Annotated in this window: 83 protein-coding genes and 2 pseudogenes (1 of these 85 cut by a window edge); 39 read left to right on the top strand and 46 right to left on the bottom strand. The window is 69.8% G+C overall.

Features of this window, described 5'->3' with window-relative positions:
• Positions 1–37: 37 nt before the first annotated feature.
• From iolG to ABT004_RS04530, 4 genes are all read right to left on the bottom strand, one after another.
• Entirely contained in the window at positions 38–1,039 is a 1,002-nt protein-coding gene (iolG, locus tag ABT004_RS04545) for an inositol 2-dehydrogenase (RefSeq protein WP_351331345.1), read from the bottom strand.
• A gap of 63 nt (positions 1,040–1,102) precedes the next feature.
• Complete coding sequence (locus ABT004_RS04540) at positions 1,103–1,996, bottom strand: sugar phosphate isomerase/epimerase family protein (protein ID WP_351331344.1); 894 nt, start codon at positions 1,994–1,996, stop codon at positions 1,103–1,105.
• Entirely contained in the window at positions 1,993–3,078 is a 1,086-nt protein-coding gene (locus ABT004_RS04535; protein ID WP_351331343.1) for a Gfo/Idh/MocA family protein, read from the bottom strand. Before ABT004_RS04535 ends, ABT004_RS04540 begins: the two co-directional genes overlap by 4 nt.
• A gap of 145 nt (positions 3,079–3,223) precedes the next feature.
• The gene (locus ABT004_RS04530; protein ID WP_351331342.1) at positions 3,224–4,834 is read right to left on the bottom strand and encodes an IclR family transcriptional regulator; all 1,611 of its coding nucleotides are present in this window, start codon (positions 4,832–4,834) and stop codon (positions 3,224–3,226) included.
• Between the two features lie 215 nt (positions 4,835–5,049).
• Between ABT004_RS04530 and ABT004_RS04525 the strand changes: the two genes are divergently transcribed.
• The 3 genes from ABT004_RS04525 to ABT004_RS04515 are packed head-to-tail and all read left to right on the top strand — an operon-like array spanning position 5,050 to position 8,591.
• Entirely contained in the window at positions 5,050–6,132 is a 1,083-nt protein-coding gene (locus tag ABT004_RS04525) for a maleylacetate reductase (protein WP_351331359.1), read from the top strand.
• Between the two features lie 52 nt (positions 6,133–6,184).
• Positions 6,185–7,111, top strand: a complete 927-nt coding sequence (locus ABT004_RS04520) for a hydroxyquinol 1,2-dioxygenase (RefSeq protein ID WP_351331341.1) — start codon at positions 6,185–6,187, stop codon at positions 7,109–7,111.
• Entirely contained in the window at positions 7,050–8,591 is a 1,542-nt protein-coding gene (locus ABT004_RS04515) for a sugar porter family MFS transporter (protein WP_351331340.1), read from the top strand. Before ABT004_RS04520 ends, ABT004_RS04515 begins: the two co-directional genes overlap by 62 nt.
• 76 nt (positions 8,592–8,667) lie before the next feature.
• Here ABT004_RS04515 and ABT004_RS04510 read toward each other — a convergent pair whose 3' ends face one another.
• Genes ABT004_RS04510 through ABT004_RS04500 form a run of 3 tightly spaced genes read right to left on the bottom strand, consistent with a single transcriptional unit; the run spans position 8,668 to position 11,215 of the window.
• Positions 8,668–9,345 (bottom strand): 3-oxoacid CoA-transferase subunit B, encoded by a 678-nt coding sequence (locus ABT004_RS04510; RefSeq protein WP_351331339.1) that lies wholly within the window; start codon positions 9,343–9,345, stop codon positions 8,668–8,670.
• A complete protein-coding gene (locus ABT004_RS04505) occupies positions 9,342–10,013 on the bottom strand; it encodes a 3-oxoacid CoA-transferase subunit A (protein WP_351331338.1) in 672 nt (223 codons plus the stop codon). The genes ABT004_RS04510 and ABT004_RS04505 overlap by 4 nt, the downstream gene beginning before the upstream one ends.
• A complete protein-coding gene (locus ABT004_RS04500; protein WP_351331337.1) occupies positions 10,010–11,215 on the bottom strand; it encodes a thiolase family protein in 1,206 nt (401 codons plus the stop codon). The genes ABT004_RS04505 and ABT004_RS04500 overlap by 4 nt, the downstream gene beginning before the upstream one ends.
• Positions 11,216–11,308: 93 nt before the next feature.
• On the opposite strand from ABT004_RS04500, the gene ABT004_RS04495 reads away from it, so the two are divergent.
• On the top strand, positions 11,309–12,196 hold the full coding sequence (locus ABT004_RS04495; RefSeq protein ID WP_351331336.1) for a LysR family transcriptional regulator: 888 nt from the start codon (positions 11,309–11,311) through the stop codon (positions 12,194–12,196).
• Between the two features lie 19 nt (positions 12,197–12,215).
• Here ABT004_RS04495 and ABT004_RS04490 read toward each other — a convergent pair whose 3' ends face one another.
• The 4 genes from ABT004_RS04490 to ABT004_RS04475 form a co-directional block, all read right to left on the bottom strand.
• On the bottom strand, positions 12,216–13,409 hold the full coding sequence (locus ABT004_RS04490; RefSeq protein WP_351331335.1) for an FAD-dependent oxidoreductase: 1,194 nt from the start codon (positions 13,407–13,409) through the stop codon (positions 12,216–12,218).
• A 164-nt stretch (positions 13,410–13,573) separates the two neighbouring features.
• Complete coding sequence (locus ABT004_RS04485; protein ID WP_351331334.1) at positions 13,574–14,554, bottom strand: TAXI family TRAP transporter solute-binding subunit; 981 nt, start codon at positions 14,552–14,554, stop codon at positions 13,574–13,576.
• 180 nt (positions 14,555–14,734) lie between these two features.
• A complete protein-coding gene (locus tag ABT004_RS04480) occupies positions 14,735–16,141 on the bottom strand; it encodes a sensor histidine kinase (RefSeq protein WP_351331333.1) in 1,407 nt (468 codons plus the stop codon).
• Between the two features lie 10 nt (positions 16,142–16,151).
• Positions 16,152–16,820 carry a winged helix-turn-helix domain-containing protein gene (locus ABT004_RS04475; RefSeq protein WP_351331332.1) on the bottom strand — a complete coding sequence of 223 codons (669 nt, stop codon included), beginning with the start codon at positions 16,818–16,820 and terminating at the stop codon, positions 16,152–16,154.
• Positions 16,821–17,042: 222 nt separating this feature from the next.
• Between ABT004_RS04475 and ABT004_RS04470 the strand changes: the two genes are divergently transcribed.
• From ABT004_RS04470 to ABT004_RS04450, 5 genes are all read left to right on the top strand, one after another.
• A complete protein-coding gene (locus ABT004_RS04470) occupies positions 17,043–18,068 on the top strand; it encodes an amidohydrolase family protein (RefSeq protein ID WP_351331358.1) in 1,026 nt (341 codons plus the stop codon).
• Between the two features lie 53 nt (positions 18,069–18,121).
• Positions 18,122–19,042 carry an amidohydrolase family protein gene (locus ABT004_RS04465; protein ID WP_351331331.1) on the top strand — a complete coding sequence of 307 codons (921 nt, stop codon included), beginning with the start codon at positions 18,122–18,124 and terminating at the stop codon, positions 19,040–19,042.
• 44 nt (positions 19,043–19,086) lie between these two features.
• Positions 19,087–20,484 carry an MFS transporter gene (locus ABT004_RS04460; RefSeq protein WP_351331330.1) on the top strand — a complete coding sequence of 466 codons (1,398 nt, stop codon included), beginning with the start codon at positions 19,087–19,089 and terminating at the stop codon, positions 20,482–20,484.
• Positions 20,485–20,587: 103 nt separating this feature from the next.
• Complete coding sequence (locus ABT004_RS04455; protein ID WP_351331329.1) at positions 20,588–21,286, top strand: alpha/beta fold hydrolase; 699 nt, start codon at positions 20,588–20,590, stop codon at positions 21,284–21,286.
• A 250-nt stretch (positions 21,287–21,536) separates the two neighbouring features.
• On the top strand, positions 21,537–22,235 hold the full coding sequence (locus ABT004_RS04450) for a GntR family transcriptional regulator (RefSeq protein ID WP_351331328.1): 699 nt from the start codon (positions 21,537–21,539) through the stop codon (positions 22,233–22,235).
• A 64-nt stretch (positions 22,236–22,299) separates the two neighbouring features.
• Here the strand turns inward: ABT004_RS04450 and ABT004_RS04445 are convergent, their stop codons facing one another.
• The 3 genes from ABT004_RS04445 to ABT004_RS04435 are packed head-to-tail and all read right to left on the bottom strand — an operon-like array spanning position 22,300 to position 26,342.
• Positions 22,300–23,463: an ABC transporter ATP-binding protein gene (locus tag ABT004_RS04445; protein ID WP_351331327.1), complete on the bottom strand. Its 1,164-nt coding sequence runs from the start codon at positions 23,461–23,463 to the stop codon at positions 22,300–22,302.
• Complete coding sequence (locus ABT004_RS04440; protein WP_351331326.1) at positions 23,460–25,238, bottom strand: ABC transporter permease; 1,779 nt, start codon at positions 25,236–25,238, stop codon at positions 23,460–23,462. Before ABT004_RS04440 ends, ABT004_RS04445 begins: the two co-directional genes overlap by 4 nt.
• 33 nt (positions 25,239–25,271) lie before the next feature.
• A complete protein-coding gene (locus tag ABT004_RS04435; protein WP_351331325.1) occupies positions 25,272–26,342 on the bottom strand; it encodes an ABC transporter substrate-binding protein in 1,071 nt (356 codons plus the stop codon).
• A gap of 602 nt (positions 26,343–26,944) precedes the next feature.
• On the opposite strand from ABT004_RS04435, the gene ABT004_RS04430 reads away from it, so the two are divergent.
• From ABT004_RS04430 to ABT004_RS04340, 19 genes are all read left to right on the top strand, one after another.
• Entirely contained in the window at positions 26,945–27,841 is an 897-nt protein-coding gene (locus tag ABT004_RS04430; protein ID WP_351331324.1) for a substrate-binding domain-containing protein, read from the top strand.
• Between the two features lie 64 nt (positions 27,842–27,905).
• Positions 27,906–28,772: an amidohydrolase family protein gene (locus ABT004_RS04425; RefSeq protein WP_351331323.1), complete on the top strand. Its 867-nt coding sequence runs from the start codon at positions 27,906–27,908 to the stop codon at positions 28,770–28,772.
• A gap of 48 nt (positions 28,773–28,820) precedes the next feature.
• A complete protein-coding gene (locus tag ABT004_RS04420; protein WP_351331322.1) occupies positions 28,821–29,906 on the top strand; it encodes an ABC transporter substrate-binding protein in 1,086 nt (361 codons plus the stop codon).
• Between the two features lie 5 nt (positions 29,907–29,911).
• Complete coding sequence (locus tag ABT004_RS04415; protein ID WP_351331357.1) at positions 29,912–31,138, top strand: MFS transporter; 1,227 nt, start codon at positions 29,912–29,914, stop codon at positions 31,136–31,138.
• A 279-nt stretch (positions 31,139–31,417) separates the two neighbouring features.
• Positions 31,418–32,212, top strand: a complete 795-nt coding sequence (locus tag ABT004_RS04410; RefSeq protein ID WP_351331321.1) for an ABC transporter ATP-binding protein — start codon at positions 31,418–31,420, stop codon at positions 32,210–32,212.
• Between the two features lie 122 nt (positions 32,213–32,334).
• Entirely contained in the window at positions 32,335–32,973 is a 639-nt protein-coding gene (locus ABT004_RS04405; RefSeq protein ID WP_351331320.1) for an SRPBCC domain-containing protein, read from the top strand.
• Positions 32,970–33,830, top strand: a complete 861-nt coding sequence (locus tag ABT004_RS04400; RefSeq protein WP_351331319.1) for an HpcH/HpaI aldolase family protein — start codon at positions 32,970–32,972, stop codon at positions 33,828–33,830. The genes ABT004_RS04405 and ABT004_RS04400 overlap by 4 nt, the downstream gene beginning before the upstream one ends.
• A 51-nt stretch (positions 33,831–33,881) precedes the next feature.
• A complete protein-coding gene (locus ABT004_RS04395; protein ID WP_351331318.1) occupies positions 33,882–34,949 on the top strand; it encodes an amidohydrolase family protein in 1,068 nt (355 codons plus the stop codon).
• Entirely contained in the window at positions 34,946–36,598 is a 1,653-nt protein-coding gene (locus ABT004_RS04390) for a thiamine pyrophosphate-binding protein (RefSeq protein ID WP_351331317.1), read from the top strand. Before ABT004_RS04395 ends, ABT004_RS04390 begins: the two co-directional genes overlap by 4 nt.
• 5 nt (positions 36,599–36,603) lie before the next feature.
• Entirely contained in the window at positions 36,604–37,518 is a 915-nt protein-coding gene (locus ABT004_RS04385) for a substrate-binding domain-containing protein (protein ID WP_351331316.1), read from the top strand.
• 69 nt (positions 37,519–37,587) lie between these two features.
• Positions 37,588–38,757, top strand: a complete 1,170-nt coding sequence (locus ABT004_RS04380) for a DUF3500 domain-containing protein (protein WP_351331315.1) — start codon at positions 37,588–37,590, stop codon at positions 38,755–38,757.
• A gap of 35 nt (positions 38,758–38,792) precedes the next feature.
• The gene (locus ABT004_RS04375) at positions 38,793–39,671 is read left to right on the top strand and encodes a hypothetical protein (RefSeq protein WP_351331314.1); all 879 of its coding nucleotides are present in this window, start codon (positions 38,793–38,795) and stop codon (positions 39,669–39,671) included.
• Between the two features lie 49 nt (positions 39,672–39,720).
• Positions 39,721–40,704: an ABC transporter substrate-binding protein gene (locus ABT004_RS04370; protein ID WP_351331313.1), complete on the top strand. Its 984-nt coding sequence runs from the start codon at positions 39,721–39,723 to the stop codon at positions 40,702–40,704.
• A 48-nt stretch (positions 40,705–40,752) separates the two neighbouring features.
• On the top strand, positions 40,753–41,613 hold the full coding sequence (locus ABT004_RS04365) for an amidohydrolase family protein (protein ID WP_351331312.1): 861 nt from the start codon (positions 40,753–40,755) through the stop codon (positions 41,611–41,613).
• A 6-nt stretch (positions 41,614–41,619) separates the two neighbouring features.
• Positions 41,620–42,288 (top strand): GntR family transcriptional regulator, encoded by a 669-nt coding sequence (locus ABT004_RS04360; protein WP_351331311.1) that lies wholly within the window; start codon positions 41,620–41,622, stop codon positions 42,286–42,288.
• A 26-nt stretch (positions 42,289–42,314) separates the two neighbouring features.
• The gene (locus tag ABT004_RS04355; RefSeq protein ID WP_351331310.1) at positions 42,315–43,907 is read left to right on the top strand and encodes a carboxylesterase/lipase family protein; all 1,593 of its coding nucleotides are present in this window, start codon (positions 42,315–42,317) and stop codon (positions 43,905–43,907) included.
• A 14-nt stretch (positions 43,908–43,921) separates the two neighbouring features.
• Entirely contained in the window at positions 43,922–44,959 is a 1,038-nt protein-coding gene (locus ABT004_RS04350; protein WP_351331309.1) for an ABC transporter substrate-binding protein, read from the top strand.
• A 32-nt stretch (positions 44,960–44,991) separates the two neighbouring features.
• A complete protein-coding gene (locus ABT004_RS04345) occupies positions 44,992–45,855 on the top strand; it encodes an ABC transporter permease (protein WP_351331308.1) in 864 nt (287 codons plus the stop codon).
• Between the two features lie 34 nt (positions 45,856–45,889).
• On the top strand, positions 45,890–47,083 hold the full coding sequence (locus ABT004_RS04340) for a lactonase family protein (protein ID WP_351331307.1): 1,194 nt from the start codon (positions 45,890–45,892) through the stop codon (positions 47,081–47,083).
• Between the two features lie 54 nt (positions 47,084–47,137).
• On the opposite strand, the gene ABT004_RS04335 is transcribed toward ABT004_RS04340, so the two are convergent.
• Positions 47,138–47,491, bottom strand: a complete 354-nt coding sequence (locus ABT004_RS04335) for an MmcQ/YjbR family DNA-binding protein (RefSeq protein ID WP_351331306.1) — start codon at positions 47,489–47,491, stop codon at positions 47,138–47,140.
• Positions 47,488–47,882: pseudogene (locus tag ABT004_RS04330) on the bottom strand (MmcQ/YjbR family DNA-binding protein). Before ABT004_RS04330 ends, ABT004_RS04335 begins: the two are co-directional and overlap by 4 nt.
• 88 nt (positions 47,883–47,970) lie before the next feature.
• Between ABT004_RS04330 and ABT004_RS04325 the strand changes: the two are divergent.
• Positions 47,971–48,909 (top strand): helix-turn-helix domain-containing protein, encoded by a 939-nt coding sequence (locus ABT004_RS04325; RefSeq protein ID WP_351331305.1) that lies wholly within the window; start codon positions 47,971–47,973, stop codon positions 48,907–48,909.
• Here ABT004_RS04325 and ABT004_RS04320 read toward each other — a convergent pair.
• Complete coding sequence (locus ABT004_RS04320) at positions 48,899–49,534, bottom strand: DUF1345 domain-containing protein (RefSeq protein WP_351331304.1); 636 nt, start codon at positions 49,532–49,534, stop codon at positions 48,899–48,901. The genes ABT004_RS04325 and ABT004_RS04320 overlap by 11 nt on opposite strands.
• Before the next feature lie 127 nt (positions 49,535–49,661).
• Here ABT004_RS04320 and ABT004_RS04315 point away from each other — a divergent pair, with 127 nt between their 5' ends.
• A complete protein-coding gene (locus tag ABT004_RS04315; RefSeq protein ID WP_351331303.1) occupies positions 49,662–52,166 on the top strand; it encodes an ATP-dependent Clp protease ATP-binding subunit in 2,505 nt (834 codons plus the stop codon).
• Positions 52,167–52,218: 52 nt separating this feature from the next.
• Here ABT004_RS04315 and ABT004_RS04310 read toward each other — a convergent pair whose 3' ends face one another.
• The 13 genes from ABT004_RS04310 to ABT004_RS04250 all read right to left on the bottom strand — a co-directional run bounded on the left by ABT004_RS04310 (position 52,219) and on the right by ABT004_RS04250 (position 63,931).
• A complete protein-coding gene (locus tag ABT004_RS04310; protein ID WP_351331302.1) occupies positions 52,219–53,088 on the bottom strand; it encodes an urease accessory protein UreD in 870 nt (289 codons plus the stop codon).
• Positions 53,088–53,792 carry an urease accessory protein UreG gene (gene ureG / locus ABT004_RS04305; protein ID WP_451187720.1) on the bottom strand — a complete coding sequence of 235 codons (705 nt, stop codon included), beginning with the start codon at positions 53,790–53,792 and terminating at the stop codon, positions 53,088–53,090. The genes ABT004_RS04310 and ureG overlap by 1 nt, the downstream gene beginning before the upstream one ends.
• A gap of 34 nt (positions 53,793–53,826) precedes the next feature.
• Positions 53,827–54,561 (bottom strand): urease accessory protein UreF, encoded by a 735-nt coding sequence (locus ABT004_RS04300; RefSeq protein WP_351331301.1) that lies wholly within the window; start codon positions 54,559–54,561, stop codon positions 53,827–53,829.
• A gap of 17 nt (positions 54,562–54,578) precedes the next feature.
• Positions 54,579–56,291, bottom strand: a complete 1,713-nt coding sequence (locus ABT004_RS04295; RefSeq protein ID WP_351331300.1) for an urease subunit alpha — start codon at positions 56,289–56,291, stop codon at positions 54,579–54,581.
• Positions 56,284–56,613 (bottom strand): urease subunit beta, encoded by a 330-nt coding sequence (locus ABT004_RS04290; protein WP_351331355.1) that lies wholly within the window; start codon positions 56,611–56,613, stop codon positions 56,284–56,286. The genes ABT004_RS04295 and ABT004_RS04290 overlap by 8 nt, the downstream gene beginning before the upstream one ends.
• A 173-nt stretch (positions 56,614–56,786) precedes the next feature.
• Complete coding sequence (locus tag ABT004_RS04285; protein WP_351331299.1) at positions 56,787–57,089, bottom strand: urease subunit gamma; 303 nt, start codon at positions 57,087–57,089, stop codon at positions 56,787–56,789.
• A gap of 174 nt (positions 57,090–57,263) precedes the next feature.
• Positions 57,264–57,776, bottom strand: a complete 513-nt coding sequence (locus tag ABT004_RS04280; RefSeq protein WP_351331298.1) for a nuclear transport factor 2 family protein — start codon at positions 57,774–57,776, stop codon at positions 57,264–57,266.
• Entirely contained in the window at positions 57,773–59,239 is a 1,467-nt protein-coding gene (locus ABT004_RS04275) for an FAD-dependent oxidoreductase (RefSeq protein WP_351331297.1), read from the bottom strand. Before ABT004_RS04275 ends, ABT004_RS04280 begins: the two co-directional genes overlap by 4 nt.
• Positions 59,232–60,065, bottom strand: a complete 834-nt coding sequence (locus ABT004_RS04270) for an SDR family NAD(P)-dependent oxidoreductase (RefSeq protein ID WP_351331296.1) — start codon at positions 60,063–60,065, stop codon at positions 59,232–59,234. Before ABT004_RS04270 ends, ABT004_RS04275 begins: the two co-directional genes overlap by 8 nt.
• Positions 60,062–60,523, bottom strand: coding sequence for a nuclear transport factor 2 family protein (locus ABT004_RS04265; RefSeq protein WP_351331295.1), 462 nt, complete (start codon positions 60,521–60,523; stop codon positions 60,062–60,064). The genes ABT004_RS04270 and ABT004_RS04265 overlap by 4 nt, the downstream gene beginning before the upstream one ends.
• Positions 60,520–61,335, bottom strand: a complete 816-nt coding sequence (locus ABT004_RS04260) for an SDR family NAD(P)-dependent oxidoreductase (RefSeq protein ID WP_351331294.1) — start codon at positions 61,333–61,335, stop codon at positions 60,520–60,522. Before ABT004_RS04260 ends, ABT004_RS04265 begins: the two co-directional genes overlap by 4 nt.
• Complete coding sequence (locus ABT004_RS04255) at positions 61,332–62,678, bottom strand: MFS transporter (protein ID WP_351331293.1); 1,347 nt, start codon at positions 62,676–62,678, stop codon at positions 61,332–61,334. Before ABT004_RS04255 ends, ABT004_RS04260 begins: the two co-directional genes overlap by 4 nt.
• Positions 62,679–62,731: 53 nt before the next feature.
• Positions 62,732–63,931, bottom strand: coding sequence for a homogentisate 1,2-dioxygenase (locus tag ABT004_RS04250; protein WP_351331292.1), 1,200 nt, complete (start codon positions 63,929–63,931; stop codon positions 62,732–62,734).
• Positions 63,932–64,003: 72 nt separating this feature from the next.
• Here ABT004_RS04250 and ABT004_RS04245 point away from each other — a divergent pair, with 72 nt between their 5' ends.
• The 3 genes from ABT004_RS04245 (at position 64,004) to ABT004_RS04235 (ending at position 66,852) form a co-directional block, all read left to right on the top strand.
• Positions 64,004–64,861: a hypothetical protein gene (locus tag ABT004_RS04245; protein WP_351331291.1), complete on the top strand. Its 858-nt coding sequence runs from the start codon at positions 64,004–64,006 to the stop codon at positions 64,859–64,861.
• A gap of 70 nt (positions 64,862–64,931) precedes the next feature.
• Positions 64,932–66,140 (top strand): fumarylacetoacetase, encoded by a 1,209-nt coding sequence (gene fahA, locus ABT004_RS04240; RefSeq protein ID WP_351331290.1) that lies wholly within the window; start codon positions 64,932–64,934, stop codon positions 66,138–66,140.
• Positions 66,141–66,162: 22 nt separating this feature from the next.
• Complete coding sequence (locus tag ABT004_RS04235; protein WP_351331289.1) at positions 66,163–66,852, top strand: IclR family transcriptional regulator; 690 nt, start codon at positions 66,163–66,165, stop codon at positions 66,850–66,852.
• 68 nt (positions 66,853–66,920) lie between these two features.
• Here the strand turns inward: ABT004_RS04235 and ABT004_RS04230 are convergent, their stop codons facing one another.
• The 7 genes from ABT004_RS04230 to ABT004_RS04200 all read right to left on the bottom strand — a co-directional run bounded on the left by ABT004_RS04230 (position 66,921) and on the right by ABT004_RS04200 (position 73,819).
• Positions 66,921–67,583, bottom strand: coding sequence for a GntR family transcriptional regulator (locus tag ABT004_RS04230; protein ID WP_351331288.1), 663 nt, complete (start codon positions 67,581–67,583; stop codon positions 66,921–66,923).
• An 80-nt stretch (positions 67,584–67,663) separates the two neighbouring features.
• Positions 67,664–68,389, bottom strand: a complete 726-nt coding sequence (locus ABT004_RS04225) for a maleate cis-trans isomerase family protein (RefSeq protein WP_351331287.1) — start codon at positions 68,387–68,389, stop codon at positions 67,664–67,666.
• 20 nt (positions 68,390–68,409) lie between these two features.
• Positions 68,410–69,456 (bottom strand): 2,5-dihydroxypyridine 5,6-dioxygenase NicX family protein, encoded by a 1,047-nt coding sequence (locus ABT004_RS04220; protein WP_351331286.1) that lies wholly within the window; start codon positions 69,454–69,456, stop codon positions 68,410–68,412.
• 4 nt (positions 69,457–69,460) lie between these two features.
• Positions 69,461–70,294 (bottom strand): alpha/beta fold hydrolase, encoded by an 834-nt coding sequence (locus ABT004_RS04215; protein ID WP_351331285.1) that lies wholly within the window; start codon positions 70,292–70,294, stop codon positions 69,461–69,463.
• Positions 70,291–71,004, bottom strand: coding sequence for an isochorismatase family protein (locus ABT004_RS04210; protein ID WP_351331284.1), 714 nt, complete (start codon positions 71,002–71,004; stop codon positions 70,291–70,293). The genes ABT004_RS04215 and ABT004_RS04210 overlap by 4 nt, the downstream gene beginning before the upstream one ends.
• A complete protein-coding gene (locus ABT004_RS04205; protein ID WP_351331283.1) occupies positions 71,004–72,473 on the bottom strand; it encodes an MFS transporter in 1,470 nt (489 codons plus the stop codon). Before ABT004_RS04205 ends, ABT004_RS04210 begins: the two co-directional genes overlap by 1 nt.
• A 110-nt stretch (positions 72,474–72,583) precedes the next feature.
• The gene (locus tag ABT004_RS04200; protein WP_351331282.1) at positions 72,584–73,819 is read right to left on the bottom strand and encodes an FAD-dependent monooxygenase; all 1,236 of its coding nucleotides are present in this window, start codon (positions 73,817–73,819) and stop codon (positions 72,584–72,586) included.
• 341 nt (positions 73,820–74,160) lie between these two features.
• On the opposite strand from ABT004_RS04200, the gene ABT004_RS04195 reads away from it, so the two are divergent.
• Positions 74,161–75,090: a GNAT family N-acetyltransferase gene (locus ABT004_RS04195; RefSeq protein WP_351331281.1), complete on the top strand. Its 930-nt coding sequence runs from the start codon at positions 74,161–74,163 to the stop codon at positions 75,088–75,090.
• An 84-nt stretch (positions 75,091–75,174) separates the two neighbouring features.
• Here the strand turns inward: ABT004_RS04195 and ABT004_RS04190 are convergent, their stop codons facing one another.
• The 3 genes from ABT004_RS04190 to ABT004_RS04180 all read right to left on the bottom strand — a co-directional run bounded on the left by ABT004_RS04190 (position 75,175) and on the right by ABT004_RS04180 (position 78,497).
• Positions 75,175–76,305, bottom strand: coding sequence for an FAD-dependent oxidoreductase (locus ABT004_RS04190; RefSeq protein ID WP_351331280.1), 1,131 nt, complete (start codon positions 76,303–76,305; stop codon positions 75,175–75,177).
• Positions 76,306–76,310: 5 nt separating this feature from the next.
• A complete protein-coding gene (locus tag ABT004_RS04185; protein ID WP_351331279.1) occupies positions 76,311–77,777 on the bottom strand; it encodes a peptide MFS transporter in 1,467 nt (488 codons plus the stop codon).
• Positions 77,778–77,927: 150 nt separating this feature from the next.
• Positions 77,928–78,497: a helix-turn-helix domain-containing protein gene (locus ABT004_RS04180; protein ID WP_351331278.1), complete on the bottom strand. Its 570-nt coding sequence runs from the start codon at positions 78,495–78,497 to the stop codon at positions 77,928–77,930.
• 160 nt (positions 78,498–78,657) lie between these two features.
• Between ABT004_RS04180 and ABT004_RS04175 the strand changes: the two genes are divergently transcribed.
• Positions 78,658–79,242: a LysR family transcriptional regulator gene (locus tag ABT004_RS04175; protein ID WP_351331277.1), complete on the top strand. Its 585-nt coding sequence runs from the start codon at positions 78,658–78,660 to the stop codon at positions 79,240–79,242.
• Between the two features lie 44 nt (positions 79,243–79,286).
• On the opposite strand, the pseudogene ABT004_RS04170 reads toward ABT004_RS04175, so the two are convergent.
• Positions 79,287–79,934: pseudogene (locus tag ABT004_RS04170) on the bottom strand (DUF3500 domain-containing protein); the annotation flags it as partial.
• A gap of 145 nt (positions 79,935–80,079) precedes the next feature.
• Between ABT004_RS04170 and ABT004_RS04165 the strand changes: the two are divergent.
• Positions 80,080–80,445: a CocE/NonD family hydrolase C-terminal non-catalytic domain-containing protein gene (locus tag ABT004_RS04165; RefSeq protein ID WP_351331354.1), complete on the top strand. Its 366-nt coding sequence runs from the start codon at positions 80,080–80,082 to the stop codon at positions 80,443–80,445.
• A gap of 111 nt (positions 80,446–80,556) precedes the next feature.
• On the opposite strand, the gene ABT004_RS04160 is transcribed toward ABT004_RS04165, so the two are convergent.
• The 3 genes from ABT004_RS04160 to ABT004_RS04150 all read right to left on the bottom strand — a co-directional run bounded on the left by ABT004_RS04160 (position 80,557) and on the right by ABT004_RS04150 (position 83,700).
• Positions 80,557–81,120 carry a peptidase inhibitor family I36 protein gene (locus ABT004_RS04160; RefSeq protein WP_351331276.1) on the bottom strand — a complete coding sequence of 188 codons (564 nt, stop codon included), beginning with the start codon at positions 81,118–81,120 and terminating at the stop codon, positions 80,557–80,559.
• 258 nt (positions 81,121–81,378) lie between these two features.
• Entirely contained in the window at positions 81,379–82,698 is a 1,320-nt protein-coding gene (locus tag ABT004_RS04155) for an amidohydrolase family protein (protein ID WP_351331275.1), read from the bottom strand.
• A gap of 9 nt (positions 82,699–82,707) precedes the next feature.
• Positions 82,708–83,700, bottom strand: coding sequence for a CoA transferase (locus tag ABT004_RS04150; protein WP_351331274.1), 993 nt, complete (start codon positions 83,698–83,700; stop codon positions 82,708–82,710).
• A gap of 321 nt (positions 83,701–84,021) precedes the next feature.
• Here ABT004_RS04150 and ABT004_RS04145 point away from each other — a divergent pair, with 321 nt between their 5' ends.
• From ABT004_RS04145 to ABT004_RS04135, 3 genes are all read left to right on the top strand, one after another.
• Positions 84,022–84,306 (top strand): acyl-CoA-like ligand-binding transcription factor, encoded by a 285-nt coding sequence (locus tag ABT004_RS04145; protein ID WP_351331353.1) that lies wholly within the window; start codon positions 84,022–84,024, stop codon positions 84,304–84,306.
• Positions 84,307–84,471: 165 nt separating this feature from the next.
• On the top strand, positions 84,472–85,266 hold the full coding sequence (locus ABT004_RS04140; RefSeq protein ID WP_351331273.1) for an SDR family NAD(P)-dependent oxidoreductase: 795 nt from the start codon (positions 84,472–84,474) through the stop codon (positions 85,264–85,266).
• 207 nt (positions 85,267–85,473) lie between these two features.
• A complete protein-coding gene (locus ABT004_RS04135; RefSeq protein WP_351331272.1) occupies positions 85,474–86,082 on the top strand; it encodes a helix-turn-helix domain-containing protein in 609 nt (202 codons plus the stop codon).
• Between the two features lie 60 nt (positions 86,083–86,142).
• Here the strand turns inward: ABT004_RS04135 and ABT004_RS04130 are convergent, their stop codons facing one another.
• Together ABT004_RS04130 and ABT004_RS04125 are read right to left on the bottom strand one after the other, a co-directional pair.
• The gene (locus ABT004_RS04130) at positions 86,143–87,357 is read right to left on the bottom strand and encodes an SGNH/GDSL hydrolase family protein (protein WP_351331271.1); all 1,215 of its coding nucleotides are present in this window, start codon (positions 87,355–87,357) and stop codon (positions 86,143–86,145) included.
• Between the two features lie 182 nt (positions 87,358–87,539).
• Positions 87,540–89,667 carry the 3' portion of a glycosyl hydrolase family 95 catalytic domain-containing protein gene (locus ABT004_RS04125; RefSeq protein WP_351331270.1) on the bottom strand. The gene runs 263 nt beyond the window's last position, so only the last 2,128 of its 2,391 coding nucleotides appear in the window; its start codon lies beyond the right edge, outside the window; it ends in the stop codon at positions 87,540–87,542.

Genomic DNA, 89,667 nt, shown 5'->3' with positions numbered 1-89,667 from the left:
CGGGGCTGAGGGACCGCGGTCCCTCAGCCCCGCCGGATCACACGGTGACCGTCCGGCCGGTGCGGGCGGACTCCTCCGCCGCGTTCGCGAGGACGAGCGCGGTGACGCCGTCGTCGAAACCCGGGGAGCAGGGCGCTCCAGTGCGGATGGCACGCGCGAACGCGTCGAGTTCGGCGCGGTAGGCCTCGGCGTAGCGCTCGAGGAAGAAGGGGAGGCAGGGACCTGCCCCTTCGGTCCCCTCGCTGCCGAACTTGCGCACCGTGGTCTTGGTGACGTTGCCGGCCGAGAGCATGCCGGTGGAGCCGAAGGCCTCGAGCCGCTGGTCGTAACCGTAGGCGCAGTGCCGGGAGTTGGTGATGGTGATGAGTTCGCCGCCGCGGCCGCGCAGGGTGACGACGACGGAGTCGTAGTCGTCGTACTTCTTGATGTCTTCGCTGAAGACGTTGCTGCCGACGGCGGTGACCTCGATGATGTCGGGCACGAAGAACCGCGCCATGTCCAGGTCGTGGATCGTCATGTCGCGGAAGATGCCGCCGGATCCGGCGATGTAGTCCACCGGGGCCGGAGCCGGGTCGCGGCTGATGATGGTCAGCTGCTCGAGCGTGCCGATCTCTCCCGTGGCGACGCGATCGCGTACCGCGGCGAAGTTCGGGTCGAAGCGCCGGTTGAAGCCGAGCATGATGGGCGCGGTGGTGTCACCGAGCTTGTCGCGGCACTCCAGGACGGTCCCGATGTCGAGGTCGATGGGCTTCTCGCAGAGGACCGCGAGACCGTGCGCCCTCGACCGGGCCATCAGGTCGACGTGGGTGCTGGTGGGCGAGGCGATGACGACCCCGTCGAGGTCGGCCTCGGCGAACACCTCCTCGGGGTCCGCGACGGCCTTGGTGCCGGTCTCGGCGGCCAGGCGGCGGGCACCCTCGATGAAGGGGTCCGCGATCACGGCGAGGTCGATGTCCGGGTGGGCGGCCACGCTGCGGGCGTGCACCTGGCCGATGCGACCGGAACCGAACAGCGCCAGGCGCAGGCGGCGTTCAGACATGGTGGTTCCTTTCAGAACATGACGGTGCGGGTGTCATGGCGGTGTGGGTTCGACCGGGAGTGCTCAGCCGGCCCGGTGGCTGCTCGGGAAGCAGCTCACCGCGGTGTCGTAGGCGCGCTTCAGGCCCTCGGCCATCGGCAGGCCCCGGTGCTCGGCCGAGATGATCTCGACGCCCCAGGCGCCGCGGTATCCGGCGTCGATGGTCCGCTGGACGAACGTGGGGGTGTCGAAGGCGCCTTCGCCGCAGTACTTGCGGTGGTTGCTGCTGTCGTCGACCATGCCGGCGACGGTGTCCCGGATCCCGGCGACTCCGTCGTTGATCTCGACCGCGGTGACCCGCTCCATGGGCACGACGTTCCACACATCGTCGTTGGCGAGGCGGCCCTTGTAGGTGTGCCACACGTCGATCAGCAGACCCGCCGATGGGCTGTCGGACTTGGTGACCACCTCGACCGCTTCCCGGGTGGTCCTCAGGTGCGAGAAGGGTGTCGCTTCCAGCGCTAGGTGGATGCCCGATGCGGCGGCCTCGTCCGCCAAGTCGGCGAAGGCGTCGGCCAGATGGGCGAGAGGCAGCGGGTTCTCCGCCAGTCCCGCTCCGGCCTTGATGTGGTGGGCGCCGAGTGCGGTGGCGGCTTCGAAGAGGTCGGCGCGGACGACGTCCGCGGCGGCGCGCTCGGCTCCGGTGGTCCACCAGTTGTCGAGGAACTCGACCTCTACGATGCCGATGCCGGCCTCGCGGATCCTCCGGGACAGTTCGGCGTAGCCGATGGTGTCCCGCGCCTCGACCAGGTCGGCGTGGACCAGGCCGATGCCTGCCCAGCCGGTGCGCGCGACGGCGGCGATGCGCTCGTCCAGCGGGACCGGGCTGCGCTCGTCGTCCAGCATCGGCGCGACGTCGCCCGCGCTGGTCCAACAGGTGGCGATCAGACCGGGTATCACCCGGGCGGGCCCGCTCATGCGCCGGCCTCCACGTCGACCGAGGCGCCGCGTTCCTTCTCGGAGCGGTAGCAGGCGTCGACGATGCGGGCCACGGTCAGGGCGTCCGACACGGGGGCGACGACGGGGGCACCGGTGCGGATGCTGTCGACCCAACCGCGCATCTCGGGGTGGAAGTTGCTGATGTTCTCGAGCTCGGGGAGCTCGGAGAACTTGTTCGCCTCGGTGCGGGCGAAGGGCGGGGTGAAGTGGCTCTGGGTCCACTCGGTCCAGCCGGCCGGGTATCCGCCGCGGTCCTCGTCGACGTAGACGCGCAACTTCTGCGGGAGGATGCCGAGTTCGATCATGCCGCGGGTGCCGTAGACGCTGATGCGGGAGCTCTCGAACCACTCGAGGTGGTCGTGGCCGTCGAAGTTGAACGTCATGGACTTGTCGGGGTAGTTGAGGAGCACCGCGGCGGAGTCCTCGCGGCTCGACCCGCCGGAGAGCTTGGGCGACTTGCGCACGCGGGCGTTGATCGACTCGGGGGCGCCGAACATGCGCACCAGGGAGTCGAGCATGTGGCAGCCGAGGATCCACAGGACGCCGCCCATGTCGGCCGGCTGGTTGAGGTGCTGCGTCTCGTGCTCGCCGACCAGGGCGGCGCCCCGGGCGGAGACGGTGACGACCTCACCGATCAGGCCCTGCTCGATCAACTCCTTCGCGCGGCTCACGGATTGGGCCAGACGCACGTTGTAGCCGACCTGCACGACCTGGCCGGGCTTGGCCTCCGCCTCGGCCCGGCGCAGGCGCAGCAGGTCTTCTGCCGTGCCGCCGCCGGGCTTCTCGACGACCACGGACTTGCCCGCGTCCAGCGCCTTCAGGGCGTGCGGAACCATGTCGCGGCTCTTGGAGTGGACCATGACGGCGTTGATGCGCTCGTCCTGAAGCACACCGTCGATGGTGCGCGCTTCGAGTCCGTACTTTTCGGCGAAGTACGTGAGTCGGGGGTCGTCGTCGGCGGCCGCGACGACCTCCACGCCCTCGATCGCGCGCAGGGCGCGGACCCGCGCCGACGCGTGCGGGTGGGTGATGCCCAGGAGCCCCACAATGATCGGTTCCAAGGTTGCTCTCCTGTCGTTCCAAGTCGCCGGCCCGCTCGGGGCGAGAGCGCGAACTGGTGTGAGATCCGAGGTTGTTGCCTCCGGGAGCCGCCACTGTCACACACTGGACAGGGCGTCCACAAGACAGAGTTTGCTGTGGGTTCCATCACCTCGGACGGGCGCCGCTTGACGCGTCGTCACCGTCGGCGGGCGACGGGGCGCCGAGGTACCGGGAGAGCTCCTGCGCCCCACCGCGGACCAGGTCCACGACGGACGGCTCCCCTGCCGGGGCGGCCAGGATGCCTTCGCGCAGCCCACTGACCGACAACGAGGCCGCGACCTCGCCGCGATGATTGAAGATGGGTGCGCCGATCGCGGCGATCCCAGGGGTCACGTTGTTGTCGCTGACGACATGACCCTTCTCGCGGATCCGCTCCAGGTCCGCGTAGAGCTCGGGACGGGACCGGAGGTCGCGCCACGGGTCTCCGGAGTTAGTGGCGATCGCGGCGTACTCGTCCCACGCGGCGCGTTCCTCGAAGGCGAGCAACGCGCGGGGGGCCGCCCCCACATGGAGCGGCAGCGACTGCCCCAGTTGCAGCACCCGGCTGTTGACGCGTACGCCGTCGACCCGCTCGATGCACACGGCCCGCGTGCCACGGCGGATGGTCAGGAAGGTCGTCTCACCGGTTGCGCGGTGGATGGCGTCCAGGACCGGCATCGCCGCCCTGCGGATGTCCAGGCGGCGGGTGAGTTCACCGGACAGGCGCAGCATCTTGCTGCCCACGCGATAGGCGCCGCGCGGCCCGATCTGCTCCACCCAGCCGGCCTCGGCCAGGGTGCCGAGCATGCGGTAGACCGAGCTGACCGGCTCTTCGAGCCGCTCGGTGAGACGGGCCGAGGTGGCGACACCTTCGTCGGCCAACACCTCCATGAGCGCGCCGGCCTTGGCGATCACGGCCGGGGAGCGCGTCCCCGCCTGATCGTCCGGCACGACGGGCGAACGTGCCGCCGGCCCACCGGGGCCGCCGGAGCGGGGCTGGTCCAGGGACGCCTCGATCGCCCGCGCCGCCGCCAGGACGGTCTCGCCCGCGGCGGTCTCCTGCGCGAGGACGCGCTCCCTGAGGCCCGCTACGCAGATGACCCCCACGACGGCCCCGTCCCGGTCCCGTACGGGGGCGCCGACGGAGGCGACGCCCTCGATCGCCTCACCGTCCTCGACGCTCCACCCACGGTCGGCGGTCTCTTCGAGTCTGCGCCGGAGATCGGCTGCCGTCACCGGCGTCGCCGGGGTGAGGGGCTCGTACGGCGCGCGTGCGAGCACCCGGCTGCGGAACTCGGGCGGCGAGAAGGCAAGAAGGGCCTGGGAGGCCGCTCCCGCATGGAGGGGAAGCGTTCTGCCCGGTGCGAGCACCAGCATGTCCACGTCGGATCCGTCCACCTGATCCAGGCACAGCGCCCCGTCTTCTTGGAGGACACGGAAGGACACATTCATGCCGAGTTGCCCCTGCGCCCAGCGCAACTGCTTGCGCAGCTCGACGCGATCGACGTAGGCGTCGACGACCGCATCACCCAGGCGCAGCACTCCGGTTCCCAGCTCGAGGCGTCCCTCACCCGCCGGGCGCACCAACTGCGTGCGTTCGAGGGCGGCGGCCACCCGGTAGACGGTCGGGCGGGGTTCGGCGACCGCCTTGGCCAGCTCCGACGGAGTCGAGGGGCCGAGTCGAGCCAGTTCGTCGACGATCTGGGCCGCCTTCTTCAACAACTGAATGGCACTCAATCCCTGCCTCATCCCTGCGTTCTCACGGAGTGGTCACGCTGTCCGAATATTGCGAGCGTAACCTCTGGCGCGACATCACATCACTGTGCGAACATCGCGTCCACTGTATGGCACCGGATCGCGCCGCGGGCCGCTCCGTCGCACATCACACGGACCCGTCGCACAGCCGCATCATCACGCCCGAGGAGGAAGTCTCCATCGAGGAGACGACGCCGATGATCCAATCTTTCGTCCACGAAGCCCTGCCCATGCGCGTCCGATTCGGGGCGAAGTCGCTGTCGGCCCTGCCCGACGAGCTGGACCAGATCGGGCTCGGACGCGTCCTGGTCCTGTGCTCGCCAGGGCAGGAGGAGACAGCGGAGTTGGTGGCGGGCGCCCTGGGGAAGCGCTGCGTAGGCGTACTGGCGGATGCCGTGATGCACGTACCGGCCGAGGTGGCCGAGCGTGCCAGTGCGCGGGCCGCCGATGTCGGCGCCGACGGGTGCGTGACGGTGGGCGGCGGCTCGGCGATCGGCCTCGGCAAGGCGATCGCGCTCAAGCACGGCCTGCCGGTGGTGGCCGTACCCACCACGTACTCCGGTTCCGAGATGACACCGGTCTGGGGCCTCACCACCGACGGCCGCAAGGAGACCGGGCGGGATGCGCGCGTGCTGCCCCGCAGCGTCGTCTACGATCCCGAACTCACCGTGTCGCTGCCGGTTTCGATGTCGGTGACCAGCGGATTCAATGCGATCGCGCATGCGGTCGAGGCACTGTACGCGCCCGACGCGACACCCATCATCTCCCTGATGGCTCAGGAAGGCGTCCGCGCCCTGAGCTCGGCGCTGCCCGGCATCGTCGCCGACGCGGCGGACGCCGCCGCGCGCTCCGAGGCGCTGTACGGCTCGTGGCTGTGCGGTGCCTGTCTGGGCGCGACGACGATGTCCCTGCACCACAAGCTGTGCCACGCCCTGGGCGGCACCCTGAACCTGCCGCACGCGCAGACCCACACGGTGGTGCTCCCGCACGCCCTCGCCTTCAACGAACCGGCCACGCCCGACGCGGTGGCGGCACTGACCCGGGTGTTGCCCGGCGAAGGCGGCCCCGCGCAGCGCCTCTGGCACCTCGCCGGAGAGCTGAACGCGCCGCGCTCCCTCGCCGAACTCGGCATGCGGGAGTCCGACATCGGCCGCATCGCCGACGAGGTCACCAGCCGCTCGTACGGAAACCCCCGCACCATCACCCACGAAGCCGTGAGCGGCCTGCTCCGCGCGGCCTGGGCGGGAGAGCAGCCGAGCACGGAACCCGGCTCGGCCTGACGGCACCACCGTCCCGTATCCAAGACACCGGCACACGTAACCGAGGAGACCCATGCCTGATCGCAGCCTCAACGCCGACACCGTCCCGGCCACTGGACCGCACGACGTCTCCAAGGCCCAACAGGCCGTGGAGGAACGCCTCGTCGAGACCGTCCTCCAGTCGTTCGACGACTGCCAGGACCCTCGTCTCGGGCAGGTCATGCAGGCACTCGTCCGTCACCTCCACGCGTTCGTCCGCGAGGTGCGCCTGACGGAGGAGGAGTGGAACAAGGCGATCGAGTTCCTCACCGAGGTCGGTCACATCACCGACGACCGCCGACAGGAGTTCATCCTGCTCTCCGACGTTCTCGGCGCGTCGATGCAGACCGTCAACGTCAACAACGAAGCGCGCGGGGACACCACCGAGGCCACCGTCTTCGGCCCGTTCTTCGTCGACGACGCGCCCCGCATCGAGCAGGGCGGCGACCTCTCCGGCAGCGCCGTCGGGCAGCCCTGCTGGGTCGAGGGCACGGTGCGGGACACCGAGGGCAACCCCGTCCCGAACGCGCGCATCGAGGTGTGGGAAGCCGACGAGGACGGCTTCTACGACGTCCAGTACACCGACGACCGTGTCAGCGGCAGGGCGCACCTGTTCAGCGACGAGGAGGGCGGCTTCCGGTTCTGGGGCCTCACCCCGACGCCGTACCCGATCCCCCATGACGGACCTGTGGGCAGGATGCTCGCGGCCACCGGGCGCTCCCCCATGCGCGCCTCGCACCTGCACTTCATGGTGACCGCCCCGCAACTGCGGACCCTGGTGACACACATCTTCGTCCGGGGCGACGAACTCCTCGCGTCCGACACCGTCTTCGGTGTCAAGGACTCCCTGATCAAGGACTTCGTCCAGCAGCCCGCCGACGCCCCGACGCCCGACGGACGTGAACTCGGCCACCGCACCTGGGCGCGCGCCCGCTTCGACATCGTGCTCGCGTCCGCGTAACCGCCGACGCCACACCGAGAGGACATCACCCATGAGCCGCGGTGCACCGTCCGCAACTACCGAGGTGACAACGGCGACAACCCGGCCGGCCCTTCCTCCGGACACGCCGGGGCCGCACTCCAAGCGTCTCGGCCTGATAGCCGTCGTGGCGACGTTCGGTGGCCTGCTCTTCGGATACGACACCGGCGTGGTCAACGGCGCCCTCAAACCGATGGAACACGACCTGGGACTCACCGCGTTCAGCGAGGGCCTCGTGGTCAGCGCCCTCGTCTTCGGCGCGGCATTCGGGGCGGTCGTCGGAGGCCGCCTCTGCGACCGGTTCGGGCGCCGGCGCACGATCCTGATCCTGTCCACGGTGTTCGCCTGCGGGACGCTCGGCTGCTTCCTGTCCCCCGACTGGCAGGTGCTCACGCTCTTCCGCTTCGTCCTCGGTCTCGCCGTCGGGGGCTGCTCGGTCGCCGTCCCGGTCTACCTCGCCGAGATCTCGCCGTACGAGAAGCGTGGCTCGCTGGTCACCCGCAACGAAGTCATGATCGTCTCCGGTCAGTTCGCGGCGTTCGTCATCAACGCGTTCATCTTCAGCATCTGGGGCGAGCACGACGGCATCTGGCGGTTCATGCTCATCGTCTCCGTCCTGCCGGCCTTCGCGCTCTTCTTCGGCATGCTGCGCGTGCCGGAGAGTCCGCGCTGGCTCAGCGCCCAGGGCCAGGACGAGGCCGCCCTGAACGTGCTGAAGCAGGTCCGCGGCCCTGAGCGGGCCGAGGCGGAGATGGCCGAGGTCCATCAACTCTCCGACGAGGACAACGCGTCGAGAACCGGCGGCTGGGCCGACCTCGCCGTGCCGTGGATCCGCCGCCTCGTCCTCGTCGGCATCGGCGTGGGGATCTGCCAGCAGATCACCGGCATCAACGCGATCATGTACTACGGCACGCAACTCCTCGAGGACTCCGGGTTCTCCGCGAACGGCGCGATCCTCGCGAACACCTTCAACGGCCTGGCCAGCGTCCTGGGGATCGCCGTCGGGATCATGCTGATCAACCGGGTCGACCGGCGCACCATGCTGCTCGGCGGCTACACCTTGATCGTGACCTTCCACGTGCTCATCGGAGCCTCGGCGCTGCTCATCCCGGACAGTGCCGCCTTCAAGCCGTACCTGATCATGGCGTTCGTGGTCTGTTTCGTGTTCTCCATGCAGGCCACCCTCGGGCCGCTGGGCTGGCTCATCCTCGCCGAGATCTTCCCCCTCAAGATCCGCAGCTTCGCGATGGGTGTCTGCGTCTTCGTCCTGTGGCTCACCAATGCCTCAGTCGCCTTCGGCTTCCCGCCGTTGGTCTCCTCGCTCGGGATCGCGCCGACCTTCTTCGTCTTCGCCGCGCTCGGCGTCCTCGCGTGCATCTTCATCGTCACCTCGGTCCCGGAGACCCGGGGCAAGACGCTGGAGCAGTTCGAGGAGGAGTTCAGGCGGGACAATGCGGGGTGACACCCACCGGACATGACGGGACCGTCTCACCACTTGGTGGTGAGACGGTCCCGTCATCCGTGCTGCTGAATGCCCGTCACTGCCCGGATGCGATCAGCGGCACGTCCATGCGCGCTGCCAACTCATCGAGCGTGATGCCGAAGGTCTGCGTGACCCGCACGCCCTCCGCGGTGATGTCGAAGACCGCCAGGTCGGTGTAGACACGGTCGACGCAGCCGAGGCCGGTGAGCGGGTAGGTGCAGTCGGGGACCAGCTTGGGTGTGCCGTCCTTGGTGAAGAGGGTCATCATCACGAAGACCTGCTTGGCCCCGATCGCCAGGTCCATCGCGCCGCCGACGGCGGGGATGGCATCCGGGGCGCCCGTGTGCCAGTTGGCCAGGTCGCCGCGGGCCGAGACCTGGAACGCGCCGAGCACACATGTGTCCAGGTGCCCGCCGCGCATCATGGCGAAGGAGTCGGCGTGGTGGAAGTACGCGGTTCCGGGCAGCTCGGTGACCGGGATCTTGCCCGCGTTCGTCAAGTCGGCGTCGATCTCGTCGCCCTGGGCGGCGGGACCCATGTTGAGCATGCCGTTCTCGGTGTGGAGCACCACGCCCGAGTCGGCCGGCAGGTGGTCTGCGACGAGGGTCGGCTGGCCGATGCCCAGGTTGACGAAGGCGCCTTGCGGGATGTCGCGTGCGATGAGGGCGGCGATCTCGTGCTTGCTCAGTGGGCCCTGTCCGGTCACGGACGGGGCTGTGTTCGTGAATGTCATGCGCGGGCCGCCTCCTGCACCACTCGGTCGACATAGATGCTCGGGGTCACGACGGTCTCCGGATCGAGCGTGCCGGTCTCGACGATCTCGCGGACCTGCGCGATCACGGTGGTCGCCGCCGTCGCCATGACCGGGCCGAAGTTGCGCGCGGTCTTGCGGTAGACGAGGTTGCCCATGCGGTCGGCGCGGTGGGCGCCGATCAACGCGACGTCGCCCTTGATGGGGTACTCGAGAACGTAGGTACGGCCGTCGATCTCGCGGGTCTCCTTGCCCTCGGCGAGCAGCGTGCCCACGCCGGTCGGGCAGTAGAACGCGCCGATGCCCGCGCCGGCGGCCCGCATGCGTTCGGCGAGGTTGCCCTGCGGCACGACCTCAAGCTCGATGCGGCCCGCGCGGTAGAGGTCGTCGAAGACCCACGAGTCCTTCTGCCGCGGGAACGAGCAGATCACCTTGCGGACCCGCCCCTTGGCCAGGAGCGCGGCGAGTCCCGTGTCACCGTTGCCGGCGTTGTTGGACACCACCGTGAGGTCGGTGCCGCCCTGGCGGATGAGCGCGTCGATCAGGTCGACCGGCATGCCGGCCATGCCGAATCCGCCGACGAGCACGGTGGCGCCGTCCTCGATCCCGGCCACCGCCTCGTCGACGTCGGCGCAGATACGTGTCGTCATGACTGGTCTCCCGTCACGTTCTCCAGGACCACGGCGAGCGCCTGGCCCACTCCGATGCAGATGGCCGCGACACCCCAGCGTTCGCCGGACTCGCGCAGCCGGTGGGCGAGGGTGCCGAGCAGCCGGCCGCCGGACGCACCGAGCGGATGGCCGAGGGCGATCGCCCCGCCCTTGGCGTTGACGATGTCCGGGTCCACCTCCCAGGCATCCACGCAGGCCAACGACTGCACGGCGAACGCCTCGTTGAGCTCGACGGCGGCGACGTCGGACCAGGTGATGCCTGCCGCCTTCAGCGCCCGGTTCGCCGCCTCCACGGGGGCGTAGCCGAACATCTGCGGGTCGAGCGCGGACACACCACGTCCGGCGATACGGGCCACGGGGTCGACGCCGATACGTGCGGCGGCGGCACCCGAGCCGAGCAGGACGGCGGAGGCGCCGTCGCTCAACGGGGAGGCGTTGCCCGCCGTGATGACACCGTCGGGCCGGAAGACGGGCTTGAGCCCGGCCAGCTTCTCCGGCGTGGACCCGGGGCGGATGCCCTCGTCCCGCGCCAACGTGGCGCCCTTGGCATCGACGGTGACCGGCACGACCAGGTCGTCGTAGAAGCCCGCGTTCCAGGCGTCGTCGGCGAGATTGTGGGAGCGGGCGGCGAAGGCGTCCTGGCGCTCGCGCGGGACGTCGAAGCGGTCGGCGAGCTGCTCGTTGGCCTCGCCGAGCGAGACGGTCCACTCCTTGGGCATGCGCTCGTTGACCAGGCGCCAGCCGAGCGTCGTGGACACGGCGGTGGCGTCCCCGGCGGGGAAGGCGCGCGTCGGCTTGGGCAGCACCCAGGGCGCGCGGGTCATGGACTCGACGCCGCCGGTGAGCACGATGTCCGCGTCGCCGGTCTCGATGGCGCGGGAGGCGATGATCGCGGCGTCCAGGGAGGAGCCGCACAGCCGGTTGACCGTCGTGGCGGGCACCGACGTCGGCAGCCCGGCCAGAAGGACCGCCATCCTGCCGACGTTGCGATTGTCCTCACCGGCGCCGTTGGCGTTGCCCCAGACGACGTCGCCGATCTCGGCCGGGTCGAGGTCGGGGGTCTTGGCGAGTGTCCCGGTGACGGCGCGGGCGGCGAGGTCGTCCGGGCGGACGTCCGCGAGGCCTCCCGAGAACCGTCCGAAGGGCGTGCGTGTCGCTGCGTACAGATAACTGTCAGTCACGCTCCTCACCGTAGAACCACCAGGTTCATCACGTCCAAGACCTAATCGACATGGATTAATAAGATGGCTTTATGAGTCGGATAGGCTGGGGCCATGGAACTCCGTCAGCTCCGGTCCTTCCTCGCCCTCACCGAGGAATGCCACTTCGGCCGCGCGGCGGCCCGTCTGCACGTGGCACAGCCCGCACTCTCGCAGCAGATCAAACAGCTGGAACGGGAGCTGGGAGTCACCCTGTTCCACCGCTCCACGCGCCGCGTCGAACCCACCGAAGCGGGCCGCCAACTCACCCACTACGCCCGCGCCTTGCTGACGGAGGAGGAGCGGGCCCGCGTCCACATGCGGGAGCTGGCAACCGGTCACGCGGGCCGGGTGTCGGTGGGCTTCATCGGCACAGCCACGTACGACGTGCTCCCCCGGGTCGCACGGACCGTGCGGGCCCGGCTGCCCGACATCACCCTTGACCTGCGCGGCGAACTCCTCACCCCAGAACTGGTCGAGGGCGTGCGCTCCGGCACCTACGATCTCGCGGTCGTCCGCGGCGCCGCCGCGGACACGGACCTGCTCGTCACACCGCTGCGGTCCGAGCCGCTGGTGGCGGTGCTGCCCTCGCACCACCCGCTGGCGGGCAGCGCGAGCGTCGAGCTGGCGGCACTGGCCGACGAGCCGTTCGTCGTCCATCCCTCGCGGTCCCGGTCCTCGATGTACGACCGGGTGCTGTCCGCGTGCGAGGGGGCGGGATTCCGGCCCCACTCACTCACCGAGGTCGGCGAGACGGCGACGCTGGTCGTCTTCGTGGCGGCCGGGCACGGCGTGGCTCTCGTTCCGCAGTCGGTGCGCAGCCTCAACCTCGACGGGGTCACGTATGTGCCGCTCGCGGAACCGGAGTTGGTCGATCTGCTCCTCGCCCGCCGTACACAGCGGACTTCGCCCGCGACGGATCAGGTCGTGTCGGTGATCGAGGAGTGTGTCAGCGGCCGGTGAGTGCCGCTGACACACTGGGTCACCGCTGCCCGACGCGCTGCTGGCCCGTCTGCCGGGAGTTGGCCACGATCGAGAAGGCGTAGTCCGTCATGCGGTTCTCGTACGCGCGGACCGCTTCCGTCGGCGGCTCGCCCGTGCCGGCCGCTTCGGACAGAGCACGAGTGAGTTCACTGGCGTCACGGATGGCGGTGTTGGCACCCATCGCCAGGACGGGGCTCATCGCGTGGATCGCGTCCCCGATCAGCGTGACCGGGCCTGACTCCCAGACGGGCTCGGTGGCGGCGGTGGAGATCCGCAGCGGGAACAGGGAGTCGGCGTCCCACAGTTCCAGCAGCCGGTGGACGTCCTCGTGCCAGTCGCTGCCCAGCACTTCAAGGGCGACGGCGCGCAGGCTCGCCGGGGCGAGTTCGCGCAGTTCCGCGAAGGACGGCATCGCCGAGTGATCGACGGGGCCGCCGACCATGCAGGCGACGTAGTCGCCGACCGGGGAGAGTGCCGCAGGCGGGACATGGGCCAGTCCGGCCTGTTCGGGCCGGCTGCCGAGCTCCACCGGGCCCAGGCCAAGGTGCGGGTGGCCCGGGCCGCCGGTGACCACGGTGAAAATGCTGTCGAAGACCCAGCTCGGGACGCCCGCGCGGCCTCTTCCTTCGAGCGGGATCTTGCCGTAGATCAGCCGCAGGCCGGCATCCTCGACCCCGGCGTCGGGCAACAGCGTTCGGCGCACTGCCGAGTTGACACCGTCCGCTCCGACCAGAAGGTCGGCGCCCACCGTACGGCCGTCGGCGAAGCGTGCCGTGACCGTTCCTGATGTCTCGTGCCGGTAACCGGTCAAACGCGCCCCGTAGTGCACGTGGTCACGCAGACCGGAGAGCATGATCTGGCGCAGGGTCGGGCGGTTGAACGCACGCGGGCCCTGCGCGGGCCGCGCGCCGGAAGCGTCGTGTGCCGCCTTGTCCGCGAGGACGTCCAAGCGACGGGTGCGGACCGACACCCGCGCCGGCGGTGCGGCCGCGGTTGCCAGGCAGAGCTGGAACAGCGGTGCGGGCAGGCAGCGTTGCAGCCCGGTCAGGCCGGGCTCGTCGAGTTGGATGCGGTATCCCTGCGGGCGGGCGCCCGGGTGGTCATCGCGTTCGTAGACGGCGACATCCATGCCTTGCGAGCGCAGGCCGTGGGCGAGCGCGAGGCCGCCAAGGCCGGCGCCAATAATGATCACACGATACGGGTCTGGCACAGTTCTCTGCCTTCGTTCAAGAGGACGAAGGAAGCACTGGCGTTCCTCGAATAGGAACCAACACCGCACGGGGCGCCGCTCAGAAACACCATTCATGAGCGAGTTTTTTGCGCATCCATCTAGCGTTTTTCACCTTAACACTCCGCTCAGCCGTGCAGTGCCCGGTAGGCCTCCGCGGCCCCTGGGTGCAGTGGGATGCTGCCCGTTCCGATCAGTGAGCGGACGTCGAGGAACTGCGTGCCCACCGCGTTGTCGGGGGCGAGGGATGTGGCGCGGCGGACGAGGAGGCGGGTGAGGGTGGCCGCCGTCTCGTCGTCGAGGTCCGGGCGGCACACCAGGAGGTTGGAGACGCCGATGGTGGCCACGCCGGCCGCGTTGCGGTAGGCGCCCTGGGGCAGTGTCACCTGCTCCAGGCCCGCGCCGGCCCGTTGGTCCCGGTTGCCGAGCCGGGGCAGGAGTTCGGCCAGCGGGAGGAAGCGCAGGCCGGTGCGTTCGTCGAGGTTCTGGAGGGTGGGCAGGGGGACGCCGCCCGCGACGAGCAGGCCCTCGACGGCGCCGGTGCGTGTCGCCTCCGCCGCGTCGTTTAGCGGCAGATGACGCACCGGCACATCCGCGCCGGCCGCGAGCCCTGCGGCGTGCAGGAGGCGTGCGCCGAACACCGCCGCTCCCGAGCCCTCCGCGCCGAGGGAAACGGTATGACCGGCCAGATCGGCGACCGTGCGCACGGTCGAGTCCGCGCGTACGGCGAACTGGAGGTACGTCTCGTAGACCCGGCCGATGGCGCGCAGCGGCACGGGGCGCGGAAAGAGGCCGGTGCCCGCGGCGTCCCGTGCGGTGGCGGTGAGGACGAGGGCGAGGTCGGCCTTGCGGTCGCGCAGCAGCTCGATGTTGTCGATGCTGCCCGCGGTCGTCCTGACCTGGCCGCGCAACCCGGGGTGCACCGCGGTGAGTTCGGCGGCAAGCAGGCGCCCGAAGGCCTCGTAGAACGCGGTGGGTTCGCCGGTTGCCAGCCGCAGCACGCCGCTGGGCTCGCCGCGCGGGCGTGTGGCATCGCTCGCGACGGCGCCGCCGAGGGCCACGGCGGCCGCGGCACCCAGAGCGGAGCGCAGCGCGGTGCGGCGGTTCACGAGACGCCTCCGCGACGCGGCCGGACGGAGCCCACGAAGGCCACCATGGCCACAGCGCCAAGGGCGGAGCGCGACGCGTTGCGGCTGTTCACGAGACACCTCCGCGACCGGGTCGAGCGGCGCCGACGAAGGTCGCCATGGCCACAGCGGCGAAGGCGAAGTGCAGCGCGGTGCGGCGGTTCACGAGACGCCTCCGTCCTCGGTGTCGGCGCGTGGGAGCACGGCGCGGGTTCGGAGTCCGTGCGGGGTCGCTGCATCCAGTTCCAGGTGGCCGCCGCGTCCGGTGAGGATCTGCTGGGCGATGGCGAGGCCGAGGCCGGTTCCTGTCGTCCCGCTCTGCCGACCCGCGCGCCAGAACCGTTCCGTGGCGCGGGTGATCTCGTCCGTGGCCAGGCCGGGGCCGTCGTCCGTGACCGTGAGGACCGCCCAGGGGCCCTCGGCCGCGCACTCCAGCGTGATCCGCGCGTTCGCGCCCGCGTATTTGATGGCGTTGTCGAGGAGGATGTCGCTGATCTGGACGAGTTCGTGTTCGGTGCAGGCCGCCGCGACGGGGGCGGCGGGCCGTGTGGTCAGGTGCACGCCCGCGCGGCGGGCGACCGGCTCCCAGCGGCGGTACTGCTCGGCCGTGACGGTGGCCGCGTCGCAGTGGGCGTGCGGGTCGTCGGTCATGGCCAGTTCACCGGCCCGGTGTTCGGCGGTGGCGAGGGCCAGCATGTCGTCGAGCAGGGTTTCCAGGCGGTCCAGTTCGGTCGTGACGCCCGTGTACGTGCGCTCCGCCCTGTCGGGGAGGTGGGTGTGCAGGGCGTCGACGCGCAGGCGGAGCGCCGCCATGGGGTTGCGCATCTGGTGGGAGGTGTCGGCGACGAGTTGGCGCTGTTGTTCCAGGGCGACGGTGACCGTCGCGGCCATGCGGTTGAACCCGGTGGCGAGTTGCCGCAGTTCGGGCGGGCCGGTGGCGCGGGTGTGTTCCGGGGGCAGCCCCGCGGCGAGCTGGCCGACGGCCCGGTCGAGGCGGCGCAGCGGGCGCACCACCCAGCCGGTGACCGCGCGGGCGAGCATCGCGCACGCCACGGCGACGAGACCCGCCGCGGCGAGGACGGCGGTCCAGCGCCACATGATGTCCCGGGCCGCGGTGTCCACGGAGGCCCGCAGGACGACGGCGCCGGAGACCTGGGTCCCGGTGCCCGCCGGTTCGGCGAACATCCGGTGTCCGCCCGACCAGGGCAGGAGCGAGGCCGTGGGGTGGGTGGTCTGGTTGCGCAGGGCCGCGTCGATCAGGCCGTCGACCGTGTCGTCGGCGGCGTGCATGCCGCCGGTCTCCACCACGGGTTCGCGGCGGGCGTCGGTGACCACGATGGCCTCCCCGTACAGAGCGGTGTAGCGCCGGGCCTCGGCGATGACCGCGGAGGTGTCTCCGCTGGTCGCGGCCCGGTCCATCAGTGAGGCGAACCGGTCGAGGTCGGAGCTGCGGGCGAGGACGAGTTCCTGGGTGCGGTCGGAGGCGGTGTACGCCAGGAGCGGGATCGCGAACGCGGCCACCGTGAGGACGACGAAGGCGAGCAACGCCGCCTGGACCCGGTTGCGCACGTGTGTCCCCTCAGCTCCGCGTGTCGCCGAGGCGGTAGCCGAAGCCCCGGATCGTCGTGAGCAGCTCGGGACGGTCGAGCTTGGCACGGAGCTGGGTGACGTGGACGTCGAGGGAGCGCGAGGTGCCGTGGCTCGCGTTGCCCCACACCTCGTCCATGATCTGCTCGCGGCCGACGGCTCGGCCTGCTCGCGCGGCGAGCACGGCGAGGATGTCGAACTCCTTGGCGGTCAGCTCGATCGCGGTGCCGTCGGCCATGACATGCCGGGCATCGAGGTCGATCTCGACATCCGCGACGCGCACGATAGGTGCGGCCGGGTCGCGCTTGGCCGCGGTCCGCCGGGTGACGGCCTCGATGCGGGCGAGCAGCTCTGCCAGGCGTACCGGCTTGACCAGGTAGTCGTCGGCGCCGAGCCGCAGCCCCCGGACCACCGAGCGCTCATCGCCCCGGGCGGTGAGCACCACCACCGACATGTCACTCACGGCCCGCAGGGAGCGCAGCACGTCGAGGCCGTCGATGTCGGGCAGGCCCAGGTCGAGCAGGAGCAGATCGGCGCTGCGGTGGTAGGTGAGCACATCACGACCGTGGGTGACCCTGCGGGTGACGTGCTCGTGGTCGTACAGCACCTCCATCAGCGCCGCGGCTACGCCGTCGTCGTCCTCGGCGAGCAGAATCTGCACGTCGTCCGCCTCCTGTCAGCGGTGTCCGTGTGCCGACCGCCGCTGCCGAATGTAGTCCACGTGCCTTGGTGTTCTTCAAGCACAGGCTGGTCACGCGGGCGGTCGGGGGCCGGAATGTTAAGGGACGGTTAGGTCCGTGTGCGGGTCTCTCGTGGTGTCTCGCGCCGTGGATGAGGGTGCCCGGGTTGAGGACGACACATGTCCGACCCCGAAAGGCACCACATGATCATCGATTGCCACGGTCACTACACGACGGCGCCCGCGGCGCTCCAGGACTGGCGCACACGGCAGATCGCCGCGCTCGACGCGGGCACCGCCGCACCCGCCCGCGCCGACCTGCGGATCAGCGACGACGAGCTGCGCGAGAGCATCGAGCCGAACCAGCTGCGGCTGATGGACGAGCGCGGCATCGACCTGACGGTCTTCTCGCCGCGCGCCTCGTTCATGGCCCATCACGTCGGTGACTTCGAGACGTCGTCGGCCTGGGCGTCGATCTGCAACGAACTCTGCTACCGGGTCAGCCAGTTGTACCCGGAGCGCTTCGCCCCCGCCGCCATGCTCCCCCAGTCCCCCGGAGTCGACCCGGCCACCTGCGTCCCCGAACTCACCCGCTGCGTCGAGGAGTTCGGCGCGGTCGCCCTGAACCTCAACCCCGATCCGTCCGGCGGCCACTGGACCGCACCGCCGCTCACCGACCGCTCCTGGTACCCCGTGTACGAGAAGATGGTCGAGTACGACATCCCGGCGATGGTCCACGTCAGTACGAGTGTCAACCCGGCCTTCCACACCACCGGCGCGCACTACCTCAACGCCGACACCACGGCGTTCATGCAGCTGGTGCAGGGTGACCTGTTCGCCGACTTCCCCGCCCTGCGCCTGATCATCCCGCACGGTGGCGGGGCGGTGCCGTACCACTGGGGCCGCTTCCGCGGTCTGGCGATGGCGCTCGGCAAGCCGCCGCTGGAGGAGCACGTCCTCGGCAATGTCTTCTTCGACACCTGCGTGTACCACCAGCCGGGCTCCGACCTGCTCTTCGATGTCATGCCGGCCAAGAACATCCTGTTCGCCTCGGAGATGATCGGCGCCGTCCGCGACATCGATCCGTGCACGGGACACCACTTCGACGACACACGTCGCTACGCCGAGGCGGCCACGCTGCCCGCCGACGACCTCGCGGCGATCCAGGAGCACAACGCCCGCAGCGTGTACCCCCGCCTGGACGCGCTCCTCAAGCGCCAGGGCCGCTGAGTCACCGCCACCCCGGACACACCACGTAACACCCTCGTACGGAGAGCAGAGCTGTGCACACCCTTTCCCCCAAGACCCCCGGATGGCTCGACTGGTACCAGGGCCCGTCCCGGCCGACGCTCCGGCTGCCCGCCGGGACCGTCGACACCCACTGCCATGTCTTCGGCCCGCAGGCCGAGTTCCCCTTCGCGCCCGAGCGCAAGTACACGCCCTGCGACGGCGGCAAGGACGAACTCTTCGCGCTGCGGGACCACTTGGGCGTCTCCCGCAATGTGATCGTGCAGGCCACCTGCCACGGCGCCGACAACTCCGCCATGGTCGACGCCGTCCGCGCCTCCGACGGCCGGGCGCGCGGCATCGCCACCGTGCGGCCCGACATCACCGAGTCCGAGCTGCGCGAGCTCGACGCGGCGGGCGTGCGCGGTGTGCGCTTCAACTTCGTGCGCCGCCTGGTCGACACCTCGCCCAAGGACGCCCTGCGCGCGATCGCGGACAAGATCGCCCCGCTCGGCTGGCACATCGTCCTGTACTTCGAGAGTGCGGATCTTCCCGAACTGGAGGAGTTCTTCGGCTCGTTGCCCACGCCGCTGGTCATCGACCACATGGGCCGGCCGGATGTCACCAAGCCCGTGGACGGCCCCGAGTTCACGCGATTCCTGCGCTTCGTCGACACCCACGACGTGTGGGTGAAGGTGTCCTGCCCCGAGCGCCTCACCGTCACCGGCCCGCCCGCCCTCGACGGCGAGCGGCACGCGTACGACGACGTCGTCCCCTTCGGCCGCCGTGTCGTCGAGGAGTTCCCCGACCGCGTGCTGTGGGGCACCGACTGGCCGCACCCCAACCTCACCGACCACATGCCCGACGACGGACTCCTGGTCGACTACGTGTCTCGGGTGGCGGTCACCGACGCGCGGCGGCACCAGCTCCTCGTAGCCAATCCGATGCGGCTGTACTGGCCCGGCGAGGACGTCTGAGCACCGCCCACCCTCCATCCCCCTCACCTGACAAAGGCGTCACCATGCAACCCTCCAACGCTCTGAACAGGCTGGACAGGCTCCCGGTCGCCCGGTTCCACAAACTCACCCTGCTGGCCGTCTCGTTCGCGTACTTCTTCGAGTTCGCGGACATCAACAGCTTCGCCACCACCGCCCCGAAACTGATCGACGTGTGGGGTGTCAGCGTCAATCAGGTCGCGTACGTGACCTCACTGTCGTTCGTCGGCATGTTCATCGGCTCGATCGTCGCCGGGGCCGTCGCCGACCGCTGGGGGCGCAAGCGGACACTGTTGTGGACGACGTTCTTCTTCGCCTTCTTCTCCTTCGCCTCGGTGTTCGCCTGGGACCTGCTGTCGCTCGGTGTGTTCCGTGTGCTCACCTCGGCCGGTCTGTCGGCGATGACCGTGGTGGCCGTCGTCTACGTCAACGAGATGTATCCGGCGGCCGTGCGCGGCAAGTACCAGGCGTACGCCATCGTCATCGGCATCTGCGGCACCCCGGTCACCAACCTCATCGCCAGCGCCGTCGTCCCGCTCAGCGACTGGTCGTGGCGTCTCGTGTACCTGTGGGGTTCGCTGGGCATCCTGCTCGTCCTGTTCACCCGGCACCTCAAGGAGTCGCCGCGCTGGCTGGAGAGCCGGGGCGACCATGCCGCCGCCGACCAGGTGCTGCGCGAGATCGAGTCACATGTCGCCGCGGAGAAGGGCCCGCTGCCCGAGCCGGCGCCGCCGGTCGCCGAAGTCCCCACGACCAGGGCCCCGTTGAAGCTGCTCCTGCAGAAGAAGTACCTGTACCCGACGCTGCTGCTCACGGTCCTGTGGGTGACCCAGACCATCGGCTTCTTCGGCTACTCGAGCTGGGCCCCGACCCTGCTGGCCAAGGAGGGCTTCAGCATCGAGAGCTCCGTCTTCTACGTGGCTCTCACCACGGTGGGCGCCCCGCTCGGCTCGTATCTGGCGTCCATGGTCACCGACCGGTTCGAGCGCAAGTGGTCGCTGACGGTGTTCGGCGCCGTCATCGCGGTGTGCGGCCTGCTCTACGGGCTCACGTTCAGCCCCGTGTTCATCGTGGTGTTCGGCTTCCTGGTGAACTTCTTCGAGCGCGGCTACACGGCCCTGGCCTACGCCTACTCCCCCGAACTCTTCGACACCCGCGGCCGCTCCCTCGGCACCAGCGTCTCCTACGGCCTCGGCCGCCTGTCGAACGCGGCGGGCCCGCTGATCGTGGCGGCGCTCTACACCAGCCACGGCTACCAGAGCGTCTTCTACTTCATCGCCGGTACGTGGATGGTCGGCGCCGTCGTCCTGGCGATCTTCGGCCCGCGTACGCGCCGGGCCCGCCTGCTCGAGGCCGAGCGGCAGCCGAGTGCCGTCGAGTCCGACGGGCCGCCGGGTGGACACGTCTCGGGTAGTCGTGCGTAGCGCTTCTGCGCACTTTTGACCCTGGCCCGCCCGATGTCCTACGGCTTCACTGGAGGGCATCGGGCAGGCGAGGGGCCTGCCCCTCGCCCGCAGGGGGTAATCCGTGGCAAACATCAGGAACGTCGTGCTGGTGCACGGTGGGTTTGTGGACGGATCGGGCTGGCAGGGTGTCCATCAGCAACTCACCGGCGACGGCTACCGGGTGGCCGTCGTGCAGAATCCGACCCTGTCGCTGGCCGGCGACGTGGCCGCCACCCACCGGGTCCTCGATTCCCTCGACGGACCGGCCGTCCTGGTCGGCCACTCCTACGGTGGCGCCGTCATCACCGAGGCCGGGAACCATCCGAACGTCGCCGCGCTCGTCTACGTCACCGCGTTCGCCCCGGACAAGGGCGAGTCGGTCAACACCCTGATCGACGACCCTCCGCCCGGCGCTCCGGTGCCACCGATCCTGCCGCCCAGGGACGGGTTCCTGTTCCTGGACCGGGACAAGTTCGCCGCGTCGTTCGCCGCCGACCTGCCCGAGGCGCAGGCCGCGTTCCTGGCCGACTCCCAGGTGCCGTGGGGCCTCGACGCACTCGGTGGCGCGGTCTCCGAACCGGCCTGGCGCAGCAAGCCCTCCTGGTACCTGGTCGCCACCGACGATCGCATGATCCCGCCGCCCGCTCAGCGCGCCATGGCGGAACGCACCGGTGCCACGGTCTCGGAAACTCCGGGCAGCCACGCGGTCTACGTCTCGCGTCCCACCATTGTGTCCGCCGTCATCACCCAGGCCGCCGAAGGCCGCGACGGCGACGGGTAGCGCACCCAGGAGGCGAGGGCGAGGGGCGCGGCCTGATTGTGCAACAATAATCCGGACTTGAGCTTGGAGGGCGTGGCCTGCGGGGAGGGGAACGGGGAAGGCTTGTGGCTCGTATCCAGTCGAGCGTTCGACCGACCACTCAGTGCTGTAGTACAACTTCCGTTGGGGCGCGCAGCCGGCCACAAAACCGAAGCGTTCCGTCGGAGACAACGCGTACGCCTGGGAGCAGGCCACACTGGAGGACAACACCATGGCACCAGCTGCGGGTACGGACCCGAGCAACGAAGGCGGTCCGGATTCGGGTGCCAGCAGGACGCTGCAGGCGTACAACGACCTGCGTGCGCTGCTCCTGTCCGGCCACTACGCGCCGGACTCCAGGCTCACCGAGTCGGACCTCACCACGCGTCTCGGCGTCTCACGCGGAACGCTGCGTTCGGTGCTCGCGCGGCTCGCGCAGGAGGGGTACGTCACCGCCGAGGCGCACCGCAGCGCGCGCACCCGCTCGTTCTCCGTGGAGGAGGCGCTCGAGATCCTGGAGACCCGTGAGGTGCTGGAGTCCGCGTTGGCGGCGAGTGCCGCCGAGCGTGCCACCGACGCCGACATCGCCGCCATGACCGAGACCTGCAAGCAGATGTGGGAGCACCAGGTGCCGGGCGGGCGCGAGGAGTACTGGAAGCTCAACCGCCAGTTCCACGAGCAGATCCGGCAGGCGGCGCGGCAGGCCACGCTCGCCCGGTTCGTCGACAGTCTGCTCTACCCGCTCGTCATGCAGCAGTACCGCGACGCGGATCGCAAGCACCCGCGCACCGACTCGGTGAGGGAGCACGAGGCGATTCTCGCCACCGTCGTCACCCGCAATCCGGAGGGTGCCGCGGCGGCCATGCGGCACCACCTCTCGGCCGCTCGGCATGCCCTGCAGCTGCAGATCGCGACGTCGACCGCCCGCTGACCGCACCGGCCGGGCAGCGGGCGGAGGATCGATGCCCGGTGCCCTGGTGCCCCGGCACTCGGCCTCAACTGGCCAGATAGCTCGTCGTAGCCGGATCGAACCGCACCACCACGTCGTCGCCGGGCCGGCAGCCGAGACCGGCCCTGGCGGAGACCCTGAGCGATACGTCGTCCGTACGGATGACGAGTTCGAGCCGGTCCCCGAGGAACTCCGAGGACTCCACGGCGGCGAGGAACTCGTCGTCCGCGAGTGTCTGCGGCTCTCCCCGAGTGGTGGTGCGTACCTGGATGTCCTCAGGGCGCACACACACGAAGCCGCCGCTGCCGGTGCGACGGTCGCCTTCGCCGGACTGGCGGAGGCACAGCACCGGGCCGACCTCGGTCTTGGCGATCACACCGCCGTCGGCACGCGACGAGACGTCCTGCACGGGCAGCAGGTTCGCGCTGCCGATGAAGTCGGCGACGAAGGACGAACGGGGATGGTCGTAGAGCCGTTCCGGCCGGTCGATCTGCTCGACGTGCCCGCCGTTCATCACGACGACGGTGTCGGAGAGCGCCAGGGCCTCGCCCTGGTCATGGGTGACGTACAACGCGGTGACCCCGAACTGCTCCTGGAAGGAGCGGAGTTCCTGGCGGAGCTTGGAGCGCAGCTTCGCGTCGAGGTTCGACAGCGGCTCGTCGAGGAGGAGTACCTCGGGGTCACAGAGCAGGGCGCGGGCGAAGGCGAGACGCTGCTGCTGGCCACCGCTCAGCTGGGTCGCCCACCGGTCCGCCATGGGGGCGAGGCCCACCTGTTCGAGCATGTCCATGGCCCGCTGGCGGATGTCCTGGCCCCGGCGGCGGTTGCGTCCGTGTCGCATCGGGAAGGCCGCGTTGTCGAGGACGGTCATGTGCGGCCAGATGCCGTAGGACTGGGGCACCATCGCGATCGGCCGGTCCTCGGGGCGGACGTTGCGCTTCTGCGACTCGTCGAAGACGACCTGCCCGCCCATCTCGATGCGGCCGCCGGTGGCCTGCTCGAGTCCCGCGACGCACCGGAGTGTCGTGGTCTTTCCGCAGCCACTCGGCCCGAGCAGGGTGACGAACTTGCCCTTCGGCACGTCGAAGGAGACACCGTCAACCGCATAGGTGGTCTCGCCGCCGGACGCCCGGTCGTAGGACTTGCGCAGTTCCGTGATGATGATCGAGTTCACGGGGTCGTTGTTCATCTTTTCCACCATCTCTGTCATGCCTCCTTCGCGGTGCTGTGCCTGTTGACCAGCCACACCGCAGCGGTCGAGATCACCACGAGCACCACGGCCAGGGCGCTCGCCGTCGGGTTGTCGACGCTGGAGGTGAAGGTGTCCCACAGGACGATCACCAGGGTGCGGTTGCCCGAACTGGTCAACAGCAGGGCGATCGGCAGCTCTCCCAGCGCGTGGGCGAAGACCCACAGCCAGCACTTCCACAGAGTGGGTCGCAGGAGAGGGAGCAGCACCGTCCGCGTCACGGTGAAGGGGCTCGCGCCGGTGACGCGGGCGGCTTCGATGAGCCCGTCGTCCAACTGCACCAGTGCCGTTTGCACCATGCGCGATCCCCGCGGAAGGAATCGTGTCACCAGCGCCACGACAATGATCCATACGGTGCCGTAGATCGGTATGGGAACGAACAGATAGAGGAACAGGACGGCGGCGCCGAGGACGACGCTGGGAATCCCGAATACCGCGAACTGCGTTTCGAACAGGAGCGTACTGCCCGGGAATTGGCGTCGCGATGCCGCGACGGCGATCCATACCGACATCGCCGTGGTCACCGTCGCGGTGACCAGCACCACCTCTGCCGTATTCAGCAGAATGTGTCCGATATCAGGAATGTCGAGCAGGCTGCTGTAGTTCGCGAACGTCATCGACTCGAACCCGGACCAGCTCATGGGGCGGGTGTACGGCGAGAAACTCGTCCACAGCAGGGCCAGAATGGGCAGCACGATGCCGATGAACATGTAGACGCAGACGACGATGAACATCGGAATCCGCCAGCGGCCGAGGCTGGTTCGGGTCTGCCGGTATCCCTTGCCGACCACGACCCGGAAGCGGTTCGTGTCGCGAACGCGCCGCCGGTACACGAAGAGCAGCACGAGGGACACGGCGAGGATGAGAACGCCGTACGTACAGGCCTGACCATAGTTGGGAATTCCACCCGGCGGTTGCAGCGAGTACTGGATGAGGCTGCTGAAAACGAAGATTTTGTCCGGCAGTCCGAGGAGCGCGGGAATGGCGAAGCCCTCCAGGGCCACCACGATGAGCAGGATCCCGGATGCCGACACGGCGGGCGTGACGAGCGGCAGCACGATGAGGCGCAGCCGGCGCCACAGCGGCGCTCCCACCGCGGCCGCTGCCTCCTCCAGTTCGGGGTTGAGGCGCGCGAGGGCGGGGGCGATCATCAGATACATACTGGGCACGCCGAAGATGCCCATCACCAGAATCATTCCCGGTATGGAATAGATGTCGATCTGTACGCCGATGAGCTTGTGGATGATGATGGCCAGCGGGCCATTGGCCGGGTTGGCCACCAATGCCCACGCGATCGCCATCACCGTGACCGGAACCGCCATCGGCGCCAGCGCCAGCGGGCTCAGGAAGCGGCGCCCCGGTATGTCGGTCCGCTCGAAGAGATAGGCGAGCGCGATGCTGATCACCATGGCGATGATGAGCGAACCGACGACGTAGATGACGGTGTTGAGCGTCACCGACCCCAGCCGGCTGGACTCGAAGACGTCTGCGAAATTCTCGAACGAGAAGCCGGGAACCTGGAAGGGGAGATCGGTGGTGGACGGCTTCAGGCTGCTGTAGATCAGGATCGCGAGGGGGAAGAGGACGAGATATCCCACCAGGACGACCATGGCCAGGTTCAGCACCATCCCCGCCGCCGACGACACCTTCGAAGCTCGTGATTCGGGACGGACCTCGTGGCCCGTCGGAGCTTCCGCAAGCGGTGTATCGGGTACTTCTTCGGTTTTCAGGGCCATCGCGGACCTCCGATTCTGGACGTGAACATGCACCTAGCCGACATCTGTCCCGAATTCCTTCTCGACCTTCGGATAGAACTCGGAGAGCGTGTTGTACTTCTGGAGGGTCGTGGTGCCGTACCACTTCAAGCCCGCCTTGCACATCGCTTGAAGAACGGCGGTGTCGCGCGAATTCGAGCAGTCGGTGTTCACCGGGATCCGGGAGTTGTAGCTCTTCGCGAGCAGTTTCTGGGCCGCGTCCGACGACAGGAACGTGGTGAGGAGCGCTCCGGCGGCCGGGTGCGGGGCGCCCTTCGGGACGTAGAGGTACGACTCGCTGGCGCTGGTCGGCGAGACGGGTGCGACGGCGACCGGCGCGCCCTTGTCCTGCGCGGCCAGCACCAGGCTGGCCAGGCTGGTCCCGATGCTCACCTCACCGGTCTCGATCGGCGCCTCGGCCTGGGTGACATTCGGTGAGTAGTGCGGTTTCAGGGCACCGAACTTCTTGGCCCAGGCCAGTGCCCTCTTCTCCCCCATCGAATCGTCGAGGTCCCAGACGGACATGAACGACGCCCGGGACTCCGCGGAGATCTCGCCTCCCGACCACCGGGAGTCGAGCAGGTCGTCCCAACTCCGCGGTACGTCGGCGGGTTTCACCTTGTCGGTGTTGTACGCCCAGACCTTGGGTGTGGCCCAGACGTAGACGAAGTTCTTGGCGAAGACGTTCTCCTGGGCGATGCCGTACTTCGTCCAGTCGACGTCACCGGCCAGATCGACCGCGGGGCTCATGGTGAGTCCGCCGGCATTGCCCACGTCGATCGACACCTTCTTGGCGGCCTGTTCCAGTCTGATCCGGCTCACCTGGTCCGGTGCCTTGACGTTGGTGTACTTGACCTTGATGCCGGGGTACTTCTCCTCGAACAGCTCGATGGCGGGCTGCATCTGCGCTTCCGGGTTCCAGGAGGCCCACTCGACCTCGCCCTCCTGTGTGGCCTGCTTCACCAAGGCGGCCCTCGACGAGGGGAGTTCGGCGCTCTTCGCCGTCGTCCCGCAGCCGCCCGCGGCGGCCGTCATCAGCAGCGCGAGCGCCACAGCCGCCACCCGGCCCTTCACGTCGTGACTCATCGGTCGTCCCCTCCTCGGGGTTGGCACCCAACGTCCCGTTGGACAGCCGGTGTTCGCGCACACGGGGTGGGTTCGTTGACGGCCGGACATGTCGGTGACGCGTCCGCCCCGTCGACCTGTTGGTGTGACGACATGGTGTGCCCATACCACCTGAAGGCGATGCTCGGGGCGATGTGGGCAGACGGCGCTGGGGCGACCGGTCGGGACAGTCATGTGCGGCTCAAGCTTCTTGTTAAACAATGTGGACCGTAGCACCGACCCTGCCCACCGTGAACCCCGTCACAGCAAAATCCCGCACGCTCGGTGTTTACCCCCGCCGTCGGCCTGGGTCCACGCCACCCCAAGCTGCCCCGACCACCTTCCATTGTTAGACAATGCCTGATCAGGCGGATGGGCACCTCCATCCCGCGCCCCAGCCTCAGCGACACCCCCGGATTGTTTGACGATTCTCATCCATCAGCCTTGTGTGAGGGGTGAAACCGCTGTTAACTTCCCAGCATTGTGCAACAAACAAGCTCGACAAGAGGAACTGATATGAGGGCCCAACTCCCCCGTGCCCCACATGACTTCGGACCTCGACGCGGCCGCTGCCGGGGCACACGATGACCCGGCTCACGGTGGCGCTGCGCCGCTACCCGCACACCGAGCCACTCCTCGACGGCACCGTGAAGACCCCCGGCTGCGATCTCGACTTCCCCGCGATCGAGCCGATCCATCGGGCCTTCGCACCGATGGTGCGTGAGCAGCGGTACGACGTCTCCGAAATGGCCATCGCCACCCTTCTCCAGGCGGTCGAGGCCGGTGTGCCGATCGCCGCGATCCCCGTGGTGCTGCACGGCAATTTCCACCACCGGTCGATCTCCGGTTGGGGAGGCGAGGGGCAGCTCCGGCCGGAGGACCTGCGTGGACAGCGGGTCGGTGTGCGCGCCTACAGCCAGACGACGGCCCTGTGGGTGCGGGGCGTCCTCAGTGACACCTACGGTGTGCGGGCCGAGGACATGACATGGGTGACCAGAGAGGGCCCACACGTCGACGGCGCACACGAGCCACCCAACGTGGAGCGCACCTCACTCGGACTGGTGGACGCGCTGCGCCAGGGAGACGTCGCCGCGGTGGTCATGGGAGCACGCTCCGCCGACCACGTGGACGGCCTCGTGCCTCTCCTCACCGACTGGAAGGAACAGCAGGCGGGGTTCCTCGACCACCACGGCTGGGTGCCGATCAACCATCTCGCCGTCGTGCGCAAGGATCTCCTGGAGTCCGAGCCCCGCGTCGTCCGCGCGCTCTACCAGGGGCTCTGCGCGAGTATCGACGCCGCGCGCCCTGTCGAGCCCACCGGCTCCACCCGCGAGCTCGTGGTGCAGCACGGCATGAGCGACACCCTCCTGGCCACCCTCCAGACGGCCATCCGCTTCGCCCGCGAGCAGGGGCTCATCAAGTCCGACCTGGACGCGGCGGACCTCTTCGCCGACTTCCACCGTCACGTGGGCCCGGCCTGACCCGCCCGCACGTTCGGCCGGTCCGGGACACATCTCCGTACCCGCAAGACTCCGAGGAGCATCGATGCACTATTTCGACACCCACACCCATGCCATGTCGGCCGACACGGACACCTACCCGACGGCGCCGCTCGGCGGAACGCGATCGGAGTGGTCGCAGGCCCGCCCCGTTGATGTGTCCGGCCTGATCCGACACCTCGACGACGCCGGGGTGGAGCGGGCGGCGCTCGTCCACGCGTCGACGGTCTACGGATTCGACAACCGTTACGCGGCCGACGCCCTGGACAGGCATCCGGACCGGCTGGTGGGCGTGTGCGCGGTCGACTTCCTGTCCGACTCGGCGGTGCCCGACCTCCACCACTGGATCGAGGAGCGCGGGTTCAGCGGTGTCCGCATCCGTGTCTCCGACGGCACCACGAAGGTACCCACGCCGGGCTCCGGGATCTCGGACGAGCGGATGACCGCGGTGTGGGACTACGTGGAGAGCCGCGGGGTGCCCGTGTGCGTCCAGATGCACTCGAAGGACGCCGACAAGCTCGCCCACGTACTCGACGCGCACCCGACGCTGACCATCCTGCTCGACCACGCGGGCCGCCCCAACGCCAGTGGCGGCCCCTCCTACCCGAAGCTCGACGAACTCGGCCGGCTGGCCCGATTCCCTGGCGTCCACCTGAAGATCACGCCCCCGGCGCTGAACCGCCTCGCCGGCGAACCGGACGTCGACGTCCCCGAAGTCCTGCGCCGTCTCGCCGGCATCTTCGGCGCCGACCGTCTGATGTGGGGGTCGAACTTCCCGGCGTCCGACGGCACCTTGCGTGACCTGCGTGACCGGATCGAGAGCCACCTGTCATGGATGGCACCGGACGACCTCGCGAACGTCCTCGGCGGCAATGCCTCCCGTGTCTACAACGCATCCGCAGTCACCCGATAACCCCTGCCCGCCGCGCGACGGCCGGCATGTCTTGAGGACGAAATGGCGATGAAACAGGCAAGGAAGGGCGGGCCCCCACGGCGTTGCGCCTTCGCCGCGGTCACCGTTCTGGTCACCGCGGCGGGCATGACCGGCTGCGGGACGTCGGCCAAGAGCGCGGATCTCCCGAAGTCGATGAACGCGCTGGTGAAACAGGCCGGGCAGGAGGGCGAGGTCGAGTGGTCGGCCCCCAAGCCGCAGGCCCAGATGCAGCCCGCGATCGACCTGTTCGAGAAGAAGTACCCCGGCATCGAGGTCAAGTACACCAACACCAAGGCCCCCGACCAGGTCAGCCAGCTCAGGATGGAGCAGGCCGCCGGGAAGGTCTCCGTCGACGTGGGCAACGCCGGTGGACTCACCGTGGGCCCGTCCGCCGACATGGCGGACAACATCGACTGGACCCGGTACGGCATCGACAAGAAGAACCTCCTGCACAAGGGACTCGTCTACATCTGGGCGGTTCCGAAGGTGTGGTCCTACAACACGGACAAGGTCAAGCCGGCCGATGTGCCGAGGACGTGGAACGACCTGCTCGACCCCCGCTGGTCCGGCGGCAAGATCTCGGCCGAGTCCCGCGCGTCGTTCCTGACCGCCTGGGACCTGGACCCGGGCCTGGGGCAGAAGATGGCGCTGGCGTGGGCCAAGAAGTTCGCCGCGCAGAAGCCCCACTACGCGCCGAACACCACCCAGACCGAGGCACCGGTCGAGTCGGGTGAGGTGAGCATCGGCACCAGCCTCATCAACCTCGTGCTGGAGGCGAAGAAGAAGGGCGCGCCCGTCGAGGTGGCCCCCCTCTCCCCCACCAACGCGAACGAGTCGTACCTCTACGTCCCCAAGGGTGCCCAACACCCCGCCGCCGCAGCCCTGTTGACCTCGTTCCTGTCCTCCGCCCCGGCCCAGCAGGCCCTCGCCAAGACGTACAACTCCCGTATCCCCGCGAAGACCGACTGCTCGCACCCGGACGACACCCCGGTCCTCGCGGCGATCTGCCAGGCGAACCTGAAGTGGTACCCGACGTCGACGCTCGACGACTACAACCGCCTGACCGCCTTCTTCCCCAAGGGAGAGAAGGCACTGGGCACGGACATCGGTTGACCGAGGTGGCCCCGGCGGGCGGACGACCGGGCACCTTCGCCTCGCTGCGGATCAGGAACTACCGCCTGTTCTCGATGGGGCAGTTCACGTCGGTGGTCGGCAACTGGATGCAGAACATCGCCATCGGCTGGCTGACCCTCGACCTCACCCACAGTGGCACCATGCTCGGCCTGGTGACCGGGGCCCGGTATCTGCCGGTCCTGTTGCTCGGTGTCTGGGGCGGGCTCGTGGCCGACCGGCACGACACCCGGCGGCTCCTTCTGCTCACCCAGATCTGCTTCGGTGTCCTGGCCGCGCTGCTGACCGTGCTGTCGTGGACCCACCTCGTCACACTGCCGCTGCTCATCCTGGTCATGCTCGCGCTCGGCCTGACGAACGTCTTCGACAACCCCGCACGCCAGAAGCTGCTCGGCGAACTCGTCGACGCGGACCATCTGGCCAATGCCATCGCGATCAACTCCACCTTCATCAACACGGCCAAGCTCGCCGGCCCCGGCATCGCCGGATCGGTGATCGCGACACTGGGGGCGACCCCGTGTTTCGCCCTGGACACCCTGTCGTTCCTGGCCGTCATCCTCAGCCTGCTCGGACTGCGCTCGGCCGAGATGTTCCCGGCCGAACCCGAGGACCGTGCGACGGGGCAGATCCGCGAGGGCCTCGCCCACATCCGCCACACGCCCGAGCTGCTGTACCCGATGGTCATGGTGTACGTGACGGGCATCCTCACCTGGGAGTTCCCGGTGAGCCTGCCGCTGCTGACGACATCGGTGTTCCGGGCGGGACCTGCGGGGTACGGCACGGCGATGGCCGTCATGAGCCTGGGCGGAGTGGCCGGCGGGCTGTTGGCGATGCGCAGGCGCCGGTTCGACACCCGGTCGCTCGCGGTGTCGGCGGTGCTCTGGGGTGTCGTGATCTGCGCCGCGGCGCTGGCACCGACACTGCCCGTGACACTGGTCCTGCTCGTGTTCGTCGGCTCCGCCTCGATCACCTTCAACTCCTCCGCCAAGACACTGATGCAGCTGACGGCCGCCCCGCAGATGCGCGGCCGTGTGCTGTCGGTCTGGTCGATCGGCTGGCTGGGCGGCACGGTCATCGGCGGTCCCGCCGTCGGTGCCATTGGTGCCTCGTGGGGCGCCCGGGGCGCCCTGCTCGTCGGCGGTCTCGCCGCGGCGGCGGTCGGCCTGGCCGTACTGCCGCTCTCGTCGGCCGGCCGCGCACGCTCCCACCCCTGACCCGGCCGTAGGCCTCCCTGCGAGACACCATCACGCGCGATCCACTTTGTCTAACAGTCCGCCATCGAGCCAGCTGGAGATTCCTGTGAATCACCCTTATTTACTGCGAACTTCTTGTGCCGCCATGACGACGGTGTTACGTTCCCGTTGAAAGTTGTTGGACAATCGAAGTGAAGCAGACCGCCACTGCCGATTGGATCCACCCACGACCGCCGCCCCAGCCGCGAGCGCACGGCCCCCGATCCAGCCCTTCGCGGGAAGGAGGCCGAGGAGACTGACATGTCGACCACCCAGCGCAACCTCCACACAGAGGCACTCCGTCTCGAGAACGTCACCCTGCAGTTCCCCGGCACTCACCGGCCGGCGATCGAGGATGTGTCGTTCAAGGTCGATCGCGGCAAGGTCGTCGCCGTGATCGGTCCCAGCGGATGCGGGAAGAGCACCATCCTCAACCTGGCCGCCGGGCTGCTCTCCCCCACGCAGGGGGAGGTGCACTACGCAGGCGAGCCGGTCACCACCGTCAACTCCGATGCCGCGTACGTGACACAGGCGTCCCACCTGCTGCCCTGGCTGAGCGTCAAGGCGAACATCGGCCTGGCCCTCAAGTTCCGCAAGGTCCCCAAGGAGGAGCGCGAGGCGCGCATCGCCAACTGGATCGAACTCGTCGGCCTGACCGGCTTCGAGGACCACTTCCCGCGGGAACTGTCCGGCGGCATGCAGAAACGCTGCGCGATCGCGCGGGCCCTGATCTACGACCCGTCCATCGTGCTGATGGACGAGCCGTTCGGGCCGCTCGACGCGATCACCCGGCTCAGGCTCCAGCAGGAACTGCTCAACATCTGGCAGGAGCAGAACGGGACCCTGATCTTCGTCACGCACGACCTCAACGAGGCTCTCTACCTGGCCGACGAGGTCGTCGTGATGTCACAGGGCCCCGGCACGATCCGGCGTGTCATCCAGGTCCCCTTCGAACGGCCGCGCCAGATCGGCTCGCTCGTCGAGTCACCCGAGTTCTCGGAGCTCTACAACCACCTCTGGGGCCTGTTCGCCGCCGAGCAGGAGGCCGCCGCGTAGCACCGCCACGCGACCCGTACACGCCCCACATCGCCCAACCATCACGGCAGTTGTGCCGTCATGCCGTCCTGCCCCGGCTCCCCCATGACCGCAACGCCTGCCGCCGAGTGAGGTTCACTGCTTTGATATCGATCACGGAAGAGATCGCCGTACCGAGTCCGCCCGAACGTGTCTGGGAGGTCATCTCCGACCCCTCGGCCGTCGTGTCCTGCATCGGTGGCGCGGAGCTCGGAGCGTCGCACGACGACGGGTCCTTCGACGGAACCCTGGCCATCAGATTCGGTGGCATCCGGGTCAAGTTCGCCGCCCGCATCTCCCTGGACCTCGACGAGTCCACACATGAGGGCCGCCTCACGGCCCGTGGCGCGGACGGCCAGGGCGCCACCCGCTTCAGCGCCGAGGCCACCTTCCGCGTCGTCGAGGCGGACACCCCCGACAGCGCCAAGGTGTTCTGCGACGGCCAGATCAAACTCAACGGCAAGCTCGCCAAGTTGATCGAGTCGGGCGCCGGGGCCGTGGTCTCCCGGATGACGAAGGAGTTCACCGAGCGGTTCGTCCAGGTGTGTGCCGCGCCCGTCGAGACACCCACATTGGTGTCCGCCGACGCACCGGCCCCCGCGCCGAGGCCGACCGGCCTCTTCGCCCGCCTGCGGGCCTGGTGGGCCGGTCGACGCGCCAGGCGCCAAGGGCAGCCGCCGCAGACGGCGCCGCGCGCCGAGAACACATCCGAGGAAGCACTCCGCCAGGGAGGTCGGCGATGACAACGTCCAGGCTCAACAAGGTGATCGGCGCGCTGGACGCCGGGCAGCATGTCTTCGCGACCTTCTCCGCGGCCGATCCGACATCCGCGATCGAGCTGAGCAACTCGGACTACGACGCCGTGGTGTTCGAGATGGAGCACAAGCCCTGGGACATCAACGCCCTCAAGGACAGCTTCCAGTACCTGCTGAGCAGGCGCCGGGTATTCGAGGCGGACAGCCTCGCACCGGATGTCACCCCGATCGTGCGCATCCCCGCCAACGGCGCGGAGAAGGCGCAGTGGCACGCCAAACAGGCCCTGGACCTGGGGGCGTTCGGCATCATCTGGCCGCACATCTCCACGGTGGAGGAGGCCCGGAACGCCGTCGCCGCCTGCCGCTACCCGCGGCTGCCCGACGCCCCGCTGTACGAGCCGGCCGGCCTGCGCGGTGACGGCCCGCACGCGGCGACCCGCTACTGGGGCATCCCGAACACCGAGTACTACGCGCGGGCCGATGTGTGGCCGCTCGCCCCGGACGGCGAGATCCTCGTCGGCCTCATGATCGAGGACCAGCAGGGCATCAAGAACCTGCCGGGCATCCTCGACCAGGTGCCGGGGATCGGCCTGATCCTCATCGGCGAGGGCGACATGAGCCAGGAGCTGGGCTTCCCCCGCCAGTACGAGCACCCCCGCGTTCTGGAGTGCAAGCAGCGGATCCTCGACATCTGCGCCGAGCGCGGAGTCGCCGTGGGTCATCCGCATGTCACCGCCGACAACGTCAAGCAGGTCCTCGACGACGGCTACCGCTTCCTGATGTCTTCACCGGTGCGCACCTACCCCGGCCTGCACAAGGCCCGGGAGCTGACCGGCCGGGAGTGAGGTGTCCTCACACCCTCTGCCGACCACCGCACGCGAGTTTCGGAGCAACACATGATCATCGACAGCCATGGCCACTTCACCACGGCGCCACCCGCGCTCGGCAAGTGGCGCGAGAAGCAGATCAAGGCGTTCGAGGAGTCCGGCGCCCGGGTCTCGCCCGAGGCGCTGCACATCACCGACGGCGAGATACGCGAAGCCATCGAGAACGGGCAGCTGAAGCTCCAGATGGAGCGCGGCACCGACGTGACGATCTTCTCGCCGGGCGCGGGCAAGATGGCCCACCACTACGGCGACGAGCGGACCAGCCTCGACTGGGCGCACGTCAGCAACGACCTGATCGCCCGGGTGTGCGGTCTCTTCCCCGAGCGGTTCGTCGGGGTGTGCCAGCTCCCGCAGTCCCCGGGCGACGCACTGGCCGCCTCCGTACGCAACTCCGCGGCCGAACTGGAGCGCTGCGTCGAGACGTTGGGCTTCGTCGGCTGCCTGCTCAACCCGGACCCGTCGGACGGCTACTACCAGGCGCCGCCGCTGACGGACCGCGTCTACTACCCGCTCTACGAGAAGATGGTCGAGCTCGACGTGCCCGCGATGGTGCACGTCGCGATGTCCAGGAACCCCGCGATGCAAGGCACATGTGCCCACTATCTCGCCGGTGACACCGCGGCGTTCATGCAGCTGTGCGAGTCGGACCTGTTCAAGGACTTCCCGAAGCTGAAGCTGATCCTGCCGCACGGCGGCGGCGCCGTCCCGTACCACTGGGGCCGCTACCGGGGCATGATGCAGGACCGCGGCCGGCCGCCGCTTGAGGAGTCGATCCTCGGCAATGTCTCCTTCGACACCTGCGTGTACCACAAGCGCGGCATGGAGCTGCTGCTCGACATCATCCCCGCTCAGAACGTCCTGTTCGCCTCGGAGATGATCGGCGCCGTCCGCAGCGTGGACCCGGAGACGGGGCGGCGGTTCGACGACACGAAGTACACCCTCGACTCCATCGACATGAGCGATGCCGACCGGCGGGCGGTCTACGGGGGGAACGCGCTGCACGTCTTCTCCCGGCTCGAAGGCGTCCTGAAGTCGCGGGCGACCGCTGCGGCGAACGTGAAGGAGTTCCAGAAGTGAAGGTCTACGAAGCTCTCGCCGAGGCGTTCGTCCGGGAGGGCACCAGCGATGTCTTCGGCATGATGGGTGACGCCAACATGCACTGGATGGCCGCGCTCGCCGACCGCGGTGTCAAGCTCTACGAGGTACGGCACGAGGGATCCGGCCTCGGCATGGCCGACGGCTGGGCCCGCGGCGCGGGCCGGCCGGGCGTGGTCACCACGACCAGCGGCCCCGGTGTCTCGCAGCTGGCCACCTCGATGCTCTGCGCGAGCCGGGCGGGCACCCCCCTGGTGGCCTTCTGCGGTGAGACCCCGCTGGGCGACGAGGGCGCCACCCAGTACCTCGACCAGCGGCGCTTCGCCGCCGCCATCGAGTGCGAGTTCATCCACATCGCCCGCCCGGAGAACGCCCAGGAGGCGGTGCGGCAGGCCTTCTACCTGGCCAGGACCGAGTCCAAGCCGGTCATGATCAGCGCCCCGTTCGACGTCCAGGTGGCCGAACTCGACGACTACGACGAGGACTACGTCCCGTCGACCGCCCTGATCGAGAAGTCCAGGCTGCTGCCCGAGCCGAGCCGTCTTGAGGCCGCCTGTGACCTGATCCAGGACTCCAAGCGCGTCGTGATCATCGCCGGGCGGGGTGCGCGGGGTGCGGACTCCGGCGAGGAGGTGCTCGCCCTCCAGGAGCAGACCGGCGCCCTGCTGGCCACCACCTTGCAGGCGAAGAACTGGCTGTGCGACCGCACCGACTTCCACGTCGGCCTGTCGGGCCTGTTCGGCGACAAGGTGTCGATGGAGCTGCTCCAGGACGCCGACTGCGTGATCGCGGTGGGCGCCAGCCTGAACCACTACACGATCGAGAGCGGCTACCTCTACCCCGAGGCCAAGTACATCCAGATCGACACCGCTCCCCACCTGGTCATGGGCAACGGCAAGAGGGCGGACTGCTATCTGCAGGCCGACGCGGTCACCGCACTCAGCGACCTGACCCGGGTGCTCCAGGAGCGTTCCGTCCGGCACGAGGGCTACCACACCGACCAGGTGCGCGAGCACCTGACCGCCCGTGTCCAGCAGCCGGAGTACGTGAACGAGCCCGGCCGGCTCGACCCGCGCGAGGCGATCTGGATCCTGGACCACGATCTGCCGGGCGAGATGGGCCTGGTGCTCGGCAGCGGGCACCAGACCGACTTCGGCACCATGCTCTTCCAGCGCTCCCGTGATGTGCTCTCCAACTACGGCATGTTCGGAGCCATCGGCCAGGCCCCGCTGATCGCCCTCGGGCAGATGGTCGCCAAGGGCAACAAGCCGGGGTTCGTGGTCGAGGGCGACGCCAGCTTCATCATGCACCTGTCCGAGTTCGAGACGGCGTGCCGCTACGACATCCCGCTGCTCGTCGTCGTGATGAACGACCAGGGCCTCGGCGCCGAGTACCACAAGGCGAAGGCCAAGGGGCTCGACCCGGACCTCGCGACCATCTCCACGCCCGAACTCGGCTCGGTCGCCGCGTCGTTGGGCGGCGGCGGGGCCACGGTCCGCACGGCGCAGGAGCTGCGCGACGCGCTGGCCGAGTACGTGCGTGAACCCCGGCCCACCGTGATCGACGTCCGGATCACCCGCGAGGTGCTGAGCACCCCGTACCGCCGCATCCAGTACGGAGAGGACGTGTGAGCGGCATGCGCGAGACACCTTCCCCCGAGACACCTCTGAGCGTGGTGCTCGGCAATCACTCCCACACCCGTCCACTGAAGGACGGCACCGTCCCCGTCGACGGAGTGGAGTGCCACTACCCCGAGTTCAGCCCACTGCCGCCGGCCTTCGCCCGGATGGTCCGTGAACTGGCCTACGACATCTGCGAGATGCCGATGGCCACCTACCTCCAGGCCCGCGACGCGGGTGTCCCGGTGACCCTGCTGCCCGTGGTGCTGGTGGGCAGCACCCACCACCGCTCCCTCACCCGGCTGCCCGACGGCGCCGACCTCGGCCCGCGCGACCTCGTGGGCCGGCGGGTGGGCGTGCGCTCGTACGGCCAGACCACCGGGCTGTGGGTGCGCGGCTGGCTGCAGGAGGAGTACGGCGTCAAGTCCTCCGACGTCACGTGGGTGACCACCGAGGACGTCCATGTCTCCCAGTACACCAATCCGTCGTACGTAGAACGCTCCGACCAGAAGCGGGTCGCGGACCTGCTGCACGCCGGAGACGTATCGGCGGCAGTGCTCGGCCCGAAGGCAATCGGCGGGCAGGGCAAGGGACTTGTCACCTTGGTCAAGGACGCGGAGGCCGCAGGACAGGCCTGGATCGAACGTCACGGGACGATCCCGGCCAACCACCTCCTGGTGGTGCGCGACGACGTCCTGCGCGCCCGGCAGGAGGACGTACGGGCCGTGTACCGGGCACTGGAGGAGGCGATCACGTCTACCGCGGGAGAACGAGACGACTCACCCGCCGGGCGCGCGGTGCGGGCCGGCTGGAGCGATTCGCTCGCCGCCTGCCTGGAGATCGCCGGCCAGTACGCCCTGGAGCAGGGCCTCATCGGCGAGCCGGTGGACGTGGCGGCCATCGAGGAGAAGGCGGCCTTCCTCAGCCAGTGAGGAGGCGATCGACACGGGTGTGCCGCCGGGCGGCGCACCCGTCGACAAGCATCGAAAGGAGGAGCGGCGATGGTGGCACTGCGCAAGCGGGGCAACGCGCCCACCCGCGAGCCCGACGTCTGGACACCTGATCTGCTCGAAAAGGTCGCCTGGCGGGTGAAGGCCGCGAACGAGCCGTTCCGCGGCGTGGGTACGTCGGCCGGCATCCGGCCGGGACTCTTCCCGCTGCGGAGCACGGGCGCCGACGTCCGCAAGGTGTACCGGGCCGCCGAGGACTACCTGGCGGGTCTGACCCAGAAGCAGCGCGCCGAGGGCCGCTTCCCCATGGACGACGTGAGCTGGCGGCACTGGAACAACGGCGCACGCTACTTCCTGCGCCACGGCGTCTGCCTGGAGGAACTCGACGACGCCCGGCGCCAGTCGGCCATGTCCGTCATCCGGGAGAGCCTCAGCGCGGACGGCTACGGGCAGATGGTCGACCTGATGCGTCTCAATCTGACCATCGGCGAGATGAGCGACAACACGCACGGGCTCAACGAGTGGCTGTACTGGTTCTCCGTCTACGGGGAGCCCGAGAACGGCGGCCCGTGGGGCTGGCAGCTCGACGGTCACCACGTCAACGTCAACTGCGTCTTCGTCGGCGACCAGATGGTCCTCACCCCTTCCTTCCTCGGCGCCGAACCCGTGGCCGCCGGTTCCGGGAAGTACGCCGGAACGGTCGCCTTCCGTGGCGAGGAGGCCCTCGGCCAGGAGCTGTTCACCGACCTCGACCCCCGGCAGCGCGAGCACGCCGTCATCGCGGACACCCTGCCGGCAGAGCTGTTCGTCGGGGCCTTCCGCGACAACTTCGAGCTCAACTACGCCGGGCTGCCGCTGAGTCGGATGTCCACCGGCCAGCGGGACACCGCGCTGCGCCTCCTCGGCCTGTACGTGAACCGGGCCGGCGACCACCACGCGCGGGTGCGCATGGAGGAGGTCCTGGCGCACGAGGGCGACACCCACTTCGCGTGGGCCGGGAACCCCGACGGCACCTTCTACTACCGCCTGCACAGCCCCGTGATCCTCGTCGAGTTCGAGCACATGCCGGGCGTGCTCTTCGGCAACGACTATCCGTCGCGCCGACACATCCACACCATCGTCCGCACCCCCAACGCAGGTGACTACGGCGCCGATCTGCTGCGCCGCCACCACGAACGTCACCACACACCGCGGACCGCGAACCCGGATCAGGCGGCCTGAACCGCCGCTCTGATCCTGCCCAGAAGGAGTAAGACATGAAGTTGGTGCTCGGCCGTGACGACCTCGCGGCGGCCGCGATCTCGGCGGTCCGTGAATCAGGCACGGAGCCGGAGCGGCTCGACATCAGTCCCGTGCACAAGGCCTCCCGTGGCTTCGTGAACGAGTCGGCCGCCGACCTGTGCGAGATCGCGATCGCGACGGTGCTGCAGGCCGTCGCCCACGGGAAGCCGGTGCTGCTGCTGCCGGTCACCACTCTGGGGCGCCACCAGCACCAGACGCTTGTGACCCTCGGCAAGCTGTCCGCCGCCGACGTGGAGGGGCACAGCGTGGGCGTCCGCTCCTGGAGCCAGACCACCGGTGTGTGGATGCGCGGTTTCCTCAGCGAGCAGTACGGCGTCGACCTGGGCAAGGCGCACTGGACGACGTACGAGGGCAGCCATGTCGACGGCGCCGACGACCCGTCCTGGGTGCGGCAGGCGCCGGAGGGGGCCAAGCTGCAGGCGGACTTCCTGGAGGGCCGCCTCGACTTCGGGATCATGGGCAACGGCCTCCCCGCCGACGACCGCATCCGCACCGCGATCGACGGCGCGCACGAGGTCGCCGAACAGTGGTCGCGGGACCGGGGGTTCATCCCGGTCAACCACGTCGTCGGTGTGTCCGCGTCGGCCGCGGCGGAGCACTCCGCCGCGATCCTCGCCGCGTACGACGCGATGCGCTCGGTCCTCACCGACGCGGAGAAGCCGGGCCCCGTGCCCCTGCACCCCGTGGGCTTCGAGGCGCTGCGCGGCGCGTTCACCAAGGCCGCGGCGTACGCGCTGGAGCAGGGCGTGATCGAGCGGGCGGTCGACTACGACGAGCTCGTCGAGCGCACCTGCACGGCGCTTGGTGTGTCACCGGAGCGCCTGGGCGGCTGACACCCCCGCGAACTGCCCTACGTACTCATGAACTTGGAGATGGACAGCAATGGAAAAGATCACGACGGTCTTCGGTGACTACCCGCACGGGCAGGCACTGCTGGACGGCGACGTCGAAATCGACGGGTACCGGGTCGACCCGGTGGAGGTCAAGCCGGTCATCGGCGCGTACCGGCGGATGATCCGGGACCTGGAGTTCGACGTGTGCGAACTCGCCCCGGTCTCCTACCTGATGGCACGCCAGGAGGGCATCCCGCTGACCGCGGTGCCGGTCTTCCTCAACCGGCGCTTCCACCACGGTGACGTCCAGTGCGCGGCCAACTCCGGTATCCGCGTGCCGAAGGACCTGGAAGGACGCCGCATCGGCGTGCGCGCCTACTCGGTGAGCACCGGTGTGTGGGTGCGTGGTGTGCTGCGTGAGGAGTACGGGGTCGACATCGACACGATCACGTGGGTGGTGGACGACGACGACCACATCGAGGGCCGTGTCCCGGCCAATGTCGAGCGGGTCACCGACGGCCGTTCGCTGGGCGAGCTGCTGCGCGCCGGGGAGATCGACGCGGCGCTGACCGGCAACGCCGGGACCGGCCGGGCCGGTTCTCCGAGGGCCGGGTGGACGGCGGCGGCCGACCCGGAGCCCACCAGCGACGAAGGACCGTACCCGCTCTTCCCCGAGGCCGGCGCGATCGCGGTGGACCACTACCTGCGCACCGGGATCTACCCGCTGCACTCGCTGATCTCGGTGCGCTCCGAACTCGTGGAGCGCGACCCCGACCTGCCCACCAAGCTGTACGCGGCGTTCGCGGAGAGCAAGCGCCGCCACCTCGCCGCGCAGCCCGAGTGGGCGGCGGTACCGCGCCTGGCCCGCCAGGGCCGCGCGATCGGCGCCGACCCCGTCCCGTACGGCGTCACAGCCAACGAGCGCAGCCTGAACGCCATGGCGCGGTTCGCGAAGGACCAGGGGCTGCTCGACGCGGACTTCCCCACCGACGCGGGCTCGCTGTTCGCGGCGGGCGAGTACCCGGCCGCCTGAGCCCTTCCCTCCACGAGCCTGCCCATACAGACAGAGAGAGCACCCCGCATGGACGTCGTCGACGCACACTGCCACATCATCTCCGAGGACCCGACCGCCTACCCCCAAGCACCGCTCGGGGGCAAGCAGTCGACGTGGGCCGCCACCCGACCAGTGACCGCCGAGGGCATGGTCGACCGGATGGACGCGACCGGCATCGACCAGGCCGTCCTCGTTCAGGCCACCACCAACTACGGCTACGACAACTCGTACGTCCTCGACAGCACCCGCCGGTGGCCGGAGCGCTTCGTCGCCGTCGGCACCGTCGACCCGCTGCGCCCCGACGCCGCCGACTCGCTCAAGGCCGCGGTCGGCGAGGGCGGCCTGTCCGGGGTGCGGCTTTTCACCAGCGGCAGCACGGTGCCGACGCAGGGCGAGTGGTTCGCCGCCCCGGAGGCGTACCCCTTCTGGGAGCAGGCCGCCGAGCTGAAGCTGCCGGTGTGTCTCCAGATGCGGCTCGGCCCCGCAACCGAGCAGCTGAAGGAACTTCTGGGCCGCTTCCCCGGTGTCACGGTCCTCCTCGACCACATCGGCTACCCCGACATCGCCGCGTCCCCGGCCAAGGCGGGCGCCGAGGTGGCGGAACTGGCCGTGCACCCGGGCCTGCACCTCAAGCTGACCCACCGCAACCTGGAGCGGCTTCAGGACGCCGGGGAGCAGGCGGCCGACTTCCTCGGCCCGGTCGTCGGGGCGTTCGGGGCGGGGCGGATCGCCTGGGGGTCGAACTGCCCGGCCGCCGAACAGTCGCTGCCCGAGCTCCTCACCCTCGCCCAGCAGGTCCTCGCGGGGCTGCCGGAGCAGGACCGGCAGGAGATCTTCGCGGGCACCGCCCGGCGCCTGTACGCCTCCCTCGGCAGCTCCGGGAGCTGACCCGTCATGCCTGCCACGCCTTCAGTCGCCACCCGCTACAGCCACGCCTACGACGGGCTGCGCTCCCTGCTGCTGTCGGGGAGCATCCCGCCGGACACACGGCTGACCGAGGCGGACCTCACGCGAATGTTCGACGTGTCCCGGAGCACCATGCGCACCGCCCTGGCCCGCCTGACGCACGAGGGCTATGTGACCGGGGAGGTCAACCGCGGGGTGCGCACCAGGAGTTTCTCCGTCGAGGAGGCGGCGGACATTCTGGAGGCCCGCGAGATCCTGGAGTCCGCGCTGGCCGGCAAGGCCGCGGAGCAGGCCACCGCCGAAGAGGTGGAGGAACTGGGGCGCACGCTCCAGGACATGGAGGAGCGGCAGTCCCGCGGCGACCAGGACGCCTACTCGCGCTGCAACCGCCGCTTCCACCAGCAGCTGAAACTGGCCTCGCACCAGGGCACGTTGGCGCGCGCCTACGACACGCTGCTGTACCCGCTGGTGATGCGCCAGTACCGCAATCTGTCGGCGCGGCACCCGCGCTCCGGCTCCCTCGAGGAGCACCGGGCCATCTACCTGGCCGTCGTCACCCGCAACCCCGCCGCGGCGTCCGCCGCGATGCGCCATCACGTCGGCTCCGCCCGCAGGGCGCTGCTGCTCGACACGTCCCCTGCCGCGCACGTCGGTTGACGAGCGGCCGGGGCGGAAAGGACCCAATGACCCGTGCCATCGCGGACACCGAGGCGGGCCCCGTCGAGGGCATCCCGTGCCGGGATCGCTCCGTCACCGTCTTCCGCGGCATCCCCTACGCGGCGCCGCCCGTCGGCGATCTGCGCTGGCGGCCGCCGCGGCCCCCGCGGCGCTGGGAGGGGGTGCGGCGGGCCGACCGGTTCGGACCCATGTGCCCGCAGGCACCGAACGAGGCGGCGGCGACCGGTGTCGACGTGCCGATGAGCGAGGACTGCCTGAGCCTGAACATCTGGACGGGCGCGCCCTCGCGCGAGGAACGACGGCCGGTCCTGGTCTGGATCTACGGTGGCGGCTTCCGCGAGGGCACGGGCGCGCAGCCGCGCTACGACGGCGAGAACCTGGCCGGCCAGGGCGTGCTCGTCGTCACGTTCAACTACCGCCTGGGCGCCTTCGGTTTCCTCGCCGCACCCGAGCTCGGGGCCGAGTCGGAGCACGGCTCGTCGGGCAACTACGGGCTCCTCGACTGTGTGGCCGCGCTGCGCTGGGTGCGCGACAACATCGCGGGCTTCGGCGGTGACCCCGACCGGGTCACCATCGCGGGCCAGTCCGCGGGGGCCGGCCTGGTCAACTTCCTCGCCATGTCCCCGCTCGCCAAGGGCCTGTTCCACCGGGCCATCGCGCAGAGCCACGCCCGGTACTGCCGCGACCCCGAGCTCCGCTACCTGTCGACGTCCTACCGCCTGCGGGCCGACGCGGAGAGCGCGGGCAGCCAGTACCTGCGGGTGCACGGCGCCCGCACTGTCCGGGAGCTGCGAGCACTGGACTGGCACAAGCTGATCGACGGGCACGACCCGATCGACACCAGCGTCGAGACCGGCGGCGCCGCGGGACCGCCGATGCTGCGTCCCGTCGTGGACGGCTGGGCGATCCCCGCCGGATACCACGAGACGTACGCCCAGGGCCTGCAGAACGACATCGACTACCTCGCCGGGAACAACCTCGACGAGGCAGGGGCGGTCCCTCGGAACCTGGTCGACGCGCTGCGCACCGGCCGTCGCACCACCCGGCCCGGGTCCCCTCCGGTCCAGGTGACACTGGAGCAGCACCGGGCCGCCGCACAGCGGAAGTTCGGCGCGCTCGCTGAGGAGTTCCTGCGCCTGTACCCGGCGACGACGGACGACGAGGCGGCCGAGGCCAGCAGCCGGGCGGCCCGCGACAACTCCCGCCTCTCGACGTACCTCTGGGGTGTCGACTGGGCCCGGCACAGCGCACGGTCCCTGCACACCTACTTCTGGACCCACCGCTCGAAGGCGGAGGGTTCCGGACCGCGCGGGGCCTGCCACGGTTCCGAGATCGACTACGTCTTCGGCAACCCCGCGGGCGGCACCGGCTCGTGGACCGAGGAGGATCACGAGATCGCCCGGACCGTCTCCGGCTACTGGACGAACTTCGTCGCCACCGGAGACCCCAACGGCGCGGGTCTCCCCCGCTGGCAGCCCTTCTCGAAGGACGTCGGCTCCGTCATGGAGATCGGCGAGCACTTTCGACCCATCAACGTCGCGGACCCGGAGCACACCCGCTTCTGGCTCCGTTTCTTCGAAACCCAACAAGCTTGGTGAACAAGGGAGTTCCCATGCGTTACCGCACAAGCTCGCGCACGCTGGCTCTTACCTCCACCGCGATACTCGGCGCCGCTCTGCTGACCGGCTGCGGAGGTCAGGGCGCGGCGTCGGTCGACTCGGACGGCATGAAGACCGTCTCGGTGGGTGTGAGCGGCAACATCTTCGATCTGTCCATCCGCGTGGCCGAGGAGAACGGCTACTTCGCCAAGCAACACATCAAAATCAAGTACGTGACCCTGAACGCCTCGACGGGCACTTCAGGGCTCCAGTCGGGTTCGGTGCAGTTCCTCAACGCCAGCCCGACCAGCTTCCTGGCCGCGCTCTCCAAGGGTCTTCCGGAGGTGTCGGTCGCGACGAACGGCGGCGGCAACCCCCTGGGCATCGTGGTCAGTTCCGACTTCGCGAAGAAGCACCACCTGACCTCGAACACTCCGGGGAAGCAGGTCGCCAAGGCGCTGGCCGGCTCCACCGCCGGCGCCAGCTCCGCCAACACCAAGGCCGAGGCGGGGCTGTTCCTCAAGGCCAACGGTGTGAAGACGAGCCAGATGAAGTGGGTGTCGCTGCCGAACCCGGCCGCGGACAAGGCGGCACTCACCAAGGGCGAGGTCGACTGGTTCATCACGTCCGAACCCATCCCGCTCCAGGTCCAGCACGACGGGGACGGTGTCGTCGTCGCCGACCCGGAGAAGGTTCCCCAGTGGGCCTTCGACGATGCCGGGTACGGCCAGGCCGTCGTGGCGCAGAAGAGCTTCGCGAAGAGCGACCCCTCCACCGTGAAGGGCTTCGCGACCGCCGTCCACCAGGCGACCGCCTACCTCGACTCGCACAAGTCCAGCGACAAGAAGGTACTGGCGGCGGCGCGCAAGACACTGCCCGGCGTGCCCGACGACGTGCTGAGCGCCTCCGTCGAGCAGGTGGACTGGCCGGCGAGCGCCAAGATGGACGCCGCCGGCTGGAAGAAGACCGTCGCCTTCGTGAAGGACGGCATCGGCGCGGTCGCGGACGCGTCGGTGTCATCCAGTGACTGGACCAACAAGTACCTGCCGTGACACGGCCTCAATCACCCGGAAGGGAGCAGACCATGGCAACCGTCACCGACAAGGCCGTACCCGCTGCCGACACGGCGGCACCACGCGCCCCGAAGACGTCCGACCGCTGGCGAGGCACACCCGCCGTCATCGGGCTGCGCATCCTCGTGATCGTGGTCGCCCTCGTCCTGTGGCAGTGGATGAGCGGCACCGTTCTGCCCGAGTACGCGGTCAGCAAGCCCACCGACGTGTTCGAGGCTCTCACCAAGATGCTCGGCTCGGCATCCGGCTGGACCAACATCAGGGTCACCGCCATCGAGGTCCTCGCGGGCTTCGGCCTCGGTGTCGCCGCGGGCACGGTGATGGGGCTCGTCCTCGGCTCCTTCCCGCTCCTGGGACGGGTCCTTGAACCCCTGGTCGCGGCCCTCAACGGCATCCCGAAGATCGCGCTCGCGCCGCTGTTCCTGCTGTTCTTCGGCATCGGATCCTGGTCGAAGATCACCATCGCCATGACCGGCGTCGCCTTCGTCGTCTTCTACAACATCTATCTGGGCCTTCGGCAGCGGGAGCGTGAACTCGTCGAGGTCGTCCAGGTGATGGGCGGGCGCAGGCACCACGTCCTGGGCTATGTCACGATCCCGACGCTCGCCGCGCCGTTCTTCGCCGCGCTCAAGACGGGCGGGCCGCTGGCCATCCTGGGTGTCATCGGCGGTGAGTTCATCGCCTCCTCCGAGGGCGTCGGCCACGAACTGTTCACCGCCGCGCAGAACCTCGACGCTCCCAACGAGTTCGCGGGCCTGATCGTCCTCGTGGCGCTGACCCTCGCCCTCAACGGCGTCCTCAGCGCGCTCGACACGTACGCCCTCAAGTGTCTCGGCCTCGCGCCCCGCCGCAACAGGCCGCAGCCCAAGAAGTGAACCGATCACACCCACCTTCGACGGGACCTCCCCGATGAGCAGACACCCGCACATCCCACGGGACGCCGGCACCACACCCCGGCGCCCCGCTCGCAGATCCGTCCTGACCGCGCTCACGGCGTCGGCGGCGAGCGCGGCACTCCTGCCGTCCACGGCCGCACACGCGACCGCCCGCCGAACGCCCACCGACCTGCTCTACGTCGGCACCTGGGGGCAGCCGGAGGTGCACGCGATCCGCTTCGACCCCGAGCGCGGCGCGATGACACCCCTCGGCAAGGTCGCAGCGGTCACTTCCAACTGGGTGGCCACACACCCACACCGCCCCGTCCTGTACGTCGCGGGCAGCGAACAGGGTGGTGTCATCCGGACCTTCCGCATCGACACCACCACCGGAGCGCTGGATCAGCTCGCCGAGACCTCGACCGAGACCGTGCCGACCGGCAGCGGCGGCCTCTCCTACCTCGCTCCAACGCCCGACGCGGCAACTCTGCTGGTCGCCGACTTCGCGACGGGCTCCGCCGTGACTCTGCCGATCGACGGGGCCGGCCGGCTCGGCCCCGTGGCCTCCCGCGTCCAGGACACGGGCTCCGGCCCCAACCCCCGCCAGGCGGGCCCGCATGTGCACCACGTCGTCATCGACCCGAGCCACCGGTACGCCTTGGTGTCGGACTTCGGCGCCGACCGCGTCTTCGTCCGCGCGTACGACCCGCACACGCGCCACATGTCCGCGGTCACCAACTCCTATGCCACGCAGCCGGGTTCGGGGCCGCGACGGCTGGCCTTCCACCCCCGGGGCCGCACGGCCTACGTCCTCAACGAACTGACCGCGGACATCGAGTCCCTGTCCTGGGACCCCGGAACGGGAGCTCTGACACCCCGCCAACGCCTGACCACGAACGCGCCGGGACACACCAGCACCACCAGCGCAGCCGAACTGGCCATCAGCCGCGACGGACGCCACGTCTACGTCTCCAACCGCGGCGACAACGCGCTGGTCGCCTTCTCGGCCGACCCCAGGACCGGCCTGCTCACCGAGGTACAGCGCCTGCCCTGCGGCGGCGTCACGCCGTGGAGCTTCACGCTGCACCCCGGCGGGCGTTGGCTGTTCGTCGCGAACAAGGCGAGCGGCACAGTCAACCTCTTCCGTGTGCACCCGGGTTCGGGACACCTCACCGACACGGGCGCGTCCGCGCCCGTCCCCAACCCCGACTGCATCGCCATCCACTGACGGTTCGTGCCCCACCGGAGCTTGCGGAGCAGGCGCCGGTGGCCGCGCCGAGGCCTACCGGGCCAGCGGCAGCCGATCGACGACCAGGTCGTAGGAGTCCTCGACCGCTTCGGTGATCAGCCGCTTCGTGATCCCGGGGCCGGGCCCCAGTGAGATCCAGTGGCGCTTGTCGAGGTAGCGGCCCGGTGTGATCGAGGCATGGTGGCGCGCTTTCGTGCGGGCGAGTTCGGGCTCGCACTTGACCGTGATGATCTGTTCGGCCGGGTCGTCGGTCACGATCAGGAACACCTTGCCCGCAACCTTGTACACGTCGAGTGCCGGAGTGAAGGGGTAGCCGTGACTGACGTCGGGGAGGGCCAGGGCCACCCGGCGGGCGGTGTCCTGGAGACGTTCACCGGCCGCGCTCACCGGGACACCCGCGTGCGGGTGCCGTAGGTGTGCGGGTCGACAGGCCGCTCGGCCCTGGGCAGGTGGGCGACGCCGAGCCGGTAGGAGTCGGCCACGACCTCCCTGACGAGCACCTCATCGACACCCTCTCCGCCCTCCACAGTGATCCAGTACTTCTTGTTCATGTGGTAACCGGGGGTGATGTGGCTGTACCACTCCCGCAGGGCATGGGACTCACCGGGGTCCGCCTTGAGGATCACGACGGGCCGCCCCGGAACTTCGGTCATCAGCATGAACACCTTGCCGCGCACCTTGTAAACCTCCAGTCGGGGCCGAAGGGGTGCTCAAGTTGGGCTCCGGGGAGTTCCTCGGCGTAGTCGGCGGCGACCTTGTGCAGGGTCGATCCGTTCATGGGTAGCGAGCCTTCTCAGGTGATGACGGGGGGGGCGCCTCCCATTCTTCCGCCGAAGCAGACAAAGAGGGCAGTAGGCTGCGGACACATGATGGTCGACAAGCGACACTTCGAACCCCACGGCCAGGCCGGACCGCCCACGATTCCGCTGTACGGATTCCAGCCCCCGGTCGGTACTCCCTACGGCCTCGAGGTGAGCACCGTCGAGGACCTCTTCGCCGAGCACGAGGACTGGCCGTGGAACCCGCCCCGTCCGGGCCGTGCCACCTTCCACTACCTCATCGCGGTCACCGAGGGTGAGCTGCGGCACGACGTCGACCACATCACGCGGACCGTCGCCCCCGGCCAGTGGCTGTGGGTGCGTCCCGGGCACGCGCAGCGCTGGCATCCGCCCGGCGCGGCCCGCGGCCCGTTCATCCTGTTCGAACCGGACGTACTGCGGCCCGACCTCGCCCGACTCCTGGCCCCGATCACCGCGCACGAGGCCCCCGCGGTGCTCAGCCCGCACCCCGACGACGCCGCCTGGCTCCGGCAAACGGCACTCCAACTCCTGGACGAACAACGCGCGTTGGGGCGCCGCCCCCTCGACATCCACCACGCCCTGCGGCGCAGCCTGCTCGAATCACTGCTGCTGCGCCTGGCCGACTCCCCGGGCATCGCCCCCATCGGCACAGCCACGGCCGGCACCAGCCGCACCGACAGACACCGGCGCTTCGTGGACGCCTTGGAGCTGCACTTCCGCGAGCTGCACCAAGCCGCGGACTACGCCGAGTTGCTCGACTGCTCGGTCCGCACCCTCAGCCGCGCCACCCGGGACGCCACCGGCAAAGGGGTGCGTGAGCTCATCGACGAGCGACGCCTCCTGGAAGCCCGGCGCCTGCTGGGAGCTGCGCAGTGGGACGCCCGGAGCGTGGCCGCCCACCTCGGCTTCACCGACCCCGCGAACTTCGGCCGCTTCTTCCGCGACCGCACCGGTCTCACCCCGACCGCATTCGCGGCCCGCGGGCAACATCCGGTCAGCCCGTGACCATGCCCGCGACCAGGTTGATGACGGTGGCCAGCAGGCTCGTGCCGAAGAGGTAGGACAGCAGCGAGTGCCGCAGCACGACCGACCGGATCACCGAGCTGGAGACGTTGGTGTCGGACACCTGGTACGTCATGCCGAGGTTGTAGCTGAAGTAGAAGAAGTCCCGATACGCCGGAGGTTCCTCGGAGTTGAAGTCGATGCCGCCCGAGAGGTCCTGGTAGTACAGGTAGGCGTAGCGCGCGGCGTACATCAGGTGCAGGGCCGCCCACGCCATGAACACCCCGCCCAGCGCGACCGCCGCCGCGACGTTGCGGGCGCCGGAGCCGTGCAGGAACAGCAGCACCACGATGGCTCCGAGCCCGCACAGCGCGGTGCCGACCACCGCGAACTCCTCGGTGACGGGGGCGAAGTCCTCACGCCGTGCCTCGCGGCGGGTGGCGGCGGCGTCCATCGGCCACAGCACCAGCCAGCCCGTGACCACGAAGACCAGCTCCGCGGCGGCGATGCCGGTGAGGATGCCCAGAGGTACGCCGACCGGAATGCCCACGGCCACCGCGGCCACAAGGCCGATCCCCACGGAGACGGCCAGGCGGGGAACCGCGGATGTCGGCAGCCAGGCACTCATGGCTCGCACACTAGACGGATCGGTGTCGCCACGCCCCCGCCCTTTGTGCGGCCGGACAAAGATCAGCTTGCGGGGACCCAAGGGCAGGGGTTGGCTGGGACGAACCCATTGCGCACCTGGAGTCACCATGTCGATGTCGCCGTTCGGGTTCGGCCCCTCGGACCCTTTCAGTGAAATGTTCAACCGGTTCTTCGGTACGTCCCCCGCGAGCTCGCCGCCCGCGGTGCAGCGCGTGCCCATCGGGCGGCTGCTCACCGAGTCGTCCCAGGAACTGCTGAACCTGGCCGCGCAGAAGGCGCACGAGGACGGCACCTCCGACCTGGACACCGAACACCTGCTGTGGGCGACGACCAAGGTGCAGCCGTCGCGCCGGGTGCTCGAGCAGGCCGGCGTCGACCCCGACCGGCTCGCCGAGGAGATCGCCAAGGTTTTGCCGCAGGAGGCCGGACAGCCGTCCGCGGAGCCGGGGCTCACCCCGGCGGCCAAGCGCTCACTGGCTGCCGCCCACGCCCAGTCGCAGGCGGCCGGCGTCTCCTACATCGGGCCCGAGCACATCCTCGGCGCCCTGCTCTCCGACCCGGCGACGGGGGCCGCGCGGCTGCTGAGCGCGGCGGGCCTCGACCTGAACCGGCTGACGAACGCCTCGGAGCAGGCGACCCGGGCGGACAACGGCGGCGGCAGTGCCGGCAGCGGTGCGACGGGGGCGTCCACGACGCTCGACGAGTTCGGGCGCGACCTCACCGAGGAGGCCAAGGCCGGCAAGCTCGACCCGGTCGTCGGCCGGGCCGAGGAGATCGAGCAGACCGTCGAGATCCTCTCGCGGCGCTCCAAGAACAACCCGGTGCTGATCGGTGAGCCCGGAGTCGGCAAGACCGCCATCGTCGAGGGCCTCGCGCAGCGCATCGTCGCGGGCGAGGTGCCCGACACCCTCAAGGGCAAGCGGGTCGTCGCCCTCGACATGTCCGGGATGGTGGCGGGGGCGCAGTACCGCGGTCAGTTCGAGGAACGTCTGAAGAAGGTCATCGAAGACGTCCAGAACGCGGGCGGCGACATCATCCTGTTCATCGACGAGCTGCACACCGTCGTCGGCGCGGGCGCCACCGGCGAGGGTTCGATGGACGCGGGCAACATGCTCAAACCGGCCCTGGCGCGCGGCGAGTTGCACGTCGTCGGCGCCACCACCATCGACGAATACCGCAAGCACATCGAGAAAGACGCCGCGCTTGAGCGCCGCTTCCAGCCCGTACTCATCCCGGAGCCCACTGTCGAGGAGACCGTGCAGATCCTGGAGGGGCTGCGCGACGCGTACGAGGCACACCACCAAGTGCGTTTCGCCGACGGCGCGTTGGCGGCTGCCGCGGAGCTGTCCGACCGCTACATCAGCGACCGTTTCCTGCCCGACAAGGCCATCGACCTGATGGACCAGGCGGGCGCCCGGGTGCGGCTGCGCACGGCGAGCCGGTCCACCGAGGTCGTCGAGCGCGAGGACCGGATCGCCAAGCTGACCCGCGAGAAGGACCAGTCCGTCGCCTCGGAGGACTTCGAAAAGGCCTCCGAGCTGAAGAAGCAGATCGCCGAGGTCGAGGGCGAGGTAGCCGGGATCGAGGAGCGCCGCGAGGGCGTGGTCTCCGTGACGGCCGACGACATCGCCGGCATCGTCTCGCGCCGCACCGGCATTCCCGTCGCCCAGCTGACCGCCGGCGAGAAGGAGCGGCTGCTGAAGCTGGAGGAGGAGATGCACGCCCGCATCGTCGGGCAGGACGAGGCCGTCACCGCCGTCTCGCAGGCGGTGCGCCGCAACCGCGCGGGCATGGGCGACCCGAACCGTCCCGTCGGTTCCTTCCTCTTCCTCGGCCCGACCGGCGTCGGCAAGACCGAACTCGCCAAGACCCTCGCGGAGTTGCTGTTCGGCGACGAGAGCCGCATGGTCCGCTTCGACATGAGCGAGTTCCAGGAGAAGCACACCGTCGCACGTCTGGTCGGTGCCCCTCCCGGCTACGTCGGCTACGACGAGGCCGGCCAGCTCACCGAGAAGGTGCGCCGCCAGCCCTACAGCGTGGTCCTGTTCGACGAGGTCGAGAAGGCGCACCCCGACATCTTCAACACGCTGCTGCAGATCCTCGACGACGGCCGGCTCACCGACTCCCAGGGCCGCACCGTCGACTTCCGGCACTGCGTGGTCATCATGACGTCGAACATCGGCGCCCACCGCATCCTCGCCCACCGGGGCGACGCCGCGGAGCTCAAGGACGAGCTGATGGAGGAGCTGCGGGGCCGCTTCCTGCCGGAGTTCCTCAACCGCATCGACGACATCATCGTCTTCCACAGCCTCACCGAGGACGACCTTGGCGAGATCGTCGACCACCTGCTGGCCCAGAGCGAGCACCGGGTGCACGCGCAGGGGCTGAACCTGGAGGTCACCGAGGCCGCCAAGAAGCTGCTCATCGCGCACGGCCACCAGCCGGAGTTCGGCGCCCGTCCGCTGCGCCGCACCATCCAGACCGAGCTCGACAACCGCATCGCGTCCCTGCTGCTCGCAGGCGAGGCCGAACCGGGTGACACGATCGTCGCCGACGTCCAGAACGACACCCTGCACTGCACGATCCGTACGAGCACGGACACACGCCAGTGATGAACGTGTTGTGCGCGATCGGCGAGCACAACACGCAGAGCGACCAGCCCATCTACGTGGATGCCGCCGAAACCGAAGCCGCGTCGGCGTCATGCACCGGCAGCGCGTCAAGGCGGGTCAGACAGGCGTCCAGTTGGTGGCGCAGCGCGGCCGAGTCCGGGGCGAGTGCGGCGGCGAGAACGGCGGGGCCCGAGAGGGGGAAGAGGGCGGCGCCGTCCGCTGCGTGTACCGCGGGTTTCTGATCGGGCCGGTGGGCCCACAGGGGGTCGACGACGAGGACGGAGCCGAGGGCAGTGCGGCCGCCGGTGACGGCCGGTCCGTGCCAGCCGGGGACGTCGGGGCCGAGGGCGAGTTCCTGGTCGTGGAGCGGGCGGCCGTCGAGCTGGACGCGCAGTCGTTGGCGCACGGTGCCGGGTGTTTCGCCGTGCCGGCCGAGCAGCAGTTCCTCGCGTACCAGGAGCCGGGCGCCCGGGGCGAGGTCGATGCGGGTGACGAAGTGGTGGTCGCAGCGGTGGGCGGCGATGACCGGTTCCGGCAGCCAGACCAGGGTTGCGTCGCGGCCCACGGACATGGTCGTGGTGACGTGGCAGGGCTCGGCGTGCGGGCCGGGCAGGGCCACGGTCGCGGACACGTCCCGCAGGACGAGGGCCGCGCCGGGGCCGACGTCCACATGCAGCCGGAGGTCGTCCCCGCCGAGCGGGCCGCCGGTTCCGGCGGCCCTGGACACCCGCGCGGTACCGGGCCCGGCCAGGTTCCACCGGCCGAGGGGGGTGGGACCTGTGGCGATCGCGGGGCGCAGCAGCAACGGGCCGTCGGATCGCAGCCGCGCGATCCTGCTGGGGCGGCACCCGGTGGCCCGGCCCGCGCCGTCCGCACCGTCCGCGCCGTTCGCGGTCACCGTGAGCCGGGCGTCGGCGCGCATCAGCGGACCGGGACGCCGAGCAGTTCGCGTACCCAGGTGGCGACGGCCGTGGCGGCCGGGTCGTCGGTGAGAGAGGTGAACAGGACAGGGAGGTCGCCGCGTTGTACGCGGGCATCCCGGTCCATCACGTCGAGATCGGCACGGACCTGAGGGGCGAGGTCGGTCTTGTTGATGACGAGGAGATCGGAGCGTGTGACGCCGGGACCGCCTTTGCGGGGCACCTTGTCCCCGCCCGCCACATCGACGACGAAGATCTGACGGTCGATCAGGCCGTAGCTGAAGGTGGCGGTGAGGTTGTCGCCACCGCTCTCGACGAGGACGAGGTCCAGGGGCGCGAGACTGCTCTCCAGGTCGTCGATCGCTTCGAGGTTGGCGGAGATGTCGTCGCGGATGGCGGTGTGCGGACAGCAGCCGGTGGCGACCGCGCGGACGCGCTCATCGGGCAGTACGCCGTGCCGGAGAAGGAAGTCGGCGTCCTCAGTGGTGTAGATGTCATTGGTCACCACGGCGAGCCGTACGTCCGCGCTCAATGTGCGGCACAGGGCGGCCACCAGAGCGGTCTTGCCGGAGCCGACCGGGCCGCCGATGCCGATGCGCAGGGCGCGGGCGCCACGCTCGGACAGCGGGCCGGCCGGGTGGTGGTCCTCGGCGCCGTGGACGTGCGGCGGTGCGGTGTCGGGGCCCGTCGACCGCTCTTCGGGCAGATCGGCGACGGGGACGTCGGGGCGTGTGGTGTGGTCAGGATGCAAAGAGACGCACCTCCCAGGTGGCATGGCGTTCGGCGGACAGGTCCAGTAGCGGGGAGCCGTGGGCGGGAAGATCCTCGGGGAGGGCGTCACGGTAGGTGGTGCCCTCGGTGGCCACGGTTTCCAGCAGGGGGCCGAGGCGGGCGAGCACCTCGTACACGGAGAAGGGGTCCAGGCCGAGCAGCCGGATGGCCGCGGTGGCCGGACCGAGCACCGCGTCGTGCGCCGCGGACCAGGCCGCGGCCCTGGGGCCCAACTGCGCGGCGGCGGCGACCGCACCGAGCGCGATGGGCTGGTGGGTGCCGCGTGGCGCGATGGCGGCGAGTGCCTCCAGGACGGGATGCGGCCAGACACGGCGCCCCGAGCGCAGGAGCTGCCGGCCGAGCGTACGGGACGCCGCGCGGAGAGCCGAGGACGGTGTCCGGGCGTCGAACTCCGCATCCAGTGCACTGAGTCGGTCCCCGGCCGGGCCGTCGAGTGTGTCCTGAGCCGCTGCCGCGCAGCCGGCCGCCGCGAAGGCCGCGGCGATCCGACCGACTGTCGCGGCCCGACCCTTGAGGAAGAGTTCCAGCGCGGCAGGGTCCTGTACGCCTTCCAGCGCGACGATCGCTTCCAAGCCGCCGGAGTGGGCGTGCGCACCCGCCGGGAAACGTCCGTCGGTGAGCAGGAGCAGGGCTCCCAGCGGGTGGCATCCGCTGTCCGGTCCTGCCGTTCGGTCCGTGTCCATGTTCCGGTGCGCCCCGGTCAGAACAGGAAGTACCGCTGGGTGAGCGGTAGTTCGGTGGCGGGTTCGTGTTCGATGAGCTCGCCGTCGACGTGTACGGCGTAGGTGTCGGGGTCGACGTCGATGCGGGGCAGCGCGGTGTTCTCCGGCAGGTCGTGCTTGCCACGGCCCCGTACGTCGGCGACCGGGACCAGCGGCCGGGTGACGCGCGGGAGCCGGTCCGCGAGACCCGCTTCGATCGCGGCAGGCGAGACGAAGGCGACGCTGGTCGAGGTGGCGGACGGGCTGTGGGCGTTGTAGCCGAGACGGGGCAGCACCGGATGCGGCGTGGGTACGGACCCGTTGGGGTCGCCGAGCGCGGCGACGGCGGCGACGCCGCCCTTGAGGACCATGGTGGGCCGGACGCCGAAGAGGGCCGGCTGCCACAGGACGAGGTCGGCCATCTTGCCCGGTTCGACGGACCCGACCTCGTGCTCCAGGCCATGGGCGACCGCGGGACAGATCGTGTACTTGGCAACGTAACGGCGGGCGCGGTGGTTGTCGGCGCGTCCGTCGCCCGGTAGCGGGCCGCGCAGCCGTTTCATGCGGTCGGCGGTCTGCCAGGTACGGATGACGACCTCGGCGACGCGCCCCATCGCCTGCGCGTCCGACGACATGATCGACAGCGCGCCGAGATCCTGCAGTACGTCCTCGGCGGCGATGGTGCTCGCCCGCACGCGGCTCTCCGCGAATGCCAGGTCGTTGGGCACCTGAGGGTTGAGGTGGTGGGCGACCATCACCATGTCGAGGTGTTCGGCGACGGTGTTGCGGGTGAAGGGGCGGGTGGGGTTGGTCGAGGCGGGGAGTACGTACGGTTCGCCGGCGATGCGGATGATGTCCGGCGCGTGCCCGCCGCCCGCTCCCTCGGTGTGGAACGCGTGGAAGGTGCGACCGCGGACCGCGGCGAGCAGGTCTTCCACGAAGCCCGCCTCGTTGAGGGTGTCGCTGTGGATCGCGACCTGGACTCCGGCCGCGTCCGCCACGGTCAGCGCGGCGTCGACGGCGGCGGGCGTGGCGCCCCAGTCCTCGTGCACCTTGAAGCCGCCCGCCCCGCCGCGCAGTTGCTCCCACAGTGCTTCGTGCGACACGGTGTTGCCGCGGGCGAGGAAGAGCACGTTGAGCGGCCATGGCTCGAAGGACTCCAGCATGCGGGCCAACCACCATGAGCCGGGGGTGGCCAGGGTCGCCATGGAGCCCTGAGTGGGGCCGGTGCCGCCGCCGACGACGGTCGTGGTGCCGGCGGCGAGCGCCTCCTCGAACATGTCCGGGCCCACGAAGTGCACATGGGTGTCGATGGTGCCCGCGGTGAGGATCATGCCGTTGCCCGCGGCGATCTCGGTGGACGGGCCGATGACCAGATCAGGGTGGACCCCGTCCATCGTGTCGGGATTTCCCGCCTTGCCGAGTGCGACGATCCGCCCGTCCCTGATGCCCACGTCGGCCTTGACCACACCCCAGTGGTCCAGCACGACGGCTCCGGTGATGACCAGGTCCGGGGTGCCCTCACCGCGCGTCGCGCGGGACTGGCCCATGGACTCACGCACGGACTTGCCGCCGCCGAACACCGCCTCGTCGCCGCCGACGCACCGGTCCTCCTCGACCTCGATGAACAGCTCCGTGTCGGCGAGCCGGATGCGGTCCCCCGCAGTGGGCCCGAACGCCGCCGCGTACTCCTCGCGCGAGACCTCAGTCATGGTCTTCTCCCTCAGTGGCGTCCAGTGGGCCGCCGCATGCGCCACGCAGCCCCGGTACGATCCGCCGACCTGAGATCTCCACCAGCGGAACGTTCACCACGGCTCCGGGCTCGAAGCGCACGGAGCCACCGGAGAGCACGTTGAGCCGACGCCCCCACGCCGCGCCGCGGTCGAACTCCAGCGCGGGGTTGACCTCCGCGAAGTGATAGTGCGAGCCGACCTGGATGGGCCGGTCACCGGTGTTGATCACGCGGAGCGTCAGCACGTCCTTCCCGGCGTTGATCGTCACCGGGCCGTCTCCGTACAGGACTTCACCGGGCACGGTCGGCAGGTCCAGGTGCGGCTGCCGCCCGGTGTAGTGCTGTCGCGGCGCCTGCCGCTCGCCGGTTCCGGCGCGCCGCGGCGGGCTGGGAGCGTTGGGACCGCTGCTCGTGTGACGGGGCTCGCCACGCGGTCCCGCACCCCCGGGATCGTCGCTGGGGTGCTCACCGCGGGTCATGAGATCGGTCCGGTCACCGTGATGAGCTTGGTGCCGTCCGGGAACGTCGCTTCCACCTGGAGCTGCGCCAGCATCTCTGGCACCCCGTCCATGACATCGTCCCGGCTCAGCACGGTGCGCCCGGCCTCCATCAGGTCGGTGACGGTGCGTCCGTCCCGGGCGCCCTCCAGGAGGAACGAGGTGATCAGCGCCGTGGCCTCAGGGAGGTTGAGCCGCAGACCTCGGTCCTGGCGTTCCGCTGCGAGCTTGGCGGCGGTATAGATCATCAAGCGCTCGCGCTCGTGCAGTGTCAGCAGCACCTGTGCACTCCGTGGTCGATGGCGGCGTCTGCCTGCCATGTCACACTCGGCGCGTCCCGATCCGGCCCCGCCACGCCCGCCCGCGTGGCAGGTGTGCCCGACCGGACCAGTGCGGTGCGGCGGGGTGCGTGCCGTGGCCCCGGGAGCCGAGCGGTTCCCGGGGCCGCCGCTCCCCTACGTCGATACGTCCGCGCGATGTCCCCGCGTGTAGACGGGATCGGCCCCGTCGCGCCGCGAGGCGACCCACGTCGGGTCGAGGGCGTCGGTCAGGGAGACGGTCCGCGATTCGTCGAAGACGACGACCCGGTCCGCGATACCCCAGGTGCCGTCGCGCCGCTCGAAGCGGTCGACGTAGCGGCAGCGGATGATCGCCAGGTCCTGTTCGCCGCCGGGCTCGGTGGGTGCCTGCCGCAGGAAGCACAGGCAGTAGGACTCGACGTCGGCGCTGTCCTCCCCGGTGAACTCCACCAGTACGTTGGAGATGAAGTGCTGGGAGGAGTCGATGGTGCGGTGCCGGTCGCGGATGTCCTCGACGAGTCCCGCGGCGTCCCCGGTATAGGCCCCGTGGACGTCGATCGCGTCGTCGAAGTAGCAGGCCGCGATGGCGTCGTGGTCCAGTCGGTCCACCGCCCGGGCGTAGCGGAACAGGACGTCCTGGATCTCGAACCGGTCGTCGGCGCGGCTCATGCGGGGGCCTCCTCGGCGCGGGGTGACAGGTCGGCGGCGCGTGCGGCGGCCTCGCGGCCGGCGACCCGGCCGAGCACCAGGGCGTGAGCGACGGAGTTGCCGCCGCCGACGTAGCGTTCGCCGAGGATTCCGCCCGCGGCCTCACCTGCGGCGTACAGGCCGGGGACGGATCGGCCGTCGGTGCCCAGCACTCGGGTCGAGGCGTCGATCTCCAGGCCGGTGTGGGTGCAGACCAGTTCGGCGGGGAGCATGCGCACCGCGAAGAACGGACCGGTGGCGATCGGCGCGATGTGCGGGTCTGCGCCCTTGGCCGCCAGCGACTCGTGGCGCAGGAAGTCCGTGTCGTGGCCCGCGGCGAACAGTTCGTTGAAGCGGCCGACGCTCGCCGTCAGGTGCGTCGCGGGGACGTCCATCAGGCCCGCGAGCTCCTCCAGGGTGTCGGCACGCAGCACGACGCCCTTGGCGACCTCCTCCTTGATGCGGTCGGCGGTCCAGTCGGCGTAGCCGTCGGGCAGTGCGGTGCGGGCGGTGTCGTCGAACACCGACCAGACCCAGCCGCCGTGGTCCTTGAGGATGCCGGGGCTGACCGCGTACGGGGCGTCCTCGTCCATGCAACGGCGGCCGTCGGGACCGACGTTGATGCGGGAGGCGGGCGGGAATCCGCTCTGCCAGTGGTGGTAACGCTGGAATTGGGCGGTCACCAGGAGCAGTCCCCAGCCCTGGCCGAACAGGGCCAGGTCGTGCCGCTCGGCGAGGCCGACGTGGTCGCCCCGCGAGCCCGGTGCGGCGACCACGAACAGGGCGTCCCCGGCGATCTCGGCGTCGGGGAGGAACCGGCGGACGAGGTCCGGGTCGGCCGCGACGCCGCCGCTGGCGATGACGACGGCGGGCGCGGTGGCCTCCTCGCCGTCGAGGACGACGCCGCGGACGACGCCGTCGCGGACCACGAGGTCCTCGACACGGCTGCCGAGCGCCAGGTCAACGTCGAGACGGGCGCGGGCCTTGTCGAGCACCTGGACGAGCCCGTAGCCCTGGTCCTTGGGCACGTGGCCGCGCCAGACGTCCTCCACTCCGGCCCGGGTGAGTCCCGGTTCGTGGGCGCTGTGCGAGACCTGGGCGGGTATCTCGACGCCGAGGTCGAGCAGCCAGTCGACGACCGCGCCGGACTCCTCGCAGAACATTCGCACCGGGCCCGGCCGGACCCGCCAGCCGTTGAGGTCCATGTAGTGCTGGAACATGCGCAGGGGCGAGTCCTCGACGCCGAGGCTCTGTTGGACGCTGGTGGCGGAGGCGGTCAGGAGTCCGGCGGACAGCTGGGTGGAGCCGCCGATCTCGTCCTCGGACTCCAGGAGCAGCACGCGCGCGCCGGCCTGGGCGGCCGAGACCGATGCGGCGAGTCCGGCGCCGCCTGCGCCGACCACGATGACGTCGTAGTCGTACGCCCCGTTGTCGGGCTCAGACATGCTGCGAGCCTCCGTCCACCGGGATGTTGGTGCCGGTGATGTACCGGGCGCTGTCGGAGAGCAGGAAGTAGAGGGCGGCGAACACCTCCATGGGGGCGCCGATGCGGCGCAGCGGGACCGTGGTGAGTGCCCGGTCCATCGCGGCGGGGTCCTCGCGGACCCAGCGGGTCATCTCGGTGTCGATGAAGCCGGGCGCGATCGAGTTGGCGCGGATGTTGTCGGGGCCGAGCTCGACGGCCATGCACGTGGTGAGGTGCTTCACCGCGGCCTTCGAGGAGTTGTACGCGGCGCGGGTGGGCCGGGCGCGCACGGCGGCGACCGAGGCCATGTTGACGATGGCGCCGCCGCCGACGGTGCGGAAGTGCCGGGCGGCCGCCTGGCCGCCGTAGACGACGCCGTTGACGTTCACGCCGTAGGTGAGGGCGAGTTGCTCGGGCGAGATGTCGGTGAACTCGGCCTGCGGGAAGACACCGGCGTTGTTGACCCACAGGTCGAGCCGTCCGAACTCGCGCAGGGCGGCGGCGACCATCGCGTCGCCGGCGGCCGGGTCGGTGACGTCGGCGCCGACCCCGACGACGCGGCCCGCGCCGTCGACACCCGCAAGATTGGCGTTGATCTTCTCGGCGACGGCGGCCATCGCCTCCTGGTCGAGGTCCGCGCCGACGCCGTTGACGCCGCGGCGCGCCAGCTCTTCGAGGAAGAGTGCGCCCATGCCGCGTCCGGCGCCGGTCACGACGACGGTGCGGCCGGCCAGCTCGGGGTTGAGGGCGGGCAGGGCGTCGTAGTTGACGCGGCCCGGGTTGTCGGCGGGCGTCTGGGTGGTCACGAGTGCTCCTTGAGATGCGGTGCGTGTGCTGCGGGCCCGTCGCCGTCGCGCGTCACGCGGCGGCGTACGAGCCTCAGGTCTGCGGGGTCCCCGGGGGCGCGGCGCAACCGGTCGTCGATGGTGGTGACGCGGTCGATGCGGGCGGCCCCGGAGGCGAGGTCGTGGGTGGTGACGATGAGGAGGTTGGCGCGGACGTCGTACGCGCCGGGGCGGTCTCCGGGCCGGACCAGCACGTTGGTGATGACGTGGTGCAGGTGCGGCGCCGCGGCGTGCAGGTCGCGGGCGAAGGCGACGAGTGCGGCGCGGCCGGTGACCGGTTTGTCGTATGTCGGGGAGTCGAATTCCCCGTCGGCGGTGAACGTGTCGGCCCAGGCCTCGGCGTCACCGGTGTCGATGGCGTGCGACTGGGCGGCGTAGAGGTGCTGGACCTCCAGGAGGGTTTCGAGCAGCGGGGTCACGGCTTCGCCTCCAGGCCCGCGAGGATGCGGTGGTAGAGCCCGCCGGACGTCAGGCCGCCGTCGACGACCATCTCCTCGCCGGTGATGTACGCGGCGTCGTCGGACAGCAGGAACGCGACGACGCGCGCCATCTCCTCGGGGGTCGCGAGGCGCCCGGCCGGGACGGAGCGCAGGCTCTCGTCGACGAAGGAGGTGTCGGCGGCCTGGTGCAGGAGCGGTGTGCCGGTGAGGCCCGGGTGCAGCGAGTTGACGCGGATGCCGTGGGCGGCGAGTTCGAGCGCGCCGACCTTCGACAGGCCGCGTACGCCCCACTTGCTGGTGCCGTACGTGGCGGAGAAGTAGCCGACCATGCCGGCGATGGAGGAGATGTTCACGACGGCCGCGCCGCCGTCCTGGGCGCCGCGCGTCAGGGCGGGGGTGAGTGTCTTGAGGCCGTAGAAGACGCTGGACAGGTTGATGTCCATGACGCGGCGCCACTGCTCGACGGTGGTGTCGGCGATACCCGCGCGCAGGCTGACCCCGGCGTTGTTGACCAGGCCGTGCAGCGGTCCCGCGGCCTCGATCTCGCCGGCCAGTGCGCCCCACGATTCGGGGTCGGCGACGTCGAGCCGGACGGCCCGTCCCGATCCGCCGGCCGCGGCGAGTTCGGGGACGAGTGCCTCGGCGGCGTCCGTGTCGAGGTCGGCCGCCCAGACGTGGGCTCCTTCGGAGGCGAGCGCGAGGCAGTCGGCCCGGCCCAGGCCCCCGGCGGCGCCGGTCACCACGACCGAACGTCCTTGGAAGCGGCGGCCGTTGGCCGGTTGGGGGGTCACAGTTCCAGCTCCGTCCCGCGGGTCTCCTTGAGGAAGAAGGTGGCCACGAAGGTCATGAGCGCGGTCGCGATGAGGTAGCCGGCCGGCGCGAGGTTGTTTCCGGTGACGTTGATCAGCAGCGTGGCGATGAAGGGTGCGGTGCCGCCGAGCGCCATGTTGGTGACGTTGTTGCTCATGGCGATGCCGCTGTAGCGGTAGCGCGCCCTGAAGAGCTCGGCGTACGCGGCGAACGAGACACCGTTGACCAGTCCGATGAAGAAGGTCAGCGAGGACTGGGCGAGGATGGCGAGCACCGGGCCCGCGTCGCGCATCAGCATGAACGCCGGGAGGCCGATGATCGCGGTGATGCCGCTGCCGACGAAGAACACGGGCCTGCGGCCGACGCGGTCGCCGACGTATCCGGCGATCGGGAGGCTGATCACGGCGACGACCATGGCGATGCAGGTGGACGTGAACGCGAAGTCGGCCGAGTGTCCGCCTTCGGTCTGCAGGTAGCTGGCGGCGTACACACCGGCGACGTAGTAGCCGCCGACGATCAGCGCGCCGAGGAAGATGACGAGGACGATCTCGCGCCAGGCGTTCACGAACACGTCGGCGATGGGGTACTTCGCGACCTCGACGGTGTCGCTCTCCTGGACGGCCTCGAATTGCTCGGTCTCCGGCAGCTGGCTGCGGATGTACAGGCCGATGACACCGATGACCACGCTGAGCAGGAACGGGACGCGCCAGGCCCAGTCCTGCAGGGTCTGCTCGCTGACACTGGAGGTCAGCAGCAGCGCGACCAGGGAAGCGACCAGCGAGCCGAGGTAGGTGCCGGTGTTGACGAACGAGGTGTGGAACGCGCGGCGGTGTGTCGGGGCGTGCTCGGACACGATGGCGTTCGCGCCGCCGAGTTCACCGCCCGCCGCGAAGCCCTGGACGCAGCGGCACAGCACCAGCAGAACCGTCGCCCACAGGCCGAGGGTGGCGTACGAGGGGATGAGGCCGATAGCGGTGGTGGCGACGGCCATCAGCAGGATGGTCCAGGTGAGCGCCTTCTTGCGGCCGTACTTGTCGCCCATGTGACCGAAGAGGATGCCGCCGGGGGCCCGGAGAAAGAACGCCACGGCGAACGCGGCGAAGGTCGACAGGAGCGCCGTGTTCGGGTCGCTCGCGACGAAGAAGTGCGCCGCGACGAAGGTGGCCATGTAGCCGTAGATGCCGAAGTCGTAGTACTCGACGACGGTTCCGAGGATCGCCGCTCGGATGACCTTCAGGGTGGCGCGGGGACTCTCGCCGGACGGTGGCGACGAGGCGGCCGTCGCCTCACCCGTCGACGTCGGGTCGGTGGCCAGGTTTTCCATGGGTCGGTCCTTTGGGAAGCGCTGAGCTGGTGGTCGATCGCCCGTCGGGTTGCTCACGCCTGCCGCCCCGCCCAGGCCCAGGCGTACCGCTGGTCGTCGACGGCCCGTCCGCCCTCGCCGAGTTCGAGGGGGCGGAAGGTGTCGACCATGACCGCGGACTCCTCGAAGTACTCGGCTCCGAGGGAGGCCTCGATGGCCGCGGGCTGCGGGCCGTGGGCGTGGCCGCCCGGGTGCAGGGAGAGGGAGCCGATCCCGATGCCGGAGCCCTTGCGGGCCTCGTAGTCGCCGCCGACGTAGAACATGACCTCGTCGCTGTCCACGTTGGAGTGGTAGTACGGCACCGGGACGGCCAGCGGGTGGTAGTCCACCTTGCGCGGCAGGAAGTTGCAGATCACGAAGTTGCCGCCCTCGAAGACCTGGTGCACGGGCGGCGGCTGGTGGATCTTGCCGGTGATCGGCATGTAGTCCTCGATGTTGAACGTGTACGGGTACAGGCACCCGTCCCAGCCCACGACGTCGAACGGGTGCGTGTCGTAGACGAGTCGAGTGCCGACCACTCCGCTCGGGCCGCCGCGGTGCTTGACCAGCACCGCCACGTCGCGTCCCTCTTCGAGATGGGTCCCGGTCGGTCCGTGCAGGTCACGCTCGCAGTAGGGCGCGTGCTCGAGCAGCTGCCCGTACTTCGACAGGTAGCGCTTGGGCGGGGCGATGTGGCTGTTCGCCTCGATCGGGTAGAGGCGGCTCGGCCCGTCCGTGGTGTCGGGGACCCAGCGGTGCGTGGTGGCACGCGGCAGGAGCACGTAGTCGCCCGCACGGTAGGGCAGCACGCCGAACACGGTCTCGACGACGCCCGCGCCCGCCTCGACGTAGACGCACTCGTCGCCGATCGCGTTGCGGTAGAGCGGCGAGGCCGTGCCGGTCACGACGTACGAGATGCGTACGTCGTTGTTGCCGAGCACGAGGCGGCGGCCGGTGACAGCGTCGACGTTCGCGGCCTTGTCCGCGTCGAAGAGGTCGTGCAGCTTGAGATGGCGGGGCTTGAGCGGGTGGTTGGGAGCCGTTGACTGGTCGGTGGGCTCCCAGACCTCACTGGCGACGATCGCCGACGGGACGCCGCGGTGGTAGAGCAGCGACGAGTCGGAGGAGAACCCCTCCTCCCCCATCAGCTCCTCGTAGTAGAGCCTGCCCGTCTCGTCACGGAACTGCGTGTGCCGCTTCTCCGGCACGGTGCCGACTCGACGGTAGTACGCCATAACCCCTCCGCCTTAACCGATAAGCGAACACCGGTGTTCGCATTTCGATGATCCTCAGTTAGGGTGTGGCGCATGTCAATACCCCTCGTCTTCCGACATCTCGTGGACGACGCCGCGGTCTTCCCTCCCGGACTGGCCCCGCTGCCGCGTGCCGTGACCGAGCACGCCGGGCATCTCGCGTCCGCGCACGCCGATCTCGTCGGCCCGCTCGTCGTCGCCGCGGCCGACCTCGACGACCTGGCCCGCCTCGCCGAGCCCGGCCTGTTCCCGGCGGGCCTGCGGGTGAGTGTCGTGGCCGGATGCGCGGCCGTCCCTGCCGTACTTGACACCATCGCCGCGACGGACCGAATCGTTCTCGCCGCCCTGGAACTCAAGCCGGACCCGACGCTTGCCGTGGCCGCGCAGTTCGCCGAGCTGTCCTCGTCTTCCTCGGTGGACTTGCCCGCCACCGTGTACGTCGAGGTACCGCGCCCCGGCCACCGCGAGTGGGAGCAGGTCCTCGCCGCGGTCGCCCGGCACGGCTTCCGGCTGAAGTTCCGTACGGGAGGCACCGAGGCCGCCGCGTTCCCCACCGAGGACGAGGTGGCGGCATGGGTCCACGGGGCGGTCGTCGCGGGGGTTCCCTTCAAGTGCACGGCCGGGCTGCACAACGCGGTCCGGCACACGGGCCGTGACACCGGCTTCGAGCACCACGGCTATCTCAACGTCCTGCTCGCCGCGGCGCGGGCCCGCGCCGGAGCCACGCTGCCCGGCATCCGGGCAGCGCTCGCCGAGCGCGACCCGGACACGGTGGCCCGCGAGGTCGGCGCGCTCCCCGCGTCCGAGGCGGCGGACGCCCGGTCCGCGTTCACCTCGTACGGGTCCTGCAGCGTCCTCGAACCGCTCGACGACCTGGTCGCCCTGCGCCTCCTGGCCCCGACCTCCGCCTGATCCCTCCCGAGCCACCACATGCGAGCCACCATCTCCCGAGCCACCACGGAACTCCGAAAGGGCCCCACACATGACCACCCCACCCACCACCTGGGTCGAGGCCGCGGCCGGCAGCGCGTACGACGTCGACAACCTCCCCTACGCCGTCTTCTCCACCGCGGACTCCGGCCGTCGCGTGGGCGTCCGGATCGGTGACCACGTGCTCGACCTGGGCGCCGCGGCTTCCGCCGTGGGCCACGAGTGGACTGCACTGCTCGACGCCCCCGCGCTCAACCCGCTCATGGACGCCGGCGCCGCGACCTGGGCGGCTGTGCGCTCCTGGACGGTCGAGCTGCTCACGGACACCACGTACCGCGACCGCGTGCGGCTGGTGCCGCTGGCCGACGCCACCCTGCACCTCCCGTTCGAGGTCGGCGACTACGTCGACTACTACGCGTCCGTCGACCACGCCACCAACGTCGGCCGGATCTTCCGCCCCGACGGGGACGCTCTGATGCCCAACTGGCGTCACCTGCCCGTCGGTTACCACGGCCGTTCCGGCTCCATCGTCGTCTCCGGCACCCCGGTGCACCGCCCCTCCGGCCAGCGCAAGGCCCCGGCCGACCCCGCGCCCACGTTCGGCCCGTCGCTGCGCCTGGACATCGAGGCGGAGCTCGGCTTCGTCGTGGGCCGTTCGGTGCCGCTCGGGCAGCGGGTCGCTACCTCGGAGTTCGCCGAGACGGTCTTCGGTGTCACCGGAGTCAACGACTGGTCCTCCCGCGACATCCAGGCCTGGGAGTACGTGCCGCTCGGCCCGAACCTCGGGAAGTCCTTCGCCACCACCATCAGCGCGTGGGTCACGCCGCTGGCCGCGCTCGAGCACGCGCGCGTGGACCTGCCCGGCCAGGAACCGGCCGTTCTTCCGTACCTACGGGAACAGGGCCCCTCGGGCTACGACATCGCTGTGGAGGTCGAGGTCAACGGCACCGTCGTGGCGCACCCTCCGTACTCCTGCATGTACTGGTCGCCCGCGCAGATGCTGGCCCATCTCACCGTCAACGGCGCCTCGTTGCGGGTCGGCGACTTCTACGCCTCGGGCACCATCTCGGGCCCTGAGGAGCACCAGCTCGGCTCGTTCCTCGAACTGTCCTGGGGCGGCAGGAAGACGTGGACCGCGGGCGGCGAGGAGCGCACGTTCCTCGAGGACGGCGACGAGGTCGTCCTGCGCTACTCGGCGCCCGGCGCCCGGGGGCGCATCGGCCTCGGCGAGGTCCGTGGCAAGATCCTCCCCACCGTATAGCTCTCATTCGCAAGGAGGTGCCGTGGCAGTGGCGCACGATTCCGACAGCGGCGGCTCGCAGACCCTCGAACGCGGATTGACCATCCTCGTCGAGCTGAGCCGCCATCCCGAAGGGCTCAACACCAGCCAGGTGGCGGCCGCGACCGGGTTCCACCGCTCCATCGCGCACCGCCTGCTCGTCTCGCTCCAGCGCAAGGGGTTCGCCTCGCGCGACGACGACGGCCGCTACGTCGTGGGCCCGGCCGTTGCCGGGCTGCTCGGTGGCACCGGTCCCAACCTGCGGGCCATAGCCGAACCCGTCCTGCACCGTCTCGCGCGCCAACTCGACGCCACGGCAAGCCTGGTCGAGGTCGTCGGCACGGCCGCCGTCACCACACTCGTAGCCGAGCCGCCGACCGACGGACCGCTGTTCTGGTACCGCCGGGGCAGCCGCGACCCCCTCGACCGCGGCGCCGGCGGCCTCGCCGCCCTCGCCTCCGGTCCCCCGGACCCCTCCGAACCGGACCGCATCCAAGAGATCCGCGAGGCCGGCTACGTCGTCACGCACTGCGAGGTCAACGTCGGCGCACACGGCATCGCGGCCCCGCTGCCCGGCTGGCCGGTCCGCGCGGCGGTCAACATCGTCACGGCCGACCCCTCACTCGCGGACAAGGCGATCCCGCGGGTTCTGGACGCGGCTTCGGCGATCGGGGCGCTGAAGGATCACCTTTGAGCTCCTAGGGCGTGTTTCGAAAGTCCCGTCTGCCTCGCGGGCGGACGACGCTACTTTCGAAACACGCCCTAGGCGAACCCCAGGCCATGAAGTGCCGCCTCCGCGCCGTGTTCGACGTGCATCCCGGCGATCGCGCGGATCGCTGTGACATCGCCCGCGGCCATGTACGCCAGGAGGCGCTGGTGTTCGTCGTCGCTTTGGATGATCCGTTCCTCGATGTGTGCGGCATTGAGGAACCTTTCGCAGCTGTTCCAGAGGATGCGTGCCATCCGCTGAAGCGCGGGTGACTCCTCGATGCTCTCGAAGACGGCGAAGTGGAAGGCCTGGTGCGCCGTCAGGTACTTCTCCCGGTTCTGGTCGGAGTGGATGACGTTGCTCAGAGCGTCGTACCGGGTCGCCATCAGCCGGGCCGTCGCCTCGGGACGCTCGGCGGCGGCCCGTTCGGCGGCGGCCACCTCAACCGTCTTCAGCAACATGAACGAGTCGACGACGTCGAGCCGGACGATGTCCGAGACGAACGCGCCCCGCTGGGGGTAGGTGACGGCGAGGCCCTCGGCATGGAGTTCACGCAGGGCCTCCCGCAGCGGTACCCGGCTCACGTCGAGTTGTTCACTCAGTGCGTCGAGCCGCAGCGGAGTCCCGGGCTTGAGCTCCCCCAGGACGATTCTTCGGCGGAGTGTCTCGGCGACGTAATCCGTGCGGGTCGCCCGCCCACTCGTGCTTCGTGACATGAACCGAACCCTACTCAGCGGCGTTGCCCCGGACGGGGCCGAGCCCGGTGTATCCGGCGGTGTGGTCGTGGGCGGGCACTTCAGTCGGCGAGCAGCGCTCCGGCACCGGGGACACGGGGTTCCAGACCGAGTTCGGTGAGGATGCGGTGGGTGGTGGCGGTGGCCGCGGAAAGCACCGGCAGACCGATCTCGTCCTGCACCGGCTGGATCGACGCCAGTGACGGCATCTGCACGCACGCGGAGAGCACCAGCGCCTCGGCACGGGACAGGTCCAGCCTCCGGTGGTGCTTGCGCAGGTCCGCCGGGTCCAGCCGGGCCACGGCGAGGTTGTCGGGCACCTGCAGCGACAGCGAGTCGACGACCTCGACCCCGGCGTCGGTGAGGTAGGCCACCACGGCCTCGGTCAGCGGCTCCATGTACGGGGTGATGATGGCGACCCGGCGCACGCCGAGGGCGGCGATGCCGGACAGCAGCGCTCCCGCGCTCGACACCACGGGTGCCTGCGAGCCTTCGGCACGCAGGACGTTCGTGATGTCCTCCTCGGCGGTGCAGTGGTACCCGGGGCCCTGGGCCATGATCGCGACGAGGCAGGCGGTGGCGACCACGTCAGGACGGGCGTCGGCCAGCTCCGCCGCGGCCCGCCGGGCCTGCGTGTTCATCGCTCGTAGTTGCTCGGGGGTCACGTGCTGCATCCGGGCCCGGGCGGCGTGGAACGTGAAGCGCTCGCCGGGGATCACGGCTTCACGCGCCGCCAGCATCCGCGGCAGCTCGGTCTCCATCGTCAGGTTCGACGACGGGACGATCATCCCTACACGGTGGTCGCGGCTCATCGGCGGTTCACCGGCCGCATCTCGGGCACGGTCAACTCTCCGGCGTCGACGATGAGTTCGTCGTCGAGATAGAGGCTGTTGCCGCGCATCGGGATGTCGAAGTGGCATGCGGTGTCGTTCGGGCCGCCGAGCTCGTTGTTGGGCCCGATCGAGAACATCACGTTGCCGTAGAAGCTGCGTAGCTCCATGCCCATCCCGCCGCCGAACTGGGTCAGGCCGTGCCAGTGCGCGCGCTCGTCCAGTCCCCAGCCGACATGGGACATTCCGTAGCCGCGCGGGTCGTCGAAGCTCTCGATGTAGGAGCGCAACAGATCCGCGTCCAGGCCGGAGGAGTTGGCGCCGCCGCGGATGTCGCGGATGAAGCCCTTCTCGATGGTGAGTTCCACCGGGGTCTGCACATAACTGTTGAACGGGAGCAGTACGTCCCCGGGGGCGAGCACGATCTTGCCGTCGACTCCGTCGTCGGCCCCGCCGGTGAACACGAAAGCGGCCGGCCAGTGGTCCCACCGGCCCGGGGTGTCGGTGTAGCCGTACTCGGACAGGGTCGGGTAGACGCCCAACTGGTAGGTCACATCGGTGCCGTGCGGGCTGGTGATCCGCATCGAGGTGGCGTCGGCCAGCAGTTCGGCGCCGGACTCGACGCGTTCCCGCAGCTCGGTTGTCGGCATCAGCCGGGCCAGCAGCTCCGGTGGCTCCACCGCGGTGAGGATCCGCGTACCCGCGTCCTGGATCGCGAACTGCTCCGGGGAGAACAGCAGGAACGTGCAGTCCACCACCATGTCGGCGGCCTTGAGCGCGTCCACCGCGAGCGGCACGGTGCCCAGCCCGGAGTCCCCGACCGCCCATGCTCCCGCTGCTCCGGCCGGCGACGGCAGCCGCATGTGGTAGCCCACGGCGCCGAGTTGCTGGATCGCCCACAGGAACGCGTCCGCGTACTCGGCACGCTCGCGGCCCTGGGTCAGCACCACCACCGTCTCGCCCTCGTGCACCCCGGACAGGGTGAGCTGCTGCAGACATATGTCGTTGAACAGGTTCTGGTCCATGCGGTTACTCCTTGCTCTCGCGGTAGGTGAGCAGATGCGGGGTGAGGATGTCGAGGAACTGGTCGAGGTCGTCCCACGGCACCATGTGCCCGGCGCCGGTGACCGGGACGACGGGGATCTCGGGGCGGGCGCGGCGGAGTTCGTCGACGGCGTCCGGCGGGACGACCGGGCTATCGGCTCCGTGGACGAGCAGTACGGTGCCGCGGAGTTCGGTCCAGTACCCGAAGAAGTCCTCCGTCTCGAACCCTTCGTGGGTCTCGACGACGGCGGTCGCGTCGCAGGTGGCGAGGTGTCGGGCGCGCAGCTCCAGCTCGCGGCGCGGCCAGCCGGGGTAGTGCGCGGCGACACCGTCCGCGGTGGTACCTGCCTGGGCTTCCCGGAGCTGGTCCAAGAACGCCTGGCGGGTGGTGGGGTACGGCGGTCGGCCGGGGCCGGAGGTCGGCGGGTCGACCAGGACCAGGGGGCCGTGGTCGTCGGCGGCGTGCCGGACCGCGTAGGCAGCCGCGATCCGGGCGCCCATCGAGTGGCCGACGACCACCGGTGCGCCGAGGTCCAGTGCGTCGACGAGTCCGGCGACGTCGGCGGCGTAGTCGACGAGCCGGTAGCCGCCCGATGCGGCCCGGTCGCTCTGCCCCCGGCCGCGGATGTCCGGTACGACGACGCGGAATCCGCGTGCGGACAGTTGTGTGGCCAGGAAGTCGGCGCAGACCGCCGGGGTGGTGATCCCGGGCAGGATCAGCAGTGCCTGGTGGGCCGGGTCCCCGTAGGTCAGGACGCTGTGACGGAGGCCGTTGGCGGCCACGGTCCGTCGTTGCGCCGGAAGTTCGTCCACGGTCATCTGTGATCACTTTCTCGGTCGGCGGCGGCCAGGTAGGTGAGGGCGTCGTCGAGGTCGACCACGTCCGCGTACTTCTGCTGGATGTCGAACAGGTTCGCCTCGTGCGGCCCTTCGTCCCGGTCGGCGACGGCCGCACGCGGGACCAGTACAGGGAAGCCGAGTTGGACGGCGTCGACGACGCTGGCCCGTACGCATCCGCTGGTGGTCGCGCCCGTCACGACGAGGGTGTCGGCACCGGTGGAGACGAGGTAGGACGCGACGCCGGTGCCGAAGAACGCCGACGCCCCGTGCTTCACGAAGACCGGCTCCTCCGGCCGTCGGCCCAGAGCGGAGTCGATCTCGACGAGCCGGCTGCCGGTGGTGAGAGCCGCCATCCCGGTCGCCTTGTCGAGCCAGGTCAGCGAACGGACTTCGCCGGGACCATAGGCGATGGTGGTGAAGGCGACGGGCAACTCGCTTGCACGGGCCGTGTCCAGGAGTCTCCGGGTCGCCCGTACCGGGCCGGACATGTCGGCGCCGGTCGGGTACCTGACGTCGGTGAACCCGTAGGTGAAGTCCACGACGAGGAGTGCGGGACGCATACCGCGGCGGACGGGCCGGCCAAACCCGGCCCGTTCGTAGGTCGTTTCGGTATCGGTTTCGGTATCGGTTTCGGTTTCGGGTTCGGTTTCGAGTTCGGGTTCGGTCGAGGTGCGGGCTTTCGTTGTCATCACGCCACCTCTGTCGCGGTCGTTGTCGTCGATCGTTCGGACAGCGGGCCGGATCGGCGCACGCCGAAGTAGAGCAGCGCGCTGCCGATGACCAAGAAGCCGTCGAGGTAGATCGCCGCCGACCAGCTGCCGGTGGCGTCCCTGACCACGCCGCTGAACACCGGGCTGGCCAGCGCGCCGACCTCACCGATCAGGTTCCACATGCCGAACGCCGATCCGCGCTCCTCGGGCTTGACGAGATCGGCCGTCAAGGCCTGCGACATCGGCTGCACCGCGTTCAGGAACAGTCCCGTGCAGAACATCAGGACACCCATCACCCAGAGCGAGGGTGCCTCGGTGAACTGCAGATAGACCCCGAAGATCAGGACGAGGGCGCCCTGCACGACCGTCGTCGTGATCAGGTAGTTGCGGCGGCCCATCCGGCGCCGGGACGCCTTGTCCGACAGCCACCCGCCGACCGGGAAGCCGATGATGCCCGCGCCGGCGTTGAACGCAGCGATCAGTCCGGCGGTCGTCAGCGACGAGTGGGCCGCGGACGACACGATGGCCACGGACCAGTAGCCGAACAGCCAGATGCTCCAGAGGATCGCGATCGCCGCGACGTATATCAGCGTGGTGTCCCGGTCCTTCAGGGAGACGGCCGTGCCGATCGACCCCCGCCGCCGCATCACCAGCACGATGCACGCCGCGAGCACGACCTGGAGGGTCGCCGACGCCCACTCCGGGAGCCCCATGCTGTCGCACAGCCAGAACAACGCCATGATCAGCGCACAGAACACGGCCGAGATCAGCATCAGGTTCCGCAGCGGAGGACCGGGGCGGATCGGCCCGGCGAGCCGGCGCATGAACCACCACATGACGACCGAGAACCCCAGGGTCAGCGCCCCGAAGACCAGAAACGGCATCCGCCAGGCGTCGTTCTTGCCGAGCACGTCGACACCGAAGTCCAGCAGCGGTGCCGCGAAGACGTTGGCCACGGTGAGTCCGAAGGCGAGGCCCGTGATGGCCACACCGAGCCCGAGGCTCCGGAACCGCTCCGGGGTATGGGCCACGATCAGCGCCCGGTCGTTCGAGTAGAACGCGCCCTCACCGAGACCGGTGATCACTCTGAGCGCGACGAACGTGATCAGACCGGTGATCAGCCCGCTGGCGATCGTGGCCAAGCCGGCCCAGATGAAGCAGACCGAGAGCAGCGTCGCGTGCCCGTACCGGTCGCCCAGGCGCCCGCTGGGCAGCTGGGTCAGCATGTATCCGGCAAAAAACAGGCTGCCGATGAGTCCGCCGAGCGCGTGCGGATTCTGGGCGGCGCCCATGAAGTCGATGTCGTTGTCGATCATCCACGTCACGACCGGGCCGGTGAGGGCCCGGTCCGCGTACGCGAACAGCCATCCCCCGAAGAGAACGAACCACAGCGTTCTGTACGAAGGCGTCCGTCGGGTTTTCGGTGCCGTACTTTCGTTCTGTGTCATTGCAGCCTCGCATCGGTTCGGGGCGCTCCTCCCGGGCGGCTCCACCTGCTGCCCGCCGGATCGCCGTGGCGAAGGTTTGCTGCTTCGGTTCCTGTGGTGTGCGCGCCGGTTCAGGCGACGGCGTCCGTGCTCCGGCTCGTCCCTGCGTAGATCAGATCGATGGCGCCGGCCGGTTCGCCGGAAGCGTCGTTCCACCGGCGGTCCCTGGCGGCCTGGTCCGGGCCTTCGGGCAGGTGGTAGACGTCGCGGCTGGCCTGCGCCTCGTGCTGCACTCGGTGTGCGTCGGGGGCCCGGCGCCGGGCGTACCGCACCAGTGCCTGCGCCGTCGTCCCGTCCGGCGCGGCGCCGACCTCCTCGGCCAGGACGACGGCGTCCTCGATGGCCTGGGAAGCCCCCTGCGATACGTACGGCAGCATGGCGTGGCACGCGTCGCCGACGAGCGCCACGTTGCCGCGGGTCCACATGGTGTGCGGGTCCTGTCGCTGGAGGGTCCAGAGGCTGACGTCGCCGAGCGCGGGCGTGCCGAGGAGCGTGGTCAGGCGGTCGTCCCAGCCCCGGTAGGCGTCGACCATCTCGGCCGTGGAGCTGGGCCGCCGACCCGCCGACGCGACCTCGGCGTCCTCGGGGACAACTCCGACGATGTTGATGGCGTCACCGTGTCGGATCGGGTAGGCCACCAGGTGTTTGTCATCGCCGAACCAGAAGTGGGCGGCCTGCTGCTCGGTGAGGAACCGGAGTTCGTCGGCCTTGCGAACGCCGCTTCCGTCGATGAGGGCGCGGAAGCACATGTCCCCGGAGTTGACGACTGGGATCGTGCAGCCAATCGCCTTGCGGGCAAGGGAGTTGACGCCGTCGGCGCCGACCAGGAGGTCGCCCTGGAATCGTGTGCCCGTGGTGGTGACGGCAATCGGGGCCGTGCCGTCGATGTCCTCGATGGAGGAGACCTGCGCTGCGGTCACCACCTCTGCTGGAGTGCCCTCGCCGCTCGGGGTGACCACTGCTCGGAGCAGCAGGTCCAGGAGATCGGCGCGGTGGACCTGGAGATAGGGCGCGCCGTAACGCCGCTCGGCGGACGCGCCCAGCCTGGTCCGGTTGAGGACACCGCCGTCCCGGCGGCGCCGGACGATCTCCTGGGTGACCGGTGACAGCGCACGGAGCTCGTGCTCCAGCCCCAGGTCGAAGAGAGCCCGGACCGCGTTCGGCCCGAGTTGGAGCCCGGTTCCGATCTCCTTGATTTCCGGCGCCTGTTCGATCAGGGTCACCGCCAGGCCGGCCTTCCGAAGCGCCAGTGCGGCGGTGGTCCCGCCGATCCCTCCGCCGCAGACGATTGCCGTGAGTTGCCGCATGCACCCTCTCCTTCGCCGTTGCTTCCAGAGGTGCCGAGCCGCATGCCGCATCAGGCCACCGGCCGCAGGGTGTGCCCCGACCGCGACCGGCTCCCGTAGCGACCTGCTCGCGCTTGACGCCGGCGCCAACGTAGGAGATCTGTATATGATCCGTCAACGGTGACGACGCGTCGACCACGGAAACATTGACAAGAACCCCAGCGAACAACTCACCGCTCTCGCCAATTTAATTAAATCAACACGCCCCCGTCCGCACCGAGGCGCTCATGACACTGCCCGGTACGCCGCAATACCCGGCGGGACCAGTGGTGGGTGCGCGGGTTCATCCGGGACCATGAACCATGCTTCCGGATGACTGGCAACTCACCGAAGACGTCGACGAGTTCCTCGCCCAAGCAGGAGGTTTCCTGCGCTCACAGCCCGCCCTGCACAACACACCGTTGACGGACATCGAGAAAATACGGACACGTGGGGTTGGCTCGCATGGTGTCGAAGCCACCGTTTTCGGGCGGCTGGAGGAAGGAGGCGAGGTTCGCGCCATCTTCTATCGCACACCGCGCGGACACCTGTGGGTCACCCCGTTGTCTGCCGAGCAGAGTGGGGCTCTCGCGTCTCACCTGACCGGGCTCGGCCATTCCCCATCCGGTGTCCTCGCGAACCACGACACCGCCACAGCCTTCGCGGATGCATGGCAACGGCATACAGGCGCGGCGCCAACTCCCTTCTGGCGGACGCATCTGTACCGTCTCGGCACGCTCACCCCACTGCAACCGCGCCCAGAGGGCCAGGGTCGTGTCACGAGCTCTGAGGATCACGAGCAAGTCGTGCGCTGGTGCCGCGAGTTCTGCGTCGTTGTCGGGGAGCAGCCCTCCATCGACTTGATTGACGCCGGTTCCTGGGCCGACTCGCGCTTCGGCGACAGGCACTTCACGTTCTGGGAGACCCCGGACGGCACTCCCGTCTCGATGGCGGCCGCGACCTCGATCGTCGGCGGCATGGTCCGAGTGGACCCCGTCTACACTCCGGCTCACCTCCGGGGCCGCGGCTACGCGGGCGCCGTGACGCTCGAGGTGAGCAGGGCCGCGCTGGCCGCAGGCGCGACGGACGTCGTCCTGTTCACGGATCCCGCCAACCCGACCAGCAACGCCCTCTACCAGCGCATCGGATACGTCCACCTCGCCGACTTCACCGGATACAAGTTCTCCTTCGGCACCCCGGACGCCGGTCAGGAACACGACCGACGCGCGACGCACGTGCCGTCAGAGGGCTGATCCACAGCCCCCGCTCTACCGGTTCCTGCCACGTACCGCCAAGTTCAACGGACTACCGGTACGTGACAGGAACCGGACTCGACCTCACCGGGACGGATGTTCCGCATCGAGGATGAACGCCATGCTGTCACTCTTCGGCGGCAGGCCGAGTGCCGCCATCGCCGCGGCCTCGCCGAAGACCGGTGCGTTCTTGAAGCCCTTGCCGGAGAACCCGGCGCAGACGAAGACCGAGGGCATGCCCGGGTGTTCGCGCAGGAACTCGACGCGTGAGTGTGTGTAGGCCTCGAAGTACGGCTGGGCGCGCATCGGGTAGTCGTCGAGAGCCGGGAAGAGGTCCCGTGCCACCGCGCGGATGGGCTCGAGGTCCTCGTCGGTGATGCGCAGGGGCGCGGTGTCCGGGGACTCGACGGGCAGGTGGTCGCGGAATCCGACGCCGAGCTTCATGGCCAGGCCGTCCGCGGTCGGCAGCCCGTACGAGTAGTCGGGCTCCGTTCGCAGGTAGGGGAGCATGCCGTCGAGCGTGCTGCCGGCCTTGGGCAGGTACCACGACGAGATGAGGCGGCGCGTCGCGAGGTACGGTGCGATGTCCGGTAGGAGGGTGGCGGTCCACGCGCCTGCCGCGACGACGACGCGGTCGTAGCGTTCCGTGCCGTTGTCGGCCACGATGTCGACCTGGCTGCCTACCTGGTTGATGGCCGTGACACGGCATTCGCGCAGGATGCGGGCGCCGCGTGCGAGGGCCGCGTCCGCGGCGGTGCGTACGGTGCGTTCCGGGAAGATGATACCGGCCCCCTTGTCGAGGATCGCCAACTCGTCTTCGTGCAAACGGTATTGGGGGAAACGCAGCCGCGCCTCCTCGCGGCCGAGCACCTCGGCCCGGTTGCCGAGCAGGGCCGCACTCTCCAGCGCGGTGTGCGTCGCAGGACTGGCAGTGCTGCCGATGGCGAGGGCGCCGGTCAGGTTGCGCAGCGTGCGCCCGGATTCCGCTTCGAGTTCGCGCCAGATGAGGTCCGACCTGTCGGTGACGGGCAGGTACTCCGGATTCTCTACGTCGATGTGGCGGAACAGCCTGGTTTCGCCGCCGGCGGCTCCACGTGAGTGTCCCGGGCTGAAGAGTTCGTAGCCGGTCACGTCGGCGCCGTGCTTGGCGAGTTGCCAGAGCGCCTGCGCCCCGATGGTTCCCGTTCCGATCACGGCGATGCGAGGAGTGGGCATGGGGATCAGGCCTCGATTCCGGCGTACAGGCCACGGTGGACGGGCCTGCGGAACGCGTACAGGGACAGGCCCGCGGCGACTGCCACGAGCGCGAGGGTCAGGAAGTAGGTGTTGTTCGAGACGGCGGTGAAGAACTGCCCCAACAGGCCCGAGAGGGAGGAACCGAGGGCCAGTGTGAGGAAGTTGATGGCGACCATCTGCGCGGTGAAGGCCTTCGGCGCGATCTGCGTGGCCAGGGAGAGGCCGATGGGGCCGACGAAGATCTCGGAGCTGCCCATGATGAACATGAACACGACGATGTAGGCGAACGGGATCGTGCCGCCGTCGAACAGCGCGGAGATCACCAGAATGAACGTGAAGCCCAGGCCGATCAGCACGAGGCCCATGGCGAACTTGGTGCCGGCCTTCGGCTGACGTGCCCCCATCCTCTTCCAGACGGCGGCGCCGACCGGAAGCATGGCCACACCGGACGCGGACGAGATCATCGTGATCCAGCCGACGGGGAACGACCAGTCACCCATGCTGAGGTCCACGCGGCTCTTGACCAGGAGGGAGATCGCGGTGAACTTCGCGAAGAGCAGCCCGAAGTACAGGGATGCGCCGAGAAACAGGGGTATGTAGGAGCGCACCCGGCGCCGCTCGATCGCGGACACGTTTCCCGAGCGCAGGATGAGCGCGAAGTAGACGGCGGCGGTGAGAAGGGTTCCCACCGTGACGATCATGGAGAGCCGCTCGGCCTTGAGCAGGCCGAACAGAGCCGCAAGCGCGATGACCACGAGTGCGGCGACGGCGATGCCGAGGGCCTTGCGCCGTGCCGCCGCGGGCAGCGGGTTGACGACCTGGGAGGCACGAGGCGGCAGGAACCGTGCCGACCGTACGTACTGGACGAGCGCGATGATCATGCCGACCGCGGCGAGCCCGAACCCGACGTGGAATCCCCACTGGTTCTGGGCGAAACCCGTGGTCAACGGGCCGAGGACGGCACCCGTGTTGATCGCCATGTAGAAGTACGAGAAGCCGGCGTCCTTCTTCGCGGCACTCTCGCTCGCGAGGATGAAGCCCACGATGGAGGTGATGTTGGTCTTCAACGCGCCCGTGCCGAGGACGATCAGGACGAGACCCGTACCGAGCCCGAGCAGTCCCGGCGCGACAGCGAGCACGATGTGGCCCAGGGCGATGACGATGCCGCCGCCGAGGACGAGCACATGGGGGCTGACCAGGCGCTCCCCGGCCCAGGCGCCGAGCAGTTGGGCCAGGTAGACGGCGCCACCGTAGGCCCCCGTGATGCCGACCGCCGCGGCGGCGGGAAGGGCGAGTCCGCCTTCGCTCAGCGCGTCGAGGAGGTAGAACGCGAGGATGCTCTGCAGGCCGTAGAACGAGAAGCGTTCCCAGAGTTCGGCGAACGCCATTCCTCCGACACCGCGGAGTTCGGACCTCGCGTTCTGGGCGCGCTGCGGGGACGTGACGGACAAAACGACTCCCAGGGTGTCTCGTCGGGTGATCGCGGGGTGTTGCCGAGCGCTACGTCGCCGTGCTGTGCCGGTGCCGGAGCGGGAGGCGGCTCCTGGGCGACGCCGGAGCGGAATTCGGAGCGGTGTTCGGCGCGGTATGAGGCGTGCCGGTCAGTACGTGGGGGGCGCCATGGCCCACATGACCTTGGCGGGGTGTGTGCCCGTGCGTTCCATGACCTTGTGCGGCTGGCCACTGTTGTAGCTCACCGAATCGAGCGGGCCGAGGGCGTGGGTGGCGGTGCCGACCTGTAATTCGACCTGGCCTTCCAGCACCACGAGGAGTTCTTCGGAGGCGCCGTGCGTGTACTGGTGCGTACCGGTGTCGCCGCCGGGCTCGAAGGTGCCGAGGAGCACTTCGAGGTGGTCGAAGTGCGCCGGGGTCAGCTTGAACTTGGACGCCCTGTTGCCGAACTGACGACTGGTGGCGTCCGCGAAACGCAGCACCGGGCGGGTCGGCGTGCCACTGGACGCGAAGAGGTCCCCGACGTTGAGCTTCAGCACACCGCAGATCTTCTGCAACGTACTGACGCTTCCGTTGGCACGCCCGCGCTCGAGCTGTGACAGGTAGCCAACGGTGATGCCGGTGGCCTCGGAGACCTGCTGCAGCGTCAGTTGAAGGGCTTTGCGACGACGCCGCAGGCGGTCCCCGAGCGTGACATCGGACTCTTCAGTCTCGGACATGGCGGCGACGCTACACGAGACTTCGACTCCTGTCTCAAAAATTTTTACTACGAGTACAACCCAGATCTTCCTCAAGCCCGGCGGCGTGCCAGCCGGTCCTGTAGGTAACCTGTGCTGTCATCAACGTTGATCACACCAGGGCCGTCAAGCGGGAGGCGGTGTGGAGGTCCGCGAGGCTCAGGCGTTTCTGGCCGTCGCCGAAGAGCTCAACTTCGGGCGCGCCGCCGAACGCCTCCACATGGCGCAGCCTCCCCTGAGCCGGCTCATACGCCACATCGAATCCGATCTCGGCGCTCTGCTCTTCGTCCGCAACACACGTCATGTCTCCCTCACCCCGCAGGGCGAGGCGGTGGTCGACTCCGCCCGTGAACTGGTGATGCTTTCCCAGCGGATCAAGGAGATCGTCCGGCGGTCGCAGGAGGGCGAACTCGGCCGCGTCCGGATCGGGTTCGGCGAGGCAACCGTCAACTCCATCGTGGGTCAGCTCGCACACCACATCAAGGACAAGCGACCCGGCATCGGCCTCGACCTGCTCGGCTCGCACTTCTCCCTCGCCGGCATGGAGAAGCTCCTCAAGGGACACCTCGACCTCCTCGTCGGGCGGCAGGATTTCCTGCCGGACGAGGTCGATTCGCGGGGCGTCGCCCAGGAACGCCTGCTCATCGCCCTGCCCGACAGCCACCGTCTGGCACAGCGGGACGTCCTCACCCTGCCGGACGAGGCGACCCGCGACGCGGCGAAGTGACATGCGGGACTCGGCGTGGCCAACCACCCCGTGCGTCGGTGACGTCAGTGGTCGAGGGCCAGGTGCCGAGCGAGGAGGTCCTTGCCGTAGTCGTTGCCGTTGGGGGTGCGGATGATGGCGTGGATGTGCAGTTGGGTCATCCCGGCCTCCCAACCGGCCGCCTTCCCAATGGGTCCCAGGTCCTGGGAGTCCAGCTCGATGAGGACTACGGGGCTGTGGACGCGGTAGTACATCGGAACGTCAGCAGCGGTGTCCCCGTGCCACGAGAAGTGGGTCTCGTCCCTGTACTTCTTGACCTCGGCCATCTTGATTATCGCGTGGTCCTCGCCGACGTTCCCGACGAACAGCTCGACGATCCTCCACAGCTTCGCCAGCTGCGCGCGGTCCAGTTCTCTGCCCTTGATGCCCTCGTACGGCATGACCGCGTTGTCCGAGTAGGCGCCGGAGGTCAGGTCCCTGTCATTGGTGGCGCTCGTGGTGACCGCGACCGACCGCTGGTCCGCACTCAGAGAGCGCACGAGTGCGTAGCCGGCGGCAAGCTCGTCCTGGAAGCTCTTCGTGCCCTCGTACTCGCTGTCGATACCGTAGTCGGCGACGGCGGGCTCGGACCCCGTGAAGGTTGGTGTCATGACGACCTGGTCGCCGAGGACGAAGTAGTTGATCACCAGGTGGTGCCCTTCGAACTGCCAGCCCCACGGCTCCCTGGGTCCTTGACCACTGTGCCGTCCGTGGTCACACCCACGAACTCATCGGTGACACCCGGGCCTCCGGCCCCACCACCCGGCTGCCCCGAGGGGGCATCCGACGCCCCGGCCGACGACGCCCCCGACGCCTGTCCTGCGAACATCGTGGAGAACGCGGCTGGTTCACAGGTCACGCGAACAGACCCTGTTCCGGCAGAGGCCGCCGGAAGGATCGAGCGAGGTGGCGGAGCGCGGTGCTTCGCACGTCCCCGCCCACACCTTCGACCGGATCGAGAAGCTCTCCCCCGGCGAGGTCGTCGACGTCGAGATCGACCTGCTGCCGGTCGGGCTCACCTTCCACCCGGGCGAACAGCTCCGCTTCATCGTCAGCGGCCGCTCACCGCTCGGCACGATGATGCCCGGCAACCGCGAGTACACCCCGGCCAACAGCGGCCGACACATCATCCACGGCGGCGGCGACCACGCGTCGTACCTGCAACTGCCGGTCAAGCACGCGTAAGCCGTGTGTCGGTCCGCTCCCCCCACAGACCGGGCGGACCGACACACGGCTCGGTGACCTGGTCGCAGCGCCTGCCGAACGCGCGGGCCACCGCCAACCATGCACGGCTCGTCAGCAGACCCGTACGCCGTCGATCATGTTGTTGTACGGCGTACCCTGCAGGTCCGGGATGTTGTGCGGCGCCGTGCTGCCGAACTTGAGGGACCAGTGCCCCTCCCAGTTGTAGAACTTCGCCCGGGTGCCGCTGGACTGACGGTTCTTCAGCGAGGTCAGCCGGTCGTTGAAGCCGTAGTCACTCAAATCGCGGAACGCGCACCTGTAGAACGTGAGCTTCTTGTGGTCGTACTTGTCACCCGCCCACAGGCACAGGCGCCCGCTCGAGCAGCCGCTGCCCAGCGCGGACCCGGGTGCGGTGAAGGTGATCGTTGTGCCGTCGTTCGCGCGGATCTCATCGAAGCTCACCTGCTGGGCGGGGACCTTCATTCCCGCCCGGTGTGCGTCGATTCGATCCTGAAGCTGCGCGGCCTGCCCTTCGGAGAGTCCGGCCGCACGTGCTTGCGCGGTGCGCACCGTATCGGCGGTGGGCGCGGGCTGCGCGGTGACAGTCCCGGCGGCGAGGCCCGCGGTGAGCAGTGCGGCGCCGGTCAGGCTGAGAACGGTTCGGATGGGTCGCATGGTTCTCCTCGTTTCCCTCGTGGTGTGCCGCTGCTTCGCCGGGGGCGGCACATGCCCCATCGCCGCACTGGTCGGCGGGCTTTGCCTTCGACCGTGGCCCTGGCGGCCGGTCGGGTCGTGATCGCGATGTGAGCATGCCGCCGACGGCCCCGCGGGCTCCACGCCTTTCGGCCCAGCCCGAAAGAGGCCCGCGAACTCCTGATTACGTCACTACGACTCGGCGCGCATCCAAGGCCGAACGAACATGAGGCCTCGGTGTCAGACGGCCCGGCCTGCCACGAACGCGGTCCGTACGCAGTCGGCGGTGAGCGTGTCGAGCGCCTCGCGCAGCGGTACGTGGAGCAGGCACAGGTCGGCGGGTGTGCCCGGCGCGACGGTCCGCGGCGGGCCGCCCGGATCGAGGGCGTCCCCCTGGAACAGGCCGAGCGCGGCGCGCGGCGGCACAGCGTCGGGACCGGCCCGCCCGGCGGCCGCCCGCATCACCGCCCAGGGGTCCGCGGTCCCGTACGGGGCGTCGGTGCCGGCGGCGACGGGGATGCCGGCGGCGGCCAGCGTCCCGCAGCGGTAGAGGTGGGGCCGGTCGTCGGCGTCGACATCGCTCGCGTACGCGGCCGCCCGCTCGACCGGGAAGTGCGGCTGCGTGACCACGGTGGTGCCGAGCCGCCGCAGCCACTCCAGGGCCTCTGCGGGAATCACGGCGCCGTGTTCGACGCGGTCCCCGGACACACCACCCGCCTCGTCGAGGGCGAGCAGCGTGACGAAGAGCTGCACACGCGTGACGCAATGGACTGCGACGGGGCGGGGCCTGGCCCGCGCGATCCGCTCCGCGAGCTGTGCGGGCGCGGGCAGCGTGAGGTCGTCCAGGCGGATCTTCAGGGGCGCCGTCCTGTCGAGGCTCATGACGGTGAGCCGCTGCGGCAGATCCCGCAGCAGCGCGGGCAGACCGGGGGCCGGGTACGGGTCGGCGTTGGTGAAACCGGTGACTCCTCGGTCGGCGGCGCGGCGGCCGACTCCCCTCAGATCGACGGGAGTTGGAGGCAGCACTGCGCGCAGACGTTCGTCGGTGCGCCAGAACCGCCCGTCGCCGTTCCCATTCCCGCCCCCGTCCCCGTTCCCGTCCCCGTTCCCGTCCCCGTCCCCGTCGTCGTCAAGGCCCGCGGCGCGCAGGGCGGCACCGTTCCACACCCACAGCTCGCCACTGCGGTGCTGCACCCGCACCGGCCGGTCGGACACCAGCCGGTCGAGCGCCGCACGGTCCAGCTCGCCGGCGACGCTCTCGTGGTAACCGACGGCTCTCACCCACTCCCCCGGGGCCCCGCCCCGCAACGCCTTCGCGAGTCCCGCGGGCCCGGCCACGTCCGCCGGCCCGACCCGGATCGAGGCCGGTTCGGCGGCGAGCGCGGCGAGATGGATGTGATGGTCGTGCAGCCCGGGGAGCAGGGCTCCGCCCCGTCCATCGACGACCGGGCACCCACCAGCGTCTCCGCCGAGGCGCGTCCCCAGCTCGACGATCCGCCCGCCCCGCACGCGTACGTCGACCCGGCCGCACCCCTCCACCTCGACGTCCCTGATCAGCACAGAACCCCCTCACCAAGACGTGGGCAGCCGTGCACCGTCGGCCAGCTCCGCCGCACACGCCGCCATCGCCACGCACACGAGGTGTCCGCCCCCGTCCGCGAGGGACTGCGCCGCCGCACGGGCCGCGTGGATCCCGGTGACGGGGTCCGCGAGGGCATCGCCGAGGAACGCCGGGCCCGAGCCATCGGCCAGGCGCGCCACGAGACCGCCCGCCACCGCCGCGTCGTCGCCGAAGGCGATCCGGTCGTCCTCGCGTCCGTATCCGGTGATGCTCACCCACGTCCGGCCGGTTCGGGCCGCGAGGAACCGTTCCGCGTCGAGCCCGAGGCGGCGCAGGGCGCGCGGCCGTGACGCCTCGATCACCACGTCGGCATCGGCCACGACCGCGCACAGGGCGGCACGGTCGGCGAAGTCGAGGACCACACTGCGGTGGCCGTCATGCAGGTGCCGGTAGAAGTCGGGCTGGCCGCGGCGCGCACCGTCGGACCGCGTCACGCTCTCCACCTTCAGTACGTCGGCGCCCGCGCGGCCGAGCAGGCGCGCACACAACGGCCCTGCCCACAGCGCGGAGAAGTCCACGACGCGCACACCACGGGGTGTCCGTGCCGGACCCGCACCCCCGACGCGCTCACGCAACACAGGCGCGCGACGTCCTCGCTCGGAACCGAGGAACGACGCGGCCACGCCGAGTAGTTGGGCGCCGCGGACGACGTCCGCCGCCGGTCGCGCGGCCACCGCCTCTGCCAGCTCTCCCCCGCGGAGTTCTCCCGTTCCCGAATCCCCGTCCCCGCCCAGCATGTTGACCAGTGCGGGCAGCACCGCGTGATCGTCGGGCCTGGCCACGTTGACCGCAACCCAGCCGTCGTCGGACCGGAGCAGTCGGCAGGAACCACCCGCCGAGATACGGCCCGCGGGGGCGAAGCCCGCGAGCCGGGCCCGCAGGAACAGTTCCGTGTCCAGGTCGACTCGAACACCGGTGAGCGCGGCGAAGTCCTCACCCACGGCGGCGAGCGGCCTCAACCAACCATCCGGGAGCGGCGGCGTCCCGGCGCCTTCGCGGCCGCCCGCAGGAGCGCTGTTGTCCAATGTCGCAGGCCCCCCTCTCGTATCGATCGACAAATTACACTCGCGCCGACACGCACGGGAATGGGGCGAGCTCGGCGTCGCGGCGCCGAGCAACTACCTCCATTTCACGGGAAAGGCCGAGCTGGTACGGGCGAAGAAGCCGGCCGATTCGGTCCACCACCACGTTCCTGACCACGCGACAGCGGCTACCGCCACCACGACAGTGCGAGCGGGGGTGGGGACGCCGACCCCAGCACACTGCGCATCGTCCTGCACCTCATGCGGCTCACCCGTACAGAACCGGGGCTCCAGTCCGTATGGAAGCGCCAGAGCTTCGACGCGCTGCCGTTGGTGGCAAACGCTCTCGCGGCCCGCGCGGGGAAGACGGAAGCCGACATGGAGACACGTGTGCAGGCGGGCATGCTGCTGTCCGCACTGCATCTGGCGCTGCGGTGGTACGCGTGGCGAGAGCCGGGCGAGAGCGGACCCGAGCCCGACGAGATGCTGCGCAAAGCGGCACGCTCCGTCGGGGAACGCAGGTAGACGGGCCAAAGCAGACTCTGGCCGACGGTTCACCGGCTCCTGCCGTATGCGGCGCGATGGCATCCAGGGCCCCGTAGCTCGTGTACGGCATACCGTGAAGAGAGGATCGTGTCTGCTCCGGCCGGGGCAGCGACCGTGATTCGTATGGGTGTTGGGGAGCAACAAGTGGATTTGCAGTTGCGGGGCAAAGTAGCGGTGGTCACGGGCGCGTCCGGCGAGATCGGCAGTGCTGTCGTACGTCAGCTTGCGGCGGAGGGCATGCATGTGGCTCTCGTCGCGCGGAACGCCGAGAGGCTGGACGCGCTCGCCCGGGAACTGACCTCGAGTACCGACGTGATGACCGTCTCGGCGGACACCACTGATCCCGGCTCGGTGCGCGCAATGGCGGACGCCGTGCAGGGCCACTTCGGGCGGTGTGACGTCCTGGTCAACGCGGCCTCAGCGCCCGCCTCGGCGAGTCCCCCGGCGAGTCTCGCCGATCTGTCCGCCGACGACATGCTGCGAGACATCGACTGCAAGGTCCTCGGCGCGTTCCGCTGCATCCAGGCGCTGGTCCCACTCATGGCCTCCGGCGGTGGCGGTCACATCGTCAACATCTCCGGGCTGAACGCGCGCCGGACCGGCTCGCTGTCCGGCTCCGTACGCAACGTCGCGGTCGCAGCGCTGACCAAGAACCTTGCCGACGAATTGGGCCCCGTGGGGATCAATGTGACGGTGGTTCACCCCGGCGTGGTCGATTCCCCCGCGGGACGGGACCGCCTCGGTCGACTGGCCGCAGAGTCCGACCGTCCGGTCGACGAGCTTCTTCGGGATGCCGCCGGGAAGACCAGCCTGGGGCGCCTTTTCCGACCCGAGGACGTCGCAGACGTCGTCACGTTCCTCGCCTCGGGCCGCAGCGGATCGATGTCGGGCGATGCCGTGGCCGTCGGTGGTGGCGAGCGTGGTGTCATCCATTACTAGGACTTCCACGTCAACGCTGTTCTCCGGGCAGCAGAGGGTTCTTCCTGGTGGGGGCACTGGCAGGGTATTCCAGTGGCGAAGGGGGCGTGCCTACCCTGGCGGTATGGACAACCGGGCAGAAATCCGCGCCTCCAGGCCGGGCTGCCCGCTTACGGCTCCCGGCGGGTGGCGGGGCTGCGCAGAAGCGAGGTCGCCATGCTCGCCGGGGTGAGCGTCGAGTACTACACGCGCCTGGAACGAGGCAGCCTCGGCGGAGTATCCGATGCCGTTCTGGACGCACTCGCCACCGCATTGCGTATGGATGGCACCGAGCGCACGCATCTACAGGCACTGATCGACGCCCTGTTCACCGGGCGGTTCACCACGTTCCTGCGGCTCGCGGACGAGGCCGAGCAGCAGCCGGATCCCGGTCGGGCTCTGCTGCACTATCTGCTCGCGGCAGCCCAATGGCGGGCGCGGGACCAGGCGTTGGACATCGTCCTCGCCCACGCAAACCTCGACGCGAAGCCGGTCTCAGGGATCCGGGACGAGCTCGGCCGGCACGTCGACGGCCTGGTGGAGCGGGCACGCGCGGCCGGTGCGGTCCGGGACGACTTCGAGTCCGCGGACGTGTACGCCTTCCTGTACATGATCGGCGCCGTCGCCGACCGCACCCACGCCGTCGCCCCCGACGCCTGGCGCCGGTACACCGAGGTCCTGCTGAGCGGCTTCGGTATGGACCTGCCGGACGCCGCGCGCACATCCGCCATGACCAATGGTCAGGTGCGCCAGTCCTGGCCGGAGCCTACGGACGCGCCGTACGCGCCGTCCTCGTAGCCGGTCCTCGTGGCCCCGGCTCACCCGTCGTGGACCCGGCCCTTCCTTCCCGCCTTCGCGTCAGTGTCGCAGCAGGCCGAGGTCGACGGCATTGGCCATGGCCTTCATGCCCGCGTCGTTCGGGTGGATGTGATCGCCGGAGTCGTAGGAGGGGTTCAGGGCGGCGGAGTCCGCGGGGTCGCGCATCGTCCGGTCGAAGTCGATGACGCCGTCGTACGCGCGACCGGTGCGGATCCAGTGGTTGACGTCACGGCGTATCGCCTCGGCGGCGGGTGTGTAGTAGCCGTTGCCCTTGTCGGGCATCAGGGTCGCGCCCATGACCCGGACGCCTGCTCTGTGAGCCCGGCCGATCAGGGTGCGGTAACCGTCGACCAGGTCCTGGGCAGTGAGCGGTCCGCCGTCGGGGCCCGCGTTGTTGCCGATGTCGTTGATGCCCTCGAAGAGGATCACGTGCGTGACACCCGGCCGGCCGAGGGCGTCGTGGTCGAACCGCTTGAGCGCGCTCACTCCCTGCCACAGGTTGGGTACGTCGGTCAGGACCCGGTTGCCACCAAGGCCGGCGTTCACGACGCTCAGTCTCTGCGGGCCCGGTCCGGCGGCCAGGCGGCGGGCGAGGAAGTCGGGCCAGCGGGTGTAGGTGCCGGTCGAGGAGTGGTAGCCGTCGGTGATGGAGTCGCCGAAGGCGACGACGGTGCCCCGCGCCGTCGGGGACAGGACGTCGAGACCCGCCAGGTAGTACCAGGACGTCGAAGTGGCCCTGTACACGGAGGAGTTGTCGTCGCCGGTGTGGTCGCCGGGTGCGACGTAGGTCGTGTCGAAGGCGTCCGAGTGCCAGGTCGACATACCGGTTGCCGTGGACACGTACAGGCTGACGAGCAGGTTCTGTTCGGCCTCGATCGTGATCGGGACGGTGTCGCTGGCCGCCTCCTCGCCGGCCGGGATCGTGACACGGCCCGACCCACCGAAGGTGATGCGCCGGATGGTTCCGGGCTTCGCCTCGCCGCCGGTCGCCTGGACTGCCACCGTCACCGCGGCTGCGTCGAGCGGCTCGGGGCTGTAGCGGTTCGAGAGGGTGATGCGGGCGTCCGAGCCCGCGACGCTGCTGTGCACGACCATCCGGATGGTCTGGTCTGCGAAGGCGGGGCCTCCGGTCGTCATGCTGGGTGACCAGGCACCGACCCGGTTGCGTCGCGTGTCCTGGTGCGAGGCCGTGGTCGCGTACGCGGAGGTCATCGGGACGGCCGTCGCGGCGAGGGCGACCGGCGCCCCGATCATGGTCCGCAGGAATCCGCGGCGGGTGCGCCAATGTGCCGTGGGAAGTGGTGGGTCGGACGGCATGGGCGCGGCCCCGGTACTCTTCCTGGATCCCCTATTCTGGTGGTGCGGCGCACACACCCCGCCCTGCCCCGCCCACGCCGCCCGGGGGGGCGCCCGGCCGGCCCCCCGCGTCCGCACACTCAGGCCACGAGGTCCTTCAGCACCCTCGACTCACCCGGCTTCAGCGTGACGGTCGTGCTCCGGCCGCCCGCGGTGACCGTGGCCTTGCGGCCTCCCACGCTGTGCAGGGTCGCCCTGCGTACGCGGCCGTGCTCCCAGGCCACGTCGACCGTGAACCCGCCGCGCGCGCCCGCTCCGCGCAGTGAGCCGGACGCGGCCCAGGCGTCAGGCAGGGCCGGGAGCAGTTCGATGTGGCCGGGCCGGGAGTAGACGATCGTTTCCAGCATGGCCGTGGGCGTACCGAGGTTGGCGTCGATCTGGAAGATGGCGCGGGTGTCGGAGACGCGGTACATGTCGAAGAAGTTCATGGCCGTGCCGGTGTCACCGCCAGCCCACGGTTTCAGGTTCGTCAGGAGCAGTTGGTAGGCCTTCTCGGCGTCCTTGAGCCGCGCCCAGCACGCCGCCCGCCAGGCGCAGGCCCACCCGTAGCTCTCCATGCCACGGGCGGTGAGAAGTGCTGTCGCGCCCTTCAGGATCTCGGGATCACCCGCGTCGGGGCGGATGCGGTCACCGGGGAACAGGTTGATGAGCGGGGAGAGATGGCGGTGGGTCGTCTCGCCGAGGTTGTCCTCGCTCATCCACTCCTCCAGCCGGCCGGACGTCGGGCTGACCTTCGGCAGGTAGAGGCGTTCGCGCAGGGCGGTGACGGTGGCGGCGTGGTCGGTGTCGCGGCCGAGGGTGCGGCATGCCTCCGCGTAGTGACCGAAGAGGGACCACAGGAGTTCCTGGGTGTACGTGATGCCTCGCGCGTCCTGCGGGCCGTGCTCGGGTGACCAGTCGTGGTCGTCGATCAGGACCTCACGGCCGTCCACCTCCGTGGTGATCAGACGCGCCTCCCAGAACGCGCAGGCGCCCTTCAGCAGCGGCATAATCCGCTGCAGGTACTTCGTGTCCTGCGTGAACTCGTAGTGTTCGTAGAGGGATTCGCACAGCCAGGCGTTGCCCGCCGGGTGCCACCACCATCCCAGGCCGCCGTACGGGTTCGTGGAGAAGGCGACGGTCCAGCCGGCGACCTTGCCCGACGTGTTGCGGTAGCGGTTGCGGGAGTCCTGGAACTGTTCCTGGGTGACCTTGTTCCAGGCGGGCAGTTGCGCGAGGCAGTAGTCGGCGAACGCGGGGAAGGCTTCACCCAGACCGGCCCGGTCGGCCAGCCAGTAGTTCATCTGGAGGTTGATGTCGGAGTGGTAATCGCCCATCCAGTCGGGGGTGTTGCCCTCCAGCCACAGTCCTTGCAGGCCCATGGGGAGCCCGTCGCGCGATCCGCAGATGGTCAGGTAGCGGCCGAAATGCAGGTAGCTCGCCTCGAGTTCGGGGTCGGGAGCGGATCCGTCCGCGGCGCGGGCCTTCAGGCGCGACCAGGTGTCGAGCCTGCGCTGACGCCCGGTGGAGGCGCCGAGGTCGAGGCTCAGCCGGTCGTAGCGGGGCCGGTAGTCCGCGACATGCGTGTCACGGAGCAGCGCACCCGAACTCGCTGCCGCCGCAAGGGCATTGGACTCTGCGAGGCGCAGCGGGTCGAGGCCCGGGTCGCGGTACCCGGCGGCATGGTCGGGGGCGTAGTCGGTGCCGCCGCTGATCACGATCACGACCTCGGTGCAGTCGGTGAACGTGACGCGCGCGCCCTTCGCCGCGATGGTGCCGTCGCCCCTGGCGGTGACCGCGGCCGCGTAGCGCAGGCCGTTGGCGAAGGAGGCGGAGAAGGAGGCGAGACGACGGGCGGCGTCCGCGGTGGTCGTCTCACCGTGTGTACCGGACAGGACGAGGCTGCCGGTGAGGGTGCCGCCGCCGCTCTGGCTGAGCCTGATGACGAGGGCGTCGTCGGGGGCGCTGATGAACATCTCCCGCAGATAGCGCACCTTGCCCTTCGTGTACGAGGTGGTCACCAGGCCGTTGCTGAGGTCGAGGGTGCGCCGGTAGCCACTCACGTCGGCGCGGCCGTGTCCCGGCACGGTCAGCACGGGCCGCGCAAGCAGGGTGAGACTGCCGAAGTCGTCGCGTCCATAGGGGAATTGGCCGTCCCCGTCGAGGGTGGCGTTGGCCCCGCCGGTCCACATCGAGGCGTCGGTGACGTGGAACAGTTCGCTGTCGGGG

This window comes from Streptomyces sp. NPDC002790 (genome assembly GCF_040295505.1).
Taxonomy (GTDB): Bacteria; Actinomycetota; Actinomycetes; order Streptomycetales; family Streptomycetaceae; genus Streptomyces.
The sequence above is the reverse complement of the archived record's forward strand: the minus strand, read 5'-3'. Positions and strand labels throughout refer to the sequence as shown.

Excerpts from the sequence above, each read along its gene's own strand:
- ABT004_RS04525 (WP_351331359.1), top strand. The coding sequence starts at position 5,050 with ATGATCCAATCTTTCGTCCACGAAGCCCTGCCCATGCGCGTCCGATTC.
- ABT004_RS04505 (WP_351331338.1), bottom strand. The coding sequence starts at position 10,013 with ATGACGACACGTATCTGCGCCGACGTCGACGAGGCGGTGGCCGGGATC.
- ABT004_RS04470 (WP_351331358.1), top strand. The coding sequence starts at position 17,043 with ATGATCATCGATTGCCACGGTCACTACACGACGGCGCCCGCGGCGCTC.
- ABT004_RS04510 (WP_351331339.1), bottom strand. The coding sequence starts at position 9,345 with ATGACATTCACGAACACAGCCCCGTCCGTGACCGGACAGGGCCCACTG.
- iolG (WP_351331345.1), bottom strand. The coding sequence starts at position 1,039 with ATGTCTGAACGCCGCCTGCGCCTGGCGCTGTTCGGTTCCGGTCGCATC.
- ABT004_RS04395 (WP_351331318.1), top strand. The coding sequence starts at position 33,882 with ATGATCATCGACAGCCATGGCCACTTCACCACGGCGCCACCCGCGCTC.
- ABT004_RS04180 (WP_351331278.1), bottom strand. The coding sequence starts at position 78,497 with ATGTCCGAGACTGAAGAGTCCGATGTCACGCTCGGGGACCGCCTGCGG.
- ABT004_RS04250 (WP_351331292.1), bottom strand. The coding sequence starts at position 63,931 with ATGGCGTACTACCGTCGAGTCGGCACCGTGCCGGAGAAGCGGCACACG.
- ABT004_RS04400 (WP_351331319.1), top strand. The coding sequence starts at position 32,970 with ATGACAACGTCCAGGCTCAACAAGGTGATCGGCGCGCTGGACGCCGGG.
- ABT004_RS04375 (WP_351331314.1), top strand. The coding sequence starts at position 38,793 with ATGAAGTTGGTGCTCGGCCGTGACGACCTCGCGGCGGCCGCGATCTCG.
- ABT004_RS04225 (WP_351331287.1), bottom strand. The coding sequence starts at position 68,389 with ATGATCGTCCCGTCGTCGAACCTGACGATGGAGACCGAGCTGCCGCGG.
- fahA (WP_351331290.1), top strand. The coding sequence starts at position 64,932 with ATGACCACCCCACCCACCACCTGGGTCGAGGCCGCGGCCGGCAGCGCG.
- ABT004_RS04340 (WP_351331307.1), top strand. The coding sequence starts at position 45,890 with ATGAGCAGACACCCGCACATCCCACGGGACGCCGGCACCACACCCCGG.
- ABT004_RS04360 (WP_351331311.1), top strand. The coding sequence starts at position 41,620 with ATGCCTGCCACGCCTTCAGTCGCCACCCGCTACAGCCACGCCTACGAC.
- ABT004_RS04325 (WP_351331305.1), top strand. The coding sequence starts at position 47,971 with ATGATGGTCGACAAGCGACACTTCGAACCCCACGGCCAGGCCGGACCG.
- ABT004_RS04200 (WP_351331282.1), bottom strand. The coding sequence starts at position 73,819 with ATGCGGCAACTCACGGCAATCGTCTGCGGCGGAGGGATCGGCGGGACC.
- ABT004_RS04420 (WP_351331322.1), top strand. The coding sequence starts at position 28,821 with ATGAAACAGGCAAGGAAGGGCGGGCCCCCACGGCGTTGCGCCTTCGCC.
- ABT004_RS04255 (WP_351331293.1), bottom strand. The coding sequence starts at position 62,678 with ATGGAAAACCTGGCCACCGACCCGACGTCGACGGGTGAGGCGACGGCC.
- ABT004_RS04280 (WP_351331298.1), bottom strand. The coding sequence starts at position 57,776 with ATGAGCCGCGCCGACGACCGGTTCGAGATCCAGGACGTCCTGTTCCGC.
- ABT004_RS04380 (WP_351331315.1), top strand. The coding sequence starts at position 37,588 with ATGGTGGCACTGCGCAAGCGGGGCAACGCGCCCACCCGCGAGCCCGAC.
- ABT004_RS04345 (WP_351331308.1), top strand. The coding sequence starts at position 44,992 with ATGGCAACCGTCACCGACAAGGCCGTACCCGCTGCCGACACGGCGGCA.
- ABT004_RS04215 (WP_351331285.1), bottom strand. The coding sequence starts at position 70,294 with ATGACCGTGGACGAACTTCCGGCGCAACGACGGACCGTGGCCGCCAAC.
- ABT004_RS04355 (WP_351331310.1), top strand. The coding sequence starts at position 42,315 with ATGACCCGTGCCATCGCGGACACCGAGGCGGGCCCCGTCGAGGGCATC.
- ABT004_RS04130 (WP_351331271.1), bottom strand. The coding sequence starts at position 87,357 with ATGATCGGGGCGCCGGTCGCCCTCGCCGCGACGGCCGTCCCGATGACC.
- ABT004_RS04495 (WP_351331336.1), top strand. The coding sequence starts at position 11,309 with ATGGAACTCCGTCAGCTCCGGTCCTTCCTCGCCCTCACCGAGGAATGC.
- ABT004_RS04190 (WP_351331280.1), bottom strand. The coding sequence starts at position 76,305 with ATGCCCACTCCTCGCATCGCCGTGATCGGAACGGGAACCATCGGGGCG.
- ABT004_RS04365 (WP_351331312.1), top strand. The coding sequence starts at position 40,753 with ATGGACGTCGTCGACGCACACTGCCACATCATCTCCGAGGACCCGACC.
- ABT004_RS04315 (WP_351331303.1), top strand. The coding sequence starts at position 49,662 with ATGTCGATGTCGCCGTTCGGGTTCGGCCCCTCGGACCCTTTCAGTGAA.
- ABT004_RS04520 (WP_351331341.1), top strand. The coding sequence starts at position 6,185 with ATGCCTGATCGCAGCCTCAACGCCGACACCGTCCCGGCCACTGGACCG.
- ABT004_RS04425 (WP_351331323.1), top strand. The coding sequence starts at position 27,906 with ATGCACTATTTCGACACCCACACCCATGCCATGTCGGCCGACACGGAC.
- ABT004_RS04205 (WP_351331283.1), bottom strand. The coding sequence starts at position 72,473 with ATGACACAGAACGAAAGTACGGCACCGAAAACCCGACGGACGCCTTCG.
- ABT004_RS04440 (WP_351331326.1), bottom strand. The coding sequence starts at position 25,238 with ATGGCCCTGAAAACCGAAGAAGTACCCGATACACCGCTTGCGGAAGCT.
- ABT004_RS04350 (WP_351331309.1), top strand. The coding sequence starts at position 43,922 with ATGCGTTACCGCACAAGCTCGCGCACGCTGGCTCTTACCTCCACCGCG.
- ABT004_RS04435 (WP_351331325.1), bottom strand. The coding sequence starts at position 26,342 with ATGAGTCACGACGTGAAGGGCCGGGTGGCGGCTGTGGCGCTCGCGCTG.
- ABT004_RS04430 (WP_351331324.1), top strand. The coding sequence starts at position 26,945 with ATGACCCGGCTCACGGTGGCGCTGCGCCGCTACCCGCACACCGAGCCA.
- ABT004_RS04230 (WP_351331288.1), bottom strand. The coding sequence starts at position 67,583 with ATGTCACGAAGCACGAGTGGGCGGGCGACCCGCACGGATTACGTCGCC.
- ABT004_RS04275 (WP_351331297.1), bottom strand. The coding sequence starts at position 59,239 with ATGTCTGAGCCCGACAACGGGGCGTACGACTACGACGTCATCGTGGTC.
- ABT004_RS04320 (WP_351331304.1), bottom strand. The coding sequence starts at position 49,534 with ATGAGTGCCTGGCTGCCGACATCCGCGGTTCCCCGCCTGGCCGTCTCC.
- ABT004_RS04460 (WP_351331330.1), top strand. The coding sequence starts at position 19,087 with ATGCAACCCTCCAACGCTCTGAACAGGCTGGACAGGCTCCCGGTCGCC.
- ABT004_RS04310 (WP_351331302.1), bottom strand. The coding sequence starts at position 53,088 with ATGCGCGCCGACGCCCGGCTCACGGTGACCGCGAACGGCGCGGACGGT.
- ABT004_RS04370 (WP_351331313.1), top strand. The coding sequence starts at position 39,721 with ATGGAAAAGATCACGACGGTCTTCGGTGACTACCCGCACGGGCAGGCA.
- ABT004_RS04295 (WP_351331300.1), bottom strand. The coding sequence starts at position 56,291 with ATGACTGAGGTCTCGCGCGAGGAGTACGCGGCGGCGTTCGGGCCCACT.
- ABT004_RS04410 (WP_351331321.1), top strand. The coding sequence starts at position 31,418 with ATGTCGACCACCCAGCGCAACCTCCACACAGAGGCACTCCGTCTCGAG.
- ABT004_RS04160 (WP_351331276.1), bottom strand. The coding sequence starts at position 81,120 with ATGCGACCCATCCGAACCGTTCTCAGCCTGACCGGCGCCGCACTGCTC.
- ABT004_RS04220 (WP_351331286.1), bottom strand. The coding sequence starts at position 69,456 with ATGGACCAGAACCTGTTCAACGACATATGTCTGCAGCAGCTCACCCTG.
- ABT004_RS04445 (WP_351331327.1), bottom strand. The coding sequence starts at position 23,463 with ATGACAGAGATGGTGGAAAAGATGAACAACGACCCCGTGAACTCGATC.
- ABT004_RS04300 (WP_351331301.1), bottom strand. The coding sequence starts at position 54,561 with ATGGACACGGACCGAACGGCAGGACCGGACAGCGGATGCCACCCGCTG.
- ABT004_RS04540 (WP_351331344.1), bottom strand. The coding sequence starts at position 1,996 with ATGAGCGGGCCCGCCCGGGTGATACCCGGTCTGATCGCCACCTGTTGG.
- ABT004_RS04385 (WP_351331316.1), top strand. The coding sequence starts at position 36,604 with ATGCGCGAGACACCTTCCCCCGAGACACCTCTGAGCGTGGTGCTCGGC.
- ABT004_RS04245 (WP_351331291.1), top strand. The coding sequence starts at position 64,004 with ATGTCAATACCCCTCGTCTTCCGACATCTCGTGGACGACGCCGCGGTC.
- ABT004_RS04210 (WP_351331284.1), bottom strand. The coding sequence starts at position 71,004 with ATGACAACGAAAGCCCGCACCTCGACCGAACCCGAACTCGAAACCGAA.
- ABT004_RS04450 (WP_351331328.1), top strand. The coding sequence starts at position 21,537 with ATGGCACCAGCTGCGGGTACGGACCCGAGCAACGAAGGCGGTCCGGAT.
- ABT004_RS04195 (WP_351331281.1), top strand. The coding sequence starts at position 74,161 with ATGCTTCCGGATGACTGGCAACTCACCGAAGACGTCGACGAGTTCCTC.